This is a genomic window from Lonsdalea iberica, from assembly GCF_002111585.1.
GTDB classification, from domain to species: domain Bacteria; phylum Pseudomonadota; class Gammaproteobacteria; order Enterobacterales; family Enterobacteriaceae; genus Lonsdalea; species Lonsdalea iberica.
This window is the reverse complement of record NZ_LUTP01000008.1, coordinates 1-113994: the sequence shown is the minus strand read 5'-3', so window position 1 is coordinate 113994 and position 113994 is coordinate 1. Positions and strand designations below refer to the sequence as shown.

At 56.8% G+C, this 113994-nt stretch carries 104 protein-coding genes and 2 pseudogenes; 38 read left to right on the top strand and 68 right to left on the bottom strand.

Annotated elements, in window-relative coordinates; genetic code table 11:
• Positions 1 to 346: 346 nt before the first annotated feature.
• The 4 genes from AU511_RS05040 to AU511_RS05025 form a co-directional block, all read right to left on the bottom strand.
• Complete coding sequence (locus tag AU511_RS05040; RefSeq protein ID WP_094108974.1) at positions 347 to 847, bottom strand: DUF1543 domain-containing protein; 501 nt, start codon at positions 845 to 847, stop codon at positions 347 to 349.
• A 219-nt stretch (positions 848 to 1066) separates the two neighbouring features.
• Entirely contained in the window at positions 1067 to 2419 is a 1353-nt protein-coding gene (gorA, locus tag AU511_RS05035) for a glutathione-disulfide reductase (protein ID WP_094108973.1), read from the bottom strand.
• Between the two features lie 166 nt (positions 2420 to 2585).
• On the bottom strand, positions 2586 to 3362 hold the full coding sequence (locus AU511_RS05030) for a nucleotidyltransferase domain-containing protein (protein ID WP_420843437.1): 777 nt from the start codon (positions 3360 to 3362) through the stop codon (positions 2586 to 2588).
• A 41-nt stretch (positions 3363 to 3403) separates the two neighbouring features.
• Positions 3404 to 4540 carry a slipin family protein gene (locus AU511_RS05025; protein ID WP_094108972.1) on the bottom strand — a complete coding sequence of 379 codons (1137 nt, stop codon included), beginning with the start codon at positions 4538 to 4540 and terminating at the stop codon, positions 3404 to 3406.
• Positions 4541 to 5040: 500 nt separating this feature from the next.
• On the opposite strand from AU511_RS05025, the gene rtcR reads away from it, so the two are divergent.
• Together rtcR and rnz are read left to right on the top strand one after the other, a co-directional pair.
• The gene (rtcR, locus tag AU511_RS05020) at positions 5041 to 6624 is read left to right on the top strand and encodes an RNA repair transcriptional activator RtcR (RefSeq protein WP_094108971.1); all 1584 of its coding nucleotides are present in this window, start codon (positions 5041 to 5043) and stop codon (positions 6622 to 6624) included.
• Between the two features lie 19 nt (positions 6625 to 6643).
• On the top strand, positions 6644 to 7558 hold the full coding sequence (gene rnz, locus AU511_RS05015; protein ID WP_094099989.1) for a ribonuclease Z: 915 nt from the start codon (positions 6644 to 6646) through the stop codon (positions 7556 to 7558).
• A 45-nt stretch (positions 7559 to 7603) separates the two neighbouring features.
• Here rnz and AU511_RS05010 read toward each other — a convergent pair whose 3' ends face one another.
• A complete protein-coding gene (locus AU511_RS05010) occupies positions 7604 to 8446 on the bottom strand; it encodes a 23S rRNA (adenine(2030)-N(6))-methyltransferase RlmJ (protein WP_094108970.1) in 843 nt (280 codons plus the stop codon).
• Positions 8447 to 8690: 244 nt separating this feature from the next.
• Entirely contained in the window at positions 8691 to 10136 is a 1446-nt protein-coding gene (locus AU511_RS05005; RefSeq protein WP_094108969.1) for a glycoside hydrolase family 32 protein, read from the bottom strand.
• A gap of 582 nt (positions 10137 to 10718) precedes the next feature.
• Here AU511_RS05005 and prlC point away from each other — a divergent pair.
• On the top strand, positions 10719 to 12761 hold the full coding sequence (gene prlC / locus AU511_RS05000; RefSeq protein WP_094108968.1) for an oligopeptidase A: 2043 nt from the start codon (positions 10719 to 10721) through the stop codon (positions 12759 to 12761).
• Positions 12758 to 13507 (top strand): 16S rRNA (guanine(1516)-N(2))-methyltransferase RsmJ, encoded by a 750-nt coding sequence (gene rsmJ, locus AU511_RS04995; RefSeq protein WP_094108967.1) that lies wholly within the window; start codon positions 12758 to 12760, stop codon positions 13505 to 13507. The genes prlC and rsmJ overlap by 4 nt, the downstream gene beginning before the upstream one ends.
• Positions 13508 to 13605: 98 nt before the next feature.
• On the opposite strand, the gene AU511_RS04990 is transcribed toward rsmJ, so the two are convergent.
• The 5 genes from AU511_RS04990 to dnaA all read right to left on the bottom strand — a co-directional run bounded on the left by AU511_RS04990 (position 13606) and on the right by dnaA (position 21584).
• Positions 13606 to 14778 (bottom strand): alginate lyase family protein, encoded by a 1173-nt coding sequence (locus AU511_RS04990; RefSeq protein WP_094108966.1) that lies wholly within the window; start codon positions 14776 to 14778, stop codon positions 13606 to 13608.
• A gap of 648 nt (positions 14779 to 15426) precedes the next feature.
• Positions 15427 to 17841 carry a DNA topoisomerase (ATP-hydrolyzing) subunit B gene (gene gyrB / locus AU511_RS04985; RefSeq protein WP_094099983.1) on the bottom strand — a complete coding sequence of 805 codons (2415 nt, stop codon included), beginning with the start codon at positions 17839 to 17841 and terminating at the stop codon, positions 15427 to 15429.
• Between the two features lie 18 nt (positions 17842 to 17859).
• Complete coding sequence (gene recF / locus AU511_RS04980; RefSeq protein ID WP_094099982.1) at positions 17860 to 18945, bottom strand: DNA replication/repair protein RecF; 1086 nt, start codon at positions 18943 to 18945, stop codon at positions 17860 to 17862.
• 133 nt (positions 18946 to 19078) lie between these two features.
• Positions 19079 to 20179: a DNA polymerase III subunit beta gene (gene dnaN / locus AU511_RS04975; protein ID WP_094099981.1), complete on the bottom strand. Its 1101-nt coding sequence runs from the start codon at positions 20177 to 20179 to the stop codon at positions 19079 to 19081.
• A gap of 4 nt (positions 20180 to 20183) precedes the next feature.
• Positions 20184 to 21584 (bottom strand): chromosomal replication initiator protein DnaA, encoded by a 1401-nt coding sequence (gene dnaA, locus AU511_RS04970; protein ID WP_100059640.1) that lies wholly within the window; start codon positions 21582 to 21584, stop codon positions 20184 to 20186.
• 662 nt (positions 21585 to 22246) lie between these two features.
• Between dnaA and rpmH the strand changes: the two genes are divergently transcribed.
• The 19 genes and pseudogenes from rpmH (at position 22247) to kdpC (ending at position 42549) form a co-directional block, all read left to right on the top strand.
• Positions 22247 to 22387 carry a 50S ribosomal protein L34 gene (gene rpmH / locus AU511_RS04965; protein WP_015842368.1) on the top strand — a complete coding sequence of 47 codons (141 nt, stop codon included), beginning with the start codon at positions 22247 to 22249 and terminating at the stop codon, positions 22385 to 22387.
• Positions 22388 to 22405: 18 nt separating this feature from the next.
• The gene (rnpA, locus tag AU511_RS04960; protein ID WP_071999804.1) at positions 22406 to 22765 is read left to right on the top strand and encodes a ribonuclease P protein component; all 360 of its coding nucleotides are present in this window, start codon (positions 22406 to 22408) and stop codon (positions 22763 to 22765) included.
• Positions 22729 to 22986 (top strand): membrane protein insertion efficiency factor YidD, encoded by a 258-nt coding sequence (yidD, locus tag AU511_RS04955; protein WP_094099980.1) that lies wholly within the window; start codon positions 22729 to 22731, stop codon positions 22984 to 22986. Before rnpA ends, yidD begins: the two co-directional genes overlap by 37 nt.
• A 2-nt stretch (positions 22987 to 22988) precedes the next feature.
• A complete protein-coding gene (gene yidC, locus AU511_RS04950) occupies positions 22989 to 24623 on the top strand; it encodes a membrane protein insertase YidC (protein ID WP_094099979.1) in 1635 nt (544 codons plus the stop codon).
• Between the two features lie 81 nt (positions 24624 to 24704).
• Complete coding sequence (gene mnmE / locus AU511_RS04945) at positions 24705 to 26069, top strand: tRNA uridine-5-carboxymethylaminomethyl(34) synthesis GTPase MnmE (RefSeq protein ID WP_094099978.1); 1365 nt, start codon at positions 24705 to 24707, stop codon at positions 26067 to 26069.
• Positions 26070 to 26758: 689 nt separating this feature from the next.
• Complete coding sequence (locus AU511_RS04940; RefSeq protein WP_094108964.1) at positions 26759 to 28018, top strand: cytochrome P450 family protein; 1260 nt, start codon at positions 26759 to 26761, stop codon at positions 28016 to 28018.
• The gene (locus tag AU511_RS17530) at positions 28011 to 28148 is read left to right on the top strand and encodes a hypothetical protein (RefSeq protein ID WP_205756420.1); all 138 of its coding nucleotides are present in this window, start codon (positions 28011 to 28013) and stop codon (positions 28146 to 28148) included. Before AU511_RS04940 ends, AU511_RS17530 begins: the two co-directional genes overlap by 8 nt.
• Positions 28145 to 29212, top strand: a complete 1068-nt coding sequence (locus AU511_RS04935; RefSeq protein ID WP_205756419.1) for a cytochrome P450 — start codon at positions 28145 to 28147, stop codon at positions 29210 to 29212. Before AU511_RS17530 ends, AU511_RS04935 begins: the two co-directional genes overlap by 4 nt.
• A gap of 80 nt (positions 29213 to 29292) precedes the next feature.
• Positions 29293 to 30594 carry a cytochrome P450 gene (locus AU511_RS04930; RefSeq protein WP_094108963.1) on the top strand — a complete coding sequence of 434 codons (1302 nt, stop codon included), beginning with the start codon at positions 29293 to 29295 and terminating at the stop codon, positions 30592 to 30594.
• A gap of 117 nt (positions 30595 to 30711) precedes the next feature.
• Positions 30712 to 31689, top strand: coding sequence for an SDR family oxidoreductase (locus AU511_RS04925; RefSeq protein WP_240503767.1), 978 nt, complete (start codon positions 30712 to 30714; stop codon positions 31687 to 31689).
• Between the two features lie 13 nt (positions 31690 to 31702).
• Complete coding sequence (locus AU511_RS04920; protein WP_094108961.1) at positions 31703 to 33067, top strand: cytochrome P450; 1365 nt, start codon at positions 31703 to 31705, stop codon at positions 33065 to 33067.
• A 148-nt stretch (positions 33068 to 33215) separates the two neighbouring features.
• Positions 33216 to 34199, top strand: coding sequence for a polyprenyl synthetase family protein (locus AU511_RS04915; RefSeq protein ID WP_100059639.1), 984 nt, complete (start codon positions 33216 to 33218; stop codon positions 34197 to 34199).
• A 50-nt stretch (positions 34200 to 34249) separates the two neighbouring features.
• Entirely contained in the window at positions 34250 to 35821 is a 1572-nt protein-coding gene (locus AU511_RS04910) for a hypothetical protein (protein ID WP_094108960.1), read from the top strand.
• Complete coding sequence (locus AU511_RS04905; RefSeq protein ID WP_094108959.1) at positions 35821 to 36756, top strand: terpene synthase family protein; 936 nt, start codon at positions 35821 to 35823, stop codon at positions 36754 to 36756. The genes AU511_RS04910 and AU511_RS04905 overlap by 1 nt, the downstream gene beginning before the upstream one ends.
• 2 nt (positions 36757 to 36758) lie before the next feature.
• A complete protein-coding gene (fni, locus tag AU511_RS04900; RefSeq protein WP_094108958.1) occupies positions 36759 to 37832 on the top strand; it encodes a type 2 isopentenyl-diphosphate Delta-isomerase in 1074 nt (357 codons plus the stop codon).
• 274 nt (positions 37833 to 38106) lie between these two features.
• Positions 38107 to 38196: a K(+)-transporting ATPase subunit F gene (gene kdpF, locus AU511_RS04895; protein ID WP_071999802.1), complete on the top strand. Its 90-nt coding sequence runs from the start codon at positions 38107 to 38109 to the stop codon at positions 38194 to 38196.
• Positions 38196 to 39869, top strand: a complete 1674-nt coding sequence (gene kdpA, locus AU511_RS04890; protein WP_094108957.1) for a potassium-transporting ATPase subunit KdpA — start codon at positions 38196 to 38198, stop codon at positions 39867 to 39869. Before kdpF ends, kdpA begins: the two co-directional genes overlap by 1 nt.
• A gap of 30 nt (positions 39870 to 39899) precedes the next feature.
• Positions 39900 to 41948: a potassium-transporting ATPase subunit KdpB gene (gene kdpB / locus AU511_RS04885; RefSeq protein ID WP_094108956.1), complete on the top strand. Its 2049-nt coding sequence runs from the start codon at positions 39900 to 39902 to the stop codon at positions 41946 to 41948.
• Between the two features lie 11 nt (positions 41949 to 41959).
• Positions 41960 to 42549 (top strand): annotated as a pseudogene (gene kdpC / locus AU511_RS04880) (potassium-transporting ATPase subunit KdpC).
• Between the two features lie 123 nt (positions 42550 to 42672).
• Here kdpC and AU511_RS04875 read toward each other — a convergent pair.
• The 7 genes from AU511_RS04875 to nac form a co-directional block, all read right to left on the bottom strand.
• Positions 42673 to 43410, bottom strand: coding sequence for an amino acid ABC transporter ATP-binding protein (locus AU511_RS04875; protein WP_094099969.1), 738 nt, complete (start codon positions 43408 to 43410; stop codon positions 42673 to 42675).
• 10 nt (positions 43411 to 43420) lie between these two features.
• On the bottom strand, positions 43421 to 44176 hold the full coding sequence (locus AU511_RS04870) for an amino acid ABC transporter permease (RefSeq protein WP_094100015.1): 756 nt from the start codon (positions 44174 to 44176) through the stop codon (positions 43421 to 43423).
• Between the two features lie 4 nt (positions 44177 to 44180).
• Complete coding sequence (locus tag AU511_RS04865; protein ID WP_094108955.1) at positions 44181 to 44876, bottom strand: amino acid ABC transporter permease; 696 nt, start codon at positions 44874 to 44876, stop codon at positions 44181 to 44183.
• Positions 44877 to 44912: 36 nt separating this feature from the next.
• Complete coding sequence (locus AU511_RS04860) at positions 44913 to 45665, bottom strand: SDR family oxidoreductase (RefSeq protein WP_094099967.1); 753 nt, start codon at positions 45663 to 45665, stop codon at positions 44913 to 44915.
• Positions 45666 to 45784: 119 nt separating this feature from the next.
• The gene (locus AU511_RS04855) at positions 45785 to 46582 is read right to left on the bottom strand and encodes a LamB/YcsF family protein (RefSeq protein ID WP_094108979.1); all 798 of its coding nucleotides are present in this window, start codon (positions 46580 to 46582) and stop codon (positions 45785 to 45787) included.
• 2 nt (positions 46583 to 46584) lie between these two features.
• A complete protein-coding gene (locus AU511_RS04850; protein WP_094108954.1) occupies positions 46585 to 47013 on the bottom strand; it encodes an acetyl-CoA carboxylase biotin carboxyl carrier protein in 429 nt (142 codons plus the stop codon).
• 254 nt (positions 47014 to 47267) lie between these two features.
• Complete coding sequence (gene nac, locus AU511_RS04845) at positions 47268 to 48191, bottom strand: nitrogen assimilation transcriptional regulator NAC (protein ID WP_094108953.1); 924 nt, start codon at positions 48189 to 48191, stop codon at positions 47268 to 47270.
• A gap of 380 nt (positions 48192 to 48571) precedes the next feature.
• Between nac and AU511_RS04840 the strand changes: the two genes are divergently transcribed.
• Entirely contained in the window at positions 48572 to 49774 is a 1203-nt protein-coding gene (locus tag AU511_RS04840; protein WP_094099964.1) for a pyridoxal phosphate-dependent aminotransferase, read from the top strand.
• Positions 49775 to 50049: 275 nt separating this feature from the next.
• On the opposite strand, the gene AU511_RS04835 is transcribed toward AU511_RS04840, so the two are convergent.
• Genes AU511_RS04835 through AU511_RS04825 form a run of 3 tightly spaced genes read right to left on the bottom strand, consistent with a single transcriptional unit; the run spans position 50050 to position 52592 of the window.
• Complete coding sequence (locus AU511_RS04835; protein ID WP_205756418.1) at positions 50050 to 51039, bottom strand: 5-oxoprolinase subunit C family protein; 990 nt, start codon at positions 51037 to 51039, stop codon at positions 50050 to 50052.
• Positions 51036 to 51746, bottom strand: coding sequence for a 5-oxoprolinase subunit PxpB (gene pxpB / locus AU511_RS04830; RefSeq protein ID WP_094099963.1), 711 nt, complete (start codon positions 51744 to 51746; stop codon positions 51036 to 51038). The genes AU511_RS04835 and pxpB overlap by 4 nt, the downstream gene beginning before the upstream one ends.
• A 3-nt stretch (positions 51747 to 51749) precedes the next feature.
• A complete protein-coding gene (locus AU511_RS04825; RefSeq protein ID WP_094108952.1) occupies positions 51750 to 52592 on the bottom strand; it encodes a transporter substrate-binding domain-containing protein in 843 nt (280 codons plus the stop codon).
• Between the two features lie 340 nt (positions 52593 to 52932).
• Between AU511_RS04825 and AU511_RS04820 the strand changes: the two genes are divergently transcribed.
• From AU511_RS04820 to AU511_RS04800, 5 genes and pseudogenes are all read left to right on the top strand, one after another.
• A complete protein-coding gene (locus AU511_RS04820) occupies positions 52933 to 53856 on the top strand; it encodes a DMT family transporter (protein WP_094099961.1) in 924 nt (307 codons plus the stop codon).
• A 475-nt stretch (positions 53857 to 54331) separates the two neighbouring features.
• On the top strand, positions 54332 to 55432 hold the full coding sequence (locus AU511_RS04815) for an FUSC family protein (RefSeq protein ID WP_094099960.1): 1101 nt from the start codon (positions 54332 to 54334) through the stop codon (positions 55430 to 55432).
• Positions 55433 to 55875: 443 nt separating this feature from the next.
• Positions 55876 to 57881, top strand: a pseudogene (gene aegA, locus AU511_RS04810) (formate-dependent uric acid utilization protein AegA).
• Positions 57878 to 58396 (top strand): 4Fe-4S dicluster domain-containing protein, encoded by a 519-nt coding sequence (locus AU511_RS04805; RefSeq protein WP_094108951.1) that lies wholly within the window; start codon positions 57878 to 57880, stop codon positions 58394 to 58396. Before aegA ends, AU511_RS04805 begins: the two are co-directional and overlap by 4 nt.
• Before the next feature lie 297 nt (positions 58397 to 58693).
• Positions 58694 to 59413, top strand: coding sequence for a 4'-phosphopantetheinyl transferase family protein (locus AU511_RS04800; protein WP_094108950.1), 720 nt, complete (start codon positions 58694 to 58696; stop codon positions 59411 to 59413).
• Positions 59414 to 59528: 115 nt separating this feature from the next.
• Here the strand turns inward: AU511_RS04800 and AU511_RS04795 are convergent, their stop codons facing one another.
• Positions 59529 to 60866, bottom strand: a complete 1338-nt coding sequence (locus AU511_RS04795; RefSeq protein ID WP_094108949.1) for an NCS2 family permease — start codon at positions 60864 to 60866, stop codon at positions 59529 to 59531.
• Between the two features lie 261 nt (positions 60867 to 61127).
• Here AU511_RS04795 and yieH point away from each other — a divergent pair, with 261 nt between their 5' ends.
• Positions 61128 to 61802, top strand: coding sequence for a 6-phosphogluconate phosphatase (gene yieH, locus AU511_RS04790; protein ID WP_094108948.1), 675 nt, complete (start codon positions 61128 to 61130; stop codon positions 61800 to 61802).
• A 4-nt stretch (positions 61803 to 61806) separates the two neighbouring features.
• Here yieH and AU511_RS04785 read toward each other — a convergent pair whose 3' ends face one another.
• The 44 genes from AU511_RS04785 to ravA form a co-directional block, all read right to left on the bottom strand.
• The gene (locus tag AU511_RS04785) at positions 61807 to 62523 is read right to left on the bottom strand and encodes an amino acid ABC transporter permease (RefSeq protein ID WP_094099954.1); all 717 of its coding nucleotides are present in this window, start codon (positions 62521 to 62523) and stop codon (positions 61807 to 61809) included.
• Between the two features lies 1 nt (position 62524).
• Entirely contained in the window at positions 62525 to 63274 is a 750-nt protein-coding gene (locus tag AU511_RS04780; protein ID WP_420843436.1) for an amino acid ABC transporter permease, read from the bottom strand.
• Positions 63275 to 63338: 64 nt separating this feature from the next.
• Positions 63339 to 64175 (bottom strand): ABC transporter substrate-binding protein, encoded by an 837-nt coding sequence (locus AU511_RS04775; RefSeq protein WP_094099953.1) that lies wholly within the window; start codon positions 64173 to 64175, stop codon positions 63339 to 63341.
• Positions 64176 to 64356: 181 nt separating this feature from the next.
• The gene (phoU, locus tag AU511_RS04770) at positions 64357 to 65088 is read right to left on the bottom strand and encodes a phosphate signaling complex protein PhoU (RefSeq protein ID WP_094108946.1); all 732 of its coding nucleotides are present in this window, start codon (positions 65086 to 65088) and stop codon (positions 64357 to 64359) included.
• Between the two features lie 13 nt (positions 65089 to 65101).
• A complete protein-coding gene (pstB, locus tag AU511_RS04765) occupies positions 65102 to 65878 on the bottom strand; it encodes a phosphate ABC transporter ATP-binding protein PstB (RefSeq protein ID WP_085650635.1) in 777 nt (258 codons plus the stop codon).
• 52 nt (positions 65879 to 65930) lie between these two features.
• On the bottom strand, positions 65931 to 66818 hold the full coding sequence (pstA, locus tag AU511_RS04760) for a phosphate ABC transporter permease PstA (protein WP_094108945.1): 888 nt from the start codon (positions 66816 to 66818) through the stop codon (positions 65931 to 65933).
• Positions 66818 to 67777, bottom strand: a complete 960-nt coding sequence (pstC, locus tag AU511_RS04755; protein ID WP_094108944.1) for a phosphate ABC transporter permease PstC — start codon at positions 67775 to 67777, stop codon at positions 66818 to 66820. Before pstC ends, pstA begins: the two co-directional genes overlap by 1 nt.
• A 123-nt stretch (positions 67778 to 67900) precedes the next feature.
• Positions 67901 to 68941: a phosphate ABC transporter substrate-binding protein PstS gene (gene pstS / locus AU511_RS04750; protein WP_094108943.1), complete on the bottom strand. Its 1041-nt coding sequence runs from the start codon at positions 68939 to 68941 to the stop codon at positions 67901 to 67903.
• Positions 68942 to 69536: 595 nt separating this feature from the next.
• On the bottom strand, positions 69537 to 70763 hold the full coding sequence (locus tag AU511_RS04745; protein WP_094108942.1) for a beta-ketoacyl-ACP synthase: 1227 nt from the start codon (positions 70761 to 70763) through the stop codon (positions 69537 to 69539).
• Positions 70763 to 71494: a 3-ketoacyl-ACP reductase FabG2 gene (locus tag AU511_RS04740; RefSeq protein WP_094108941.1), complete on the bottom strand. Its 732-nt coding sequence runs from the start codon at positions 71492 to 71494 to the stop codon at positions 70763 to 70765. Before AU511_RS04740 ends, AU511_RS04745 begins: the two co-directional genes overlap by 1 nt.
• Positions 71491 to 71967, bottom strand: a complete 477-nt coding sequence (locus AU511_RS04735) for a hotdog family protein (protein ID WP_094108940.1) — start codon at positions 71965 to 71967, stop codon at positions 71491 to 71493. Before AU511_RS04735 ends, AU511_RS04740 begins: the two co-directional genes overlap by 4 nt.
• Positions 71960 to 73117, bottom strand: a complete 1158-nt coding sequence (locus AU511_RS04730) for a beta-ketoacyl-[acyl-carrier-protein] synthase family protein (RefSeq protein ID WP_094108939.1) — start codon at positions 73115 to 73117, stop codon at positions 71960 to 71962. The genes AU511_RS04735 and AU511_RS04730 overlap by 8 nt, the downstream gene beginning before the upstream one ends.
• Complete coding sequence (locus AU511_RS04725; protein WP_205756417.1) at positions 73114 to 73689, bottom strand: DUF3261 domain-containing protein; 576 nt, start codon at positions 73687 to 73689, stop codon at positions 73114 to 73116. The genes AU511_RS04730 and AU511_RS04725 overlap by 4 nt, the downstream gene beginning before the upstream one ends.
• Positions 73689 to 76010: an MMPL family transporter gene (locus tag AU511_RS04720; RefSeq protein ID WP_094108938.1), complete on the bottom strand. Its 2322-nt coding sequence runs from the start codon at positions 76008 to 76010 to the stop codon at positions 73689 to 73691. Before AU511_RS04720 ends, AU511_RS04725 begins: the two co-directional genes overlap by 1 nt.
• Entirely contained in the window at positions 75982 to 76566 is a 585-nt protein-coding gene (locus AU511_RS04715; protein WP_094108976.1) for a LolA family protein, read from the bottom strand. The genes AU511_RS04720 and AU511_RS04715 overlap by 29 nt, the downstream gene beginning before the upstream one ends.
• Positions 76567 to 76583: 17 nt before the next feature.
• A complete protein-coding gene (locus tag AU511_RS04710) occupies positions 76584 to 77012 on the bottom strand; it encodes an acyl-CoA thioesterase (RefSeq protein ID WP_094108937.1) in 429 nt (142 codons plus the stop codon).
• Entirely contained in the window at positions 77009 to 78718 is a 1710-nt protein-coding gene (locus AU511_RS04705; RefSeq protein ID WP_094108936.1) for a glycosyltransferase family 2 protein, read from the bottom strand. Before AU511_RS04705 ends, AU511_RS04710 begins: the two co-directional genes overlap by 4 nt.
• Positions 78709 to 79062, bottom strand: coding sequence for an ApeI family dehydratase (locus tag AU511_RS04700; protein ID WP_094108935.1), 354 nt, complete (start codon positions 79060 to 79062; stop codon positions 78709 to 78711). The genes AU511_RS04705 and AU511_RS04700 overlap by 10 nt, the downstream gene beginning before the upstream one ends.
• Positions 79049 to 80407, bottom strand: coding sequence for an AMP-binding protein (locus AU511_RS04695; protein ID WP_094108934.1), 1359 nt, complete (start codon positions 80405 to 80407; stop codon positions 79049 to 79051). The genes AU511_RS04700 and AU511_RS04695 overlap by 14 nt, the downstream gene beginning before the upstream one ends.
• Positions 80407 to 81000 carry a COG4648 family protein gene (locus AU511_RS04690; protein ID WP_094108933.1) on the bottom strand — a complete coding sequence of 198 codons (594 nt, stop codon included), beginning with the start codon at positions 80998 to 81000 and terminating at the stop codon, positions 80407 to 80409. The genes AU511_RS04695 and AU511_RS04690 overlap by 1 nt, the downstream gene beginning before the upstream one ends.
• Positions 80987 to 81238 carry an acyl carrier protein gene (locus tag AU511_RS04685; RefSeq protein ID WP_026743772.1) on the bottom strand — a complete coding sequence of 84 codons (252 nt, stop codon included), beginning with the start codon at positions 81236 to 81238 and terminating at the stop codon, positions 80987 to 80989. The genes AU511_RS04690 and AU511_RS04685 overlap by 14 nt, the downstream gene beginning before the upstream one ends.
• Before the next feature lie 2 nt (positions 81239 to 81240).
• Positions 81241 to 81525, bottom strand: coding sequence for a phosphopantetheine-binding protein (locus AU511_RS04680; RefSeq protein ID WP_094108932.1), 285 nt, complete (start codon positions 81523 to 81525; stop codon positions 81241 to 81243).
• A 34-nt stretch (positions 81526 to 81559) separates the two neighbouring features.
• The gene (locus AU511_RS04675; protein WP_094108931.1) at positions 81560 to 82348 is read right to left on the bottom strand and encodes a lysophospholipid acyltransferase family protein; all 789 of its coding nucleotides are present in this window, start codon (positions 82346 to 82348) and stop codon (positions 81560 to 81562) included.
• Positions 82341 to 83069 carry a beta-ketoacyl synthase chain length factor gene (locus AU511_RS04670; RefSeq protein WP_094108930.1) on the bottom strand — a complete coding sequence of 243 codons (729 nt, stop codon included), beginning with the start codon at positions 83067 to 83069 and terminating at the stop codon, positions 82341 to 82343. The genes AU511_RS04675 and AU511_RS04670 overlap by 8 nt, the downstream gene beginning before the upstream one ends.
• A gap of 28 nt (positions 83070 to 83097) precedes the next feature.
• Positions 83098 to 83310 (bottom strand): hypothetical protein, encoded by a 213-nt coding sequence (locus AU511_RS17975; RefSeq protein ID WP_420843435.1) that lies wholly within the window; start codon positions 83308 to 83310, stop codon positions 83098 to 83100.
• Between the two features lie 209 nt (positions 83311 to 83519).
• Positions 83520 to 83888 (bottom strand): hypothetical protein, encoded by a 369-nt coding sequence (locus AU511_RS17970; RefSeq protein ID WP_420843434.1) that lies wholly within the window; start codon positions 83886 to 83888, stop codon positions 83520 to 83522.
• Between the two features lie 187 nt (positions 83889 to 84075).
• Positions 84076 to 84468 (bottom strand): hypothetical protein, encoded by a 393-nt coding sequence (locus tag AU511_RS04660; RefSeq protein WP_094108929.1) that lies wholly within the window; start codon positions 84466 to 84468, stop codon positions 84076 to 84078.
• 314 nt (positions 84469 to 84782) lie between these two features.
• Positions 84783 to 86618: a glutamine--fructose-6-phosphate transaminase (isomerizing) gene (gene glmS, locus AU511_RS04655; RefSeq protein WP_094099949.1), complete on the bottom strand. Its 1836-nt coding sequence runs from the start codon at positions 86616 to 86618 to the stop codon at positions 84783 to 84785.
• Positions 86619 to 86867: 249 nt separating this feature from the next.
• Positions 86868 to 88238 carry a bifunctional UDP-N-acetylglucosamine diphosphorylase/glucosamine-1-phosphate N-acetyltransferase GlmU gene (glmU, locus tag AU511_RS04650; protein WP_094108928.1) on the bottom strand — a complete coding sequence of 457 codons (1371 nt, stop codon included), beginning with the start codon at positions 88236 to 88238 and terminating at the stop codon, positions 86868 to 86870.
• Positions 88239 to 88505: 267 nt separating this feature from the next.
• Entirely contained in the window at positions 88506 to 88919 is a 414-nt protein-coding gene (locus tag AU511_RS04645; RefSeq protein ID WP_026738603.1) for a F0F1 ATP synthase subunit epsilon, read from the bottom strand.
• Between the two features lie 29 nt (positions 88920 to 88948).
• Positions 88949 to 90331, bottom strand: coding sequence for a F0F1 ATP synthase subunit beta (gene atpD / locus AU511_RS04640; protein ID WP_094099947.1), 1383 nt, complete (start codon positions 90329 to 90331; stop codon positions 88949 to 88951).
• Positions 90332 to 90377: 46 nt separating this feature from the next.
• Positions 90378 to 91241: a F0F1 ATP synthase subunit gamma gene (atpG, locus tag AU511_RS04635; RefSeq protein ID WP_027063777.1), complete on the bottom strand. Its 864-nt coding sequence runs from the start codon at positions 91239 to 91241 to the stop codon at positions 90378 to 90380.
• 53 nt (positions 91242 to 91294) lie between these two features.
• A complete protein-coding gene (gene atpA / locus AU511_RS04630) occupies positions 91295 to 92836 on the bottom strand; it encodes a F0F1 ATP synthase subunit alpha (protein WP_026738606.1) in 1542 nt (513 codons plus the stop codon).
• A 12-nt stretch (positions 92837 to 92848) separates the two neighbouring features.
• Positions 92849 to 93382 carry a F0F1 ATP synthase subunit delta gene (gene atpH, locus AU511_RS04625; RefSeq protein WP_094099946.1) on the bottom strand — a complete coding sequence of 178 codons (534 nt, stop codon included), beginning with the start codon at positions 93380 to 93382 and terminating at the stop codon, positions 92849 to 92851.
• Positions 93383 to 93396: 14 nt separating this feature from the next.
• Entirely contained in the window at positions 93397 to 93867 is a 471-nt protein-coding gene (atpF, locus tag AU511_RS04620; protein ID WP_026738608.1) for a F0F1 ATP synthase subunit B, read from the bottom strand.
• A 63-nt stretch (positions 93868 to 93930) separates the two neighbouring features.
• Positions 93931 to 94170 carry a F0F1 ATP synthase subunit C gene (gene atpE, locus AU511_RS04615; protein ID WP_005976545.1) on the bottom strand — a complete coding sequence of 80 codons (240 nt, stop codon included), beginning with the start codon at positions 94168 to 94170 and terminating at the stop codon, positions 93931 to 93933.
• 49 nt (positions 94171 to 94219) lie between these two features.
• A complete protein-coding gene (gene atpB / locus AU511_RS04610; protein ID WP_085650609.1) occupies positions 94220 to 95023 on the bottom strand; it encodes a F0F1 ATP synthase subunit A in 804 nt (267 codons plus the stop codon).
• A 23-nt stretch (positions 95024 to 95046) separates the two neighbouring features.
• Entirely contained in the window at positions 95047 to 95430 is a 384-nt protein-coding gene (atpI, locus tag AU511_RS04605) for a F0F1 ATP synthase subunit I (protein WP_094108927.1), read from the bottom strand.
• A gap of 633 nt (positions 95431 to 96063) precedes the next feature.
• Positions 96064 to 96684 (bottom strand): 16S rRNA (guanine(527)-N(7))-methyltransferase RsmG, encoded by a 621-nt coding sequence (gene rsmG / locus AU511_RS04600; RefSeq protein WP_094099945.1) that lies wholly within the window; start codon positions 96682 to 96684, stop codon positions 96064 to 96066.
• Positions 96685 to 96765: 81 nt separating this feature from the next.
• Positions 96766 to 98655, bottom strand: coding sequence for a tRNA uridine-5-carboxymethylaminomethyl(34) synthesis enzyme MnmG (gene mnmG, locus AU511_RS04595; RefSeq protein ID WP_094108925.1), 1890 nt, complete (start codon positions 98653 to 98655; stop codon positions 96766 to 96768).
• A gap of 377 nt (positions 98656 to 99032) precedes the next feature.
• A complete protein-coding gene (gene mioC, locus AU511_RS04590; RefSeq protein ID WP_094108924.1) occupies positions 99033 to 99476 on the bottom strand; it encodes an FMN-binding protein MioC in 444 nt (147 codons plus the stop codon).
• Between the two features lie 91 nt (positions 99477 to 99567).
• Entirely contained in the window at positions 99568 to 100029 is a 462-nt protein-coding gene (gene asnC, locus AU511_RS04585) for a transcriptional regulator AsnC (protein WP_094099942.1), read from the bottom strand.
• Positions 100030 to 100127: 98 nt separating this feature from the next.
• Positions 100128 to 101600: an ATPase RavA stimulator ViaA gene (viaA, locus tag AU511_RS04580; RefSeq protein ID WP_094108923.1), complete on the bottom strand. Its 1473-nt coding sequence runs from the start codon at positions 101598 to 101600 to the stop codon at positions 100128 to 100130.
• 6 nt (positions 101601 to 101606) lie between these two features.
• Positions 101607 to 103103 carry an ATPase RavA gene (gene ravA, locus AU511_RS04575; RefSeq protein ID WP_094099940.1) on the bottom strand — a complete coding sequence of 499 codons (1497 nt, stop codon included), beginning with the start codon at positions 103101 to 103103 and terminating at the stop codon, positions 101607 to 101609.
• Positions 103104 to 103336: 233 nt separating this feature from the next.
• Between ravA and kup the strand changes: the two genes are divergently transcribed.
• Complete coding sequence (kup, locus tag AU511_RS04570) at positions 103337 to 105205, top strand: low affinity potassium transporter Kup (RefSeq protein ID WP_094108922.1); 1869 nt, start codon at positions 103337 to 103339, stop codon at positions 105203 to 105205.
• Here the strand turns inward: kup and qseC are convergent.
• Together qseC and qseB are read right to left on the bottom strand one after the other, a co-directional pair.
• Positions 105202 to 106572, bottom strand: a complete 1371-nt coding sequence (qseC, locus tag AU511_RS04565) for a quorum sensing histidine kinase QseC (protein ID WP_094108921.1) — start codon at positions 106570 to 106572, stop codon at positions 105202 to 105204. The two genes, kup and qseC, sit on opposite strands and share 4 nt — an antisense overlap.
• On the bottom strand, positions 106569 to 107231 hold the full coding sequence (gene qseB, locus AU511_RS04560) for a quorum sensing response regulator transcription factor QseB (RefSeq protein WP_094108920.1): 663 nt from the start codon (positions 107229 to 107231) through the stop codon (positions 106569 to 106571). Before qseB ends, qseC begins: the two co-directional genes overlap by 4 nt.
• A 217-nt stretch (positions 107232 to 107448) precedes the next feature.
• Here qseB and AU511_RS04555 point away from each other — a divergent pair, with 217 nt between their 5' ends.
• The 7 genes from AU511_RS04555 (at position 107449) to rbsR (ending at position 113897) form a co-directional block, all read left to right on the top strand.
• Positions 107449 to 107850 (top strand): YgiW/YdeI family stress tolerance OB fold protein, encoded by a 402-nt coding sequence (locus AU511_RS04555; protein ID WP_094099936.1) that lies wholly within the window; start codon positions 107449 to 107451, stop codon positions 107848 to 107850.
• A 213-nt stretch (positions 107851 to 108063) separates the two neighbouring features.
• Positions 108064 to 108483, top strand: coding sequence for a D-ribose pyranase (gene rbsD / locus AU511_RS04550; RefSeq protein WP_094108975.1), 420 nt, complete (start codon positions 108064 to 108066; stop codon positions 108481 to 108483).
• A gap of 7 nt (positions 108484 to 108490) precedes the next feature.
• Entirely contained in the window at positions 108491 to 109999 is a 1509-nt protein-coding gene (gene rbsA, locus AU511_RS04545; RefSeq protein WP_094108919.1) for a ribose ABC transporter ATP-binding protein RbsA, read from the top strand.
• A 7-nt stretch (positions 110000 to 110006) separates the two neighbouring features.
• Positions 110007 to 110975 (top strand): ribose ABC transporter permease, encoded by a 969-nt coding sequence (rbsC, locus tag AU511_RS04540; protein WP_094108918.1) that lies wholly within the window; start codon positions 110007 to 110009, stop codon positions 110973 to 110975.
• Between the two features lie 25 nt (positions 110976 to 111000).
• Positions 111001 to 111891: a ribose ABC transporter substrate-binding protein RbsB gene (gene rbsB / locus AU511_RS04535; RefSeq protein WP_094099933.1), complete on the top strand. Its 891-nt coding sequence runs from the start codon at positions 111001 to 111003 to the stop codon at positions 111889 to 111891.
• Positions 111892 to 111956: 65 nt separating this feature from the next.
• Positions 111957 to 112883: a ribokinase gene (gene rbsK / locus AU511_RS04530; RefSeq protein ID WP_094108917.1), complete on the top strand. Its 927-nt coding sequence runs from the start codon at positions 111957 to 111959 to the stop codon at positions 112881 to 112883.
• A gap of 3 nt (positions 112884 to 112886) precedes the next feature.
• Positions 112887 to 113897 carry a ribose operon transcriptional repressor RbsR gene (gene rbsR, locus AU511_RS04525; RefSeq protein WP_205756416.1) on the top strand — a complete coding sequence of 337 codons (1011 nt, stop codon included), beginning with the start codon at positions 112887 to 112889 and terminating at the stop codon, positions 113895 to 113897.
• Positions 113898 to 113994: the final 97 nt, after the last annotated feature.

The window sequence follows — 113994 nt, the reverse complement described above, 5'->3', positions numbered from 1 at the left end:
TGGCGGCCACCACCTTCGGCGACGCTGACTTCGGTATCGTGGGGATTCTTCTTGGCAACCTGGTTTCACTGTTCCACTAAGCATGCCGTACGCGGCGTGGACAGTTTTAGTCCGCGTCGCTCCCTACCCGCGAAGACACAATACGCATCATCGCCATGCATTTGCCCTGCTCTGCTCTGCCACAGAGATCAACAGCGGATTGCGTTGAAAAGCACTGAATTATCATGCCTTTTTTAAACGCATCACACTCTATTAACTTTGCCCCACCTTAAGGGTCACATTGCAATCTGATGTGCAAACCCTCAGCAGAAATAGCCGTCCATCTAACCTGCGCCAGCATCAGGTATTAAATCGGCAGATATCCCTGCCAAAGGGGCGCGGCAGGGGCGCCGTGTGTATTGGGCGTGAGATGGATGTGCCACCCGTTCAGCTGGTGCAGCAGCAGGCAATCATCGACATCCCGCAGGTCATCTTTGTGCTGTTTGAACGTGTCATGCAACAGAACTTTTTTGGCCTGTTTCTTCGCCTCATCCGCCGTCGGGGCGACAAACAAGCCGAACTGGTGCAATTCCGCGGGCTCGCCCGGCAGGTAGCCGCCCATATTGATGAACCACAGCCGCTGAGTCGATGCCGAAGGCGTCTCGCTCAGCGTGATGTCATAGCCGTCAGCCCACTGAATCGGCGTGTAGCTATCGACGTGGATCTGTTTCTTGTCGCCGAACCAGGCGGTCTTGAGGAGAGGGAAAGCGTCTTCCGGCTCGTCGACCGCGGCAAACTGGACGTCGTGTAATTCGATGTTGGCGCCTGGCGCGCTGCCGCCAACGTAGAAAAGAAAAAGGGTGGGCATGAGGTCTCGGTCTCCCTGATCGTGATGACATGATAATGACTCACGCGTTCGACAAAAGCGTCGCTCCCCACGGACATGAAACCCCCAAACGGGATGAAGCATTGCACAACGCGGCGAGAACGACATTTTCGCACTGTCTTGGTGGCAAAAAGCCGGGCGCTGAATGCCCGGCTCTCGTGATGACGAACACGTCGTCAGCGCCTGACTCGCGGCGTTTTGTTAGCGCATGGTGACGAACTCTTCCGCCCCGGTCGGGTGGATGGCGACGGTGTTGTCGAAGTCCTGCTTGGTGGCGCCCATTTTCACTGCAACGGCGAAGCCCTGCAGCATTTCATCTACGCCAAAGCCGATGCCGTGAACACCCACCACTTTTTCTTCCGGGCCGGCGCACACCAATTTCATGCGGCACGGCTGACGGTGCTGCGTGACGGCGGTATACATCGCGGTAAAGGAGGATTGGTAGACTTTGACCTGCTCGTCGCCGTACTTCTCGCACGCCTGCGGCTCGGTCATCCCCACGGTGCCAATAGGGGGATGGCTGAACACCACGGTAGGAATATTGCTGTAGTCCAAGTGCTCGTTCGGCTTGTTGTTGAACAGGCGCTCCGACAGACGACGTCCTGCCGCGACCGCCACCGGCGTTAGCTCGACCGCGCCCGTGTTGTCGCCCACGGCGTAGACGCCGGGAACGTTAGTGTTCTGGAATTTATCAACCTTCACATAACCGCGATCGTCCAGCGCGACGCCCGCCGCCTCAAGGTTGAGGTTATCGGTGGCGGGTTGACGGCCAATCGCCCAAATCAGGCAATCTACCGTCTGCGTTTTGCCGTCTTCCAATTGCAGCGTCAGGCTGCCGTCGCCGTTTTTCACCACCGCTTTAGGCGTGGACTCGGTGTGCAGCGACGGTCCTTCCGCCTTCATCACTTCCACCAGCGTATCCACAATCAGCGGGTCGAACTGGCGCAGCGGCGCATGTTTACGGACAAACAGGTGGGTTTCCGCCCCCAGCGCGTTCAGCACGCCGGCGATTTCCACGGCGATGTAGCCTGCGCCAACCACGGCGACGCGCTTCGGCAGCGCCTCCAGCTCAAAGAACCCGTCGGAGTTGATGCCGTATTCCGCACCGGGCACATCCGGCAGCGTGGGACGACCGCCGGTGGCGATCAGAATGTGGTCGGCGGTGATTTTCTCGCCGTTCACTTCCACCGTGTGGGCGTCCACGAACCGGGCGAAACCGCGGATCACCTCAACCTGGTTCTTACCCAACACGTTGTCATAGGAGTGATGGATACGATCGATGTAGGCACTGCGGTTTTTCACCAGCGTGTCCCAATTGAAGCCGTTGACCGTGACGTCAAAACCATAGTCGGGACCGTAGTTGTGGATAGCCTCGGCGATCTGCGCCGCATGCCACATCACCTTTTTCGGTACGCAGCCCACGTTCACACAGGTCCCGCCCAGATATTTGGCTTCAATCAACGCGCATTTCTTGCCGTACATGGCCGCACGGTTAATGGAGGCAATGCCGCCGCTGCCGCCGCCAATGGCGAGATAGTCATAATGTTTAGTCATTGGGAGATCCAGGTTGTGTGAATAAAAAGTTATATAGAGTGTAACGCCAGAGATCTTATTCCGGCAAAGATCGCAGCGTGATTGTAGTCAGAAACGCGAAGCGCCTTGGGAGGATTTTTGAAATCAGTGCAATAGGCGAGGCCGCCTTACGGGGCCTCGCGCAACGTTAGATGCCCTCATAAAACAGCCGATCCAACGCGGCATTGATGCGTTTGTCCTTCGCCGGTTGCGAGGTCACCGTCACGGTTTCCAGCGATCGTACGATAAACGCGTGGATATGCGGTTGCCGCTCTACCGTATCCGTTTCCACCGCGCTGCATTTCAGTTTCAACAACGCGCGAACCTCCTCCAGCAACGCAGGATCCGTTACCATCGCGTTCAGTAACACCTCGAACTGCATGGGCGGCGCCCCCTTCCCCTCGGCAATCCACTGCACTGCGAGCAGCGAGCGAAGGACGTAAAAATACTTTTTCAGCCGCACACGCTCACCCAGCAAATAGGTCCGGAAATTTTTACGCGCGATGGAGAGATAATGATGACTCGCCTTGAGCGCGGAAAAGCAGTCGGGGATCAACTGCCGCAGCCGGTCTGTCGCCATGTCGTCCTGCCGATAGGCCACCGGCGAATCCAGCCATTCGATCATCGTGGGATTGCCCCGGTTCAATAGCGCTAACGCCTTTCGCAGTTCCCAACCGCACACGTCCAACTCCGCCGTCAGCGGACGTTCGATGACATCACGCTGCGGTTCAACCCGCAGATACCACTCCGGCGGATGAACGTAGATAAATCGGACATCATAATCACTGTCTGGCGAGGCGAATCCCCAGCCGCGGCTACCGGACTCGCAGGCATACAGGATGCGGACATCGAACTCCCCTTCCACTTCGTCCAGCGCCGCGTTGATCTGATGTTTCATTTTTTCGCTAACGCCCTGAGATGCCAATGTCATATCCCTCTCCTCCTTTTTTGAAACGTCGCCGCGCGCTATGCGACTTTCAAGTTCACCAACCCGTTCAACACCTGGTCCAATCCGCCAAACACGGAAATCTTATCGATGCGCTCTGCTACGCGCTCCAGCGTTTCCAACTCTTTCAGGCGCAGGGCGACCGGGTTGTTCTCCATCACTTTGGCGGTATTCAACAGGGAACGCGTCGCCGACGTCTCTTCCCGGCGTCGTATCACGTTGGCCTGCGCCGCCTTTTCCGCTTCGACCACCTGAGACAGGATGGTTTTCATATCGCCCGGCAACACAATGTCTTTCACCCCCAGAGAAACGACGTCAATGCCATAACCGGCCATTTTTTCACAGACCTGCGCGTTGACCCGATCATCGATGGTGTGCTTGTTTTCCAACAGTTCATCCAGCGTGCGGGTTCCCACCGCTTCACGTAACGCGAACTGAAGCTCGCGGTACAGCGAATCCACCGGTTTCGTTAACTGGCCGAATGCCGTCAAAACGTCGCTGTAGCGCCAGTTCGCCACCAGATTCAGCCGAAGATTGACCTTGTCGCGCGTCAAAATTTCCTGCCCGCTCACTTCCAATGCCTGCTGGCGCGTGTTTACCAGCTCCACCTCTACGCTGTGATTAAAACGCCAGTACCCGCTGACGCCCGGCGGCAACAGCTCCTGCGCCGCGCCATCCACCTTCAGGAGGCCGAGATGCCAGGCCGGAACCTGCGCCAGCAAGACGCCGGCATGGCCGATGACGTGTCGCTGACGCAGCGTCGGCTGCAAGAGAGCAGACACCAGCGCGTCCGGCACCCGGATGTCGTCGGTTTTCACCTGTTCGACACGCTGATGCTCGTCTTTACGCCAGTAAAGTCGGCGCGTGGCGGGCGGCAGGATTTCCTGCAACACATCATGGTCGTAGCGAAGCCCAATCGCCTCTTCCGGCAGCACCACATCCAAACAAAACTGTTTTACCCACTCCGGATGGTACTGGCGCAGATAGTCGTCCAAAGGCGCCAACACTTCAGTCCCATCCAAAGAAACTACGTCGATCTTTTGCCGATTAAACCAACAGGGAATGCGGTGTCGGCCCGCTTCCAACACCCGCAGGTAATCGCCGTCCTGGCTCACCAAACCCAACTGACCTTTACGAATTGTGATGGTCTTAAACATGACTCTGTTTCTCCTTATGATCCCTCCGGCACATGTGAAGACGGACGTCGGGGCGAAGCCGCAGGGGGAACGCTCACGGGTTCCTGAAGGAACGCATCAGCTTTCTGCCTGCCGCCCGGCGCGTCGGTCGGTCTCCCGTGAGGCCACCGTCAACGTCCCGGTGGCGGGAGGGTTATTTTTTTCATTATCAATATCGAGGTGCGATATTCGGGAGTCGAACCCGAGTTAACCTTTTATCAAGTCTGATAGGGCTGACGGAACATCCGCGGAAAGCGGCGTGAAACCGCTCCTTGAATGCCGGCGTGGCGCTAAACCACTGCGAAATCAACCTGTCGACGACTGAGGTATTGCCAAAGGCGTGCCAACAGGAAGCTCCGCACCAAATAAAAATTCAACTTACTGATAAAACTGACTTTTATTTTTATCGGCTTACCTTGCACTATTCGAACATGCACGAATAAATTATTCTTAAGGATAAGGATTTATAAATAAGGATAAACATGAAACGCAGAGTGGTGATCGGCACGCTGGGCAGCGTCCTCGATAAGCGCGGCAAACGGGCCAACCGCTGGAATAAATGGCGGCCGACCGTCGCGCTATGCCAACAACCGGACATGCCGGTGGACCGGCTGGAGTTACTGTACCAGTCGCGCAATATCGGTCTGGCGGAACAGGTTCAGGCGGACATCACCACGCTGTCGCCCCGCACGGAAGTGCGTCTGCATGCCGTCGATTTGCGGGATGCCTGGGATTTTGAGGAGGTCTATACCGCGTATCTCGACTTCGCCGCCCGCTATTCGTTCGACACGGAGCACGAAGAGTATCTGGTCCATATCACCACCGGCACCCACGTCGCGCAGATCTGTTGGTTTCTGCTGACGGAGGCGCGCTACCTGCCTGCCAGCCTGTTGCAAACCAGTCCGACTTCCCGCCGTGAAGGCCCTCCTTCTCCTGCTGGCGTTTATTCAATAATCGATTTGGATCTCAGCCGTTATGCGACGCTGACGAGCCGTTTTCAACGGGAGCAGCAGGAATCGGCCTCGTTTTTGAAAGCGGGTATTGCGACGCGCAACGCGGCATACAATGCCTTGATCGACCAAATCGAGCGTGTTGCGCTGCGTTCTTCCGCGCCGTTGTTGCTCACCGGTCCGACCGGCGCGGGAAAATCTTTTCTGGCCCGGCGGATCTTCGAATTAAAAGCCGCGCGTCATCAGATTTCAGGGCGCTTTGTCGCCGTCAACTGCGCGACGCTGCGAGGAGATAATGCGATGTCGACGTTGTTCGGACACGCTCGGGGCGCGTTTACCGGCGCGCAGCAGGCGAGAACCGGACTGCTGAGGGAAGCGGACGGCGGCATCCTGTTTCTGGATGAAATTGGCGAGCTGGGGTTGGACGAACAGGCGATGCTGTTGAAAGCGGTTGAAGAGAAAACCTTTTTCCCCTTCGGTTCGGATAAGGAAGTCAGCAGCGATTTTCAACTGATCGCCGGTACGCATCGCGACATGCCGCGCTGGGTCGCCGCAGGCCATTTCCGTGACGACCTCTATGCCCGCATCAATATGTGGACTTTCCCCCTCCCCGGATTGGCGGAGCGACGTGAAGATATCGAGCCCAATATCGACTTTGAACTAGAGCGCTTTGCAGAGACGCAGCTGTTGCAAGTCCGTTTTGACCGCGAAGCGCGCCAGCAGTTTCTAGGGTTCGCCTGCTCGCCGCGCGCTCCGTGGCGCGGGAATTTCAGAGAATTGAGCGCCAGCGTCGTTAGAATGGCGACATTGGCGGATAATGGCCGCATCACCCCCGCCTTGGTCGACGAAGAAATCTCGCGTCTCGAGCGGCAGTGGGCGCCCAGCGACGCCGAGCGCGCGCCGTTGCCGGAGAGCGTCGGCGACTGCGATCTGTTTGACCGCCTCCAGTTGGAAAGCGTGCTGAACGTTTGCCGTCAGGCCAGCAGCTTGTCGGAAGCGGGCCGCCAGCTCTTCGCCGTCTCGCGCCAGCAGAAAAAACAACCGAATGACGCCGACCGGCTGCGCAAATATCTGGCGCGGTTCGCTTTATGCTGGGATGACGTCAAACACCGTTAATTGACCGGAGCGTTTCACCATGGAACTGATTTTTTTAGGCACCAGCGCGGGCATCCCAACGAAAGCCCGCAATGTGGCTAGCCTGGCGTTGGATCTGCAAGGTTCGCGCCCTGCCTTTTGGCTGTTCGACTGCGGTGAAGGCACGCAGCATCAGATACTGCATACGCGTTTAAGCGCTAGCAAGATCGAGAAAATTTTCATCACACATCTGCATGGCGACCACCTGTTTGGCCTGCCGGGTCTGCTGTGCTCCCGCTCCATGGCCGGGTGTCAGGCGCCGCTGACGCTCTACGGCCCCGCCGGCCTGAAAACGTTTATCGACAATGCGCTGAGCCTAAGCGGCTCTTATCTCACCTATCCCATGGACGTCATCGAGGTCACCTCCGGACCGGTCTGTGAAGACGAGCATCGCGTGGTGACGGCCTATCCGATGTCGCACACGCTGACCTGCGTCGGGTATCGCATCGAAGAGCGGCCTAAACCTGGCGCATTGAATGTGGAGCGGCTGAAGCAAGAGGGCATTCGCCCCGGTTCATGGTTTCAGCAACTGAAGCGCGGCGAGTCCGTCACGCTGGAGGATGGACGTACCTTAAACGGCGCCGATTACCTCGGGCCGTCCACGCCGGGCCGTTCGCTCGCGATATTCGGCGATACCCGCCCATCGGAGGCAGGACGCTTACTGGCCGCCGGGGTAGATGTAATGGTGCACGAAGCGACGGTGGAGGCCAGTATGGCCGATCGCGCCAGCGAGCGCGGTCATTCCACGACGGAACAGGCGGCGACGTTAGCTCGGGAAGTGGGGGCAGGACGTTTGATTATCACTCATATCAGCGCACGATACGGTCAGGAAGACAGCGAACGGCTGCTGGCGGAGTGCCGGGCGATTTTCCCAGCCACAGACATGGCCACCGATCTGGCGACGTTCCGGGTATAGCGCATTCCCCATGCCCTGCGCCGCAGGGCATGGGCGCTGCCGCATTTACTCCGGCACGACCCACTCAACGCGGGTATGTCCGGTCCCTTCGGGCACCAGCACCTGATGCAGCCACGGCAGCACGCTTTTCATCTGGGATTCCAGCTTCCACGGCGGGTTAATGACAATCATGCCTGAGGCGGTCATGCCGTGGCGATCGCTGTCCGGCAGCACGGCCAGCTCGATTTGCAGGATCCGGCGGATGCCGGTCGCTTCCAGATCTTTCAGCAGCCGTTTAATCTGCTGACGCAATACGACCGGATACCACAACGCATAAACGCCGGTCGCGAAGCGGCGGTAACCTTCGTGAATCCCCTTCACCACCGCCTGATAATCGCTCTTCATTTCGTAGGGCGGATCGACCAGTACCAGTCCGCGGCGAGACGGCGGCGGCAACTGGGCTTTCAACTGCTGGTAGCCGTCTTCACGCACCACGCGGGCGCGATTATCACGCTGGAACTCCTGACGCAGCAGCGGATAGTCGCTCGGGTGCAGTTCGCTCAGACTCAGGCGGTCGTGATCGCGCATCAGATGGCGGGCAATCAGCGGAGAGCCTGGGTAGTAACGCAGTTGTCCCTGCGGATTGTAGTTACGCACCACCTGCATGTAGGCATCCAACTCAGCAGGCACGTCGTCCCGCTGCCAGATGCGGGCAATCCCCGCCTGATATTCGGCAGTGCGCTCGGCGTGTTCGCTTTGCAGTTTATAGCGACCCGCCCCGGCGTGCGTATCGAGGTACAAGAAGGGTTTGTCTTTCTCCGCCAGAGCGCTGAGGATCAGGCTTTGAACGGTATGCTTGAGCACGTCGGCGTGGTTGCCGGCATGAAAACTGTGGCGGTAGCTGAGCATGGGTAATGATTATCCAGTGATTAAGTCGTGAGTGAGGCAGACGCGCCGTCTTTTACCCCACCCTCGCCGCAGGGCGGCAAAAACATCGGGGTGCAGCGGGGGAGTATAAAACAGATTGGCCCTCTTCTGGTCATTGGTTGAGATCTTAGGCACAGAAAACCCGCCGGGAACCTGAAAACAGGTTCCCTTGCCAGACGGAGAACGCGCCGCAGCCCTGTCCTGATGCCGTCTTGCCTTTATGCTGCTAGGCCATGAGCAGAGACCAGCAGTCTCCCCCAATGAGATGCGCCCGGCCATGATCGGCGAACAATCTCAGCGCCCGCCGGCCCGCCTGCGGGTAGATGCGCGAACTCAGGCAGCTTTCCCCCTCTCCGACAAAGACTTCTATCGAGGAGCGATCGATGAAAATCCGCAGCGATAGCACTGAATGTGCCGTTAATGGCGCGCTGCGATAGCCGCTCAGGCCGTACTCAGGGTAATTGCGCTCCAGCACCAGACGCCCGGACTGCGTGTCGGCAAACAGGCGCAGACCGTCTCCGAGCGTCAGACCGAAACGTTCGGCGGTGCAGTCGCTCAGATCCCAGCGCAACGCCAGCTCCCGCGCATCGCCATGTTCCGCCAGCGACTGCGACTGCGAGTCGAGCCAATGCGGTGCGATCACCTGCCCGTCGCGCCGCAGCGACTCGACTTCCCGCACCGGCCGCACCCGCAACTGCCCATCCTCAAGGCTCAGCTCGCGGGGCAGCGTCATGCAGCCCGCCCAATGATCCTGCTGCGAAGGCATCGGCGACTCCCACATATCCATCCATCCCAGAACAATTCGACGACCATCCGCTGCCAGGAACGACTGCGGCGCATAGAAGTCGTGACCGAGATCCGCCTCTGCGAACGGCTGCGTGATCTCGAAGTCGGCCCCCGGCCGCCAGTGCCCGCGCAGATAACCGCTCTGGAATAAATTGCGGTAGAGATAGCCGTTTGCCGATACGCCCTGCGGCGAGAACATCAGCAGCCACTCATCCCCCAGCGGAAAGAAATCCGGACACTCCCACATGTAACCCAGCTCGCCATCGCTCTCCGCCAGCACGCGGTCGAGCGTCCACTCCCGCAGGCTCTCGCCGCGATAGAGCAGTACCTGTCCCTGATCTCGTTCATTACGGGCGCCCACCACCATCCACCAGACGCCGTCCTCGCGCCACACTTTGGGATCGCGAAAATGCATGATGCCGGGAGGCGGCAGGAGGATAGCGCCCTGCTTTTCGAAATGCAGGCCATCGTGGCTGGTGGCAAGGCACTGCACCTGCCGTAATTTCTCGCCCTCTTCGGGCGAGGAAGGCAAGACGACATGGCCGGTATAAATCAGGCTCAGGACACCGTCGTCATCTACCGCGCAGCCGGAAAAGCAGCCGTCGCGGTCCGGCTCGTTCTCACTGCCGGGAAATAGCGCGACGGGTTGGTGCTCCCAGCGGATCATGTCCTCGCTGGTGGCGTGTCCCCAGTGCATCGGTCCCCATTTAGGCTCATAAGGGTAATGCTGGTAGAACGCATGGTAACGCCCCTGATGGTAGATCAGCCCGTTGGGATCGTTCATCCAGCCCGCCGGTGGCGCCAGATGGAATGTCGGATAAAAGGTGTCGTTGACGTCCGCGTATTCCGGCTGCGTCTGACCGGAAAAATCGATGGGATTATTCATTATGGTTCTCACTCTGTCTCACTGACATGACGGCCTATAAGGACGGCGATATCGCGTTGAGCACGGGATCTCGGTAGACCTGACTCATCGCGTTCCGCTCCGCGCGTCAGGCCGGTTTCGGCACGGCACGCGAGGCGGACCCGGAACCGGTAAAAATGGGCAGCGCCTTCCATCAAGCGTGGCAGATAAACCCGATTTGCAACAGGGAAGAATAAAATTAGACATAAAAATCAACTTGATAAACAGGAAAGCCCGACTCATCAAAGGCGCGACCTGACGCTACATTTCCCTCTCTTTTCGTTATATCATTGAGCAAAAAACGCGATATTCAGCAGGCTGGCACGGGCGCCAGTTTTGAGCGCTTCCGGCGGTTGTCAGCGCCCTCGCCGACCGACCTTTGACCATTCTGCACGAATCTTCCCCACCGTTTCCTTACGCCATGTGCGGGTACTACGCCATTCTGACCCAAACATTGATTTTCATGGCCTGAGCCCCCATCTTAGACAGTAATCTGCAAGTTATGTCAGCCTTGTCGGCCTCCGGGACAAGGGATCGATCATCATTACTATTCAGGACCGTGCCATGACAAATCCATTACTTACCTCATTTACCCTGCCCCCGTTTTCCCAGATCAAAACCGACGATATTGTTCCCGCGATCCAAAGCGCGCTGGACGACTGTCGTAAAACGGTGGAGCACGTCGTGGCGCAGCCAGGTCCGTTCACCTGGGAAAATCTTTGTCAGCCGCTGGCGGAAAGCGACGATCGGCTGGAACGTATCTTCTCCCCTATCGGCCATCTGAATGCGGTACAGAACAGCCCCGAACTGCGCGGCGCCTACGAGCAGTGCCTGCCGCTGCTGTCCGAGTACGGCACCTGGGTGGGACAGCATGCCGGCCTGTATCGCGCTCACCGCAACCTGCGCGACGGCGAACATTTCGCGTCATTGAACACCGCACAGAAAAAAGCCGTGGAAAATGCGTTGATCGGCTTCGAACTGTCCGGTATCGCCCTGCCCGCCGAGAAGCAGAAACGTTACGGTGAAATCTCCGCGCGGCTTTCCGAACTGAGCTCAATCTTTAGCAACAACGTGTTGGACGCCACGATGGGCTGGTCCAAGCTGATCACCGACGTCAATGACCTGGCCGGTCTGCCGGAAAGCGCGCTGGCGGCCGCCAAGGCGCAGGCCGAAGCCAAAGAACAAGACGGCTGGCTGCTGACGCTCGACATGCCGAGCTACCTGCCGGTCATGACCTACTGCTCCAACGCCGCGCTGCGCGAAGAGATGTATCGCGCATACGCCACCCGCGCCTCCGATCAGGGGCCGAACGCAGGTCAGTGGGACAACACCGAAGTGATGGCCGAGAAAATGGCGCTGCGCCATGAGCAGGCGCAGCTGCTCGGCTATTCAAGCTATGCCGATAAATCTCTGGTCACGAAAATGGCGGAAAACCCGCAGCAGGTGCTGGACTTCCTGACCGATCTGGCGAAACGCGCACGTCCGCAGGCCGAGCAGGAACTGGCTGAACTGCGCGCCTTCGCCAAACAGCATTACGGCGTGGATGAGCTGAATCCATGGGATGTCAGCTACTACAGCGAACAGCAGAAACAGCATCTCTACGCCATCAGCGACGAGCAGCTGCGCCCGTATTTCCCGGAAGAACGCGTGCTGAACGGCCTGTTTGAAGTCGTTAACCGCATCTACGGCATCACGGCGAAAGAGCGCAAAGACGTCGATGTCTGGCATCCGGAAGTGCGTTTCTTCGATCTGTTCGATGAAAGCGGCGAACTGCGCGGCAGCTTCTACCTCGATCTGTACGCGCGCGAAAACAAACGCGGCGGCGCCTGGATGAACGACTGCGTCGGCCGTATGCGCCTCGCCAACGGCGAGCTGCAGAAACCGGTCGCCTACCTGACCTGTAACTTCAACCGTCCGGTCAACGGCAAACCGGCGCTGTTTACGCATGATGAAGTGACAACGCTGTTCCACGAATTCGGTCATGGCCTGCACCACATGCTGACGCTGGTTGAAGCCGCGGGCGTCACCGGCATCAGCGGGGTGCCGTGGGATGCCGTCGAGCTGCCGAGTCAGTTTATGGAAAACTGGTGTTGGGAGCCGGACGCGCTGGCGTTTATCTCCGGCCACTACGAAACGGGCGAGCCGCTGCCGAAAGAAATGCTCGATAAAATGCTGGCGGCCAAGAACTACCAGGCGGCACTGTTCATTCTGCGTCAGCTGGAGTTCGGCCTGTTCGACTTCCGCCTGCATACCGAATTTGACCCGGCGAAAGGCGCGCAGATTCTGCCGACGCTGGCCGACGTCAAGGCCCAGGTCGCCGTTATGCCCAGCCCGAGCTGGAACCGCTTCCCGCACGCCTTCAGCCACATCTTCGCGGGCGGCTATGCTGCGGGCTACTACAGCTACCTGTGGGCCGACGTGTTGGCGGCTGACGCCTTCTCTCGCTTTGAAGAGGAAGGGATTTTCAACCGCACCACCGGCCAATCGTTCCTCGACAACATCCTGTCTCGCGGCGGTTCCGAAGAGCCGATGGAGCTGTTCAAACGCTTCCGCGGCCGTGAACCGAAACTGGACGCCATGCTGAAACATTACGGCATCAAGGGATGAAGATCGGCCTGATGACCGAAGAGGGCGCCGATAAAGGCGCCCTCGACGCTCTGGCCGCGCGCTGGGGACTGACAGAAGATGACGACCAGCCCTTCGCGCTGGTCTTAACGCCCGAGCGGCTCGAGCTGCGCAAGCAGGACGAGCCGAAACTGGGCGCTATCTGCGTGGATTTCGTCGGCGGCACGCTGGCGCACCGACGCCGCTTTGGCGGCGGGCGCGGCGAAGCGGTGGCCCGCGCCGTCGGCATCAAGAAAGGCTATCTGCCCGATGTCGTGGACGCCACCGCGGGGCTGGGGCGCGACGCTTTCGTGCTGGCGTCGCTCGGCTGTCGGGTTCGTATGGTGGAGCGGCACCCGGTCGTCGCGGCGCTATTGGACGATGGTCTGCAGCGAGGTTATCAGGATGCGGAGATCGGCGGCTGGTTGCGCGAGCGTCTGACGCTATTACATGCTTCCAGCGCCGAAGAGCTGAAAGACATCGAGCCGCCGCCCGACGTTGTCTATCTCGATCCGATGTTTCCTCACCGGCAGAAAAGCGCGCTGGTGAAAAAGGAGATGCGGGTATTCCAGACGCTGGTCGGCGCCGACGAGGATGCCGACGCGCTGCTGGCCCCGGCACGCTCGCTGGCGAAGAAGCGCGTGGTGGTCAAACGACCGGACTATGCGCCGCCGCTCGCGGGCGTTCCCGCGCAGTCCATGCTGGAAACAAAGAGCCATCGCTTCGACTTCTATCTACCGCTAGCCTGACAGTTTCCTATTGGTTTCCATAAATAACGCCGTCACGATTTTCTCGTTCGCCAGGGCGCAGTTATCGCACCCTGACGAATGTGACGACGGGTAAGCCGTTACTCTTCTCCCAGCGTAAACAGCAGCGTGCCGTAGCCCAGCTGGTCAAAGCCTCCCGGATATGCGCCATAGGACCAGGGGCCGCCTTCAGGCCGAATCTTGGTCGCTATTTCGGTAATATTGGGGCTGTTGAGGCCCTTCAGCACGACGTAATGGTTATAGATCAGTGCCCAAACCGCTCTGACTTCGCCTCTTGCGCTCTCAGAAATTTGCGTTTGGGTTACATCGCTATTGGTGTAGGTCGTGTAGGGAACCGATTTGCCGAGATTATAGGCCGCGACATATTCCGCCCCTTTCATCAGCCGGTTATCGTCATAACCAAACAAATCATCGCCCTGATTCCAGGCCATTTGGCATATCGCGCCCGCCAGCGCGATATCTAATAATGAGTGTGCCTGATCCCTGCCGCTTTCCTGTATTTGCCCCATGCCCTGTTCGGGATACAGTTTCCAAACCAGTTTGCCAATCGCGCCATTTCCCTCGCCGTTTTTGTAATAGTCGACGGCTCGGTCGTAGAGGTCTTTTCTATCTAATAAAATACCGATAGCCATAATCGAACTTAACTGTGCTAAATCCCAGTTAGCCCAATAGTGGTCGATTTTCGTATTGTTATGACGCGCGATGAAATCCAGATTAATAGGGAGAAAGACCGTTTCCATCATCTTTTTGAAGGTGTCGAAATCGCTCGCGCTCCATCCCGGATAGTCCCGCATTATTTCTGCGGTATTCGCCAGTTCGTAGCCATAAATTCCCGCCGCGAGCGCGGCATCGGTGGAGCCTCGGATCTCTTTCAGCGTGCCGCCCCAGGCGTTCAGAATGGCGACGGCGCTTTGGGCGTAAGCTTCATTACCTGTGGCCTTCCAATACAGCGCATGGGAGTAGGCGATGGCTATGTCTCTGTATAGCTGCGGATAATTTTCGCTGTGCTCGCTATTTCGTCCCCGATACACAATGTCGACGGCGCGAGGCTGCCAGCCAAGAGAAAGTTTCAGCTGTTGGAATCCCTTGAACCACGGCTCAGACTGCTGATTCACCTGCGCCGTTATTCTGGCGAGATCGTCGCTGGTACTAAGCATACCGGGATGTTTGAACGTGTCCGCAGACCAACCGGAAAGGGGAAATAACAGTATGGCGCACGACAGTATGAGACCTGCCGATTTTTTGATGAGCATGTTCAATAACGTCCTTGTGATATTATTTTCTCCAAAAGAGTATCACACGTGTATTAAATGCTAATTTCATGGCCCGTAATTCGTGGAATTATGCTTTTGTTATTCCCTAATTTAGAAGAGTGGAAAGTGATAAAACAAAAAACCGCTATATGCTTCTTGTGCGAGCACGTGAAATAACCCTCTCCCTTTGCCATACTTTTTGTATTCCAATAAAAAACTCCGTAGCTAATATCCATAAACCGCGCATAACAGCCTCGAATAACGCCATTTTCGCATCGCGTTAGCGGGATGCCGCGATCCTCAGGATCTGCCGGGTGGCTGAGCGATCACAAATACTGCAATCGCGTTTCCATTGGTTTCCTAATTTTTTATCATCATTTCGTTGATTAAGTCCTTCCTGCCAGCGCTGCCCCCCTCTGTCGGAACGAACGAGGAATGAATCTTCTTCTGCCGATCGGCGAGGGTTGCAAGAGACGTCATGAAATAGTGAAGGGGTGTTGCGGATCACCGCGAGATCAGGCCAATCGCCCTCTTTCCGGCGAAAGGCTATTTTTGAAAGGCACATCATAGAGGTTGAGCAGGCCAATAAAAAAGCTTCGCACAAGGCGAAGCTTTTTTCGTTTATCGATTGATGGCCTCTGAGCGCTATCAGATATCGATGTTTGCCGCCTTGAGGGCGTTTTCTTCGATAAAGGCGCGACGGGGTTCAACGGCATCACCCATCAGCGTGGTAAACAACTCGTCAGCCGTAATCGCATCCTTCACGGTAACGCGCAACATGCGACGACCTTCCGGATCCATCGTCGTTTCCCACAGCTGTTCCGGGTTCATCTCGCCCAGACCTTTATAACGCTGAACCGCCAGACCACGACGTGACTCTTTTACCAGCCACTCCAGCGCCTGCTCGAAGCTGACGATAGGCAACTTGCGCTCACCGCGTTCAACAAAGGCGTCTTCCTCAATCAGACCGCGCAGCTTTTCGCCCAGCTGATTAATTTTGCGGTATTCGTTACCCGTCACAAACGTGGTATCCAGTGGGTAGTCGGTATCGACACCGTGGGTGCGCACACGCAGACGCGGCTCGTGGCGGCCTTCTTCGGTATCGTGGATCACAAAGCTGTAAGTGCTGCCGTGTTTTTCCTGCTCGGTCAGCAGTGTCACCAGCGTTTCCATCCAGCGCTGTACCTGCTCGCGATCGCATAGCGTCGCTTCGGTCAGGGACGGCTGGTAAATCAGCGCGTTCAGCAGCGGGCGCGGGTAGCGACGCTCCATACGACCAATCATTTTCTGCACGGCGTAATGCTCGGCGACCAATCGTTCCAGCGGCTCGCCCGCCATGGCCGGCGCATGAGCGTTGGTATGCAGAGTCGCGCCATCCAATGCCAACGCGATCTGATACTGATCCATCGCTTCGTCATCCTTGATGTACTGCTCCTGCTTCCCTTTCTTCACCTTATACAGCGGCGGCTGAGCGATGTAGACATGCCCGCGTTCGATGATTTCCGGCATCTGACGATAGAAGAAGGTCAACAGCAGCGTACGGATGTGCGAACCATCGACGTCGGCATCGGTCATGATGATGATGCTGTGGTAACGCAGCTTGTCCGGGTTGTATTCATCACGGCCGATGCCGCAACCCAACGCCGTAATCAGCGTGGCGACTTCCTGTGACGACAGCATTTTGTCGAAACGCGCCTTCTCCACGTTCAGGATTTTACCCTTCAGCGGGAGAATCGCCTGGTTCCTGCGGTTACGCCCCTGCTTCGCAGAGCCGCCCGCGGAGTCCCCTTCCACCAGGTACAGTTCGGACAGCGCCGGATCGCGTTCCTGACAATCCGCCAGCTTGCCCGGCAGACCGGCCAGGTCGAGCGCGCCCTTGCGTCGCGTCATATCGCGGGCGCGACGAGCGGCCTCGCGCGCCCGCGCGGCGTCGATGATTTTGCCGACCACGATTTTGGCGTCTGACGGATTCTCCATCAGATAATCCACCAGTTTTTCGTTCATAAGCGACTCAACGGCCGTCTTCACTTCAGACGACACCAACTTGTCTTTGGTCTGAGAAGAGAACTTCGGATCAGGCACTTTCACCGATACCACAGCAATCAGGCCTTCACGGGCGTCATCGCCGGTCGCGCTGATTTTGGCTTTTTTGCTGTAGCCTTCTTTGTCCATGTAGGTGTTCAGCGTACGGGTCATGGCGGCGCGGAAGCCAGCCAGATGCGTACCGCCATCACGCTGCGGAATGTTGTTGGTGAAGCAATAAATGTTTTCCTGGAAACCGTCGTTCCACTGCAGCGCAACTTCCACCCCGATATCGTCTTTCACCGTGGAGAAATAGAACACATTCGGGTGGATCGGCGTTTTATTGCGGTTCAGGTAATCGACAAACGCTTTGATGCCGCCATCGTAATGGAAGTGGTCGGACTTATCTTTTTCACGCTCGTCACGCAAACGGATGGAAACGCCGGAGTTAAGGAACGACAGCTCGCGCAGACGCTTGGCCAGAATGTCGTATTCGAATTCCAGTACGTTGGTGAAGGTTTCGGTGCTCGGCCAGAAACGGACCGTGGTCCCGGTCTGTTCAGCTTCACCCACCACGTTCAGCGGCGCAAACGGCACACCGTGGTTGTAAGTCTGTTTGTGAATTTTGCCTTCGCGGCGAATGGTCAGCTCCAGTTTTTCCGACAGGGCGTTGACCACGGAAACCCCGACGCCATGCAAACCGCCGGAGACTTTGTAGGAGTTATCATCAAATTTACCGCCGGCATGCAGCACCGTCATGATGACTTCCGCGGCTGATACGCCTTCTTCTTCGTGAAGACCGGTTGGGATCCCACGGCCATCATCCTGAACCGACACGGAGTTGTCGCTATGGATGGTGACGATAATGTCTTTACAGTAGCCAGCGAGCGCTTCGTCGATAGCGTTGTCCACCACCTCGAATACCATATGATGCAGACCGGTTCCGTCATCCGTATCGCCGATATACATACCCGGGCGCTTACGAACTGCATCCAGCCCTTTTAATACCTTGATACTTGAGGAGTCATAAGAATTCGACATCAACGTTTCTCGCTCATTTTAGTCCTGTGATTGAACGGTTATTTTACCCTGTTCTACGCTGAACATCTTGCCATTTTCGCCGACCATATCGCCTATCTGTTCAGCGCTGATCGCGCTGACGAAGACCTGTGCCTGCGTGGCCTTCAGGCGTTCCGCCAACAGGCGTCGTCGGGCGCTGTCCAGCTCCGAGGCGAAGTCGTCGATGAGGTAGACGCACTTGAGTCCGCTGTTGCGGGTGAGAAACTCACCCTGCGCCAATCGTAGAGCGCACATCAACAGCTTCAACTGACCGCGCGACAACATATCCTCTACCGCGACGCCGCCGGCACGAATGCGGAAATCCGCCTTGTGCGGGCCTAAGGCGGTATAGCCGAGCATTCGGTCACGCTCGAAATGGCGCTCCAGCAGCTCTGCGTAATCGCTCTCCCGATCCCAGCCTCGCTGGAAGGAAAAGCTCAGGGAAAACTCCGGTAAAAACTGGCCGCAGGTGGCTCCGATATCGTCCACAATGGCGGCGCTGTAGGCCGCTCGCCATTGGCTTATCTGCTCCGCCAGCGGTACTAATTCCTGATCCCACGCCCGCATCTGCCCATAGTGACTGGTTTGGCGCAGCGCTGCATTGCGCTGACGCAACAGACGTTTCAGATTGTTCCAGGCGTGGAAAAAACCGGGCTCGTGATGAAAGCAGCCCCAGTCTAGAAAGGCCCGACGAAACTTCGGGCCGCCGTTGAGAAGGGTAAATCCTTCCGGGGTAATCAGCTGAATGGGCAACAGTTGCGCCAGTTCAGCGACGCGATGGCCATCGCTGCCATCGATACGAACCTTGCTATCGCCCTGACGGTTCTTGCTCAGTCCGACGGAGCGTTCCCGCTCACGGCCATCAATTCTGCCGTGCAGCACAAATTCAGGCTGTTCGTGACGAATCACTCGCCCCGCCTGAATGCTGCGGAACGCGCGGCCGTGGCCCAGCGTATAGATCGCTTCGAGCACGCTGGTTTTGCCGCTGCCGTTGGCGCCGACCAGAAAATTGAAACCGGGGATCAACGCCAGATCGGCAGATTCAATATTGCGAAAATCGCGGATGAGAAGACGGGTCAGTGCCATTTTACAACCATTCAACGTCGCTGCCTTTCAGCCGGATGCCGGACACCTCCGTTTGCGTTTCGCAAACCATGGACGCCCAACATGCTGGCATATCTAAAAACGGCGCCAGGCCGTTTTCCCACCTGTCGCGCAACTACAAACGCATCGGCATGACGACATACGCTGCGGCCGGGCTGGCGCTATCTTCAATCTGTACGCTGGAAACGGAGTCGGTCAGCAGCATACGCACGTCTTCACATTTCAGTGCGTTCAGCACATCCAGTACGTAGCTGACGTTGAAGCCAATCTCCATTTCCGTACCGCCGTATTCGACGTCCAGAATCTCTTCAGCTTCTTCCTGTTCCGGGTTGTTCGCGGTAATTTTCAGCTGATCTTTGTTCAGATATAGCCGAACGCCGCGAAACTTCTCGTTGGAGAGGATTGCCGCGCGGGAGAATGCCTGTTTGAGCAGATCGCAGCTGGCTTCGAGCGTTTTGTCGGGATTTTTCGGCAGTACGCGTCGATAATCAGGAAAACGGCCGTCAACCAGCTTAGATGTAAAGATGAAATCACCGACGTGCGCGCGAATGTTGTTGCTGCCGATCTGCAGCTGCAGCGGCGTATCGCCGCCGTCCAGCAACCTCACCAGCTCCATCACGCCTTTACGCGGGACGATCACCGAATGGGACGGCAGTTGCTGACCGACTGGCATCGAACAGACCGCCAGACGGTGGCCGTCGGTCGATACGGTGCGCAGCTCTTCCCCTTCGGTCTCGAACAGCATGCCGTTGAGGTAATAGCGTACGTCCTGGTGCGCCATGGAGAACTGGGTCGCCTCGATCAGGCGCTTCAATGTAGCCTGCGGCAGAGCAAACTCCACCTCGCTCTGCCAGTCATCCAGATTGGGGAAATCTTCCGCTGGCAGCGTAGACAGCGAAAAGCGGCTGCGCCCTGAGCGCACCAGCATGCGGTCGCCGTCCAGCATGATGGTGATTTCCGCGCCGTCCGGCAAACCGCGACAGATGTCGAACAGCTTGCGCGCAGGCACCGTGGTCGCGCCCGCTTCGTGGGGCTGAGTCAGCGCCACGTGCGCCACCATTTCCATTTCCAGATCGGTGCCCGTCAGCGACAGCCGACCTTCACTGACCTGCAATAACAGATTCCCCAGGATCGGCAACGTCGGCCGGCCTCCTAAGGGACTGCTAACCTGCTGTAGGGGTTTTAACAGATGCTCGCGTTCAATAATAAATTTCATGATATTAGGAAGATAATGTTCTGATTAAATTGGAAAAATCTTCTTTAATGTCGTGACTTTCCTCGCGCAGCTGCTCAATCTTGCGACAGGCGTGCAGCACGGTGGTGTGGTCTCGACCGCCAAAAGCATCACCGATTTCCGGCAGGCTGTGATTCGTCAATTCTTTCGCCAGCGCCATCGCCATCTGACGTGGGCGAGCCACCGACCGCGAACGACGTTTGGACAACAGATCGGCGACTTTGATTTTATAATATTCCGCTACGGTCTTCTGAATGTTGTCGATGGTGACCAGCTTTTCCTGCAACGCCAGCAGGTCGCGCAGCGCTTCACGCACAAAATCAATGGTGATGGAGCGTCCGGTAAAGTTGGCGTTGGCAATGACGCGGTTCAGCGCCCCTTCCAGCTCACGCACGTTGGAACGCAGGCGCTTGGCAATAAAGAAGGCCACTTCTCCAGGCAGGCGGATATCGTTCTCGTCCGCCTTTTTCATCAGAATCGCCACGCGGGTTTCCAGCTCAGGCGGTTCGATTGCAACCGTCAGCCCCCAGCCAAAGCGGGACTTCAGGCGATCTTCCACGCCGTTGATCTCTTTTGGATAGCGGTCTGAGGTTAAAATGATCTGCTGATTGCCTTCCAGCAACGCGTTGAACGTATGGAAAAACTCTTCCTGAGAACGCTCTTTGTTGGCAAAAAACTGAATATCATCGATCAGCAGCGCATCGACGGAGCGGTAGTACCGTTTGAACTCTTCTATCGCGTTGTTTTGCAGGGCTTTCACCATGTCCTGCACGAAACGCTCCGAGTGCATGTACACCACTTTGGCATTGGCCTTGCGGGCCATAATGCCGTTTCCCACCGCATGTAATAAGTGCGTTTTACCCAGACCGGTGCCGCCATACAGAAACAACGGGTTGTAGGCCCCCCCCGGATTATCCGCCACTTGTCGTGCAGCAGCGCGCGCCAGCTGGTTGGATTTACCTTCGACGAAATTATCGAAAGTATGTTTTGGATTCACGTTGGACCGATAGGTGTGCTCGGCATGCAGAGACGGCGCATCCCAGCTCGGACGAACCGGAGAAGAGACCGGACGAGCCTGCGGCGCAGCCGCGGGGATCACGGTAGCAGCAGCGTTGCCCGCCGGAGTGACTGTCGCCATCGCCGGTTTGCTGCCCACTTCGAACCGCAGCAGCGGGGCATCCAGACCACAGAAATCATTCAGTAGTCCATTGATATTATTAAGGTATTTGTCACGCACCCAATCCAATACAAAGCGATTAGGGGCATAAAGCGCCAGAGTGTTGTCACTCAGTTCCGCCTGCAATGGGCGTATCCACATACTGAATTCTGTGGCAGGTAATTCATCCTGCAAACGGGCAAGACACTGCTGCCAAAGCGAAAGTGACACGGCGGACTCCACTCGAACAAGATAAAACAAAGAAAAGAAACAGAATCGTTAGTTATGTAACTCATGATTTTTGGCACCCGCTCTCCGGATCAGAAGAGCCAGCGTGCGCCGCGCATTGATGCGGCTTACCGTGACGATCCCGACGGAGGATCGCTAGCGGGACGGCGGATCATAACCTAAACGCCAACAGAGATCTTCCCCTTCTGCACAGTTTTGATCCTTTTTATCCACAGGCTATTCTTATTCCCCTACCGGCCCGGACGCAGAGGAACGGAGGTCATGATTGAGGTTACCCACACCCGGCGGGCTGCCCCAAGGCGTCTATAAGGATAGACGGAATTTTCGCCATTGGCGGTGAGGGAGATCATGATCTTCTTACCAGGATCTGGGCTCGATCCTTGCGCTTTAGTATGGAGTACGTATAATTCCCGCCCTGCGCGTGGCGCCTGCACGCTGTGCTGGGTTAGGCAGATGTGTTTCTCAAGCGGGAAACACCGGGTGGGTGAAACGCGGATGTTAATTGACTCGGGACTGTACAATTATTACAATCCCGCCTCATTTTATATATATGTATATGCGATTGAGGCGTCGGTCATTTTCTTCACGCCGAGTAGCCAAACGCGTTAACTATGAAGTTTTAATCAAGTTAGGTAGAAACCGCCATGAAACGCACTTTCCAACCGTCCGTACTGAAGCGTAACCGTAGCCACGGTTTCCGTGCTCGTATGGCCACCAAAAATGGTCGTCAGGTTCTGGCCCGCCGTCGTGCGAAAGGCCGTGCTCGTCTGTCCGTTTCTAAGTAATAAAAGCTAACCCAACGAGTGGTTAAGCTCGCTTTTCCCAGGGAGTTACGTTTGTTAACTCCCAGCCATTTCTCTTTCGTCTTCCAGCAACCTCAACGGGCTGGCACGCCGCAAATCACCATTCTCGGCCGCCTGAATACGCTGGGGCATCCCCGCATCGGTCTTACCGTCGCCAAAAAGCATGTTAAACGGGCTCATGAACGCAACCGCATCAAACGTCTGACGCGCGAAAGTTTCCGCCTGCATCAGCACCAGTTGCCTGCCATGGACTTTATCATCATCGCGAAAAAAGGCGTGGCCGATCTGGATAACCGTGCGCTGACGGAAGCGTTGGAAAAATTATGGCGTCGACACTGTCGATTGGCTCCCGCCTGCTGATCGGGTTGATACGCGGATATCAGCGCTTTATCAGTCCACTGCTGGGACCCCACTGTCGTTTCCACCCGACGTGTTCCCAATATGGCATTGAGGCAATACGCAGATTCGGCATGATAAAAGGCTGTTGGTTGGCGCTGAAACGCGTATTAAAATGCCACCCTTTGAACCCTGGTGGTGATGACCCCGTACCGCCAAAAACCGACAATAACAGAGAACATTAACGATGGATTCGCAACGCAATCTTCTTCTCATCGCTCTGCTATTCGTAACGTTCATGATCTGGCAGGCCTGGGAAACGGACAAAAATCCGCCAGCCACAACACAGACCACGCAACAGTCTACGAACAATGCAGTCGGCGATGCCGCCAACCAGGGCGTCCCCGCCAGTGGTCAGGGTAAACTGATTACGGTGAAGACCGACGTACTGTCCCTGACGATTAACACTCGCGGCGGCGACATCGAGCAGGCCAACCTGCTGTCTTACCCGGCAACGCTGGGCTCCACCGAGCCTTTCCTGCTGCTGGAAACGACGCCGGCCTTCGTCTATCAGGCGCAGAGCGGTCTGACCGGGAAAAATGGTCCGGACAACCCGGCGAACGGTGCGCGTCCTCTGTATCAAGCCACGCAAGAACACTTCGAACTGACCGACGGTCAGAGTGAACTCCGCATCCCGCTGACCTATACCGACGCCAACGGTGCGACTTTCACCAAGACATTCGTGCTTAAGCGCAGCGACTATGCGCTGGGCGTTGAATACGGCGTCAACAACGCCAGCGCTCAACCGCTGGAGCTGTCGCTGTTCGGCCAGTTGAAACAGTCCATCGACCTGCCTTCACACCGCGATACCGGAAGCAGCAACTTTGCGCTCCACACTTATCGCGGCGCTGCGTTCTCTTCCAGCGACGAGAAATACAAAAAATACAGCTTCAGCGATATGAAAGAGCCGCTGAACATTGCGACGCAGGGCGGCTGGGTCGCCATGCTGCAGCAGTATTTCGCCACCGCGTGGGTACCGCAGGCCAACAGCAACAACACGTTCTACAGCGCCAATCTGGGCAACGGTCAGGCGGCCATCGGCTTTAAAGCCGCGCCGGTTGTCGTTCAGCCAGGCAGCCAGCAACAGCTGCAGGCTACGCTGTGGGTCGGACCGGAAATTCAGGACAAAATGGCTGCCGTCGCTCCTCACCTGGACCTGACCGTTGACTACGGCTGGCTGTGGTTTATCTCTCAGCCGTTGTTCAAACTGCTGAAATTCCTGCACGGCTTCATCGGTAACTGGGGCTTCTCCATTATCGCCATCACCTTTATCGTGCGTGGCATCATGTACCCGCTGACCAAAGCGCAGTACACCTCGATGGCCAAAATGCGCATGCTGCAGCCGAAACTGCAGGCGATGCGTGAACGCATCGGTGATGACAAACAGCGCATGAGTCAGGAAATGATGGCGCTGTACAAGGCTGAGAAGGTTAACCCGCTGGGCGGCTGCTTCCCGCTGCTGATTCAGATGCCGATCTTCCTGGCGTTGTACTACATGCTGATGGGCTCGGTAGAACTGCGTCATGCGCCGTTCGCTTTGTGGATTCATGACCTGTCTGCTCAGGACCCCTACTACGTACTGCCGATCCTGATGGGTCTGACCATGTTCTTCATCCAGAAGATGTCGCCGACGACGGTCACTGACCCGATGCAGCAGAAGATCATGACCTACATGCCGGTCATCTTCACCGTGTTCTTCCTGTGGTTCCCGTCAGGTCTGGTGCTGTACTATATCGTCAGCAACCTGGTGACCATCGCTCAGCAACAGCTGATCTACCGCGGGCTGGAGAAGCGTGGCTTACACAGCCGTGAGAAGAAATAACGCTGGCTGATAGCCAACCTCATTTCTAACGTAAGGCGGTCACTGACCGCCTTATTTTTTATGTAATCGAGAGAGATGACCATGAGCCATACCGACACCATCGTCGCCCAAGCCACGCCGCCGGGACGCGGCGGCGTAGGTATCCTGCGTATTTCCGGTTCCGCCGCGTCGGCCGTCGCGCAAGCCGTATTGGGAAAGCTGCCGCGTCCGCGCTATGCAGACTACCTGCCTTTTAGGGATGCCGACGGCAGCGTGCTCGATCAAGGCATTGCGCTATGGTTTCCCAATCCCAACTCCTTCACCGGCGAAGACGTGCTGGAATTACAGGGGCATGGCGGCCCGGTGATTCTGGACCTGTTGCTGAAGCGCATCCTGACGCTGCCGGGCGTACGCATTGCCCGTCCTGGCGAGTTCTCCGAGCGCGCCTTCCTGAACGATAAGCTGGATTTAGCGCAGGCCGAAGCCATCGCCGACTTGATCGACGCCAGCTCCGAACAGGCCGCGCGCTCCGCCGTGAACTCCCTGCAAGGCGTTTTCTCCAGTCGCATTCATCAGTTAGTTGAAGCGTTGACGCACCTTCGTATCTATGTTGAAGCGGCGATTGATTTCCCGGATGAAGAAATTGATTTCCTTTCTGACGGCAAAATTGAGGCTCAGCTGAACGCGGTGATCGCCGATTTGAATGGCGTGCGGGCCGAAGCGCGACAGGGGAGCCTGCTGCGCGAGGGCATGAAAGTGGTCATCGCCGGCCGTCCCAACGCCGGTAAGTCCAGCCTGTTGAATGCGCTGGCAGGCCGGGAAGCGGCTATCGTGACCGATATCGCAGGCACCACGCGCGACGTGCTGCGTGAACACATTCATATCGACGGCATGCCGTTGCATATCATCGATACCGCCGGTCTGCGCGATGCCAACGACGAGGTGGAGCGTATCGGCATCGAACGCGCCTGGTTGGAAATCGAGCAGGCCGATCGGGTGCTGTTTATGGTCGATGGCACCACCACCGATGCCAGCGAACCTGCTGCCCTCTGGCCAGAGTTTATGGCGCGTCTGCCGAAGACGTTGCCGATCACCGTGGTGCGCAACAAAGCGGATATCACCGGAGAAACGCTAGGTATCGAAGATGTGAGCACCCACTCGCTCATCAGACTTTCGGCGCGTACCGGGGAAGGCGTAGATCTGCTGCGCAACCATCTGAAAGAGAGCATGGGCTTTACCAGCAATACCGAAAGCGGCTTTCTGGCCCGTCGCCGTCATCTGCAGGCGCTGGAACGCGCGGCCGAACATCTGGAACAAGGACGCGACCAGTTGGTGAGCGCTTACGCGGGCGAGCTGCTGGCGGAAGAACTGCGGCTATCGCAGCAGGCGCTCAGCGAAATCACGGGAGAATTCACCTCCGACGACTTATTGGGCCGCATATTCTCCAGCTTCTGCATCGGCAAGTAACGCTGAGTCTGTAAGCGTCCACTCACTTCCACTCATCCCGCATAGCGCCTTGTTATGCGGGATTTTTTGTTCTTTAACCATGCCGCTTCTCGCTCTACAATTCCGCACCCACCTCGGCCTCCCGGACGCCTTTCTCAAAACCGCTCCTTTTGCGCATTCGGTTTGCAAAAAAAAGCATTTTTTTAACAAAAAAAACTTTTTCGAGATTTTACATACCGTAAAAAATCCTTATTTTCATTAATCAATTTTATTGATGTTATTTCGTGTCATTTTCGTGTTGATGCCTTGGAACAACGAGAAAAAGTACAGATAAAACCTTTATTCATCATAAAGTTTCATAATGAAATACTCTGATGCTTTTCATTATTGTCGGCTGTTATATTGTTTTGACAAAACGGTGTCAAACAATGGAAACGCAGTGGAATAAACCAATAAATTACCAATTTTTCAAAATAAAAATCTACCCATATCCTTAACCCCCCCACCCTTAAAAATGCTTTACAGTGCTTTTTTCTTGATCTAAGTTAAAAAAACGCGGTTTAAAGTTTAAAAATCAACCATATATTAAGTTGATTATTTTTATTTTTTTCGCCAGCAAGACGCGACGAAGTACATGACCATAACCCTAAATTTTATTAAACGATTTGTTCAATATTACTTGGGTATTTCTTCGACACGGAGGTCGATGCATGCGAAATGGAAGCGCATTCTGCGAGAGAGACATCACCACTATTTCATCCAATCCGGCAGATCTGGACTCGACATCTGCTCGGCTTTTGCAGAAGGGTCCCATTGCCGGCGTCTCGCTCCCCGGTAACATCAACACTTGGGCGATCAGCCACCATCACACTCTCCGGCAAATTGTCGCCGACCCGAGATTCACCCGTGACTGGCGTCATTGGCGCGCCTTGCAAGAGGGAGAAATTCCGGAGAATCATCCCCTCATCGGGATGTGCCGCCTCGATAACATGGTCACCGCCCACGGTGCCGATCACAAACGGCTGCGGGGCGTCCTGTCGAAATCTTTTACGCCGCAGCGCATTGCACAGATGCGACCAAGCATTGAACAGCGGGTCGCCGAGCTCATTGCCGCCATGAAGCAACAGGGCTCTCCGGTCGATTTGATGGCCAATTTCGCCATCCCGCTTCCCACCATGGTTATCACCGAACTGTTTGGCCTGCCGGACCAGCTCCGAGCCGAAATCGTCGGCTTGACCAACAGCCTAGCCAGCACCGAGGCGACGCCGGAAGAGGCTCGTGCAACGAGGGAGCGCATACCCCGTTTTTTCGACCAACTGGTTAAAACTAAACAACTTAATTTAAGCGACGATCTGGCGTCCGCGCTGATTCTTGCACGCGACAACGGTGAGCTAACGTCTGATACTGAGCTGCTCGACATGCTGTTCATGGTGCTTTCGGCGGGGTTCATCACCACTTCCGGCGTCATCGGCAACGGCGTGCAGGCATTACTCACTCATCCCGATCAGCTCCAGATGCTGCGTAACGGCGCTATCTCCTGGGAACAGGCTATCGAGGAAATCTTGCGCTGGGGCAGCAGCGTCGCCTATCTGCCGTTCCGCTACGCGATGGAAGATATGGATATCGGCGGCCGCCACATCCGCCGGGGAGACGCCGTCCTGATGGCATTCCACGCGGCGAACCGCGACCCGAACGAGTTCGGCCCGAATGCCAGCCAGTTCGATATCACCCGCAAGAACAACCGTCATTTATCCTTCGGGCAAGGCCCTCATTTTTGTCTCGGCGCCGCGCTGGCGCGGCTGGAGCTCATGAGCGCACTTCCCGCCTTATTCACGCATTTCACCGATCTCGCGCTGGCGACGGCCGACGAGGACATCAGCTATATGCCGTCCTACGTCATTCGTTGCCCGTTGACCTTACCGGTCTCTTTCAGGAACACACCACAGAAAATGGAGGGAACCCATGCTTGAAAATCACCCAGTACAATTGCCGATGTGGCGCGTCAACCATATCGAGCCGTCGCCGGAGATGCTGGCGCTGCGCTCACGCGGACCCATCCACCGCGTTCGTTTCCCCTCCGGCCATGAGGCTGGTGGGTGACCGGGTACAATGAAGCCAAGACCATCCTGAACGATGAGCGTTTTCGTCCTGCAGGCATGCCGCCCGCCGAATTTACGCCGGACTCCGTGATTCTGGGCTCTCCTGGCTGGCTGGTCTCTCACGAAGGCGCTGAGCACAGCCGTCTGCGCGCCATTGTCGGGCCAGCTTTCAGCCCTCGGCGCGTACAAACGCTGACCCAGCAGATTGAAGTCATCGCCTTTCGCCTGTTTGACGAGATGGCATCCAGCCCGCAGCCGTTAGACCTGCGTAAACACCTGTCATTCTCCCTGCCTGCGATGGTGATTTGCGCCTTGATGGGCGTGCCATTCGAAGACCACACCTACTTCGCCGGACTTTCCGACGAAGCGATGACTCACCAGCACGAAACGGGCGCGCGTGACGACTCCCGCGTGGCATGGGAAGCCCTTCGCGAATACATTCGCCGGAACATGCATGCCAAACGGGAAACGCCCAAAGACGATCTGCTGACGGATCTCATGACGGCGGTCGATCAGGGAAAAGCGACGGAAGAAGAAGCGCTGGGATTGGCGGCAGGTATGCTGGTGGCAGGGCATGAAAGCGCCGTAGCGCAGATCGAGTTCGGTCTGCTGGCCCTGTTTGAACACCCCGATCAACGTCAGCGGCTGATTGACGATCCGTCGATCGTGGATCAGGCCGTGGAGGAGATCCTGCGAATGTACCCTCCTGGCGCGGGCTGGGACGGCATCATGCGCTATCCGCGCACGGACGTGACGATTGCGGGCGTCCACATCGCCGCGGAGAGCAAAGTTCTGGTCGGGCTGCCGGCGACCTCCTTCGACCCTCGGCAATTCAAAGACCCGGAAGTGTTTGATATCGGGCGCGACAAAAAACCTCACCTCGCCTTTTCCCACGGACCGCACTACTGCGTCGGCGTCGCGCTGGCGCGGCTGGAGCTACGTATTGTGTTCGGCTCGATTTTCCAGCGGTTCCCTCAGCTACGTCTGGCCGTTCCTTCGAGTCAGCTCACGCTGCGCAAAGAGATCATTACGGGCGGATTCGAGACGTTCCCCGTATATCTGTAACGTCCAAACCAGCCCCCTTAGGGCCGTTGTTATTTGTCCTGTTCTCCGCTAACGCTTGCAGAACAGGCGTGAGGTCACTTATGAGCACTCAAGAACATTCAACCCCATCGGCAGCCGCCTACCGGGATGCATTCGCTGCGCTGGCTGCGCCGGACAATAACGCGAATCCGTATGACTATATGCGCTGGCTGCGTGAGCACGATCCCGTACATCGCTCAGTCTCCGGTATTTTTCTGCTGAGTCGCCACGCCGATATTTACTGGGCGCTGAAAGCAACTGGAGACGCCTTCCGGGGCCCGTCCGCCGAGGATTTAGCCCGCCTTTTCCCTCGGGCGGCGACCAGCCGGTCGCTGAACCTGCTCGCCTCCACGCTGGCCATGAAAGAGCCGCCCACGCACACGCGCCTGCGTCGACTTGTCTCCCGCGACTTCACGGTGCGGCAGATCGACAGCCTGCGACCCGGCATCGTGCGGGTGACTCATTCGCGACTGGACGATATCGCGTCCTCGCTGGAAAAAGGCGATGTCGTCAACCTGCACGAAGCCTTCTCCGTCGTGCTGCCCATGCTGACTTTCGCCGAACTGTTTGGTATGACGCAGGCGGATATTTTCGCGCTCGCCGCCAGCATTCGCACCATTCTGGAGGGACTTAACCCGCACGCCAGCGACGAACAGCTTGCGGCATCGGACGCGGCCAGCCTGGAGGTGCAGCGCTATTTTGAAGGACTGATAGAGCAAAAGCGGCGCGCCCCCCAGTCAGACCTGGTATCGGCGCTGGTGTCCACCCACGATGATGACGCCGACACACTGTCGGATGCGGAGCTCATCAGCATGCTGTGGGGCATGTTGCTGGGCGGATTCGCCACCACCGCCGCAACGATCGATCACGCCATTCTCGACATGCTGGCGTTTCCTGAACAGCGGCGCTGGCTGGATGGCGACGCGGCATCGGTCAAAGCCTTTATCGAGGAAGTGCTGCGCTACGATGCCCCCGCCATGTTCAGCTCCATTCCGCGCATCGCTCAGTACGACATCCCCCTCGGCGACGTCACCATCCCCGAAGGGGCTGACGTGCGCGTGCTCCTCGCGTCCGGCAACCGAGATCCAGCGGCATTCCCCGACCCGGACCGCTTCGACCCGTCACGCTTCCACGGCACTGCGCCGGGCATGTCCACCGACGGCCACGTCCTGTTGAGCTTCGGTCACGGCATCCATTTCTGCCTCGGCGCCCAGTTGGCGAGAGTGCAGTTGGCCGAATGCCTGCCCGTCATCCACGCACGATTCCCACACCTTGTGCTGGCCGGCGATCCGGAGCGGGAACCTTCCGCCTTTCTCAGGACCTTCCGCTCTCTGCCGGTCCGTTTGGATACGCCAGGAGAATGACATGAAAGTGAAGGTCAACCCGGACTTATGCGGCACGACGGGACAGTGCGTACTGACCCTGCCCGGCATGTTCTGGCAACGCGATGAAGATGGCATTGCGGAAGCCATTCGGGCGACGTGTCGGAAGCGCTACGCGAGAAGGTGTTGCTGGCGGCCAGTCAATGCCCGGTCGCCGCGATTGAGATCCTCGACGACGAGAGGGGACGTCCTCCCCTCATCCACGAGCAGGTCATCGACGTACAAAACAAGGAGCGCCCGATGGGTAAGTTCAACGGTAAAACCGCTGTAGTCACCGGCGCGGGAGCGGGTATCGGTAAGGCCTGCGCGGCCGCTATCGCTCAGGAAGGGGCGCGCGTGGTGGTAGCGGATATCGACGGCGATAGCGCCGAGATCTGTGCCGAGAGTATCCGCGCAGCGGGCGGCGAGGCTATCGCGTTGTCCGTGGACATCTCGGACGAACGTAGCGTCGCCGCGCTGTTCGCCCAGACAGCGCGTCATTTTAGCGGCGTCGATTTGTTGGTCAACAATGCCAGCGCCATGAACCTCACGCCGCGCGATCTCAATATTCTAGAGGTGGACCTCGCCATCTGGGATCAGATTATCGCCACTAACCTGCGCGGCACGCTGCTGTGCTGCCGTCAGGCTATCCCCGGCATGGTCGCCCGCGGGGGCGGCGCCATTATCAACATGACCTCATGTCAGGGATTGAGCGGCGATACGGCACTCACCTCCTATTCCGCCTCAAAGGCCGGGATGAACATGTTGACCGCGTCCCTGGCGACGCAGTACGGCCAGAGCGGCATACGCTGCAACGCGGTGGCGCCGGGACTGATTATCACCGAGCGTCTGGCGGCCAAGCTGAACGATACCCTGCGGCAACACCTGATGCGGCACCAACTGCTACCGCGTACCGGGCTGCCGGAAGACGTCGCGGCACTGGTGGTTTTTCTCCTCTCCGAGGACGCCGCGTTCATCACGGGTCAGGTGATACGCATCGACGGAGGGATGCTGTCGCACGTGCCCACCTACGCCGACGGCGGCAATATTCGCCGTCCTGCGCCCATCAGCCCAGACCTCGACCTTCCCCGTTCGTGATGGAGATGACGATATGCTGCTAAATCCGTTTAAACGCAGACCTCGTCCAGAGCAGGGCATTCCCATGATGGCGGGCGCTTTTCCCGTTCTGGGGCACCTTCCCGCCATCGTGTGCAATCTGCCCAGCCTGCTGCGCCACGGAGAAAAGACCTATGGCGACCATTTTTGGCTCGATTTCGGTCCTGCGGGGCACTTCGTGACCAGCACCCACCCGGACGTGTTCGCACTACTGAGAAACAAAGAGGCTTCGTCGGCGCTGATTGAAGAAATGGCGACCGATATGCTGGGCGGATCGGTCGTGGCGCAGGACGGCATGACGCACCGACATGCCCGAGATGCCATCAAGCCGACCTTTCTACCGAAAGGGCTGACGCAAGCGGCCATTGGAGAAACCTTCGCCCCCCTGATTCACCAGCGTATTCAGCAGTGGTGCGCGCTGGACGAGATTTCGATTCTGCGGGAGTCCAACGACCTGATGCTCACGCTGATTTTCCGCCTGTTGGGTATTCCTGCACGCGACCTCCCCCAGTGGCATCGTCAATATCGCGACCTGATCCGTCTGCTTATCGCGCCGCCCATTGACCTGCCCGGCACCCCGCTGCGGCGCGGGCGGGCGGCGCGCGACTGGATTGACGGACAGCTGCGGGACTATATCCGGCATGCGCGCGCCCATCCTGATCAGCCAGGCCTATTCTGCGCATTGGTGACGTCGTTTGACCAGAACGAACAGCAGTTGCCCGACGATACGCTGATTGCCAACCTGCGCCTGCTGGTGCTCGCGGGCCACGACACCACGGCATCGACAATGGCATGGATAACCGTTGAACTGGCGCGTCGCCCCGACGTCTGGGAGTCGCTATGCGAAGAGGCGGAGCGACACGGGCGAATCCCCACCCAGCACAGCGATCTGGCGCGATATCCGATCGCGGAAGCGGTCTTCCGGGAGACGGCGCGCCTGCATCCGCCCACGACGCTTTTGCCCCGACGCGCCGTGCAAGATCTCGACATCGCCGGTCACCGCATCCAGGCAGGCACCAATCTGTGCATTCCGCTTCTGCACCTGTCGCACTCCTCCCGGCTGCACGAGCAGCCTGATGAGTTTCGGCTGGAGCGCTGGCTGAACAGGACGGAGTCGATCAAATCCATCGACGCGCTGCAATTCGGGACGGGGCCGCATGTCTGCATCGGCTATCACCTGGCGTGGTTGGAACTGATGCAGTTCAGCGTGGCGCTGGCGCTGACCTTGCGCCGTGCCGGGCGGCGGCCGCAGCTCCTGAACGACCCCGATAAAGGCACTCACTACTACCCCACCGCGCATCCTTCGATGGGGATTCGCATCGCCTTTTCGAAAGAGTCGGGCAGACGCCTATCGGAGTGAAGGCAGAGGGCGACCGAGTTACGAAAAACGCCGGACGAACGGCGAGGGAAGCCCACTATCGCGGGGGGCGTCTTGTGCGTTGAGGCACAGCGTCCAGACGGACTGACCCACGCTCTTGATTGATGACACGGAAACTATGGGATCGAAGATGATGAATATCCTCACCAACAGGCGCAAGAACCCGAAGTCCGCCCTCGGCGCCCGTGAAACGGGCTCCTACGGGGGGCAGCCCCTTCATACGCAGGACGTGAACGTATGGATGAAAACCAACGCCAAGCACATCGAGCATGCGCTGGCAGCGCTTTTACCTTCGGACTACGACCAGAGCACCCGTCTGTCCGAGGCAATGCGATATGCCACGCTACAGGGCGGTAAGCGTACCCGAGCGCTGCTGACCCAAGCCGCGGGAGCGCTGAATGACACTCCCGCGCCCCTTCTGCACGGCATCGGCGCCGCGATCGAAATGATGCATGCCTGCACGCTGGTTCATGATGATCTCCCCGCGATGGATGACGATGTACTGCGCCGGGGCCTGCCCACGGTGCATGTGAAGTTCGACGAAGCGACGGCGATCCTGGTCGGGGACGCATTACAGGCCCACGCCTTTCTTACGCTGACACAGTTGGCGATTCCCGCAGAAAACCGCATCGCGCTGGTACAGGAACTGGCTCGCGCCGTGTCCACCGAGGGGGCCGCAGGCGGTCAGGCAATCGATTTGGCCCTCGTCGGCAAAAGCGTACCGCTGGATCACATCATCAAAATGCACGCCATGAAAAGCGGCGCGCTGGTTCGCGCGTCGGTACGCATGGGGGTGCTCTGCACGGTTATCGACGACGACGAACACCGCGAACTCTACGAGGCGCTGGACCGCTACAGCGCCTCGTTCGGCCTGGCGTTACAGGTCATCGACGACATTCTCGACGCCACCGAGGACACCGCTACGCTCGGGAAAACCGCAGGCAAAGATGCGGCGGCGCAGAAACCCACCTGCGCATCCCTGATGGGGATAGCGGCCGCTCGCTCGCTGGCTTCGGATTTGTTCCATGAAGCCGAGACGGCGATTACGCCGCTGGGGCCGCGCGCCGAAAAACTGGCGCAACTGATTGCACTGGCGGCTAAACGGCTGCCCTGATTTCCGGGTGCGCTCGTCATCGACGGGGTGCCTAATAGGGAGAACTCACCATGCACGTTTTAACTGAAAATATCCTGACCGAACTGAATACGCTGCTGTCCGACATGCACGACGGCGGCTACGTCGGCCCTTCGGTGTACGACACCGCGCAGCTATTGCGCGCGCATCCCAGTCCCCCCGACCGCGCCGGCGCCTATCGCTGGCTGATTGAACAACAACACGAAGACGGCGGTTGGGGCAGCCCGGACTTCCCGCTGCATCGTCAGGTACCGACCGTAGCGGCAGTACTGGCGCTACATGAGGCGCAGCCTCAGCCCGAGGGGGCCGCCGCCGCCCTCGCTGCTGCCGACGCGTATTTGACGCAGGAGAACGATCCCTATGCCGATGGCATCCCGGACGACGCGCCCATCGGCGTCGAGCTGATCCTGCCGCTGCTATGCCGTCAGGCGACCAGGCTTCTGCCCGCTCTCGCCTACCCGCGCTATGGCGCGCTCTATCAGGCGGAAGCCGCGCGGCTGGAAAAACTGGAATCGCTTACCGCGGTGCCGTCAGGGCACCCTCTGTTCCACTCCTGGGAGTCCTGGGGGCGGACATCGACCGAGGCCACGCCAGACGCATTCGGCAGCGTTGGCATTAGCCCATCGGCGACCGCGGTCTGGCTCGGTCGCGCCTGTGCCGAAAACTCGGCCGCGCCTCAAGAACGTACAGCACATTATCTGCACAATGCCTCGCGCGCGACCGGCGTCGGCATTGACGGCGTGGTGCCGAACGTCTGGCCCATCGACGTTTTCGAACCCTGCTGGTCGCTGTACTCGCTTCACCTCGCGGGCCTGTTTTCTGCTCCCTCGCTCACCACCGTGGTGCAAACCCTCGCGGCAAGCATCCAGATGATCCTTACCCCACACGGAGTGGGGCCAGCACAGACTTTTGCGTCGGATGCTGACGATACCGCCATCGCAGCAGCGGTCCTGCAGCTTTCAGGCCACTCACTCACTTTCAATCCGCTGCGTCAGTTTGAAAAAGGCGACCTGTTCGTGACCTTCCCCGGCGAGCGCAATCCATCGCTTTCGACGACGATCCATGCCGTGCACGCGCTAAGTCTGCTCGGCACCGACGCGCCCGCCGCACGCGCCTACATTGAGCACGGCAAAAGCGCCGATGGCGTATGGAAAAACGAAAAATGGCACGCCTCCTGGCTGTACCCGACGTCACATGCCGTCGCCGCGCTGGCGCACGGCATGCCGTCGTGGCGAGATGATGATGTGCTGTACAAGATTCTGGGGGCGCAACACCCGTCGGGAGGCTGGGGCGCCGGGTCTGCGCCGACGCAGGAAGAGACCGCCTATGCGCTGTTCGCGCTGCACGTCATGAACGGCAGAGTTGACGCCGACCTGCGCGAGAAGCTGGCGTCAGCCGTCGATCGGGCGCGGGAGTGGTTGCTGGCGCGCTATCAGCCGAACCAGCTTCCCGTTACGCCGCTGTGGATCGGGAAAGAGCTGTATTGCCCTCAGCGCGTGGTGCGGGTCACCGAACTAGCCGGGCTTTGGCTGGCGCTGAACTGGAACTCCCCCCACGCCGATGTTTGCGACGCACAAACAGAAACGCAAGGAGAACGGATGTGATGACCCTGCACGACGACGCCTGCCAGCAGGTGAAGGCCTGGGGCGAAACGCTGTCCGGCTTTCTCGACGAGCATGCGGTGGAGGCCGTCCGGGGAGGACAATTTATCCTCCACAGTATTCGACCCGAGCTGATCGCGATGAGCGCCCGTACCGGGCGCGATCCGGACGACGAAGCGCGAGTGCTTGCTTTCTATCAGGAGATGGCGCTGCTGTTCTGGATCGATGATTGTCACGATCGCGCGGCGATAACACCCGACGACTACGCCGTCGTCGAGGGCATCCTCGTCGGCCGGACGCCGGACGCGCCAACGGCGTCCGAGGGCTGCTCCGCGCTGCGCCATCGTCTGGCCCAACTGGCCTGCCACAAACACGATTATTCACAGCTGCTGGCCGACACACAGGCATACAGCACGGCCTTACGAAACGGCAAGCGCCTCGCGAGCGACCCTGGTGGCTGGTCTTATGCCGAACATCTCCGAAACGGCATCGACTCCATCGGCTACCGAAATGTGTTCGGATGCCTGTCGCTGCTGTGGGAACTGGATATGCCGCGCTGGCTGACCGAACCGACCTTTCAGAACGCCCTGCGCTTCCTCTGCGCCATCGGCCGATTGCAAAACGATCTGCATGGCCTCGACAACGATCGCGCCTCGGGCGAAGCCGATAATCTGGCGGTACAGCTCGAACGCCGCTATCCCACGTTGAACGCCGTCGCGTTTCTTCAGACTGAAATCTCCGGCTACGAAAGGATGCTGAGGCCGCTATTGGAGACGGCGCAATTCGCTCCCGTCTGGGTACGACTGATGAAAACCATGCTGACGGTTCGCGCTCAATACTACGCCACATCGGCCCTACGCTACCGGGTTGACGGCTCGGCAACGTCCGCCCGCTCAGGCAATCCGCGCCACACATCAGCGGGAAATGACAGGGAGTAAAAATGAAACCAAGCGACGCGCTAAGCCAACGCAAAAACGACCACCTGGATATCGTCCTCAGGCAGAAGGCCGCTTCGCATACCTCCGCAGGCTGGGATCTCGTCCAGTTCGAACACTGCGCGTTGCCGGAGCTAAGCCTTGAGGGCATCGACCTGAGCAGCACGTTGCTGGGCATCGGGGTGCGAGCGCCTCTGCTGATTAGTTCCATGACCGGCGGAGCGAGACGCGCCGAGGCCATCAACCGACATCTGGCGGAAGCGGCGCAGTCGTTACGCATCGCTATGGGCGTGGGTTCGCAGCGCGTGAGTCTGCGAACCGACCACCGTCAGGGGCTGACGCGCGCATTACGCCGCGCCGCGCCGAATGTCCCGTTGCTCGCCAATATCGGCGCCGCCCAACTGCTGGAATCTGATGGGCTAACGCTCGCCAGCCGCGCGGTGGAAACACTGGAAGCCAACGGCCTCATCATCCACCTCAATCCGTTGCAGGAGGCGGTTCAACCCGAGGGGGATCGGGACTGGCGCGGGGTACTGGCCTGCATTGCACGAACGACCGCTCATCTCGGCGTCCCGGTGATGGTAAAGGAGGTCGGGACAGGTCTTTCGGCGCGGGTAGCGCGAATGCTGGTCGACGCGGGTGTACAGGCCATCGATATTGCGGGCATGGGCGGCACCCATTGGGCGGCAGTGGAAGCCGAGCGCGCAGACCATCCCGCCGACCGGGAGGTGGCCATGGCGTTTGCCGACTGGGGCATCCCCAGCGTCACTGCGGTACAACAGGTTCGGCAAGCATTGCCGGAGACGACGCTGGTCGCTTCCGGTGGTATTCGCAACGGCGTGGATGCGGCGAAAGCGCTCCGACTGGGCGCGGACATCGTGGGTCAGGCAGCAGGCGTTCTTGAGGCCGCCACCCGCTCCACCGAGGCAGTGATCGCCCATTTTGACATCCTCATTCGCCAACTGAAAATTGCCTGCTTCTGCACAGGATCGGGCAACCTCGCGGCGCTACGACAGGCTCGGTTATTGCCGCCTCCCGGCATGATCCCCGAGGAACACCCTGCGAAAGCCCCCGATTGAGCGCATGGCCAACGCTATCCATGTCCCTTTGCGCGGACGGCATTCACCGCATGGCTTGCGCGCGTTTTGACACTGCGCGACGCAAGCTCATGGCCCCGGCGCGTAACCGGCGGACATCGACAGTGTCGATCGCGCCTCCCCTAACAGACCCGACATTGCCAAGTTTTCGTTCCATTTATACAAAATTTTTATACTGCCCCTCCGCAATTTGACGACATTTTTATTTCCCTTTCTCTACGCTCCTCCGTATTCCCTTCACACCTGGAGAATCACCGTGAGCGCAGGAATCATCGCCGGCATCGTGCTGGTCTTTTTATTGCTGGGCTACCTGTTTTACGCCCTGTTTCATGCGGAGGCGCTGTGATGGCCGCCGACGCAGTTTTACTCCTCGCCGTCTACCTGGCGGCGCTGTTGTTATTAGCCCATCCGCTGGGACGCCTGCTGACGGGACTCATTCACGATAAAGCATTGCCGGGAACGGCATGGCTTGAGCGTGGGGTGTGGCGACTGTGCGGCATCTCGGACGGCGACATGAACTGGCGTCAATATCTGGCGGCGGTGCTGGCGTTCAACCTGCTCGGCATCATCGTCCTGTTCGCCATCCTAATGTTACAAGGGGTTCTACCGCTCAATCCGCAGGGATTACCGGGACTGTCATGGCATCTGGCGCTGAACACCGCCGTCAGCTTTGTCAGCAACACCAACTGGCAGTCTTACGCTGGGGAAAACACCATCAGCCACTTCAGCACGACGATGGGGCTGACCGTGCAGAACTTCCTCTCGGCAGCAACCGGTTTCGCGGCGCTGTTCGCATTGATTCGCGGGTTCTCCCGCCATGCGACCGACAAGCTAGGCAACGCGTGGCGCGACCTGACGCGAACTACGCTGTTCGTGCTGCTGCCGCTGTCTCTGCTGACGGCGCTGTTGATGGTCAGTCAGGGCGTGCCGCAAAACCTCAGCCCTGACCTGACCGTCACGACGCTGGAAGGCGTGCAGCAAACGCTGCCGATGGGACCCGTCGCGTCGCAAGAGGCCATCAAAATGCTCGGCGTCAACGGCGGGGGAGCGTTTAACGCCAACTCGGCGCATCCATTCGAGAACCCGACGGCGCTGACCAACTTCGTGCAGATGCTGGCGATGTTGCTGATCCCCGCCGCGCTGTGTCTGGCATTCGGCCGGGCGATCCGTGATACCCGACAAGGGCACACCGTGCTGTGGGCGATGCTGATCATGTTCGTGGTCGCCGCGGCCGTGGTCATGAAGGCCGAAGTCGACGGTAATCCGCATCTGGCCGCCTACGGCGCGGACAGCGTGCTGAACTGGGAAGGCAAAGAGAGCCGCTTCGGCATCCTGCAATCGGCCTTGTTCGCAGTCATTACGACGGCGGCCTCATGCGGCGCGGTCAATGCGATGCACGACTCCTTCACCGCGCTGGGCGGAATGGTGCCGCTAGGGCTGATGCAGATTGGCGAAGTGGTCTTCGGCGGCGTGGGCTCCGGCCTGTACGGCATGCTGATGAATGTGCTGCTGGCGGTGTTCGTCGCCGGACTGATGATCGGCCGCACGCCGGAGTATCTGGGAAAAAAAATCGGCGTACCGGAAATGAAAATGACGGCGCTCGCCATCCTGATCGCCCCAACGCTGGTTCTGCTTGGCACCGCGTTGGCGATGATGACCGACGCCGGTCAAGCCGGCATATTGAACCCCGGTCCCCACGGCTTTACCGAGGTGCTGTATGCGCTCTCGTCCGCCGCCAACAATAACGGCAGCGCGTTCGCCGGGCTGGCTGCGAACACGCCGTTCTACAACCTGCTGCTGGGCGCCGCCATGCTGATGGGTCGATTCGCCCCGATGATCCCCGTGCTAGCCATCGCCGGATCGCTGGCAAACCGCCCTACGCAACCCGCCAGCGTCGGAACGCTGCCGACCCACGGCGCGCTGTTTGTCGGGCTGATTATCGGCACCGTGCTGCTGGTCGGGGCGCTGACCTTTATTCCCTCGCTGGCCTTAGGGCCGATTATCGAGCATCTGCAGTGATGGCATCACTCATTGCCGGAGACACCTTTTATGGGACATAACTCGCTTTCCCAGCCGCGCAACACGCTGTGGCGCGCCGCGCTGGTCGAGTCATTCAGGAAGCTCGACCCTCGGATGCAATACCGCAATCCGGTGATGTTCGTCGTGTTCCTGGGCAGCATTCTGGCGACGCTGCTGGCCGTCGGCATAAGCCTGGGTTGGCAGGCGGGTGAACTGACGTTCACCGCGGCGATCAGCCTGTGGTTGTGGTTTACCGTGCTGTTCGCCAACTACGCCGAGGCGCTGGCCGAGGGGCGCAGCAAGGCGCAGGCCGAAAGCCTGAAAGGCATCAAACGCACCCGCTGGGCGAAAAAACTGGCGGAGCCGAAACACGACGCGCCGAACCAACAGGTAGCAGCCGACAGCCTGCGAAAAGGCGATTGGGTGCTGGCGGAAGCTGGCGACATTATCCCCTGCGACGGCGAAGTGCTGGCGGGCGGCGCCTCCGTGGATGAAAGCGCGATCACCGGCGAATCCGCGCCCGTTATTCGCGAGGCCGGGGGCGATTTCGCCTCAGTGACGGGCGGAACGCACATCCTCTCCGACTGGCTGGTGATCCAGTGCAGCGTCAACCCCGGCGAGACTTTTCTGGACCGCATGATCGCGATGGTCGAAGGCGCCACGCGCCGCAAAACGCCCAATGAGATCGCGCTCTCTATCCTGCTGATCGCACTGACCATCGTCTTCCTACTGGCGACCGCGACGCTGTACCCCTTCTCAGCCTGGAGCGGCTCGCCGGTCAGCGTCATCGTGCTGGTGGCTCTACTGGTCTGTCTGATCCCGACCACCATCGGCGCATTGCTGTCGGCGATTGGGATTGCGGGGATGAGCCGGATGCTGGCCGCCAATGTCATCGCCACCAGCGGACGCGCAGTAGAAGCCGCGGGGGATGTCGATGTGCTGCTGCTGGATAAAACCGGCACCATCACGCTGGGCAACCGGCAGGCCAGCCAGTTTCTGCCTGCGCCCGGCATCACGGAAGCGGCGCTGGCGAACGCCGCTCAGCTGGCGTCGCTGGCGGATGAAACCCCGGAAGGCCGCAGCATTGTGGTGCTGGCCAAACAGCGATTCAAGCTGCGCGAGCGCGACCTGCAGAGCCTGAACGCCACGTTCATTCCCTTTACCGCGCAGACCCGCATGAGCGGCGTGAATATTGGTTCGACGCGGTTGCGTAAAGGCGCGGCCGACGCTATTCGCCGTCACGTCGAAAGCCAGGGCGGACAGTTCCCCTCTGCGGTCAATGCGCTGGTGGAGTCGGTGGCGCGCTCTGGCGGAACGCCGCTGATCGTGGCGGAGGATAACGCCGTGATGGGGGTGGTGGCGCTGAAAGACATCGTCAAAGGCGGCATCAGGGAACGCTTTGCCGAACTGCGCCGGATGGGGATCAAAACGGTAATGGTCACCGGCGATAACCCGCTCACGGCAGCCGCCATCGCCGCCGAGGCCGGGGTCGATGACTTTTTGTCGGAAGCGACGCCGGAAGCCAAGCTGGCCCTGATCCGTCAGTATCAAGCCGAAGGCCGCATGGTGGCGATGACCGGCGACGGCACCAACGATGCGCCCGCGCTGGCGCAAGCAGACGTAGCGGTGGCGATGAACTCGGGGACGCAGGCGGCCAAAGAAGCGGGCAATATGGTGGATTTGGACTCCAATCCCACCAAGCTGCTGGAGGTGGTGCGCATCGGTAAACAGATGCTGATGACGCGGGGATCGCTGACCACCTTCAGCATCGCCAACGATGTGGCCAAGTATTTCGCCATTATCCCCGCGGCGTTTGCCGCAACCTATCCTCAGCTCGACAACCTGAACGTGATGCATCTGCACTCGCCGAACTCGGCCATCCTTTCCGCGGTGATTTTCAACGCGCTGATTATCGTGCTGCTGATCCCGCTGGCGCTCAAAGGCGTTCGCTACCGGCCGATGTCGGCGGCGTCGCTGCTGAGCCGTAATCTGTGGATTTACGGCGCGGGCGGCCTCGCGGCGCCGTTTATCGGCATCAAACTGATCGATATGCTGTTGATCGTTCTGGGTCTGGGCTGAGGAGCCAAAGTATGAACCTGATACGTCCTACGATTTCTCTGTTTGTCCTGCTGGCCGTCATCACTGGCGCAGCCTATCCGCTGTTGACGACGTCGTTATCTCTGTTGGCCTTTCCAGACACCGCCGGCGGTCGCTGATCGAACGCGACGGACAGCTTCGCGGTTCAGCCTTAATCGGCCAGCATTTTACTCGGACGGATTATTTCCACGGCCGCCCGTCGGCGACCGCCGACACGCCTTACAACCCGCAGGCCTCTTCCGGCAGCAATCTGGCGGCGAGCAATCCGGCGCTGGACCAGGATTTCAAACAGCGCGTGACGGACCTGCGCGCCGCCAATCCGCAGGCGAGCAGCATGGTTCCCGTCGAGCTGGTCACCGCCTCCGCCAGCGGTCTGGACCCGCACATTTCACCCCAAGCCGCGCTATGGCAGGTGCCTCGGGTGGCGTCCGCTCGTCATCTGCCGGAAGACGCTGTGCGGCGTCTGGTGCATGCGCACACGCAGCCGTCGCGTCCCGACTTTATCGGCGAAGCGACGGTTAACGTGCTGGCGTTAAATATGGCGCTGGACGATATGCAGAAAGATTCGCCGCAAAAACAGTAGTGAAACGGACGAAACCCGCGCGACGGGGGCACCACCGGGACAGCGAAGGACAGGAAGAAGCAACAGGCTCGCGCCGTCGTATTCACCAGAGACGGCGCGATAGAGTGCCACGGTGGATAAGCCTTAGTGCTGGCGCAGATCGCTCAGAAAGCGCTGCGCGCGCGGGTGCTGCGGCGATCGAAAGAAGTTTTCAGGCGCGGCCTTTTCCAGAATCTGGCCCTGATCCATGAACCAGACGGTGTCCGCCACGTCGCGGGCGAAATTCATCTCATGGGTCACGCACATCATCGTCATGCCTTCCTGCGCCAGCCCGCGCATGACGTTCAGCACCTCCCCCACCATCTCCGGGTCCAGCGCCGAGGTCGGTTCGTCGAACAGCATCACCGGCGGCTTCATCGCCAGCGCGCGGGCTATCGCCACGCGCTGCTGCTGACCGCCGGAAAGCTGCGCCGGATAGGCGCTCGCCTTGTGCGCCAACCCGACGCGCTCCAGCAGTTCGCCCGCATGCTTGCGCGCTTCCGAACGTTTGACGCCCAGCACTTTCACCGGCGACATCATGATGTTGTCCATCACCGAGACGTGCGGGAACAGGTTGAAGTTCTGGAACACAAAGCCAATGCGCGTACGCAGTTGGTTGAGCCGGGTGCTGGTGCCGTGGATATCGATACCGTCGAACAGGATCTGTCCTTTTTCTATCGGCTCCAAACGGTTGACCGTCCGAATCAGCGTTGACTTGCCGGACCCCGACGGTCCGCAAACCACCACGACCTCGCCGCTTTTGATCTCGGCATTCAAATCGGTCAACGCCTGATAATCGCCATACCATTTGCTGACCTGGTTAAACATAATCATCGGTCTCATCATGCATTCCTTATAGCGACGGAGTTTCGGTCAATAATTCGGTTTTTTCGGCCGGCGCGGCGGCGGGGTTTTCATTACGCCGTTTGCGCGCCACGTGCGCCTCCAGCCGGTTAGCCAGCCAGGTCAGACTGAAGCAGATCACGTAGTAGCTCAGCGCGACAATCGCGAACACCTGAAACGGCTTGGTCAGCAGTTGATTGTTGACCTGATTGGCGGCAAAAGTCAGCTCCGGCACGTTGATCACATAGCCCAGCGTGCTGTCCTTGATGATGGACACCAGTTGGCTCACCAGACTGGGCAAGGTGTTGTAGAGCGCCTGCGGCAGGATCACCATGCGGAAGGTTTTGACATAGCTCATGCCTAAAGCCCGCGACGCTTCGTACTGCCCGGACGGCAGCGCCTGAATGCCGCCGCGAATGATCTCGGCAATGTAGGCGCTTTCGTAAATCACCAGCGTGCACAGCATCGTCGCGAAGCCGCTAATGTTATGGCCGATCAACAAAGGGATGCAGAAGTAGGTCCAGAACACCACCATGAGCAGCGGAATGCCGCGCAGCGCGTAGACCCAGCAAGCCGCCGGCCAGCGTAACCAGCGAAAAGGGGAAATGCGCGCCATGCCCAACAGCATGCCTACGGGGAAGGCGAACAACATCGCCAGCACGGAGATCAATAACGTACACAGCACGCCGCCAAGGGGGCCATTTGGATACTGCCCCATCAGAAACAGCATCCCGTTGTCGTGTAAAATCGTGAAGATATCGGCCACGGGATTACCTCGCATAGACGCGCTGGAAATGGCGAGCCAGCAACGCGCCAGCGCCCATCAGCAGCAAAGAGAAGATCAAATAGCCGACGGAGGCCACCAGATAAGACTCGAAGGTACGGAACGTTTGGTTTTCGATATCGCGAGTGACGTAGGTCAGCTCCGCGACGCCGATGACCATCGCCAGGCTGGTGTTCTTGAACAGCAGTACGGTGTGATTGATTAACGACGGCAGTGAGTTACGCAGCCCCTGCGGCAGGATAACCAGCCGCATCGCGCGACCGTAACTCATGCCCAGCGCGCGCGCCGCCTCGTTTTGCCCATCCGGGATCGCCCGCAGCCCGCTGCGGATATCCTCGGAGAAATAGGCAGCCTGACACAGACCCAGCGCAAACATCGAGAACAGGAACTCCGCGTTAAAGTCGTTGATCCACATCTGCACCGACTCCGGCAGCAGCGTGGGGATCGCGAAGTACCACATCATCAGCTGAATCAGCGTCGGCACGTTACGGTGGTAAGACACGTAGGCCGACACCAGGAAAACCGCCGTACGTTTATGCGTCAGGCGGACCACGACCAACAGCAGCGCCAGCGTCATAGCCAGCAACCAGGACCCCAGCGCTAGCTTCAGGGTAACGATGACCCCCTCGCCGAGCATCGATCCAAATTGATCGGTGAAAACAGCGGAAAAATCGAGCGTCATCGTTTGGTCTCCCTCAGCGCCTGATGGTTCTGATATTTACTCTATGGAATCGCCCGGCCGCATGGTCGACAAACCGCCCATGACCTGTGTGGTCGGCGTAATTTCAATATGACCGAAGTTAACGTTGACCGGCGCAGCAAGGACGAATGCCACGGTATCCGCGATATCCTTCGGCGTCGGTAAATCGAAACCATCAATGTAGCGACGACGGGCATCTTCAATATCGCCCATCGCAATACCGATAATGTCAGTCGCGACGCGGCCGGGGCAGAGTTCAGTTACCCGAACCATTTTGCCGTAACAATCCAATCGCAGTTGACGCGACAGGGCATGCACGCCCGCTTTGGTGGCGTGATAGATGGAGTTGCCGTTGAAGTTATAGACCGCAGCGATAGAAGTGACGTTAATGACGTGCCCGCAGTTTCGCGCCTTCATGCCTGGCACCACTAAGCGGCTGAGGTGCAACACCGCTCGCAGATTGACATCCACTAACGTATCGATCACCTCTTCATCGGCATCCAGAATGGAGCCAGACCGGGAAACGCCGGCGTTGTTGACCAGCACATCGACCTGAATTTCACTGCACAAGCGCGTCAGCGCATCCGTATCGCTGACGTCGATAGCATGGGGGATACAGCCGGTGCGGGCCGCCAGCGCGTCCAGTTGCTCTTTGCGGCGCGCCACCGCATGGACCGTCAGCCCTTCCTGACACAGGCGTTCGACAATGGCTTCGCCAATACCGGCTGATGCGCCAGTCACCAATGCAGTTTTATAATCTGAAAATGGCATTTTCAATCTCCTTGTAAGATGAAAGGACATCCGTGTTCGGTGCCCCCTCTTTTTTCCTACTCTAACTAGCCATGGCAAGCAAGCATAAGACATAAACGGTGTGAGGCGATAAGGACGACTTATAACGAGGTTTGCTCCCAGCTCTGCTGACGAATTTGCTCTGAAACCGGCGCAATACGCAGGCCGGTTTCTTCAATCGTCGCGCGCAGCGTTTTAACCATCTCGATCGCCTCAGGCGTATCGCCGTGCACCAGAATCGAGGAGACATCGAGCGTCAGCGTGTCGCCATCGATGCTCTCAATGGTGCCTTCCGTCAGCAAACGGCGAACCCTCGCCTTGACCTGTTCCGTATCGTGTATGACCGCGCCCGGCTTGGCGCGGCTGACCAGCAGTCCGTTACTTTCATAGGCGCGATCGGCCAGAAAAACGCACACCATGCGTAAGTCGAGGCGCCGCGCCACGCGATCCACCGCATTTCCCGCCATCGTGCTGATAATTATGTTCGGATCGAAGGTTTTGACCGCACGGAGCAGGACGTCCGCCAGCGCTTCATCCTCCGATACCATGTTGCCGAGAGCGCCGTGAAAGCTCATATGGGTCAATGGGTAACGCGCCGCGTGGGCGAACGCCGACAGGGCGCCGAGCTGATAGGTGACATAGTGCGCCAGCGTGTCCGGGTCGATCTGCATACGACGGCGGCCGAATCCCATCAGGTCGGGAAACCCGACGTGAGCGCCGAGATCGACGTGATGTTGTTTGGCCAGTGCGACGGTTTTCGCCATGATCGCCGCGTCGCCGGCGTGAAACCCACAGGCGACATTGGCCGAGGTGATCAGCGGCATCAGCGCCGCGTCATCCGCGATCTGATAGTCACCAAAGCCTTCGCCGATATCGGCATTCAAATCTATCGATTTCATCATTAGCCCTCTGTTTTTCTCAGGGTGAGGATGACGCTGTCATACTCGACCGCATCGCCTTGCCTGACCGGCATCGACGTGACCGTGCCATCGGCCGGACTCAGCACCGGCAGGTAGGCCAGCCCAACTTTCAATAGCGCCAGCAGCGCGCCTTCCCGAACTGTGGCGCCGAGCGAAACAAACGTCTCCTCGCGTCCCGGATAGTGCAAACAGACCGTGCCGGGCATGCAGGCTCGCAGAATCTCAGTCTGCGGCCCCTCTTCGTCTGCCCGCGCGCCAGCGGACATCGCAGCCGTGACACCGCAAGCCGGTTCAAACCTCAGGCGAACATGGTAATCGCTGCCCCCGATCTCTATCTGGGTTAACCCCGAGCGACGCATCGTGTGAGCCACCGCACGTAGCTCCCGGAGTGCTAATGAGCTGTTTTGCATAAATATCCTGTCAACTCGTCCGACATCATTTCGCCACGCGACGGGCGCTTCCCGTGGGTCGCTGGACAGACTGGCGGTCAACACAGGAAAGGAGGACGTTGGCAGGCAAAAATGCAAATACGACCGGAATCGTCGCCTGTCGCCGACGTCCGAAACCGCCCGTCGCCCCGGCGTACTGGGGATGTCCGCACTCTACCGTGGCGACAGGTTGATTCGGTAAGAGGGTTTCGCTTTGCGACGATAAGGGAGACTTATTACCCCACCAGCGCCAGCGGACGGTTGTCCGTGGTGCGTTTCACCATCAGCGATAACAGGATGTCTTTGACGACTTTCGCGGGCTGCGAGAGCGGCAGATGGTCCGACATGCAAAACGTCAGGGAGACCTGAATGTTTGGATCGACAATTTTCGCCATCCAGGCGTTGCTGGCCTGTAGCATGGCGCGCGCGGCGGACTCCGGCATGATGGTGCAGCCCAATCCTTCGCCCACGGCGGCATTCAGCGTGGTTTGCGACTCGATTTCACAGTTGACCTTGTAGGATATCCCCGCCTGAACAAACGCATCATCCACCCCCTTGCGCATCGTATTGTAAATGCGCGGCAGGAACAGGTCGTAGCGCGCGACGTCAGCCAGCGAGATAGTGCTTTTCGGCGCGTCCAGTACGTGAGGGCAAACGAAATAGAGGTCTTCCTTCATCAGCGGCATAAAGCGTAGGCCGTGGATTTCGCGGCTACCGTAAATCACCGCCATATCCATACGCCCGTTCATAATGAGCTCACTCAGCGTAGTGCCGAAATTTTCGTTGAAATACAGCACGATGCCGGGATGCTGCCGATGCACTTCCTTCATCAGCGGCAGCGCCAGCTGCTGGGCGGCCGTCCCCGGGGCCAGACCGACGGACACGCTGCCCGAAAGGGTCAGCCCGGCGCCGTCGATGGCGATTTGCGCCTGATCGCACTGGCGCAGGATCGCCTGTGCGTGCGTGTAGAGAATTTTGCCCGCTTCGGTCGGCGTGACACCGCGCTTGGTGCGGATTAACAGCTGCTGATTGACCTCGCCTTCCAGCGTCGCCAACTGCTGGCTGAGAGCGGGTTGCGCGATATGAAGAACATCGGCGGCCTGCGTCAGGCTGCCCACGTCAACGATTTTGATGAAGTATTTGAGTCGACGGAGATTCATCGTGGCTTCCTCACTGCGGGATCTTGACCTTGATCAAAGCAAGATTGGGGCCAACGCGCACGACCATGAAAAAGGCGGGATACAGACAAGAATTTCAGCCGGTTAGGTCCTATTCGCTTGCCCTGTCTTGCGCGCTTCTTCCCGCCATGTGCACCACCGTGAAGCAGGGCAGCCCCCTCACGCTGCGCCGACACGCACAACCATTGCATTAGGTTATGTCACCACAACAAAGCGCTATTGGCCTCTGCGCCGAGTTCACTTTTATGCTCTTCCTAACCTGGGTCATCCATCGACCTGCTTTTCGCACCGTGCCGCTCGCCTGATCCTGCCGTTGCAGGCCTCACCGGCATGACGCCCCTGACTGACTGGAATCCCCGCACATGCCTGAAATTGCCGATCGCCTAAAAAATGTCACCGTATCCGCTTCTGTGGCTATGACGCAGAAAGCGCGAGATCTCGCCGCACAAGGTATCCACGTTATTGGGTTATCTACCGGCGAACCGGATTTCCCCACGCCGCGGCATGCCACGGAGGCCGCCTATGCCGCCGCGCTGGCGGGCGATACCCGCTATCCGCCCACCGACGGGACACCGGCGCTGCGCGCGGCCATTCAACGCAAGTTCAAGCGCGACAACCATCTGGACTACGACACCCGTCAGATCATCACCGCTGGCGGCGCCAAGCAGATTATCTTTAACGCCTTTATGGCGACGATCAATCCAGGCGACGAAGTGCTGCTGCCGTCGCCGTCGTGGATCAGCTATGCCGATATTGTGAAATTCGCCGGCGGCGTTCCGGTCCCCGTCGCCTGTCCGCAGGAAAATAACTTCAAGCCTTACCCGGAAGACATCGAAGCTGCCATTACCCCGAAAACCAAATGGCTGCTGCTCAACTACCCCAGCAACCCCACCGGTTCGGTCGCCAGCCGGGCCGATTTGCAGGGCATCGCGGACGTCATGCTGCGACATCCCGACATCTGGATCCTGAGCGATGATATTTATGAGCACTTGATTTACGACGACGTGACCTTTTACACCATGGCGGAAGTCGAACCCCGCCTGCAAGATCGCGTTCTGACGGTCAACGGCGTCTCCAAAGCCTGGTCGATGACCGGCTGGCGGCTGGGTTTCTGCGGGGGACCGAGCGATCTGATCAAAGCGATGAGCAACGTCAATACGCAGAACGCCGGCGGCGTGACCACGCTCACTCAGGCCGCCGCCGTCGCGGTGCTGGACGGCCCGCAGGATCTGCTGAAAGAACGCGCGGAGATTTACCGCCAGCGGCGCGACTATGTGCTGGAACGCCTGACCTCCATTCACGGTCTGCTGTGCCACAAACCTCAGGGCGCCTTTTACCTCTACGTGAATATCGCCGCGTTTATCGGCAAAACCACCCAGGGCGGCCGCTACATCGCCAACGACGCCGACTTCGTCATGGCGCTGATGGAAGAACACCACGTGGTGACGGTACAGGGCGCGGCCTACGGCATGAGTCCATTCTTCCGCCTCTCCTACGCGACCAGTAGGGAGATACTGCAAAAAGGCTGCGACCGGTTGGCAACCTTTTGCGAAGGGATGCGCTAAACGCCGCCCCACCGAAGCCGATGGATCGACGGGGCCGATTTGCGCCCCGTTTTTTTTATGCCCGCAGGACACGCCATAGCCGAATACGACGCCCATAGAATCCCTTTCAGCAGCACGTCATACCGCCAGACTCGGCGTTGCCAAAAAGGAGTCATTAGGGGGAACACGACGCGGAAGCCGGGAGCGCCGGTCATCGAAAAGAAGGAGCGACAGCCAGCCATGATGCCGCAGCCTGATGGACGTCTTCGCGGCATGGAAAACCGAACGGCGGCGATCTATCCGTTCAGCGCCGCGGCAGCGACCTGATGACAGCAGCGGGAGACGCCTAGCAAGTACGCATTCACCGCGCGGTTGACGGCAATCGCCTCGGCGGCATCGCTTTCAACCAATTGCAGGCGTTCGCCCGCCTGCGCCTGACCCAATCGCCACAGGTCGTCTTCGATGACGCCCGCAATTTTAGGATAGCCGCCCGCCGTATTGGCGTCGCTCAACTGAATAATGGGTTCTCCCGCCGGAGGCACCTGCACAATGCCGGGGATCAACCCGTAGGAGCGCATTTCCACCGTTCGGGACGGGACGAGCGGCTCGCCGCTCAGGCGATAGCCGGTGCGATTGCTGTGCCGGGATATGGTCCATGACTGGGACCAGAACCGCGCGGCGTCGTGGGCAAATAGGTCGAATTCGCCGGAGGGGATCGCCCGTAGTTGCATGACGCCTTCCGGGCTGACCGGAAAGAGATCGGCCAAAGCCACCGACGGCGGCACGGCGCCAATGCCGCCCGGCGGCAGCGAACATGGGCTGGCGTCCCCCGTCGGCAGGCGATCGCCCTGCATCAACGGTCGGCCGTCCAACCCGCCGAAGTTGCCGCGCAGCGCGGTGCTCCGCGACCCCATGACCACGGGAACATCAATCCCCCCCGCCACGCACAGATAACCGCGGGCGCCCTGGCGGGGATACGACATCTCCAGCACCTGTCCGGCCAGTACCTCGCAGGCCCACCAGGGCGGGAGCGCTTTGCCGTCCAGAGCGGCGCGGCAATCGGCGCCGGTCAGGGCGATGGCGCCATGATCGGTGAAACGCACGCGGAAAGGAAAAAGCTGCACTTCGATCCCGGCCGCATTTTCGTCATTGCCGAGCATGAGATTGCCGACACGCAGCGCCAGCGCATCCATCGCCCCGCTGACCGAGACGCCGATGTGGCGAAAGCCGGTGCGGCCAAGATCCTGAACGGTATTTAACGGACCGGTTTTCATCACCTCAATCACAGTTCAATCCTCTCAGGCAGAAAACGGATGCTGTCTCCGGGCGCCATGACCGCAGGCGTTTCTGCCCAAGGGTCGAACAGCGGCATATCGGCGAAGCCGATCGCGTTCCAACCGTTCGGTCCGGTTAACGCCGATACCCCCGTCTGCGCGCCGCCGATGGTCACGGTGCCTTTCAGCATATTCAGCGACGGCACTTTTTTGCGTGGCGTCGCCAGCGCTGGGTCAAGACCGTGCAAATAGCCGAACCCCGGTGCGCTGCCGAGCGCGAAAACGGTGTACTCACCCTGATAGTGACGGCGGATGACCTCTTTTGCCGTCAGCCCGGTGAACTCGCACACGGCATCCAGATCCGTCGCGTGCTCGCCGCCATAACTGACGGGAATGTCGATGCGTTTACCCTGCGAGGTGGCGGCCCGCGCACGCTCCCAACCATCCTGCAACAGATGGACGACGGCGGACGGCTCCGGCGGGATGTGCTTGAACAGCACCAGCAGGTTGGTCACGCCGGGGATCAACGATTCGATATCGCCACGTTGCCGCAGTAACCCAGCCAGCGCCCAGATGCGCCTTTGCGCCGGAAGATCAAACTCGCCCGGCGCATCGACCAGATAGGCCCGACCGCCAATCGTGGACACTTTTACCGGCTCGCCCTGACTGACGATCGTCAAGGCGACGCGCTTCGGCTCGTCGCGTGACAGCAGGGTCATGGGTTATTCCAGCGGTTCGAATTTCAGACTTGAAAGCGGCTGCACTTTTTCTTCGCGCACCATCTTGTACTCAGTGTTCGGTCCAATCCAGGTATTCCAGATAGTATCAATAGCGCCGGCGTCATCCATCGCCTTCAGGCTGCGGTTCACTTCCGCCAGCAGCGCCGGCTCGTCTTTTTTCATACCGACGCCAATCGGCTCCAGCGCCATTGGCTCTTTGATCATACCCAGCTCAATACCGTCTTTTTTCGCCTGAGAGATCATTTTGACGGCAGTCATGGTGTTGGTGACGAAGCCCACGACCTTATTCTGCTCCAGCGCCAGGAAGGCGGAGGCCGCATCCTGGAACGTGACGGCTTTCGCGCCCGCCAGATGGATAGATTGTTCGGAGGTGGTGCCTTTGGTCGCGCTGATGCGTTTATCTTTAAAGTCCGCCCGCGTTTTGTTTTCGTTCGGCTTCTTCACCACCAGCATCTCTTTCGCGACATAGTACGGGTCACTGAACTGGATTTGGTTGCCGCGCGTTTTGGTATACGCCAGGTTGGCGACCAGCACATCAGCCCGACCGGTGGCGATGACGGCGATACGAGCCTCAATCGAGGTCGGCATCAGGTTGGCCTTGACCCCCATCTCCTTCGCCAGCGCATGACAGAGATCGACATCCATCCCCGCCAACTGGCGCGTTTTGGGGTCAGGGGACGAAAATGGCGGCACGTCGGAATAGACCGCACAGTTTAATTGGCCGCGAGCGTGGATATCCGCGAGTAAATCCGCATGGGCGGCGGGTGACAACGCCACCAGCAGAGGCATGGCCAAGACTGCACCCGAAAGCAATTTCAATTTCATCACGAATTCCCCGCTATTTTAATTAAGATTCAGTGTTCTTCTGACGCAGCACGAAAGAAGCGGTATGAAATAAATGACTAAAAATAAAGAGATAACCGCTAAAACTTGGCGCGACTCTTCTAGCAGTCTGACTATAGAAGCGATGAAAGACGATGTATAAGACGGAAAGCGTGTGTGGTGATATGTAATTTGTATGACGGGGAGAAAATATAAGGAAAAACTATCCAGACAGAACGAAATTATCTTAACGGACGCGAAGACAGTCACTTTATGGTGAAGGACGATTTCCGGCATCAGGAAAGCGAATGTCGTTATTGCAGCCAGAGAGTGAAAATAGACAATGAATTCCAGAATGGGCGTACTCCTGAAAATAATGTCGGCGCTGTGCGCGACATTAATGCTGGCCTGCGTCAAAGGATTAAACGGCGCTATCCCCACCGGCGAAGTCATTTTTTTCCGTTCGTTCGTTGCGCTATTTCCCCTACTTATCTGGCTCAAGTTTCAAGGCAATATTCTCGATTTAATCAAAACCCGCAATGTGTTTGGCCATCTCATCCGTGGTTTTTCCGGTACGGGGGGTATGTATTTTAACTATCTTGCGCTGGTCTATATTTCGTTGGCGGACGTGACCGCTATTAGCTATGCCGCGCCGTTATTTACCGTCATCATGGCGGCGATATTATTGAAAGAGATCGTCCGCTTTTATCGTTGGTTGGCCGTCGTAGTGGGTTTCTCGGGCATTCTGGTGATGCTGTCGGCATATCTGGGCGCCAGCGGATCTGTCTTTTCCTCGACCGCGGGCGTTGCAAACGGATCGATCATCGGCGTCGCTTTCGCGCTGCTGGCCGCGCTCTGCACCGCCGCGTCGTCGATACAAATTCGCTTCCTCAACGGCGTGGAAAAGCCCGGCGCCATTGTCTTTTACTTCTCGCTGATGACCATGTTCATCGGTCTGGGAACGCTGTATTTCGGCTGGCTGATGCCGACGTTTCCGCAGCTCCTCCTGCTGATTGGCTGCGGTTTTTTCGGCGGTATGGCGCAGATACTGATTACCTTGAGCCTGCGCTACGCCGACGCCTCGCTGCTGGCTCCCTTCGATTACACCACGCTGGTGTGGTCAATGCTGATCGGTTATCTCTTCCTTGATAGCGTGCCGGGAGGCTCGACCATCGCCGGCGCGGCGATCATTGCATGCGCCGGCATTTTTACCGTCTTGTGCGAACGGCGTCAGAAGAAAACGGTTATTCGGCGCTCAGCTGTTTAGCCGTGCAATGATTAAATAACCTTTCTCTTTTTACCCGCCACGCTGAATGCACCGGGGGTGAGAAATTATCTCAACCTAATGTATTGATAATATTTTCACCCCAAGATCATTTTTCTTAATAGTAATCACTATTTTTTTATTTACAGCGCCATCCATTAAAGTTATTCACCCTTCCTTCAATATAAAATAATTCCATTCTCTATAAATATGAGAGATTCCGTATTGCCTTGCTTTTAAAACATCAACTTACAATTTATTACTTTTACTGGAGGAAATGAGCTTCTTATAAGAGGAAGATTGAGTTTCTGGAGGCAACCCTATTGTTAACTTTAGTTAAAAAAGATGCTATCCTCTCTATCCGTTGTTGGATGACATCATTTCATTACCGGTGGAAATAGGGTTTTCGCGATCGACAATTAACTTTGCAACACAGAGGTTAATAGTGATTTAGCGGGTGCTTTTAAAAGAAAAGACCATGAAAGTAGAGAATTTACAATATAAATATTATCGCACCTTCCATGCGCTGCGCTTAACGATTTCTTTTATTTTCGCTTTACTCCTATTGGCAAAACTCGATTTGGTCAAAGACGTCTCGTGGATCCTGATCACCATGATCGTCATCATGGGACCGATGTCCTATAAAGGCAGTGTCTATCCCCGCGCCATCCAGCGCTCGACCGGCACGTTGATTGGCATCATCTTTGGTATTCTTTCGTTTTATGCTGGGAAATACACCTTTTCGGGCATGATCGTGATCATCGCCCTCGGTATATTTACCTGCGGCTATCTGACGCTGAGTAAAATCCCTTATGCCGGGATACTCATTGGTATTACGCTTTCAGTAACCGTCAGCGCGTCGGGCGGGAATCTGGATATCGCGCTATGGCGAATTTCCGACGTATTTATCGGCTGCGTCATCGCCGTCATTTTTTCCAGTATTTTACCGCACAAAGCGAGTATTCATTGGAATATAGAGCTTTATAAACTCATATCCAATCTGCATCAGCTTTACTGCGCCAATTTATCTCGTAATTTATTCAACCGGCCCGAATTAAAAAATCTTAACAGTATTAATAAAAAAGCCATCTCCGATATATTGAAACTCTCCATACCCGCCCAGAAAGAAACCAGAATAGATAAAAAAATTTATATTTCACTACAGGAAACCATTCTTGATATTGTCTCTTATCTGAATTTGATTGAAAAAGCTTTCTGGGACTGTTCTGTGAGTCACCATATTATTTGCGCCTCTTCGCTGTCGAAAAAAATAAATTACGCGATCGACTACCGCTTTAAACTTTTACAAGCGCTTATTCGCGACGATATTAACGATCCGGATGCCATAAAAAAATTCCACCATAAGGAATTTGAACAGGATGTCATGGAGGAACTGCGCTCAACGCTGTTGGACCGGCACGCCGGAAACGACATCGCGATAGAAAACAAAATCTACGGCTATTTTTATCTGGGCACCCAGATTATCGACAAGCTGGATGCGCTGGCCATGCTGCTGAGCACGATGAAGTCACAGCAGCGCAGGCACGTCCACCTGCGCATCAGGAATCGCGCGGAATAACGCTTTTCGCCGACTTTACCCGCGGCTCATCCGGACCTTCAGCGACCGCCAGAGACGCTGAATACCTTTGAGAGACTTTACGTAACCGTTCTTTTAATCCCGCACCGGGATTTGTGTACAAGATAATGACTCTCAATACGCTAACATACTGAATAAATTTAATTATTCTTCCTTTTGATTCTCTGTTTTATATCAAAATAGCCGGAGCGGGTAGCCGCTAGGATAAAAATTCCACGCCAGACCACGAAGCCGCTATCCTTGATATGACTTCGACACCAGCCCCAAGCTTTTCGCTCTGGCCGGACAATTAAAAAGTGTGACGGTCGTCACCCAAAAAGTAAGCAAGCGCTTACTTTTTGTTATTTTACAGATAAAGTAAGACGCGGTATCGGCCTTTATGCAATGCCGTATCCTGCATCAACACGATCTTATCGGGAGAAGATATGAATCGGTTTATCGTCGCAAACGCCAAGGATTGCATCGGCTGTCAAGCCTGCGAGATTGCCTGTGTGATTACCCATAACAATGGCGCTTATCCTGAAAGCGCGGAAAACTTTACCCCTCGTATCCACGTCTTTCATCAAGCCAAACGGCATTCCGCGGTCACCTGCCATCACTGCGAAGATGCTCCCTGCGCCGCCACGTGCCCGACACAGGCGCTGGTAAAAAAGAGAACAGCATTCAAGTTATCGCTGAGAAATGCATTGGGTGTAAGACCTGCGTCATTGTCTGTCCTTTTGGCGCGATATCGGTGGAAACGTCAGAAAAAACGCCGGATACCGCATCCGCTCACAAATGCGACCTCTGTATCGGCAGGGCCGAAGGTCAAGCTTGCGTTGAAGCCTGCCCCACCCAGGCATTGAGCTTGGTTAGTGAGCACACACTAGAGCAGCAGCGTCAGGAAAAACAACGCGAGGCGGCTCAACGTTCCGCGCCCGGCAACTGGCGCGCCGCGCCGCCCTATAACCCATCGCGTCCCCCTCTGCTGAATAAACGCAAAGGCTGGCCGCGGATGGACGCCATCAAGAAACCGCTCAATGAGCGCGTTTCCACGTTCAATGAAATCTACCTGGGCTTTACGCCGGAGCAGGTCCAGGATCAGGGCGGACGCTGCATGACCTGCGGTCAGCACGCCGTCTGCGAATGGACTTGCCCGCTGCATAACAACATTCCTGAACTTCTGCGTCTGGCCAAAGAAGGCCGCATTATGGAAGCCGTGGAGCTATCGCATCGCACCAGCAGTCTGCCCGAGATCTGCGGACGGGTCTGCCCGCAGGATCGTCTGTGTGAAGGCGCCTGTACGCTCGGAAAAGAAGCCTATGGCGCAGTGACCATCGGCAACATTGAACGCTACATCACCGACACCGCGCTGAAGATGGGCTGGAAACCCGATTTGAATCAGGTTAAGCCGACCGGTAAACGGGCGGCGATTATCGGCGCGGGCCCCGCCGGGCTGGCCTGTGCGGATGTCCTTACGCGAAACGGCGTCAAAGCGGTGGTCTTCGATCGGCATCCCGAGATAGGCGGCCTGCTGACATTCGGTATTCCCTCCTTCAAGCTGGATAAAGACGTACTTATCCAGCGCCGTGTCCTGTTTGAGGGCATGGGCATTGAATTTCATCTCAACACCGAGATCGGGCGCGATATACCGCTGACGCAACTGTTGGATGAATTCGATACCGTTTTTGTCGGCGTCGGCACCTACCGATCCATGAAAGCCGGTCTGGATAATGAAGACGCGCCGGGCGTTTATGATGCGCTGCCGTTCTTGATTGCCAATACCAAGCGGGTTATGGGCCTGCCGGACCTGGAAGATGAACCTTACGTCTCGATGCAGGGCAAACGCGTGCTGGTGCTCGGCGGCGGCGATACCGCCATGGATTGCGTACGCACTTCAATACGTCAGGGGGCGGAGTCAGTCACCTGCGCCTATCGTCGCGACGAGGCGAATATGCCGGGGTCGAAAAAAGAGGTGAAAAACGCTCGCGAGGAAGGGGTAGAGTTCATGTTCAACGTACAGCCGCAGAAAATCTGCCTCAACGAACAAGGCGAAGTCTGCGGCGTCAGCCTCATCCGTACCGAGCTGGGAGAGCCGGATGCCAGCGGCCGCCGCCGGCCGCAGCCGGTTGAAGGTTCCGAGTTCATCCATCCGGTGGATGCCGTGATTACGGCGTTCGGCTTTCAGTCTCACGCGATGCCGTGGCTGGATGACGCAGAAGTACAGCGCAACAAGTGGGGGCAAATCGAGGCTCAACCGATCGGCCGCCACGCCTGCCAGACCAGTCATCCACGCATTTTTGCCGGCGGTGACGCCGTACGCGGCGCCGATCTGGTGGTCACGGCGATCGCTGACGGCCGTAAGGCGGCGCGCAGCATGATCAACGCGATGAGCGAACCGCAAACTGCCGCGGCGACATCCCGCGTCGACTCGCAGGAGCTGGTGCGATGAATTCGTTCGTCATTGCCGACGCCAGCCAATGCATTGGCTGCCGCACCTGTGAAGTCGCCTGCGCCGTCGCCCACACGAGCGGCGGGCTAAGCAGCCTAAACACCGCGTCATTCGCCCCCAGGCTTACGGTGATCAAAAGCGCCGAGGTCAGCGTGCCGGTACTGTGCCACCAGTGCGAGAACGCGCCCTGCGCCAGCGCCTGCCCGCAGGGTGCCTTGGTTGCCCAGAACGACAGCATTCAGGTGGTTTCGTCGCGCTGTATCGGCTGTAAAAGCTGCGTCATCGCCTGTCCCTTCGGTGCGATTCGGGTGGTGACCTCGCCACAAGACAAGGGGGAACCGCACGCCCACAGCGAAGTGCACAAGTGCGATCTGTGCCAAGGCGTGGCAGACGGCCCCTCCTGCGTCAGGGTGTGTCCGACCTCGGCCCTGCGGCTGGTGACGCCCGACGTTCTGCGCCAGCAAAGGGAAGAACGACAACGGCAGTCGGCTGGAGAGAGTACCCATTCGCACTAGTCGTCGTGTTTCAGGCTGTTTTGGCGCCACGACGGCAGACTGGACATAAAAAACATCGGTCATCCCATCACGCCGTGCCCTTGTCTCACGGGCGATCCTGCTGACGGCGACTCTCCTTGTTTCAACGAGGCAGGGAGAGAGTTTTGACGAAAACAACACATGCATTCACCGTTGAATATTAATCCGTTAATTTTTGCTTAGTTAATATTTTTGTCTGTGATATATAGCATCACAGCGTTTATATCGCCTCTGCTAACCTTGGACGCCCCGATTTGCGTCATTATCATGGAGTGAATTATGACCTGCCATTTCGTCAGGTGGACCAGCACGGAAGTTTTGCCGAGTCTGCAACGCCTGTCTGACGACCTGATCGCCTCAACGCAGAGTTTTTCGATGAAGCGGCGCGAACGCTATCTGAAAAGCCGGGCGTTATTGGCAGAACTCATGTTTTATCTGTTTGGCTATCCGATGCTGCCTCCCTTGGTGACCGCGCCTAACGGCCGCCCCTGCTTTAGCGATATCAACCTGCCCAGTTTTAGCCTGGGCTACGCGGGGAATACTATCGGGCTGCTATTGAGCGAGACGGGCAGTGTGGGGATGAGTATGGAGATCGTCCACGTGCGGGCGTCACAACAGCCGCAGCCGGTGTGGCAGACGCAGGCGGAGAGGGCATGGGTTGACGCACAAATCGATCCGCTGGAAGCCGCCTCTCAGCTCGCCGTCATCCGTCAGTCCGTGCTTAAAATACCCGGATTCAATCTAGACGGCAGTAAATCGTTGAAGCTTCATCCGGCGTCAGGACGACTGCGCGTGGCGCATTTGTCGGAAGTGGAGGCGATGAGCGACATTGACGATTATCTGGCGTGGGCCTGCGCCCGGACGCCGCAGTTAAACCGGCTGGTACTGTGGAACTACACAGTGGCAGGAGGGCTGAACAAAACGTCAGAGATTATTCAACAACAGCGCCAGTCGACACGGTTTATGAAACTGACCAGCCGCTCGGCGGAGAAAAAATAACGCGGCTGTCGCCGCGTTATTTCCGCCATCTTAAGAAAAGCGACAGCGTGATGTCACCGCCCCGAACTGACAGCTTCAGGTGATTAACGCCACGCCGTGTTAGCCGGGCGAAACATTAGTGCGCGTCGACGAAGACAATTTTCAGCAGGAACAGCACCGCGACCACCACCACGCAGGGGCTGATTTCACGCCAGCGTCCGGTCGCCGCTTTCATCACGCAGTAGGAGATAAACCCAAGGGCGATCCCTTCGGTGATAGAGAAGCTGAACGGCATCATGACGGCGGTGATAAACGCCGGCACGGCTTCCGTCAGGTCTTCCCATTTCACGCGTGCAAGGCTGGACGTCATCAGTACGCCGACGTAGATCAGCGCGCCCGCAGCCGCGTAAGCCGGCACCATCCCCGCCAGCGGCGACAGGAACATCACCAGCAGGAACAACACGCCCACCACAACGGCCGTCAGGCCGGTACGACCGCCGACCGAGACGCCGGAGGAGCTTTCGATATAGGCGGTAACGGAGGACGTACCGATAAAGGCACCCGCGACTGAGCTGATGCTATCCACATAGAGCGCGCGCTTCATTCCTGGGAACTTGCCCTTCTCATCCGCCAGTCCGGCTTTTTCGGTCACGCCGATCAACGTACCGGAGGAGTCGAACAGGTTAACCAGCATGAAGGAGAAAATGACGCCGGAGAGGCCGAGATTCAACGCCCCAGCCAGATCAACCTGACCCACAACGTTAGTAACGCTCGGCGGCAGTGAGAAGACGCCGGTATATTTCACGTCACCCAGCAGCAGGCCGATGGCCGTCGTGATAACAATGGAGATCAGCACCGCGGCGTGAATGTTGCGCGACGCGAGCACCACGATGATGAAAAAACCGAGTACGCCCAACAGCACGCTGTGCGAGGTCAATTTACCCACCGCAACCAGCGTATCCGCGTTCGGCACGATGATCCCGGCGTTTTTCAGCCCCATCATCGCGATAAACAGGCCGATGCCGCTGGCGATACCCAAACGCAGACACTGCGGGATATTAGCGATCATCCAATAGCGGATCTGGAACACAGACAACAGCAAGAAACCGATTGCGCCCCAGAAAATAGCGCCCATCGCCACCTGCCAGGGCAGGCCCATCGCGCCGACCACGGCAAAAGCGAAAAAGGCGTTAAGCCCCATCGCAGGCGCCAACGCCACCGGCAGGTTCGCCAGCAGGCCCATCAGGATACTGCCGAAGGCGGCGATCAGACAGGTGGTGACAAAGACGGCCTGCGTATCCATTCCGGCCACGCCGAGGATTTGCGGGTTAACAAAAACGATGTAGACCATCGTCAGGAACGTCGTAAAGCCCGCGATCGTTTCAGTTCGCGCCGTGGTGCCGTGCTGACGTAATTTGAACACGCGTTGCAGCAGCCCACGCTCGGACGCGGAGCCAGTTTGAGATTTATCCATGAGTCATAATAGCCTGAAGAAAGGGAAAGATTATCCGTCAGGTATCCTATACCAAAATTCTCAGCGGTTGACGCTGTTACGCCGTTTTTTTATCTACCATAAGGACATCCTATGTATAGGCAAGAACAGGCCGCAGGGTGATGCGAGGCACGTGACGCATTCGCGGGCGAACCCCACTTTTGCCCGCAGACACAAGCCATTACAACCGCACCAATGTGCAGTAAAGTAAGGTTATCTTTTCTCTCCCCGGTAAGGACGGTCATGTCCCAGATTGAGTGCGTTTTCTTTGACTGCGACGGAACGTTGGTCGATACCGAAGTGTTGTGCTGTCAGGCCTATGTCAATGTGTTTGCCACCTACAACGTATCGCTGGCATTGGAACAATTCATCGCCGAGTTTAAAGGCGTCAGGCTCCACGACATTATTCTCCGCACCTGCGAACGCTATCATTTGACGCAAGAAACCGCCGTATTGGAGCAGGAGTATCGGGACGAAATCGCCCGTTTGTTTGACGCGGCACTGCAACCCATTCCGGGCGTACGCGAACTGCTGGAAGAATTGCAGGTCCCAACGGCGGTCGTCTCGAATGGGCCGGTGAGTAAAATGCAGCGCACGCTGGGGAAGACGGCGCTTCTGCCCTTTTTCGGCGATCGCCTTTACAGCGGCTACGATATTCAAACCTGGAAGCCGGACCCGGCGATCCTCTACTACGCCGCCGATCAGATGAAGGTAGCGATTGAACGCTGCATTTTGGTGGAAGACTCAGAGGCCGGCGTACAGGCAGGCATTTCCGCCGGGATTCCGGTGTTTTACTACTGCGCCGATGCGCTTAACCGGCCCATTCACCACCCGCTGGTCACCCAGTTCGATGATATGCGCGCTCTGCCCGCGCTCTGGCGCGAACGCGGCTGGGCTCAGTTAACGCGCCACCGCTAAGGGGTCAAGCCGTCACCTTTCCTCGCGCGACTTTCTGGACACGGTGCCCCCCATAACGACGGCTGATGCCACTCGCCAGCACATCCAGCGCCAGGCACAGGACAAAATAAACCAACGCCACGAACAGGAAGACCTCCAGCGGATAAACCATGCTGCGGTTGTTGACCTGCGTCGCCAAAAACGTCAGCTCGCCGACGCCCACGATATACGCCAGCGACGTATCTTTGATCAGGGAAATCCACTGGTTGATGAACGAAGGCACCATCATGCGGAGCGCCTGCGGCAAGACAATGTAGCCCAACGTCTGCCAGCGATTAAAGCCAAGCGACAGCCCCGCCTGCCACTGGCCATGCCCAATAGCCACAATCCCAGCCTTGACCCCGTGCGCCAGATAGGCGGAGGCGATCAGCGCCAGCGCGCAGACCACGGTGGTGATCTCCGGGATATCCACGCCAAATAGCACCGGCAGCAGGAAGTAAGTCCAGAAAATCAGCATGATGACCGGAATCGCGCGGAAAAACCCCAGCACCATCGCCAACAGCGCGGCCAGCCAGCCCCGGGACATCGCCAGCGCGATACCGAACAGCGTGCCCAGCAGGGCCGAGGCGACGCCCGCCATCAGGCTGATCGCCAACGTCAGCGCCGCCCCGCCTAGCGGCCCTTCGGGAAACGTGCCCCACATCAGATAGGTAAAGTTATCGCGGATGATCGTAAAATCCATTTCAGCGCGCCTCCGTGGACTTCCGCTGTTGACGCCACATGCCCCACCCTTCGAGCACGGCAATGGCGCCGATATAAAACACCGTGGCAACGCCGAAAGCCTGAAAGGTGCGGAGCGTTTCGGTTTCCACCTGACGTGATGCGTATGACAACTCCGCCACGCCGATCGCCATTGCCAGCGACGAGTTCTTGATGACGTTCATGTACTGTCCCAGCAGCGGCGGAAAGGCGATGCGCAGCGCCTGCGGCAACAACACATAGCGCATCGCCTGCCAGCCGGTCAGACCAAGCGCCTGCGCGGCATACTTTTGCCCTGTCGCGACGCCGGCCATTCCCGCGCGCAGTTCTTCGGCGATAAAGGCGCTGGAATAGAGCGTCAGTCCCAGCAGTCCGGCGAGAAATTCAAAGGAAGGCCACGGCAGTGCGAATCCCAGCGCAGAAAGTTCATGCGGGGCGTTCAGCCACTGCATCACCGACGACGGAAACAGCTGCCCGGCCCCGAAATACCAAAAGAACAGCTGGACCAGCAGCGGCGTGTTGCGAAACAGCGCGCTATAGGCGACAGCCAGCCAACGGACAACGCGCACGTGGCTGTCGCGGGCAGCGGCCAGCACCATGCCGAACAGCGTAGCCATGACCACGGTGGCGGCGGAGAGGCCGAGGGTCATCAGGAAACCTTGCCACAGCCATGCCAGATAGTTCGGCGCAAGCAGCCACTGCGTCAGCCAGTGTTGTATCGGTTCAGGAAACATCATAAATAACGATGCCCTCCGAGGTACGGAGGGCGAATGAGAGGGTCAGTCATCTGTGGGGATATCAGCTTTTAGGTTGTTGGTCTAACGGCGCGAATTTAAAGTCGCCGCGCGGCTGGGCAGAAAGCGTATCCGGCCCGAACCAACGGTTGTAGATTTTCGCTGCCTCACCGCGATTTTCCAGATCCGACAGCGCCTCATTGACCTTTTGCGTCAGCGCCTCTTCCCCTTTGGGAATACCCACCCCCTGATATTCGCGCGTGATGCTGAACGGAGAGATTTCAAACTCCGCCTTCTGCGCCGCCGGTACGTTCGCCAGCAGACCAACCAGTTTGGCGTCATCCTGCGTTATCGCCTGCACGTTGCCGTTACGCAGCGCCGAGAAGGCCAACGGGGTGTCATCATAGGAAATCACTTTCGCCGTCGGGTAGTGCTCGCGCAGCGTAATTTCCTGCACGGTGCCTTTATCCGCCCCAATACGCAGATTTTTGATGTCTTCCGGGCTTTTCAACACGCCTTTGCGGGCAATGAATTTTTGTCCGGTGGAGAAGTAAGGAATACTGAAATTCACCTGTTTGGCGCGTTCGTCGGTGATGGTGAAATTGGCGGCGATAAGATCGACTTTTTTCGACGCCAGCAGAGGGATACGGTTAGCGGGGTTGGTCGCGCGCAGCTCGACTTTAACGCCCAACGCTTTGCCGACGGCTTCAGCAATATCGACATCGTAACCCACCAGCTTTTTGCTCTCTGGATCCACATAGCCAAACGGCGGATTACTGTCGAAAACGGCGACTTTCACCACGCCGGACTTCTGAATATCCGCCAATTTATCCGCTTGTGCGGTCCCTGAAATCGCGGCCAGTCCGGCCACCAGCGTTAACGCCAAAAAGCGATGTTTCATGTGTTATCCCTTCCCCATTTTTAATAGGTTATAGGCTAACACCCGACTAAATATAGGGAAATAACATATACGACTATAATATAATCTTATGTTACATATCTCGCCGCGCGCCCGATTTCGCCGGAAAGGAAAAGAAAAAGCCCCGCGGTGCGGGGCTAATTGATCATGCAGGATCAAGACGTTAATGGTCTTTTTTCGCATTGTTTTCGATGAGCAGTTTTTCCAGCGCATCGCCACCGACATGCCGGAAATCCTGGCCTTTGACGAAATAGAAAATAATTTCGCAAATGTTCTGGCAGCGGTCGCCGATTCGCTCGATGGAACGCGCGCAAAACAGGGCGGTCAGCACGCTCGGGATAGTGCGCGAATCTTCCATCATGTAAGTCATCAACTGACGTACGATGCCCTCGTACTCCTTGTCCACCTTGCGATCTTCCCGGTAGATACGAATCGCTTCTTCCAGATCCATTCGGGCAAAGGCGTCCAGCACGTCATGCAACATCTGCACCGTGTGCAGCCCCATCGACTCCAGGCTAACCAACAGCGGCTGATGCTGGTGTGAGAATTTCTCCAGGGCTGTGCTGCAGATTTTGTCCGCCACGTCGCCGATGCGCTCCAATTCGGAAATCGTCTTGATGATCGCCATGACCAGACGCAGATCGCTCGCCGTGGGCTGACGTTTGGCAATGATGCGCACGCAGGCCTCATCAATGCTCACTTCCATCATATTGACCTTGGCGTCGCCTTCGATGACGCGCTTGGCCAGATCTTCGTCCTGGTTATGCATCGCCGTAATGGCGTCCGTCAGTTGCTGTTCGACCAGCCCGCCCATCGTCATTACCTGAGTGCGGATATGCTCAAGTTCGGCATTGAACTGACCGGAGATATGTTTATTCAGATTGAGGTTTTCCATCAAACTCCCCTGATCAACCGTAGCGACCGGTGATGTAGTCTTCGGTCTGTTTCTGCTGTGGCGCAGTAAACAGCGTATCGGTGTCGCTGAATTCAATCAGCTCTCCCAGGTACATGAACGCCGTATGATCGGAACAGCGCGCTGCCTGCTGCATGTTATGGGTGACAATCACCACGGTGTACTCTTTCTTCAATTCAGAGATCAGCTCTTCGATGCGACCCGTCGAGATCGGGTCCAGCGCCGAGCAGGGTTCATCCAGCAAAAGGACGTCAGGCCGGATAGCGATCCCGCGCGCGATACATAAACGCTGCTGCTGACCGCCGGACAGGCTATAACCGCTCTGGTGCAGCTTGTCTTTCGTTTCCTGCCACAGCGCCGCCTGGGTCAGCGCCCATTGCACACGTTCGTCCATCTCAACGCGAGACAACTTCTCGAACAGACGAACGCCGAAGGCGATGTTGTCGTAAATCGACATTGGGAACGGCGTAGGTTTCTGGAAAACCATGCCCACTTTGGCGCGTAGCAAGGAGATATCCTGGCTATCAGTAAGGATGTTGTTACCGTCCAGCAGGATTTCGCCTTCAGCGCGCTGCTCCGGATAAAGCTGATACATTTTGTTCAAGGTGCGCAACAGCGTCGATTTACCGCACCCTGACGGACCGATGAACGCAGTGACCTGATTCTGTGCGATATCCAGCGTAATGTTTTTCAGCGCGTGAAATTTTCCGTAATAAAAATTCAGATCACGCACCTGGATTTTGCTGGTGGATGTCTCAGTAACGATACTCATCAAGACTTCTCTCTTCTAGCGGTGGTGCTGCTTCGCAACACTCGACAGGGTTTTAGGCGCTTTTCTTAGCGAACAGCATGCGCGCGACAATATTCAGCAACAGAACGCAGAGCGTAATCAGCAACACCCCCGCCCAGGCCAGATCCTGCCACTCCTTGAACGGACTCATGGCGAACTTGAAGATTGTGACCGGCAAATTGGCTATCGGGTTCATCAGATCGGTGCTCCAGAACTGATTCGACAGCGAGGTGAACAGCAGCGGCGCGGTTTCCCCGGCGATACGCGCCACCGCCAGTAAAATCCCGGTGATGATGCCGGATACCGAGGCTTTGAGGGTAATGGCGGAAATCATTTTCCACTTCGGCGTTCCCAGCGCATATGCGGCTTCGCGCAGGCTGTCCGGCACCAGCTTCAGCATGTTTTCAGTCGTTCGGATCACAATCGGCACCTGCAATAGGGCCAGCGCAATCACGCCCGCCCAGCCGGAAAAATGCTCCATCTTCGCCACGACCAGCGTGTAGACGAAGAGGCCGACCACGATCGAAGGCGCCGACAGCAAAATGTCGTTAATGAAGCGAATCACCTCGGCGATCAGCGATTTACGGCCGTACTCCGCCAGATAGATACCGGCCAGAATACCCAGCGGCGTGCCGAACAACGTGGCCCATAAGATGAGCAACCCGCTGCCGACGATCGCATTCGCCAGACCGCCTCCGGGGGTATTGGGCGGCGGCGTCATTTCAGTGAACAGCGCCATCGACATGCCGTCGAATCCCCGGGTGAAGGTGGAGAACAAAATCCAGATCAGCCAGAACAGCCCGAACGCCATGGTCAACATGGACAAGCACAGCGCGATACGGTTTTTCTGGCGACGCCAGGACTGCATTTTTCGTCGATGACGCGCGACCTCTTCGCTGCGTTCGATTCCCATCGTCGCCATCAGCTCGCCCCCTCATTTTTCGCCAGACGCATGATCATGAATTTTGAGCAGGCCAGCACAATGAACGTAATCATAAATAGAATCAGTCCCAGCTCCATCAGCGCAGCGGTATGCAGGCCGGTATCCGCCTCGGCGAATTCGTTGGCCAGCGCGGAGGTAATGCTGTTGCCGGGCATAAACAGCGAAACGCTGTCCAGCTGATAGGTATTACCGATAATGAAGGTCACCGCCATGGTCTCGCCCAGCGCGCGCCCCAGACCCAGCATGACGCCGCCGATGACCCCGTTTTTAGTGAATGGCAGCACGATGTGCCAGATCACTTCCCAGGTGGTGCACCCAATGCCGTAAGCCGACTCTTTCATCATCACCGGCGTCTGCTCGAAAACGTCACGCATCACGGCAGCGATATAAGGGATGATCATGATGGCCAAAATCACGCCTGCGGCCAGAATACCAATGCCGAAGGCAGGACCGGTGAACAAAGCCCCCACAAACGGGAGCGCGGACAACACGTTTCCTACCGGCTGTTGAAAATATTGTGCGAACAGCGGCGCAAAAATAAACAGCCCCCACATGCCGTACACAATGCTGGGGATCGCCGCCAGCAGCTCGATGGCGACGCCCAGCGGACGCCTCAGCCAGCCGGGAGCCAGCTCCGTCAGAAACAGCGCGATGCCGAAACTAATGGGAATAGCGATGATGAGCGCGATCAGGGAGGTGACAATAGTGCCGTAAATCGGCACCAGAGCGCCGAATTTTCCGGCAGGCGCATCCCACTCTTTTGTCCACAGGAATGAAAAACCGAAGGTTTGAATACTAGGCCACGACGCAATAATCAGCGAAACGATGATACCGCCCAGCAGCAGCAACGTTAACAGCGCCGCCAACCGGACCACCGCGCCGAAGATCACGTCGCCATGTTTTCCTGGGGGAGTAATGGTTGGCTTATATTCAGCCATACAACTCTTTTCCTAATAAACTGGGATAACCCAATGAAATGTTCAAAGGTGGATATGCCGTTTCCGGTTTATCCACCTCTCAGTAACTGCCTAATGGGAAACGTTCTATCGTACAACGTACGATTAGTACAGGGCTTTACCCTCACTGTCTTTAATCTGGGTTTTCCAAGCGGCGCGGACCTGTTCAACCACTTCTTTCGGCAGCGTCGCGTAATCCAGCGCTTCCGCCTGAGCGGCGCCTTTATCGTATGTCCAGTCGAAGAACTTCAGCACTTCTTTGCCGATCTCAGGTTTGCTCTGGGTTTTTTGCAGCAAGATGAAGGTAGTAGAGGTAATTGGCCACACATCGTCGCCTTTCTGGTCCGTCAGATCCTGCGCGAAGGACTTGCTCCAGTCCACGCCTTTCGCCGCGTTGCTGAACGAGGCGCCTGACGGGCTGACCGCTTTGCCATCTGCGGAGATCAGCTTGGTGTAAACCAGGTTATTCTGTTTGGCGTAAGCGTATTCAACGTAACCGATCGACCCCGGCAAGCGCTGGACGAAAGCGGCGATCCCGTCGTTGCCTTTACCGCCCAGACCCGTCGGCCAGTTCACCGTATTGCCGGAACCCACTTTCTCTTTCCACTGCGCATTCACTTTCGCCAGGTAGCTGGTGAAGACGTACGACGTGCCTGAGCCATCGGCGCGACGAACCACGGCGATATCCTGATTCGGCAGCGTCACATTTGGGTTTAGCTTGGCGATAGCCGGATCGTTCCATTTTTTGATCGTGCCCAGGTAGATATCACCCAGCGTTTTGCCGTCCAGCGTCAGTTCGCCCTGCTTCACGCCTTGAACGTTGACCGCCAGCACGATACCGCCAATGACGGTCGGGAACTGAAACAGATGATCCTGAGCCAGCTTCTCATCCTTCAGGGGAGCGTCGGATGCGCCGAAGTCTACGGTTTTAGCCGTCACCTGCTTCACCCCGCCGGAAGAACCAATGCCTTGATAATTAATTTTATTGCCGGTTTCTTTCTGGTAGGAGTCCGCCCATTTGGCATAGACCGGGGCAGGGAAGGTCGCGCCTGCGCCGGTGATGTTAACGGCAGCGAAGGCAGAAACGGCGGTCAGAGAAACACCTGCTGCAACAAGACTGGCAACAGCGGTACGAATCAGTTTCATAATCCCTCCTGTGGGATATTATCGACGTGTAGACCCAGAGCGAGCGTGTATTATCAGAGTGTAGTTTGCTGGAGCAAAAAATAGGTCAATTCAATGACAGTAAAATGTACGGAATATGACATTTTTATGACACTCCGGGTATTTGCAAGAATGTATTGCTGAACGCGCTATTTCACCGTCAATTTCCGCCTTTTTACACGCATTACTCCTCACTATCTTCAGGCAATCAACGCCGAATTAAACCTAGCGTCGGTTTATTTCCGCTCCCCATCATCATGCGGTAAATACCCCCCTTTCACGGTAGCGATGACGAATTAACGTCACTCATCAAGGAAAATAAGATCGCTATATTTATTCGCCAATAAAAAATCAACAATCATTTATAAAATTAATGAGTAACATAAAATAATTCAAAAGATGCTTGGCTGAAATATCGAAAAAAACGGCTTCAACGCCTTTTTAATCGATTAATGGGCGTAGAAATAGAAAGGCGCGGAATAAGTGATCATAAGAAGGGAGGGGGTAGGATTAGGCTAAGTTGCAATATCGGATAACCCGCGGGTGAAACAGGTTATCCGATAAATAAGAGCTCGTATTACTTCCAGCGGTGGAAAATCAGCGAGGTATTGATGCCGCCGAACGCAAAATTATTCGACTGCACATAATCCACCTCAATACGCCGAGGTTCACTCATGATGTAGTCCAACTCGCCACACGCCTCGGCAGGCTGCCGTAAATTCAGCGTCGGTGCAAACCACCCCTCTCGCATCATTTCAATCGACATCCAGGCCTCCAACGAACCGCAGGCTCCCAGCGTATGCCCGAAGTAGCTTTTCAACGAGGAGATCGGCGTAGTTCGACCAAATACCGCCGCCGTCGCCAGGCTTTCCGCGATATCGCCGCGATCCGTCGCCGTGCCATGCGCATTGATATAACCGATATCTTCCGGCGACAAACCGGCGACGCGCAGGGCACCCTCAATGCACAACTGCATGGTTTCGCGCTGAGGCTGGGTAATATGCGCCGCATCGCAGTTGGTGTAGAAGCCCACCAGTTCTGCATAGATGGTCGCACCGCGCGCCACGGCATGGTCCAGTTCTTCCAGAATTAACGTCCCGGCCCCTTCGCCGATCACCAGACCATCGCGTCCGGCATCGAACGGCGCCGGGGTCGTTTCCGGGGCATCGTTGCGCTGGCTGGTGGCAAACAGCGTATCGAAGACAGCGGCTTCCGACGGACACAGTTCTTCCGCCCCGCCCGCCACCATGACGGTCTGGTAGCCATGCCGGATGGCTTCCCACGCATAACCGATGGCCTGACTGCCGGACGTACAGGCGCTGGATGTCGGGATCACCCGGCCCCGCAGGCCGAAGAACAGACCGGCGTTTACGGCCGTAGTGTGAGGCATCATCTGTACATACGTCGTTCCAGTGATGTTGTTGGTGTGTTTCTCCGTCAGCATAGTGGCGAACTCGCTGACCGGCCCGGTGCTGCCGGTGGAAGAGCCATAGGCTATCCCGGTCTCGCCGTTGGTCAGGACAGGATTCCCCAGCAGCCCGGCCTGTTCCAACGCCAGCTCCGTCGCCCGCGTCGCCAATAGCGACACCCGGCCCATTGAGCGGATGCGCTTACGCGTATAGTGGTCAGGCAGCTGGAACGACTTTATGGGCGCGCCCAGCAGCGTATTCAGGCCGTCATAGACCTGCCATTCCGGCATTTTGCTTACCGCGTTGCGGCCGGACAGCAAACCGCGGGCGACGCTCTCCCAGGATTCGCCAAATGCGGTTACCCCGCCCATTCCCGTCACCACCACACGACGCATTACAGCATGCCTCCATTAATCGAAATTACCTGTCGAGTCACATAAGCTGCGATATCCGACATCAGATAACTCGCCAGTCCGGCGACCTCTTCGGCTTGCCCCATACGCTTCATGGGGATCATTTTCATCGCCTCATCCACCGCAACGGGCTCCATCTGAATCATGCCGGTATCAATCAACCCCGGCGCGATGCAGTTCACCGTGATCTTGCGTTTAGCCAGTTCGATGGCCAGCGCTTTCGTCGCGCCGATAATTCCAGCCTTGGCGGCGCTGTAGTTGACCTGTCCGCGGTTTCCCATCAGACCGGAGACGGACGATAGCGTGATGATGCGGCCCCCTTGGCGCAGGCCGACCATCGGCATGACGCAGGGGTGGATAACGTTGTAGAAGCTGTCGAGGTTTGTGTGAATGACACGGTCCCACGCGTCTTCATCGAGCGCGGGAAAAGCACCGTCACGGGTGATCCCCGCGTTATTGACGACGCCATAATAGGCCCCGTGACGCTCGATATCCTGCTCAATCTCCGTGCGGCATTGCTCACGATCGGCGATATCGAACCCGATAATGCGACCCTGACCGCCCGATTCAACTATCTGGCGCAGCGTCTGCTCGGCACCTTCCCGATCGCGATGATAATGCACCGCCACCGTAAATCCGTCCGCCGCTAGACTCAAAGCGATGGCCTGGCCAATCCCTTTGCTGGCGCCTGTTACCAAGACTGAACGACTCATTGGTTTTCTTCCTGCTCTAATAATTGTTGCAACTCGGCTTTGTCCGGCTGGTAAGTATTTAGCCTGCCGGAAGCGAACGACGCTCCCGCGATCGAGATATCCCCTTCAAAGCTGCCTATCTTCTCATCGCGCATCAGCAGCCTGACGCGAATATCCAGCTGCGATCCAGCAGGGAAGCATTCCTGCTGACAACGATAACCGCGTCCGCCTAAAAGCATGCCGGGCTGTGGCTTAACATCCTTTATCTGTCGCTGATGCCAGCCGGACCACACGCCGATGGTCTGGGCGATGATCTCAATGCCGAACCAGGCTGGCAGATTACCCTCAGCATCCAGAAAAGGCGCCAGCACGCCGGTAGCCGAGACGCTCACCCGGCAATGGGCGCTATCGTCGTGTATGGCGACCACCTCTTCCACCATCACCATCGGCGTTTGGTGAGGCAGGTAACGCTCTGCGCAAGCATATTCAGCCATCATACCTCCCCAAAATCAGGCAGGCATTGTTGCCGCCAAAGGCGAAAGAGTTGGACAAAATGACGGGACGCGCCAATTCCGCCGGTTCAGTCAGCACTCCGCACGGTGGGAGTTCATCGTCCCACGCGCTCTGCGAAAAATCTTGCGGCGGCAGCGACAGGCCGCGCGTCAGCAGCAGCCAGCACAAGGCGGCCTCGCCAATCCCCGCCGCCCCTAACATGTGGCCGGTCAGATGCTTGGTGGAGCTGCTGGGGACCGTGCTACCAAACACGCGGTGAACCACATGCGACTCAATCTGATCGTTAAGCTTCGTCGCCGTACCATGCAGATTGATGTAGCCCAAATCTTGCGGATTCAGATCAGCGTCGTCCAACGCCATGCGGATCGCCCGTTCGGCGCCCTCGCCCTCCGGGTGCGGAGCGGACATATGATAAGCATCCGACGACTCGCCAATGCCGAGCACGGCTATCTCGGCCGGTTCCCGACCTATCAACATCAGCGCGCCGCCTTCTCCAATGGTAATGCCGTCACGCTGTTTGCCGAACGGCGTACAGCGTTTTTCGGAGAGCGATTCCAAACTGTCGAACCCATTTAACGGCATCCGGCTCAGCGTGTCTGCCCCGCCGACGATGGCAACATCGGCCAGCCCCGCGTCGATCAGCCGTTTTCCGCTGATGAGCGCACGCGAGCTAGAGGAGCAAGCGGTGGATATGGTGTAAGCCGGTCCGTGCAGACCGAGGTAAGAAGCCAGAAAACGCGACGGATCGCCCAGCTCCTGCTGTGCATAGTGATAATCCCTCGTCTGGTCTCTGACGTAGCAATCCGCCTCATCCAATCCTGAGGTACTGGTTCCCATCACAACGGCCACGCGTTCCGCCCCAAATCGGGCTATCGCCGCGTTAACCTGCGGAAGTATCTGCCGCAACGCAGCCAGCAGCAGCTGGTTATTGCGGGTTTTATGCTTCGCCAGCGCATCGGGGATCGCCGGTAATTCAGCCATCACCTTTCCCGTCCAGCAGGTTTTGTCGTGCAGTAACCAGCGGTGATCGGGACTCATACCGGGCGCGACGGAGCGCGACAGATTCAGGGCAATACCGTCATTATCGTCGCCCAAGGCATTCAACATGCCTGCGGCATGGATATATATCATGACTCGCCATCCAACGGTTGAATGGCAATCTTATAACCGAAGACGAACTGCTGAACGCTGACCGGCTCGCGCAGGTTGTTTCTGGTCATATAACGAATTTCCGTCATCAAGTTGCCGCGATTATCACGCAGCTGCCTGACGTCGCCGCGATCCTGTAACGACCACCCCGCAGGAAGCTGGGGCAGCCAGGCGGCGATAGGCCAGTGGCTGAGCATGATGTCCGCCAGCACCTGATTGGCGGGCGGCATTTCGGGCAGAACGAGGGCCTGTTCGGTGTGGATGCCCGCCGCGTCATATGTGATGAGAAAAAGACGAATCCCCAAAGAGGACAATCCGGCCAGCGAAAGGCGCTGCTCATCCGCGCTCAGCATCACCATCAAAGACTGCTGTTTTCCCTTATAAGTACTGGTCAGCAGTTGCTGCTGATTGACTGCGGGCGTTATCGCCGGCGCGGGCAGCGTGACCCTCACGCCCGGTTTGAGCCAAGCCTGAGGGCGGTTATCCTGAGATTTACCGGCGCAGGCGGCCAATAACAGGCTGAAAAACACCAGCACCATATTGCGTAATAACATTATTTTTTCTTTCCTTTCGAATCCGGTAAAGCCAGCGGCGCCAGTAAAAAGGCGATAAAAATACCACCGCACAGAACGATGCCAAAGCTACTAATGGCCTGCGTGCCGCTGAAGACCAGCATGCCGAGCGTCAGCAACGTAGTGCACATCGCCAGCGCCACGGCCAACAACGAGGTCATCGGCGTGCCGCGTGGGTTGCTGAAGAACAGCGTGTAGTTGATGCCAATGCCGAGCACCAGCACCAACGCGAGCAGAGAAAACAGGTTAAGCGCATGGCCGCTCAGCGCCAGCAGCGCGAGCGCGCCGCCCAAAGACAGGACCGACGGCACCACGCTCAGCAAGCCCTTGCGTACGCCGAGACGCATCACATAGCTCAACGTAATCACCGCGACCGCCGCGATCAGCAGCCAGCTCAGCATGACGCGATAGAAGCCGAACAGGTGATCAAAACTGCTTTTGCGGTCGATCCAGATAACGCCCGTCGTCGCCTGAGCCAAACGCTCCAACGCCGCGCCGTCGCGAACGCCATTGACCGGTACCAGAACACCGCTGCGGCCGTCAGGCAATGTCAGCCAGAGCAGCCGCCAGCCCTCGCTCAGCGGGCTGTTCAACCAGACCTCAGGCGTCACCGGCATCGGTTTTACATCCGGCCCAGACACGCTCACCCCCGCTTCTTGCAGTCGCGTCACCACGGTCGGCGCGGCGGCGGCGATAAGTCGTTCATCCTGCTGTTGCTGTGAGCGCGAGACCAGCGGCAGCAACCGGTAGGACATCAACTCGCGCTGATGTTGAGCCTCTCGAAGCCGGGGTGCCAACTGTTCCAGACGCTGTAGCGTTTGCTCAGCATTATCGCCGTACACGACGAACCAGGTTTGATCCCCGCCCTGACCGGTTAACGCGGTGACCTGTCGCTCCTGCTTCATCAGCGCGGCGGGCATCGACTGCAACTGCGTGATATCGTCGTCGATCTTGAGCTGCCACATGCCGATAACGGCGAACATCAGCAGAGCGAAGGGGACCCCCCAACGCACTCCCCGATGTCGACGCCATGCCGCCAGCCAGCGACCCAGCAGCACCATCGCGGGAATCGGACGCACTGGCAGCCCCCGCACCAAACGCGGATACCAGCAAATAACCGTCAGGCAGGAGGCGGCCAGCCCCGTCGCGGCGAAAACCGCCAGTTGCTGCAATCCGGGGAACGGCGCCAGCACCATAATCAGATAGGCCACGACGGCCGTCCCCAGCGCCAGCAGCAAGCTGGGCAGCACCTTACGTAAACTCTCCAGCGGCGATACCGCGCCGCCATGCACCATGCGCTCGGTCAGGTAGTACAGCGTGTAGTCGGCCGAAATGCCGACAATACTGACGCTCATCACCAGCGTCATCAGGTGCAATTCGCCGAACAGCAGCAGCGTAAAGACCGTTCCGGCCAGCGCGCCAATCGCCACGGAGAGCGCGCACAACAACAGCGGCCGAGGCGAGCGGAAGACGGAAAAGACCAACAGCAGCACGCCCACAATGGTCGCCGTGCCTAGCGTAGAGACATCCTGCTTCGCCTGCTGGCTGGCATAGTGGCTGAAGAGCACGGTGCCCCGCATCAGCACCTGCGCATCGGGATAGCGGGTTTTGAGTTCATCCTGTAAACGCGTCAGCTTCTCGACCAACCGCTGCCCTTGCGCCATATCGAACGAGTCGCCGTTCAGCTCGCCATGTAAAAAGTACCAGCGCTGACCGTTTTTATCCTGCGCGCTCAGCCATCCCTGCGATAGCCCGAGCTGGCTGGCCTGCTGCTGCAACGCCAATTGCGAGCCCCGAACCAGCATCAGCGGATCGTGAGCCAACTCCTGACCACTGACCCCGGAGAAGGCGGAATAAAGCTGAGCCAACACCCAGTCCGCCTGCGCGCCGCCGCCCGCTTGCAGCCGCTGACGCGTGGCGCTATCGATCAATCCGTTGCGATGTTCATAGGCAAACCTGCCCCACGCCTTCTGCTGTTCAGCGTCGATAGGGCCTTTGACCTGTTTCAACTCCGGCCATGTTCGCAGTTGCTGCAACCACCACGCGGCCGCAGACGGATCGTCCTGTTGCCCCGATGCGATCAGCCAGACCATCTGCCGGTCGAGCCGCTGCATGAATCCCGCCTGCAGTTCCGGCGGAATATCGCCCATCGCCTTATCGGGCAGTAACGCCAGCACGCTACTGTTGATGCGGGCCTGCGGCCACAGGAGCGTCAACGCCAGTAACAGCGCCACGCAACAGCCACCCCAGACGAACGCCGCCCGGCGATGCCACTTAGAAAATGAATCGTTTTTGTTCGTCATCACTCAATGTCCGGGGCGTCAGGCGCTGATTACTGAGGGTAATGCGGGTGAGATCGCCCTGACGGTCATTAAGTTCTATCTGATCCAGATATTCACGACCGTTGAGGGTGATGGCATGAAATAACTTATCCAGCGGCGACGTTTTCGGCGTTAACACCAACCGCCACCGCTGATCGCCTAGATCGGTGAAATCCAAGGTAAAGTTTTGCTCCAGCACCTGACGGTCGGCCTGAAACAGCGCGCGCAGCAGGTGGTTGAACTGAAACATCTGCGGATTGCTCTCCGCGGTCACAATCTGCGGCGCCTGCCCATTCATGACCTGCACCATTCGTTGTTCGTCCAGCACCAGCGTCAGCGGGAAAGGCTTGGCCTGATGCCACCACAGCCCTTTTTGCTGTGCGATCAGCATTTCTCCGCTGGATTTGAGGGGTTGCGCCATCCCTTTGATTTCACGCGTCTGGGTAAACTCCGCCCGCACGACCGGCTGACTGCTGAAACGCTGCTGTAGCGCTTCCAGCGTCATGGCCTGCGCCGTCAGGCTAACTATCATCATCATGGCAAAACCGATAATTTTCACAGTGTGACTCCCAGTCGTTCCAGCAGGATATCGGGTGAGACAAAGCTCAGCGTCCGGCTTCCTTCCTCCACCGCCACCTGAATGGTGTAGCCGGTGGTGGTGCGTTGTCCGCTCTCAATGTCAAAAATTTGGTAGGCGATCCGCAGCCGGTTTTCGACTTCTTCCACCGTCGCGCGAACGCGAATACGCTGTTCATAAGACAGAGGCGAACGGTATTTGACGCGGGTATCCACGACCGGCCAGACATAGCCGGAGGCCTTCATCTCACGGTAGCCGTAGTTGAATTTGTTCAACAACGCTTCACGCGCCACCTCAAAAAAACGGAAGTAGTGGCCATGCCACACCACGCCCATCGGGTCGCAATCGTGGAATGAAACCGTTATCTCCACATCGTGACTTAGGCGGGGATCGTTCAGTGCACTCATTGTTTTTCCCTATCTGCCGACGTCTCGTCCGGCAAACTCCAAAAATCAAAAAAATTAAACCAGTCGAGAGGGGCTTTCAGCGCATAGTGCGCCAGCCTCTCGGCATAGCGATCGATAACCTGTTGCAACGCCTCCTGACGCGCCCCTCTGGGCAGCACAATCGGATCGGCGAAGGGCTCGCAATAAACCCGAAGCTGGTTCTGTTCACGAAGGACAAACATCAATAACACTGAGCAGCGCAGCGCGGCCGCGAGAATAAACGGCCCCTGCGGGAAGGGGGCGGGACGTCCCAGAAAATCACTCCAGACGACGCGCTGCTGAACGCCGCGATGACGATGGACGGCAAGGCGATCGCCGACTATCGCTACCCACTCGCCCGCATCCAGCTTTTGCTGCAACAGCATAGCGGTTTCCGGTCCGATGTCGCGAATGGGGATCAGATTCACGCCCGCCTGCGGCGTCATGCTCTCCTGAATCTGCCGGAAACGTTGGGCATTATCGGTAAACACCAGGGCGTTAATCACCAATCCACTGACCTGTTGAGCCATACCACGACACACTTCGATATCGCCGAGATGGGAGGCCAGGATCAATTGTCCCCGCTCCCGTCCTTGATGGATGACGTCCAGCGCGCCCGGCGCAAAGTCGATCTCCTTGCCCCAGTGCAACTCCCCGCGCCAGCTGGCGATTTTATCCAGCATCGCGTAGCCAAAACGCAGAAAATGGCGATAGCTGTTTAAAGGGCGAGGCAGCGCAATTCTCTGATCATCCGCATAGTCATGAACCTGAGCCAGCCACTGGTTAGACGCCTGCCGCTGCGCCTTTCCAGTCAACCAGTAAAAAGCGATGACGGGCCACAGCAACAGGGAAAAACCTCGCCGTCCCAGCCATTGATAGACGGCCAACATCAAGCGCATACCCAGCAGACCTTTGCGTTCGGCGATCCGCGCCCAGTGTATGCGGCGACGGCGGAACAAGAGTGAGGGTATGCGCGGCAACATGCCGAAAAACAGGCGGGTGTGCATCCAGGAAATACGGAGGTTGTCCCTCAGCGCGTCAAAATGCGAGATGCCATTGTCTGGATAGGTGACGCGCGTATCGATGAAACGGCTGGCGGTGCCTTGCCAGTAAAGCCGGACCATGATTTCCGTGTCGAAATCCATCCGTTGGCCTATCTTCCGTTGAGACGTCAGCGCCAGAGTGGCTGCCAACGGGTAAACCCGAAATCCGCACATGCTGTCTTTGATCGAGAGGGAAAGCGTCTCGACCCAGACCCAGAAATGGGTGATGTATCGGCCATAGAGGCGGGATTTAGGCACGGAGGCGTCATAACGCGGACGTCCGGAAATCAGGCTCTCAGGGTGCGCGCGGGCGTCGTCCAGCAGACGTGGAATATCCTCTATCTGATGCTGTCCGTCCGCATCCACCTGCAACGCGTGCGTGTAACCTGCGACAGCAGCAGTTTCAAACCCTTTGACGACCGCAGCGCCTTTACCCTGATTCCTCGCCAGTCGCACCAGCGTCACGCGCTCGTTTTCGCGGGCCAGCCGTTCCAACTGCTGTTGTGTGGCCGTCTCGCTGCCGTCATCCACGATAAAAACAGGCAGATCGAAAGACGCCAGTCGCGCCAGAACACCGGGCATCATGCCGCCGTGGTTATAGCAGGGGATCACGACGCAGGGTAAGAAATCGCGGTTCATAGACATAAGGTGATTTTCCCGTTGCTCGCCGGCAGTTCGTCGCCTTGCTTCCGCACGATGTGGTAGCTGAACGCCAGCTGTCGTTTGTCTTCCTTCCAGTTCAGGGTAAGACGTAGCGTGTTGCCCGGGAGTACGGGACGTTGAAATTTGATGCTTTCCACCGCGCTGAAACGCCACTGCGGCGCCAGGATCTCCACGCCATAGCGCATCGCCCAGTCGAGCTGAGCGATGCCGGGAAGCAGCGGTTGTTCGGGAAAATGGCCGCGGAACCAAAGCAGACGCTCATCGGTGCGCAGCATCAGCTCCGCCTGGCCCTCATGGGTTGTCCGGGAAATCTCAACGGGCAGCATGGAAAAGCTCCTGTATTTGTGGCCAGGCGCGCTTGCTCTGCGTGTTGACGGGAACGGCCTCGACGATGCGCCATAACCGAGGCATCGCGACCGGCTCCAGCCACTGATGCAGCTCATGACGCCATTTACGTTTCAGATTCGGCAGGTCGGCGGCCAGATGGGGGGCTTTGAGGACAAGCACCACGCCAATACATGCACGATCGCCTCGCTTGATCTGTACCGCTACCGCATCTTCGATTTCCGGCAGTGACAGCAGTCGACGTTCGATTTCACTGAGAGAAATACGCTTATCTTCGACTTTCAAAATACGATCGTGACGACCGCACAGTTCAAACCGCCCGTCGCTTGAGAACGCCAGCTTGTCGTCCAGTCGAATCCCTTCCGGCTGTGGAATCAGCGCTGAACGCACCCACCAGTCGCCCGCGTCATCCGCCTGATGCGTCACGCCGTCGAACGGTGTCCAGACGGTCTTTTCTCCGTCACGCGAACACCATGCCATGACGCCGGTTTCGGTACTACCGTAGATCTCGTCAATCGGATGGCCCAACCCCTGAGCCGCTTTCTGCGCGGCCCCCCAGGGCAGCGCGCCTCCCGCGGAGACAATCAACTGACAGCGAGGCACCGCCAATGCGTAGTCCAGACGCCGTAAGAAAGCCGGGCTGCTGATGAAAGCGTAGCGCTGTTCGCGGGGGAATGCCGCCAGCTGTTCGGTGTACATGATTTGTCGACTTTCGAAACTCAGGCCTAATGCCATGGGCAACCAGATGCAGAATGTCAGACCGTACATGTGCTGATGCGTAACGGAGGCGACGATGTGGCAATCTTGCAAACGCTCGCCCCACAGCGCCCCCAGCCAACGCGACTCCTCATCGAGGCAGCTGATCGGCTTAACCACCTGCCGGGGTTTGCCGGTTGATCCTGAGGTGAACAGAACCACGCAGGCATTATCCGGCATCGTCGGCAGATCGCGGGTGGGCGATGCCGGATGCGCTTCGGCGTTGAGGGTCACAACAGGACAATCCAAAGGCAGCGCGATATCCGTGAGTACACCATCGAACTCGCTCATCTGCTCTTGCAGCACCGACAAACGGCAGTGGCCGGGAATAATGGGTGTCTTACCCGCATGCAACGACGCCAGCAACCCCACGGTAAACAGGTAGCTGTCTTCGAAACAAAGCGCCCAGCGCTGAGCGTCGCGGGCCATCAGCTGCTCGCACAGTAAAGTCACCTGCTGACGCAGCATGGCAAGCGTAAACACCTGTGAGCCTTGGCTGGCCACACGGCGTTGCGCGCCATTCTCCAGCGATAACCAGTCGCTGACCGGAGAGACTTTTATCTTCTTCATTATCTCTTTCTTAGGCGTTGACGAATCAACCATTCTCCACCCATCACTATCCCTATCAACACGTAACTCAATAGCCCATTCCATAAGGTCCACCAGCGGATGTTGCCCGCCAGACAGGTCCATGCCGCGACGCTGCCGTTAAACACAAAAAACAAACACCACATCTGCGTCACTTTGCGCGTATAGCGTATGGCCTGAGGGGGGAGGTCAGGCTCTTTCAAGCGGGCCAACCGTTCAACGAGCGGCATGCTGCTGTATAGCGAGCCGCCAAATAACCCCAGCATCACCAAATTCACCACTACCGGATACCCCATCAGCCACTGGGTATCCTGCAACCACAGGCTCGTCAGGCAAAGGATCGCACCGATGGCCGCCAGCAGGCCCCCGGTTTCTCTGAACAATCGCTTATCTCGGGATAACGCGTAAAAACGCAGTAGAAAAACCAAGGCCAGCAGCGGCAGGATCCAGCGTTGGTGGGGATGCGTAACACTAAACCACACCAGAAAAGGCCAGCTCAGCGTCAGCAGTGCGCTCAACCCGGCCGTCAATCTGGAGAAGGTTTTCCCTGGCGGTGAACCGCTATTGCCCTTCATTAAGGAGATGTTCTACCGCAGTAACGACGTCCTGCACGGTGCGTACAGATTTGAAGGTTTCCGGAGAGATTTTCCGTCCAATCCGTTTTTGCAGGTGAACGACCATATCCACAGCATCGATGCTGTCCAGCTCCAGATCCTCATACAAGCGGGATTCAGGGGTGATATCGTCCGCATCAAGCTCGAAAAGCTTCACCAGCAACCCAGTGACTTCCTGATAAATATCGCTCTTATCCATAATTAACCCATTGTTTTATTATCAGAATTCACGGAACTCTGTGCGTTGATGAACGCAGCCAGAGTGGCGACAGAGAAGAAATGCTGACGCATCTCTTCACTTTCTGCGGAAAGCGCGACGCCATAACGGTTTTTAACCGCCAGCCCAAGTTCAAGTGCATCAATAGAATCCAAACCGAGCCCATCGCCAAATAACGGCGCATCGTTCTCAATCTCATCGACGCCCACCTCTTCGAGGTTCAGTGCATCAATAATCATTTGTTTGATTTCAATGAAAATACTATCCATAACTCATACCTGTTTTTTTTGAATAATAATGAAATTAACGCGTTAACGAATCCCGCAAAAAACGAGTCAGGCGTCGCGCGGCCAAAGAGGGTTCGTCGCCCTGTCCGACAAAATCTTGGCTGCGAATACGCTCCTGAACCGTGACGGTCAAAAACGGTTTTACGCGGGGAATGTGGTACCAGCGGTCGTGTTTACCCAACGTCTGCTGGGTACTACGAATATGGACGATGCGGAGATCGCAACCACAGCGAACGGCGATGTTCGCCGCACCGCGTTGCAATACCAGCGGCCGTCCTGGGTCGGTTCGGGTTCCTTCGGGGAAAATCATGATGGCTTCGCCGCGCTTCAAGCGCCGTTCGCACTCCGGCAGCAATGTGTATGACTGACTGTTGATCAGGTAGTCTGCCGAACGTATCACCCCACGAAAGAACACATTTTTCTGCAACTCCGCCTTCACGAGACAATCCACCTCAGGCATGACCGATGCCAGCATGACGTAGTCGATCAGCGTGGGGTGATTGGCGACAATGAGACAACCACGGTCTTTCCTGAGCGTTTCCACCCCTTCTATTTTGTAGTCCAGCACGCCCAACGTACGAACGCACCAGAGGAAAAACCGAAAGCTCGCGGAGATGCTGCGGCGCGCCAGCTGCCGGCGGCGTAATGCGCCGCAGGGCATCAGCAGCAGTAAGTTGAACCACACCAACGAAAGCAGTAGTCCGCCCAGGCTGAACATGCCGAAACAGAAGCCGGTCGTCGCCAGCCGCCAGCCACGGTTTAGCCAGGAATAGAGGGTCATTGGCGCGATAGCATCATCACTCATAGCGCGCCTTCCACTGCCAGCTAACATTGGCGCCCTCAATGTTGAATACCTTTTTTTGCGCTAATACTGCCTGCAAAAATTGCAGACTTTGGGGCGTTCCAGGCTCTTCCGCCTCATTCAAAGGAGAGGATGAACACGTCAAGTCATCGCCGGGAGCCAATAGCAATGCAACTGCATAAGGGTAACGCGGCACCAGTTCCGGCAGTTTATCGTCGAAAAAGGCAGGCACCGCGCCATCGAAATCCACCAGCACGACATGGCGATATCCCGCCTGATGCAGCGCGGCGACTTCCAGTAGCCCTTGTTGAAAGGAGTCCAGCCCTGCCGCAATCGACGTTGACACTAAGGATGATCGGGCGGCGATTGTCAGACTGCCCACCGCGGAGTTATGCACAGACATCGTGAAGTCGGTAGGAGACAGGCTTTCGTGCTGTGACAGCGCCAACAGGATGCGCAGGTTACGCTCCAATTCGCCGTGACGGCTGGTAAATACGACGGCGTCGCCGCCATGCTGTTGTAACAGAGACAATCCGCAGTCGACAGAGAGTCGGCTACCGCTATTGAGACGTCTCGCCGTCATCATCGGCAGATGGCGGCACTTGCCCACGGGTTGCTCAGAATCGATGGCACAGGACGTTTTCGCCCAGCGCTGCCAGTCGGTAAGATCATTTAAGCCCGGCGCTCTCGCCTGCCAGTCAAGGAGTGTAAAAGCAAAATTCATACTTAATTTTCTTCTATTCGTGTCACGATTACCGGCTTTCACTGACATTAATTAATTGATAAATCAGATTGTTACAGAACAATAGCGTATGTCCCACGCCGATGTTATCGACCTGCTGCTCCACGTCCAGCGCCGCCTGAGCCACCAACCGTATCAAGCGCTTCGCGGCATATAAACGGCTATTACCGCTGGCAAGACAGGTAAAACAAAGCGACGACATATTGGGGCTGAATGTGGCCACTTTTCATTTCTGCCGATCTCAGAATATTTCCAGAATGCACATCCCGGCTTCCGGCTACATACTCCGCACGATCTTGCTTAAGATCCACACAATCTGCTCCGGAAAATCTACCAACGACACGTGGACGCCTGGGGCGTCGTCATGGCACAACATCGTCCATTCACCGGTATCGCCACCCACGTTATACAACCGCCGGAGCCCCTACTGAATCACGTAGGGCAATGCAGCCTGAAATGCCGCATCTGAATAAAATGATCGAAATCCGACCAACCTTTCCGCGCCTTAATCGGTAACACGCCCAAAGCCGGATAGATCGTCGGCCAATCGCCAAAAACGCGTAATCCCGCCGATTTCTTTTCTGATAAGGCTTTATCGAAATAGAACATGCCTAGGAAACAAACGTCTTGGGTGAAAGCCATGTTCACTCGCGTCATACGATTGTGAAGGAGGAAATAACCGGTTTCACTCAGAATATAATGTCCATTTTTCAGGTAAATAAGACGACCGCTTAATCCCGCATCCAACAAAATTCCCACAGCATAACGAGTTAAATCGACGGCGGAAATAATGTCATTCAATGGGGCTCCGGTCTGTCCGCATTCGTCCAGAAACGACAAAATGCCATAATCTCGCAAATTGACCGCCGGCTGCGGTAATCGCCACTAAGGCATTGATATTATCCTTGCCGCTTCCGTGAGACACCGCATTCCCATGAAAAATAAAAAGAAAGCAAAAGGCTGAATGATAAATATTCAGCCCTCATTGTTATTTAATATGCTGCGCTGACAGGCACAATTGAATTTCACGATCCAAATTGTTTATCCAGCGGTTGTAATTACGATGAATTTTACCATTGGCAGCCCTGAGATTCTGGCTGTTGACGTAGTTGATGGAATAACTGCTGGTCGAGTAGTTAATGCGGATATCCGCGACATGGCCGCGCTGGTTGATATGACCATTGATCACGCCAGGAGAGACCGGCGTCATGACCCACTCACGTTGCTGCCCTGCCTGAATAATGGCTGTTTTCACCTGTTCAATGCTGTATTGGGCTGTGATGGATTGATTCACATTCATGATATAGGCGCTTCGGGAAGAACACCCTACTAACGTAAAAAGACACACCAGACATGCAGCTAAAATACGAAACTTTTTCATAGAATCCCTGTAAGAATGTCACCACTAGATCTGCCTAGGTTAAGACGGCAGTCATGGACGCGAAGCCGAAAATAGCACGCATCATTGCGCGCACTTTACCCAAAATTGTAATTCTTTTACAAAAATTATCATATAAACGCAGAATAAACGCTAAAAAAAACAGCCTCTAAATGAAAGCCAGAAGACAATCGGGTCAGTTGGGAATAAATCGGCGGCAGAACGGAAAAATTTATATCGGAATTAAAGTAATGGGGAAAAATAACGTCAGCCAGAGAAGATAAACAGGGTTTCACTAGCTGACGAGGCAGGCTTAATTACTCAACGGTAACGGATTTAGCCAGATTGCGCGGCTGATCCACATCCGTCCCTTTAATCAAGGCGACGTGATAAGCCAGCAGCTGAAGCGGCACGGTATAAAAGATAGGGGCGATGACTTCTTCCACATGCGGCAGAGGAATGATTTTCATCATATCGCTGTCCGAGGTGAATCCTGCTTCTTCATCCGCAAAGACATACAGCTCGCCGCCTCGGGCGCGTACTTCCTCAATGTTGGATTTGAGTTTTTCCAGCAAATCATTGTTAGGCGCGACCACGACGACCGGCATATCCGCATCGATTAAAGCCAGCGGGCCGTGTTTCAATTCACCGGCAGCGTACGCTTCCGCGTGGATGTAGGAAATCTCTTTCAGCTTGAGCGCCCCCTCCATCGCGATGGGATATTGGTCGCCACGACCCAGGAACAACGCGTGGTGCTTGTCGGAGAAGCCTTCCGCCAGCGATTCAATCAGCTTGTCCTGAGACAGAATCTGCTCCAGACGCGCGGGCAAGGCCTGCAGGGCGTGCACGATATCGTGCTCGACCTGAGGTTCCATGCCGCGCAAGCGCCCAATTCTCGCCACCAGCATCAGCAATACCGTCAGCTGAGTGGTGAAAGCCTTGGTCGACGCCACGCCGATTTCGGTGCCCGCTTTGGTCATTAGCGCCAAATCGGACTCGCGCACCAGCGATGAACTGGCTACGTTGCAGATCGCCAGCGAGCCAAGATAGCCCAGCGACTTGGATAGACGCAGCGCCGCAAGCGTATCGGCGGTTTCCCCAGACTGGGACAGCGTAATCATCATGCTATTACGCCGCACCGCAGGCTTTCGGTAACGGAATTCGGAAGCGATTTCGACATCGCACGGAATACCGGCCAGCGACTCGAACCAGTAGCGGGACACCATCCCGGAGTTGTAGGAGGTCCCACAGGCGATGATTTGCAGGTGCTCGACTTTCGATAGCAGTTCGTCGGCGTGCGCGCCCAGCTCGGACAAATCGATCTCGCCGTGGCTGAAACGGCCTTCCAGCGTGTTTTTGATCGCCAGAGGCTGTTCATAAATCTCTTTCTGCATGTAGTGACGGTAGGCGCCTTTGTCTCCGGCATCATACTGCACGCTGGATTCGATCTCTTCGCGCGTCACTTCCGCACCCTGACGATCGAAAATACGCACCGTACGGCGAGTAACTTCGGCGATATCGCCCTCTTCCAGGAAGATAAAGCGACGCGTGACCGGCAGCAGCGCCAGCTGATCGGAAGCGATGAAGTTTTCCCCTACGCCACGGCCAATGACCAGCGGGCTGCCGGAACGCGCGGCCACCAGAACGTTGGGATCGCGGCTGTCCATCAGCACCATACCGTAAGCGCCGCGCAGCTGAGGAATGACGCGTTTGACGATATCAATCAGCGAGCCGCCGTTCTCTTTCTGTTCCCAACGCACCAGATGCGCGACGACTTCCGTATCCGTTTCAGAAACGAATCGAAAACCCCTTGAGGTCAGCATTTCTCGCAACGGCTCATAGTTTTCGATGATGCCGTTATGCACGACGACGATGTTTTCAGACACATGCGGGTGTGCATTCGTTTCCGACGGTTCGCCATGCGTCGCCCAACGCGTATGGGCGATCCCGGTGCCGCCGTGCAGCGGATGCTCGTCCGCCGCCTGGGCCAGCATCTGGACTTTGCCCAGACGACGCAGACGGGTCATGTGCCCTTCGTTATCGACTACCGCCAGACCGGCCGAATCATAGCCCCGGTATTCCAGACGGCGTAACCCTTCCAGCAGGATTTCAGCAATATCTCGTTGCGCGACTGCGCCTACAATTCCACACATACAATGATTCCTATAGAGGTGACATATTGTGTCACCGATGCAGTCTTTGACCTGATTAATCCGGTTTATTCCGGGCTCCCCGAGCCTTGTAGAGTGGGGAATTATTATGTTTTGGCCTGCCTGTTCACTCGTCAGTCTGAAAATGCAGGACAAAACCGTCTTTCATCAAGACAACGCTCATCCCGCCCTACAGGGGCGGGATGCTTTGTTCGACGAGGGCGCATACATCAACCGCCGCCGTCACAACGTTTACTTCTTTTTCACCGGCCTCCGCCAGCCAGCGATGCTTGTCTGCTTGACACGGCTAAGCACCAGCTCATTTTCGCCTACATCGCGAGTCACCGTGGTGCCAGCGCCAAGCGTCGCTCCGTTAGCGATGCGAACCGGCGCCACCAGCTGGGTATCCGAACCGACAAAAACATCATCGCCGATGAGGGTTTGATGCTTGTTGGCCCCGTCATAATTACAGGTGATAGTCCCCGCGCCAATATTCACGTTCGCGCCGATCTCCGCATCGCCCAAATAGGTCAGGTGGCCGGCTTTAGAGCCTTTCCCCAAACGGGCTTTTTTCATTTCAACGAAATTGCCGACGTGAGCGCCTTCCGCCAGCTCAGCGCCAGGACGCAGACGCGCAAAAGGCCCGATGGTGCACTTCGCTTCCAGCACGGCGTCTTCTAGCACCGAGTATGGACTGACTTCACAATCATCACCAATGACGCTGTTTTTGATCACGCAGCCCGCACCAATCGTGACGCGATTTCCCAACGTGACGTCGCCTTCCAGTATGACATTGCTGTCAATGGTGACGTCACGGCCAAATGTCACGTCGCCGCGCAGATCGAAGCGTGCCGGATCCTGCAACATGACACCTGCCAGCAACATCTTTTCCGCCTGTTCCTGCTGATAAATGCGTTCCAGACGCGCAAGTTGAAGACGATTGTTGACGCCTTCCACCTCGCTGGGCCGTTCTGGGTGTACTGCGGCGACGTGACGACCTTCCCGAGCTGCCATCGCGATGATATCGGTGATATAAAATTCGCCCTGCGCATTGTCGTTGGTCAGTTGGCTCAGCCAGCGCTTTAGATCGCGGCCGCCCGCCACCAGAATGCCGGTATTGATTTCGCAGATTTCACGCTGCGCCTCGCTGGCGTCTTTATGTTCCACAATGCCAACCACCGCATGGTCCCGCCGTACGATGCGTCCATACCCCGTAGGATCGCCCACATTCACGGTCAATAGGCCAATGCCGCCCTCGGGTTTCGCTTGCACCAGACGCTTCAGCGTCGCTTCGGAGATCAGCGGAACATCGCCGTACAACATCAAGATATCTTCGTCATCGGTAAACGCTGGCGCCGCCTGCTGCATCGCATGCCCCGTCCCCAGCTGTTCGGCCTGCAACACCCAGTTCAGCGCTTCGCCGGACAGCGTTTTTTTCAGGCGATCGCCGCCGTGACCATAAACCAGATGAACACGCTCGGCGCCCACCTTCATGGCGGTATCAATCACGTGTTGCACCATCGGCTTACCGGCCAGCGTGTGGAGAACTTTGGGAAGATCGGAATACATGCGCGTTCCCTTGCCGGCGGCAAGAATAACGACGCTGATAGCACTGTTCGACATAGGCATCCTGACTGAAACTGATTGGTGCCCACCAAGTGGGACGAATGAAAGTTAACCCTATTATTACACCGGATTACTACATATTTTTCAGCGAAAAATCCCGCTTGGCCGCATTTTGCGTGATAACGCCGGCGAATTAGCGGATTCAACCTCAAAGGCGTCTATTTAGCGACGGTTTTGAGTCTTGCCCCCTAAACTTCGCCCGGACCACGGGTATAAAAAAAGCCAGCAGGTAAACACCGGCCGGCTTTTTGGAGACTGAATCTGTTACATCGATTTTCTGGTCAGCTCGATAACGCGTAGTTTAGCAATAGCTTTGCTCAGTTCAGCAGAGGCCTGAGCATAATCCACGTCACCGTGTGAACTGCGGATATGTTCTTCAGCCTTGCGCTTCGCTTCCAAAGCCCGCGCTTCATCAAGATCCTGCCCACGGATGGCGGTATCAGCCAACACGGTGACCGCATTCGGCTGTACCTCAAGGGTACCGCCGGACAGGTAGATGAACTCTTCATCGCCGTGTTGCTTAACAATACGCACCATACCAGGCTTAATGGCCGTCAGCAGAGGGGCGTGACCAGGGTAGATCCCCAGCTCGCCTTCGCTACCGGTCACCTGAATTTTCTGTACCAGGCCAGCAAACATTGCCTGTTCCGCACTCACGACATCCAGATGGTAAGTCATAGCAGCCATGTCACCCTCCTATCAAGGCGTTACAGTTTCTTGGCTTTTTCCACGGCTTCGTCAATGGAACCAACCATGTAGAACGCCTGCTCCGGCAGGTGGTCGTATTCACCGTCCATGATGCCTTTAAAGCCACGGATGGTATCTTTCAGAGAGACGAACTTACCCGGAGACCCTGTGAACACTTCTGCCACGAAGAACGGCTGAGACAGGAAGCGCTGGATCTTACGAGCACGGGATACCACCAGCTTGTCTTCTTCAGACAGTTCGTCCATACCCAGAATCGCGATGATGTCCTTCAGTTCCTGGTAACGCTGCAGAATGGACTGCACGCCACGAGCGACATCATAGTGTTCCTGACCGACCACCATAGGATCCAGCTGACGGCTGGTAGAATCCAGCGGGTCAACGGCCGGGTAAATACCCAGAGAGGCGATCTGACGGCTCAGAACCACGGTTGCATCCAAGTGAGCAAAGGTGGTGGCTGGCGACGGGTCGGTCAAGTCATCCGCAGGGACGTAAACGGCCTGTACGGACGTGATGGAACCGGTTTTCGTGGAAGTGATACGTTCCTGCAGCACACCCATCTCTTCCGCCAGCGTCGGCTGGTAGCCTACCGCGGAAGGCATACGGCCCAGCAGTGCGGATACTTCGGTTCCTGCCAACGTATAACGGTAGATGTTATCGACGAACAGCAGAACATCGCGACCTTCATCACGGAATTTTTCCGCCATGGTCAGGCCGGTCAGTGCCACGCGCAGACGGTTACCCGGCGGCTCGTTCATCTGGCCATATACCAGGGACACTTTATCCAGTACGTTGGATTCGCTCATTTCGTGATAGAAGTCGTTACCCTCACGAGTACGTTCCCCTACACCCGCAAACACGGAATAACCCGAGTGCTCGATAGCGATGTTACGGATCAGTTCCATCATGTTGACGGTCTTACCCACACCCGCGCCGCCAAGCAGGCCGACTTTACCGCCTTTGGCGAACGGACACATCAGGTCGATAACCTTGATACCCGTTTCCAGCAGTTCCTGAGAGTTGGACAGGTCTTCATAGTCCGGCGCTTCGCGGTGGATAGCCCAACGCTCTTCTTCGCCGATGTCGCCCTTCATGTCGACCGGCTCGCCCAGTACGTTCATGATACGACCCAGCGTCGCTTTACCGACCGGCACTTCGATAGGGTGACCGAGGTTAGCAACGTCCAGACCGCGACGCAGACCGTCGGAAGAACCCATTGCAATACAACGAACAACGCCGCCGCCTAACTGCTGCTGTACTTCCAGCACCAGTTTTTCAGCACCGTTTTCAACCTCAAGCGCATCGTACACCTTCGGTACGGCATCCTGAGGGAACTCGACGTCCACCACGGCGCCGATTACCTGGATAATCTTTCCAGTAGCCATCTTGAATCCTCTACGTAATTCGACAATACGTAATTCGTAAACCTGCTTAAACCGCGGAGGCTCCCCCGACGATCTCGGTGAGTTCCTGAGTGATGCTGGCCTGACGAGCCTTGTTGTATACCAACTGCAGCTCTTTAATCAGATTGCCGCCGTTATCGGTGGCGGCCTTCATCGCAACCATTCGCGCGGCCTGCTCGCTGGCCAGGTTCTCTACGACGCCCTGATAAACCTGAGACTCCACATAGCGGCGCAGCAGGGTATCCAGCAGTGCTTTAGGGTCCGGCTCATACAGGTAATCCCAGGATTTCTTCTTCAGCGTGCTGTCTTCCGCCGGGGGCAGAGGCAGAAGCTGAACCACCTGAGGCTCCTGAGACATGGTATTGATGAACTTGTTGCTCACCACATACAGCCTGTCCAGACGACCTTCGTCATAGGCCTGCAGCATGACTTTTACCGATCCGATCAATTCAGACAGGCTGGGGGTATCGCCCATCCCCGTTACCTGAGCGACAATGTTTCCGCCAACGGAATTGAAGAAAGAGACGCCTTTCGACCCGACCAGCGCCAGATCGCTTTCAACGCCCTTGTCGCCCCACTCTTTCATCTCGGCCAGAAGCTTTTTGAACAGGTTAATATTCAAGCCACCACACAGGCCACGGTCTGTAGACACGACAAAATACCCGACGCGCTTCACTTCGCGCTCTTCCAGGTACGGATGTCTATATTCCAAATTACCTAACGCAAGGTGACCAATCACTTTGCGAATAGTTTCAGCATAAGGACGGCTGGCCACCATACGATCCTGCGATTTACGCATTTTGGAAGCGGCGACCATCTCCATCGCTTTAGTGATCTTCTGCGTATTCTGGACGCTTCCGATCTTACTACGTATCTCTTTTGCGCCGGCCATCTTAGCTTCTCCTCAATAGCCTAGCGGTCTGCCGTGAGGCAGACCGCGGGCAATTACCAGGACTGGGTTGCTTTAAAGGTATCGAGGATAGTTTTGAATTGACCCTCGATTTCATCGTTATAAGCACCCGTCTGGTCGATCTGCTGCAGAAGTTCGCCGTGCTCACGGCTGGCATAGGCCAACAGCGCCGCTTCGAAACTTCCCACTTTAGACAGCTCAACGTCTTCCAGGTAACCGCGTTCTGCCGAGAACAGCACCAGAGACTGCTGCGCGATAGACATCGGCGCATACTGTTTCTGTTTCAGCAGTTCAGTCACTTTCTGACCATGGTTCAGCTGTTTACGCGTTGCATCATCCAGATCGGAAGCAAACTGAGAAAACGCCGCCAGTTCGCGATACTGTGCCAGCGCGGTACGAATACCACCGGACAGTTTCTTCATGATCTTGCTCTGAGCCGCACCACCCACACGGGATACGGAAATCCCCGGGTTAACCGCAGGACGAATACCGGCGTTGAACAGGGTGGATTCCAGGAAGATCTGACCATCGGTAATGGAAATGACGTTGGTCGGTACGAACGCGGAAACGTCCCCAGCCTGAGTTTCAATGATCGGCAGCGCCGTCAGAGAACCCGTTTTGTCCTTCACTTCACCGTTGGTGAATTTTTCTACGTACTCGGCGTTGACGCGCGCGGCGCGTTCCAGCAGGCGGGAGTGCAGATAGAACACATCGCCCGGGAATGCTTCACGACCCGGCGGACGGCGCAGCAGCAGAGAAATCTGACGATAAGCGACAGCCTGTTTGGACAGGTCATCGTAAATGATCAGCGCATCTTCACCGCGGTCACGGAAATATTCGCCCATGGCGCAACCAGCATAAGGCGCCAGGTACTGCAGAGCGGCAGATTCGGAAGCCGTAGCCACAACCACGATGGTGTTAGCCAGCGCGCCATGTTCTTCCAGTTTGCGAACCACGTTGGAAATGGTGGAGGCTTTCTGACCGATAGCGACATAGATACATTTGATACCGGAATCACGCTGGTTGATGATGGCATCAACGGCCAGCGCGGTTTTACCGGTCTGACGGTCGCCGATGATCAGCTCACGCTGACCGCGGCCGATCGGAATCATCGCATCGACGGATTTGTAACCGGTCTGAACCGGCTGGTCGACAGACTGACGCTCGATAACGCCCGGCGCAATCGCCTCAACAGCGGCGAAACCGTCGTGCTCTACCGGACCTTTACCGTCGATAGGCGCACCCAGTGTGTTGACCACTCGGCCCAGCAGGCCGCGGCCTACCGGCACTTCCAAAATACGACCGGTACATTTTACTTTCATGCCTTCGGCCAGGTCCGCATACGGACCCATCACCACAGCACCTACGGAGTCGCGCTCCAGGTTCAGTGCGATGGCATAACGGTTTCCGGGCAGGGAAATCATTTCCCCCTGCATGACATCGGCCAGACCGTGTACGCGGATGATCCCGTCACTGACGGAAACGATAGTACCTTCGTTATGAGCTTCGCTCACAACATTGAACTGAGCAATCCGCTGCTTGATCAGTTCACTGATTTCGGTGGAATTCAGTTGCATGCTCCAGTCCCCTTAAGACTGCAAGACGTCTGCCAGACGATCCAGACGACCACGAATACTGCCGTCTATCACCATATCGCCTGCGCGAATGATCACGCCGGCCATAACAGACTTATCAATTTTGCAATTCAGCTTCACTTTACGTGACAGACGTTGTTCCATCGCAACCGCTATCTTAGATAGCTGCTGCTCGTTCAGCGTCGTGGCGGAAATCACCTCGACATCAACTGTCGATTCCTGTGCCGCACGAAGTTGAACAAACTGTTCCAGTACTTCAGGAAGCACCGGTAAACGCCCGTTTTCGGCCATAACCCTAATCAGGTTTTGGCCCGCATCATCCAGTTGATCACCGCATACCTCGATGAAAGTATTCGCCAGCGTTTGCGGCGCGACAGCGCCGGAAAGCAGTTCAGCGATCAGTTCATCTCGGCTTACTTCTGCAGCAAATGCCAGCATGTACTGCCAGTGTTCAACCGCCTGGTGTTCTGCGGCAAAGTCAAAAGCTGCTTTGGCGTAGGGGCGAGCTACCGTGACAAATTCAGACATCAGCCCCTTCCTCCTTACAGTTCAGCGACCAGTTTATCGACGATGTCGCTGTTAGCAGCTTCATCCACGGAACGTTCAATGATTCTCTCGGCACCCGCAATGGCCAGCGAGGCGACCTGCTTACGCAGCTCTTCGCGAGCGCGCTTGCGTTCAGCGTCAATCTCAGCCTGGGCCTGCGCCACAATTTTGTTGCGTTCCGTTTCTGCTTCCACTTTCGCTTCTTCCAGAATCTGAGCGCGCTGCTTATTCGCCTGCTCAATAATGACCTGAGCATCCGCTTTAGCTTTCTTCAGTTGATCGGTCGCATTGGCCTGCGCTAGGTTCAGATCGTTCTTGGCGCGTTCTGCAGAAGACAAACCGTCGGCAATTTCTTTTTGACGCTTCTCAATGGCAGCCATAATCGGCGGCCATATGTACTTCATGCAGAACAGGACAAACAGGACAAACGCAATGGCCTGGCCGAGGATTGTAGCGTTAATATTCACAGCACAATGCCTCTTCGTAAGTTAAATGGTTGATGTTCCATCACCTGACAAGCACAAGCTTGTTTAGGCGACCGCAAACATCACATACAGACCCAAACCCACAGCGATCATCGGGATTGCATCCACCAGACCCATTACGATAAAGAACTGTGTACGCAGCAGAGGAATCAGATCGGGCTGACGTGCAGCGCCTTCCAAAAATTTACCACCCAGAATGCCGATACCGATCGCAGCACCGATAGCCGCCAAACCCATCATCAACGCGGCAGCCATGTACAGCAGATCCACACTCAGGTTTTCCATGACAGTCTCCAGTTTGTTTCAGTTAAAACGTTATTGTGTTGAAAGAAAATCAATGCTCTTCAGATGCCATCGAGAGATAAACAACCGTCAGAACCATGAAAATAAAAGCCTGAAGCGTAATGATCAGGATATGGAAAATGGCCCAGGGGACATTCAACAACCATTGAGACCACCACGGCAACAAGCCGGCAATCAGGATGAAGATCAACTCACCCGCATACATGTTGCCAAACAGTCGCAAACCCAGTGAAACCGGTTTGGACAGCAGGCTGACACCTTCAAGAATCAGGTTGACAGGAATAAAGACAGGATGATTAAACGGCTGCAGTGTCAGCTCTTTGACAAAGCCGCCCACGCCTTTCATTTTGATACTGTAGAACAGAATCAGAATGAAAACGCCTAACGCCATTGAAAGCGTAATGTTCACGTCGGCAGAAGGTACTACGCGCAAATAAGCATGGGCAGGATCGTGCCCGGCGGCGCTATAAATCTTCGCCCAAATTTGCGGCAGCAAATCGATCGGCAGCAGGTCCATAAAGTTCATCAGGAAAACCCAGACGAAAATGGTCAGCGCCAAAGGAGCAATCAATTTGCTCTTGCCGTGATACATATCACGCACGCTGCTATCAACGAAACCTACGACCAGCTCAACTGCGGTCTGCAGCTTGCCAGGCACGCCACTGGTTGCGTTTTTAGCGACTGAACGAAAGATAACCAGAAAGAGTATGCCAAGAGCGACTGAGAAAAACATCGAATCGATGTTGATCGCCCAGAAGCCCGAACCCACCTGTAAATGCGTCAGATGATGGCCGATATACTCTTGCGGAGTAGAGATTTCTCCTGAAGCAGACATGATGTCTCTTACCCTTTTTGTTGTTAACTACGGTAACGGTTAATGACAGCGGGTGCCACGATCTGGATAACCAACACCGACAAGTATGTCAGGCCAAGCGGAAGGAACGCCGCATGGAACCCGCCTAACGCCACCACCAACAATGCAATGGTGAAGAGCATTTTCAGCGCCTCGCCCACAGCAAATGACCAGGCAATGCGTCCTGCTGACGGTGTCTGCATGTTCTGCCGTAAGGCAAACAGCATAAACACCATATTCGGCAACCAGGCTGCCAATCCCCCGCCTAATGCGGAAACCGCCGCTTTCTGGCTGACCGTGGCAAAAATAGCGCTTAACGCCAACATCACCACGCATTGTATCAGCAACGAATGCAGCGCGACTTTCCCATTGTAAAGGGGTACAGACATGACGCTTGCTCTCCCCGTACCTTTTCTCAGAGGTATGCTGAATAAAGTCGTATAAAACTGCCTTTAGAGCATCGAGTCAAGCAGCAAAAAACGAGCAAATTATACGTTTCAGCCAAGCGAATTCAATCAATAAGTAGCCAAAAGGTGAACGATTATTTAAATTTATTTCAGAAGCCTTATTTTTACTAACTATGCCGTTAACACGACTTTAATAAAACCAGCACTAAATCAGCTACATTGTGTGATATTACTCACAAAAAACGCGTTGCAGAGTTTTATATACGATCGGCTTTTTTTTTGTCTTTAGCAAAAATAGCTATTTTTATTTATTTAATTTCAAATAGTTAAAAACCAACACTCAGCAAACATAACAAAACCACAGCGAAAACCGGTTATTGACATTCCGGATAATTTTATCTCACATCATTAACACATATCCGTCACTAAAAACGGCACCAAGATTGCCGGACTGTTCAAAAAAAACACATCCCGTCTTCTCGTCAAAATGCATTAAAGACACCGCTGTGTAACATCGCATTAAAAATTACTGAGGCCGCTAATTTATCACGCGCACGCCCCAGACTATCGGATGAAAAGTGCAATTACTTCGTGCTTATTTGATAAAAAACAACATTAAAGCTGACGCAAAATCACCAAATGTCGTTCCCCTTCCTGCTCGGGCACGCTCAATTTCACGATCGACTCGGCGGAAATGCCGTCCGGCAGCGCATGCAGTTCGTCATCGGGGAGTACGCCTTTAAGGGCGTAAAAACGCCCTTGGGGACGGGCGGGAAGATGGTGACACCATTCAACCATATCCTGCAACGAAGCGAAGGCGCGGCTGATGACGCCGTCAAACGCAGGCTCTGCGGGGAAGTCCTCAACGCGGCTCTGTACCGGTTCAACGTTTTCCAACCGCAGCTCATGCTGCACCTGGCGCAGAAAGCGTACGCGCTTGCCCAGGCTGTCTAGCAGAACGAATTGAGAATCAGGGCGGATGATGGCCAACGGAATACCAGGCAGGCCGGGACCGGTGCCGACATCAATGAAACGTTGCCCTTCCAGATGAGGTTCTACCACCAGGCTATCCATGATGTGTCGCACCAGCATTTGGTCGGGGTCGCGCACCGAAGTCAGATTGTAGGCCTTGTTCCACTTGTTCAGCAGTTCGACATACTGGATCAACTGCGTTTTCTGGCGATCGGTCAACGTTATGCCAGCGCTGTCCAGCAGGTGGTTTAATTTCGTAAGCACGCAAAAATCCTGGTTTTTCGTTCTGTTAGCTTGATAGACATGATGAAGCGCGGCCGACTTCATGCGGTCGGACGCGCTCTTTTAGGCACTGCGGCGCAGCATCCCTTGTTTTTTCAGCCACACCAGCAAAATGGAAATGGCGGCAGGCGTGACGCCGGATATACGGGACGCTTGGCCGATCGACCCCGGCTTGTGATCGTTAAGCTTAGCGACCACTTCGTTCGAGAGTCCGCTGACCTGACGATAGTCCAGCTCAGCCGGCAGCAAGGTATTTTCATTACGCTGCTGTTTCTCGATTTCTTCCAGCTGACGGGCGATGTAACCTTCGTATTTGACCTGAATCTCGACTTGTTCCGCCGCTTTGGCGTCGGCCAGCGCCGGAGCGAACATCGGCAGTTGGGTCAGCAGCGCGTAGTCGATTTCAGGGCGACGCAACAAATCTTCGCCGTTAGCTTCACGCGACAGCGGCGCTTTCAGCAGCGTGTTGATCTGGGCGACCTGCTCAGAATGCGGGTGGACGAAAACATCGCGCAGGCGCTGACGCTCTTTTTCGATGCTCTCCAGCTTCTCGTTGAAGTGCGCCCAGCGTACATCGTCGACCATGCCAAGTTCCCGACCTTGTTCGGTCAGACGCAGGTCAGCGTTGTCTTCACGCAGCATCAAACGATATTCCGCTCGCGAAGTGAACATGCGGTACGGCTCTTTCGTACCCAGCGTGCAGAGATCGTCCACCAGCACGCCGATATAGGCCTGATCGCGACGTGGCATCCACCCTTCCTGCTCGAAGGCCAGTCGCGCGGCGTTGAGCCCTGCCAGCATGCCCTGAGCGGCGGCCTCTTCGTAACCGGTCGTGCCGTTGATCTGGCCGGCGAAGAACAGGCCGTGGATAAATTTGTTTTCGAGCGTCGGTTTGAGATCGCGCGGATCGAAAAAGTCATATTCGATCGCGTAGCCCGGACGAACAATGCGTGCGTTTTCCATCCCGGCCATTGAGCGAACAATCTGCCACTGCACATCGAAGGGCAGGCTGGTGGAAATGCCATTCGGATAAATCTCGTTACTGGTTAGCCCTTCCGGCTCCAGGAAAATCTGGTGAGCATTGCGGTCGGCGAAGCGCATGACTTTGTCTTCGATCGATGGACAGTAACGGGGACCGATGCCTTCGATGACGCCCGCGTACATCGGGCTGCGATCCAGATTATTGCGGATCACCTCATGCGTATGTTCGTTGGTATGCGTGATGTAGCAAGGCATCTGCGCCGGATGCTGACTGGCGCTTCCCATGAAGGAGAAGACTGGCATCGGGTTGTCGCCATGCTGTTGCCCCAGCACGCTGAAGTCGATGGTGCGCGCGTCGATACGGGGCGGCGTTCCTGTTTTCAGGCGACCGACGCGAAGCGGCAACTCCCGCAGACGTTTGGCGAGCGGAATGGACGGCGGATCGCCAGCACGGCCACCGCTGTAGTTATCCATTCCGATATGAATTTTGCCGTCAAGGAAAGTTCCGACGGTCAGGACGACGGATTTGGCGCGGAATTTCAGGCCCATCTGGGTCACGACGCCCACCACGCGATCGTTTTCCACGATCAGATCGTCAACGGCCTGCTGGAAGATCGTCAGGTTTTCCTGATTTTCCAGCGCCGTTCTTACCGCTTGCCGATACAGAACGCGGTCTGCCTGAGCACGAGTCGCACGTACGGCAGGCCCTTTGCTGATGTTTAGTATCCTAAACTGAATACCCGCCTGGTCGATGGCGCTTGCCATCAGGCCGCCCATGGCGTCGATCTCTTTGACCAGATGTCCTTTTCCGATCCCGCCTATGGCTGGATTGCATGACATTTGTCCTAGCGTATCAATGTTATGCGTCAGTAAAAGGGTTTGACGTCCCATTCGAGCGGAAGCCATTGCGGCCTCTGTGCCGGCATGACCTCCGCCGATCACGATGACGTCAAAAGGATCTGGATAAAACATGGTACTGCACCTCGCGTGGTTGCGAACGATCGTTACGGCCCTGGGGTGGGGGATTCTACTCAAGTTTGTTCGAACGACCAAGCGCGGTTGATCGTCAGGTAATTAAAGAAAGATCTTTTTATTTAAAGATCTCTTTATTAGATCTCTTATTAGGATCGACCCTATCTGTGGATAAGCCAAAATAAGCGAGAATGATCAACCGATTAAGCGGGATCATTAGCTGTGAAAGATCGGTGATCCCACACCGTATAAGCTGGGATCTGAATGGGACTTTATGCACAGGCTAGAAAACAACCAGTAGTTGTTATTGGGATAACTACCGGTTTTACCCGTGATATAACGTGTTTTATCCACAGATAAAGGTGTAAAAAAAGGCGTTATCTGAGTAAATTAATCCACGATCCCACCCATTCTTCCGCTGGATCCTCGGGTATTTCGTGTTCAGTAATGTCGATCTTGAGGATTTCACCGATCCTTTTCGCCCCACGATCCTGCAAAATGCGATCGACTGTCAGGATCGCGCCACAGTATGTGTCGTACTCTTTACTGCCGATCCCGATAGCGCCAAACCTGATCTGCGAGAGATCGGGTTTACTCGCCTCTATTTCTTCGAACAACGTTTTCAGATTGTCGGGCAGGTCGCCCGCGCCGTGCGTAGAGGTGATCACCAGCCATAACCCTTGCGTAGGCACTTCGCTGAGTTCAGGGCCATGCAGCAGCGTGGTGGAGAAGTCAGCCTGTTGCAGCAGGGTTTCCAAATGCTCTGCGACGTACTCCGCGCTGCCAAGCGTGCTACCGCTAATAAGAGTGATATGGGTCATACACGATCCCGTCGGATTAAAAGACGGGACATTGTACGCTGTGATTTTCGTGGGATCTACCTGTGGATAATAGGGGGATAGGAAAAAAAGGTTAGGGCGCTATAGTCCGCATTATGGGGTTTTGCAGGGAGATCAGGGTCTCCGTGGACTGAATTTCATCAATAGTCTGGATCTTGTTGATAAGTACGTCCTGCAACGCGTCGATAGAGCGGCACATCACCTTGATGAACACGCTGTAGTGCCCGGTGGTGTAATAGGCCTCCACCACTTCTTCCAGGTTATTCAGCTTTTCGAGCGCGGAGGGGTAATCTTTGGCGCTCTTCAGGATAATGCCGATAAAACAGCACACGTCGTAGCCCAGCTGTTTAGGATTCACGTCCAGACGCGTGCCGACGATGATGCCTGCCTGCTTCATTTTTTCTACCCGGACATGGATGGTGCCGGGGCTGACCGTGAACTGCTTGGCGAGCTCCGCATAGGGCGTACGCGCATTTTCCATTAGCGCGCCGAGGATACTGCGGTCGAGTTCGTCCATTGAATAGGTGTCGGCCATATCACGTCTCTAAAGTTGTCTGTTTCTGCGTTTTACTGCGAATGGTGGGTTGAAGCAACGTCTATCACGGCCGCGTCGGAAAAAAGCCGAGCGGACGTTCAGTTTTTCGTGTGATGCAGACGACGTTGCAAACGACTTTTCAGACCGGTATTGAAACGCCAGATATGGTCGAAAATCGTTAAGATCCCCGGTTTCCCGTGATCGGACATCGCCACCGCATGAAAACGATGGTGATATTGACGCTGGCGCCGCCGCACTTCCTCAACCAACGGCTCGGGAAGACGCTGGGCGATGAAGTCCGAGATCATGACGGCATCCGCATCCTGCCATTGCTGACTGGCCATGATATCCAGCAGGGCGGCGATGCAGTCCGACATATCTGTACCGCCGCGGAACGACTGATTGAGAAAACGAATTGCTTCATCCAGACCGTTGGCGGACGTCAGCTCGTAGCTCACGACGCCCGTCGAGAACAGCATAATGTAGCAGCGACGGTTATCTTCCAGCGCGACGCGCATCAACGCCAGACAGAAGGCTTTGGCGCAGCGTTCGTTAAAACCGCCCATTGAGCCGGAGGTATCCACGCAGACGATGAAGGGGCCGCGCGGCTGCTGTTCCTGATTCTGATGAACGACTGGACGCTCCTGGATCTTCTCGCGCCAGCCTTCCCCCTGCAACCGGTAAGTGAGCAGTCGGTGTTCCGCCAGGCGGCGATAGAACTCGTACTCCAGCTCGTCGACGCCAAGCGTCGACAGTTCCGTGGGGACCAGTCGCAGGATGTCGTCGCTTTGGTGGATGCCGCTGACCTGTTCCGGCGTCAGGGACGGCTCGCGGATCATCACCTTGAACGCTTCGAGCGGCGTCGTCTGACTCAGCACTGTTTTAGTTTCATTGCTGCGGCCCAGGCGTTCCGCCAGTTGCCGGAGTTCGGGCTGTTGTTGCAAGAAGGCGCTGGTGGCGAGCAGCGGTTGCAGAGCCGGGGTCAGGCGTTTTCCGGCGCTGAGGTCCCATAGCCTGCCGGCGGCGGTATCGTTTTCCGCCAGCACCGGAATCAGTGATTCGGTGACGGTGAGACGCTGCTGCAACTCCTCCAAAAGGGTATCCCGCTCCTGATCGACGATTCGATGATGCAGTTCCAGCGTCTGCTGTGTCAGGCTGGCGCGCCAGCGCTGGATAAACAGCGCGTGTAATCCCGCCGTCATCTCATGGTCGGAGGTATCCGGCGAGTGGCGTAGTTTGTCCGCTTGAGCCAGAAACGGCGAATTGACTTCTTTCAGCAGAGTCATCAGCTCCGGCATGCGGGATGGCAAAGTATGCCGGCTAGTGGCCAGCGCCTGTTGGTATCCCGCGACTTCCTTTTCGAGCTCTTCCGGGGCCGCAGTGGTGTGGAGCCGCTGTTGCAAAAGCGTTTTCCACTTGGGGAGATCGTTCATGACGGCGGATTTGAGCCGTGGATGCTTTTCGAAGAACATCGCCAGTTGCGGCGTCGACAGCAGCGTGACGAGCATATCGTCCAGGAGATGGTTTTCATCAATAGAAAGCAGGAGCTCCAGCGATTCCAGCGTCAGCATTGGGGGTTACTCCTGTCGAGACTGTTCTATCTGTTCATCGACCAGCCGCAGGCTTTCTTCAATCCGCGCGAACCACTCTTTAGGGATGAATAGACAAGGCTGATGCTGCGCGAAGCGGCGCTGTTGTTCCTTAAGCTGTAGTTTGAGCGTGTCGTACTGCTGCACCAAAGACTCAGGCAGCTTGATGTTGTTTTTGTCCGGCAATGAAAGTGTGGTGCTCTGGAGGCTGATGTCATGAACCACCAGATGCTGGGCGTCGTCGACTTTCATATCGATGCGTTGCCCGAATCCAAGGCCGTTGAGTTTAGCGCGGATTTCGCCTCCGGCATTCAGCCAGTGCGACAACGCCTTGGTCTCGAAGACCAGATGGGTGACCGTGCGTTCATTCAGTACCAGCGGGGTTTGCAGCACCAGCGTCAGAGTCTCGTCAGTAACGGTTTCAGGCAGCGTATAGTGTGGTTTACGGGCGAAGAAATTACTCTGTTTTTCCACCCGAAAGGCCTGCAGTTCACTCTGCTGCTGTTCGTACTGTTGCCGTTCGAGATTAAGTTGCTGAAGCCGATAAAGCAGCGTCTGTTGCTGGTAGGCGTGCTCGGTCATCAGCTGATTCATCAGCTGTTTGACCAAATCGAACGAGGTGTTGTCGTGCCACAGGCAATCTTTGAGCAGAATGATGTCTACCGGCGTGATGTTATCCCGCCCGCTGAAGAAGGCGCAGGCCTGAAGCAGGCGAATGGCTTTTTTCCACCGGCGATCGGAGACATAGGGCGCATTTTCCTGCGAGTCCAGCAGCTGACGCAGTTGGAAAATCAAATCGAAACACGCATCCGGCAACGTTATTTGATTGATGAGCGATTGCCACTGCACATACTCTTCGCCGCTGATGCTAAGGGCGTCGCTGACCGGATTATCGCGTTCCCCACCGCTGGTGGTCAGCATGGCCCGAAAGTTCTGTTTATCTTGCACGCGGCCGAGCCACAAGCGGATCAACATACGGTCGTATAGCGCTTCCAGACTACTGTCGGCTTCCGGCAGTTCGTTAGAGGCGGTGACCAACAGGCGCATGGGGATGGGTTCCTCGCTGTCGCCATTGCGAAAGCGGCGTTCGTTGATGGCGGTCAGGAGGGTGTTCAGTATCGCCGGACCCGCCTTCCAGATTTCATCCAGAAAAACGATTTCCGCTTCAGGCAGGTAGCCGGAGGTCAGACGCTGGTAGCGTCCTTCATCTTTCAGCGCCTGAATCGACAACGGTCCGAAGACTTCTTCCGGCGTGGAAAAGCGCGTCATCAGATATTCGAATGCCCGGGAGTCTCTGAACGCATATTTCAGCCGGCGGGCGATCAGGCTTTTCGCAATCCCTGGCGGTCCAAGTAAAAAGACGCTCTCTCCGCTAAGCGCGGCCAGCAGGCATAAGCGTATGGCATGTTGTCTTTCGTACAGGCCGTGTTCGAGGGCTTGGCTCAGGCGGGCGATTCGGTCAGCCAGCGCGGTGGGTTGTATCATTATTTATCCATCATTGCCGTCAATCACTGTTCGAGATTAGCAGTCTGGCTGAAGAATTATTAGCTGATTATGGGCATTGTTAGCCGCGTTAATCAATAATTGTCCTGTAAACGAAACGAGAAGGCAGGTTTTAAAAATGGGCTTTTAGCGTGATTTGTGCATACTGAGCGTTTTTGGGGCCGCTCAACATCCGGGTGGTTCTATGTGCTAATGGACTATAGAAGATAGGGTTTATGAATTCAGAACATAAACGTCCATTGCCAGCGATTACGTTGGCAGCAATAGGAGTGGTATACGGTGATATCGGTACTAGTCCTCTCTATACGCTTAGGGAATGTTTGTCCGGGCAGTTCGGTTTCGGTGTGGGAGCAGATTCCGTCTATGGATTTCTGTCACTGATTTTCTGGCTGTTGGTCTTAGTCGTTTCGATGAAATATCTGAGTTACGTCATGCGGGCGGACAACGCCGGAGAAGGGGGCATACTGACGTTGATGTCTCTGGCCGGGCGCAACACCTCGGACCGGGTCACGGCGATAGTCGTTATTATGGGGTTGATCGGCGGCAGCTTTTTCTACGGCGAAGTCGTCATAACACCGGCTATCTCAGTGATGTCGGCGATAGAGGGGTTGGATATCGTCGCGCCCTCGTTGGAATCTTATATCGTCCCCGTCTCCATCGCGGTGCTAACGCTTTTATTCATGATCCAAAAACACGGCACTGGGCGCGTGGGGAGTTTGTTCGCGCCGGTGATGCTGGTGTGGTTCCTGACGCTCGGCATTCTCGGCGCACGCAGCGTGATCGACCATCCGCAGGTCTTGCAGGCGCTGAACCCGATGTGGGCCGTGAATTTCTTCATCAAATATAAGATGGTGTCCTTCTTTGCGCTGGGCGCAGTGGTGCTGGCTATCACCGGGGTCGAAGCCTTGTATGCCGACATGGGACACTTCGGCAAATTGCCTATCCGCATTGCCTGGTTCCTGGTGGTGCTGCCGTCGTTGATACTCAACTACTTCGGTCAGGGCGCGCTGCTGCTGAAAGATCCCGAAGCCATCAAAAACCCCTTCTTCCTGCTGGCACCTGACTGGGCGCTGATCCCGTTGCTGGTGCTGGCCGCCTTAGCGACGATCATCGCTTCGCAGGCGGTAATCTCCGGCGTCTTCTCCCTCACCCGTCAGGCGGTTCGTCTTGGCTATTTGCCGCCGATGAAGATTGTGCACACCTCCGATATGGAGTCCGGGCAAATCTATATTCCGGTGATCAACTGGCTACTGTACGTGGCGGTTGTACTGGTGATCGTCAGCTTCGAACACTCAAGCCGACTGGCTGCGGCGTATGGGATTGCGGTGACCGGGACGATGGTGCTGACCAGCATTCTGGTGTGTATTGTCGCCGTTAAGAACTGGCACTGGTATCGCTACGTGGTCTACCTGATGTTGGCGGTACTGCTGATGATCGACATACCGATGTTCCTGGCCAACGCCGTGAAAATTTTCTCCGGTGGCTGGCTGCCGCTGGCGCTGGGGCTGGTGATGTTTGTCATCATGACCACCTGGAAGAGCGAGCGTTTCCGTCTGATGAGACGGCTGAATGAGCACGGCAACTCGCTGGAGGCGATGATCGCTTCGCTGGAGAAAAACCCGCCGGTGCGGGTGCCGGGCACGGCGGTGTACTTCTCCCGCGCAACGCACGTCATTCCCTTTGCGCTGTTGCATAACCTGAAACATAACAAGGTGTTGCACGAACGCGTGGTTCTGCTGACGATGCGGACTGAAGACGCGCCGTATGTGCATAACGCTCGCCGCGTGACGGTCGAACAGCTTTCCCCATCCTTCTGGCGGGTTATCGCCAGCTACGGGTGGCGGGAAACGCCCAACGTGGAAGAGGTATTTCACCGCTGCTGGCAGGACGGCCTGACCTGTCAGATGCTGGAAACGACCTTCTTCATGTCTAACGAATCGCTGATTATGGGCAAACGGCCGTGGTATCTGCGCGGTCGCGGCAAGCTGTTCATGATGCTGAGCCGCAACGCGCTGAGAGCCGCCGATCAGTTCGAAATTCCGCCTAACCGGCTGATAGAACTAGGGATTCAGGTGGAAATCTAGTGACTTCGGGTTAGCGGCCAGGTCAGCTGGGCGGAGAATCCGCCGCCCGGCAGATTAGCGAACCGTGTCGTCATACCATGCAGGTGGGCGATCCGGTTGACTATCGACAGGCCCAGTCCGCTGCCCGAGGCTTCCTGACCGGGCGGACGAAAGAAGCGTTCGCCCAATCGCAACAAAATCTCCTCGTGTACCCCCGGCCCTTCGTCGGCCACTTCCAACCCTTCCATCGTTAACATGACGCGTACGACGCCGCTTGCGCCGTTGCTGCCATAACGAATGGCATTATCCAGCAAGTTGCGCACCGACAGCGTTAACAACAACGCATTGCCCGGCGTTGCCACGGGCGTTTCCGGCGTGTTGAGGTTCAGCATCACGCCCTGACGCCGGGCCTCCTCTGTCTGATCCGCGACGGCCTGCTCAAGCAGCGGCTGCCAATGTACCGTTTCCGATGAGGCGGGATCATTGTCGACGTCGAGACGAGAAAGGGTCAGCAACTGATCGACCAGCCGGGTCGCACGATCTATGCCTGCGTCCAACTGGCCGAGCGCGCGTCGACGCATCTCTTCATCGTCATGGGCCAATTGGACGACCTCGGCCTGAACCTTCAGCGCGGCTAACGGGCTGCGTAGTTCATGGGCGGCATCGGAGGTGAAACGACGCTCTCGCGTCAGCATGGCATTGATGCGGGCGAACAGGCCGTTCAGCGCATCCACCAGCGGGCGTACCTCTGGCGGCACTCGCGGCGTGGCGATGGGCGACTCGTCATCCGGGCGACGTTGTCCGAGCTGACGCGCGATATGTGTCAGCGGCCGCAGCTCATAGGTGACCAGCAGGAACAGCAAGATCAGCATCACGGGCAAAGCGGCCAGCCAGGGCGTGAGATTGGTTTTTACGATATCGAGCGCCATATCGTGACGATATTCCACCTCCTGCCCGACGGCCACCACATAGCGTTTATCCGGCGTGGTCAGCCATACCAGCCGCCAGAGATCATCGTCGTCGTGTAATTGGCCGGTGGTAAAGCCATCGTGGCGATAGTCGGAGAATAGAAACCGTTTGCCGTTATCGTCATCGCTCAGTACCCGCAGTCCATCAGTGCGGAAAATGGCGAAGGCCAGCGCATCCTCGTCCTGGTCTCCTCGCGCCTTTTTCGTGATTTGCCGGGCGGCCGGTAGCGCCTGAGGTTGGAGATCCTGAGGCGTGAGGGTGGCTAGCCGTTTGGCGAACAGGAGTTGCTGGGTATCGAACAGCTCGTTGATATTATGCCGCGTCTGTTGCCAGGCCAGTATGGCCGCCGCGCCCCAGCACAGCAGCGTCAGTAGCATGAATCCCAGTAGCAGACGCAGGCGCAGATTCAAACGCTTCATGGGGCATCTCCCAGTCGGTAACCCACGCCGTGGACAGTTCGGATGACATGGCTGCCCAGCTTTTTGCGTAGATGATGAATGTGGACTTCCACGGCATTGCTGGAGACGTCATCGTCCCAGCCGTACAGCTTCTCCTCCAACTGAGCGCGCGTCAGAATCCGACCGGCGTTCATCATGAACAGCTCCAGCAGCGCCAGTTCGCGCGACTTCAATTCGATGGGACGATCGTTGACCGTGACGATGCGCGTGCCCGGTTCTAACGCCACATTATCGTAGACGAGCTTTGGCCGCAGCTCGCCGTGACGGCGGCGGATCAGCGCCTGTAGCCGTGCGGCCACTTCGGTGAGGGCGAAGGGTTTGCATAGGTAGTCGTCTGCGCCGTCCTGCAATCCCTGAACCCTGTTTTCCAGCGCGTCGCGCGCGGTCAGAATCAGCACCGGAATTGACTCTCCGGCCTGCCGCCAGCGTCGCAGAATGACCAGTCCATCCATTTCCGGCAGGCTCAGGTCCAGCACCACCGCGTCGTAAGGGGCGGCGTGCAAGGCCCGCATCCCCTGTTCGCCTTGCTGGAACCAGTCGATGCTGAAGCCCAGCTTGGTCAATCCAGCTTTGATGCCGTCGCCTATCAGGCGGTCGTCTTCTATCAGCAGTATTCTCATTTTCTCCCACCTTGCGTTGAAGGGATGTTATCGGGGATCGGTACAGAGAGAACAGTTCAAAGGGCCGGAAATGTGGCGCCGGCCACCGTATGAATAAAGATAACGAATGATTGGCTATCCTTAAGATCCTGTTAAGAACATTTTGTTTTAGTGGCGCTGTAAGGCAAATGAAACGCAGTTTTACCCTACGGCAATCAATGGCAATAAGGAGTTTTCTATGAAAAAAACAGCAGCATTCTTCGCGATCACCGCCCTGTGTGCCGCCCCGGCTTTTGCCGCTCAGACCGGCGGATTTGTGGAACCTAATGCCTCTTCATCCCCGGCACATTCCGCCGGCGGGTTTTCCGGCCCCGACGGTAGCGTGACGACGGTAGCGAAAGCCAAAGAGCTGAAAGACGACAGTTGGGTGACGGTACGTGGTCATATTGAACGCCGCGTCGGCAGCGAGGATTATGAGTTCCGCGACGAAACCGGCACGATAACGGCCGAGATTGACGACAAGTACTGGAACGGCCAGAGCGTGACGCCAACCGACAAGGTGGAGCTGCAAGGCGAGCTGGATAAAGGCTTTAATTCGGCAGAGCTGGATGTCAAACAGGTGAAGAAAATCCAGAACTGACACGTCTCGAACGCCTCGCTTTTCTGGGCGGGTTTCCCCGCCCCTCTTCACATCCTCTCACTTTCTCTCGCCCCTCTTACGGTCTCTCTCCCTGCTTTTATCGTGTAAGCGAAACGTTTCGATAGCGATCACATTTCGGCTACATCTTGATTGTCTTCCCACCCCCGTTTGCTCATTATCCGGGCACGCGAAACGTTTCGCTGAGGGGGAATGATGAAAAAAGGCGTGTTGCTGAATACCGCGATTTCCGAGGTGATTGCCCGTTTGGGGCATACCGACAGCATCGCGATCGCGGATGCCGGACTGCCGGTGCCGGAGAAGACTCTCCGCATCGACCTGGCGCTCACCCACAACGTACCCAAGTTTTTGCAGGTCGTGGCGGCCGTGACGGAAGAAATGCAGGTGGAAGCGGCCATTCTGGCCAAAGAGATCATCGAGAACAATCCTCGTATTCACGAAGCGCTATTGCAGCATTTACTGCAGCTTGAACAACGTCAGGGCAATACGATTTCGCTTCATTACGTCACCCATGACGCATTCAAACAGCAAAGCGCTCAAAGCCGGGCTGTGATCCGCAGCGGGGAGTGCTCCCCTTATGCGAACGTCATCCTGTGCGCGGGCGTCACTTTCTGAGGCCGCTATGCAACCTTTACTGCAACTTCACGGCATCACCAAATCCTTTCCGGGCGTTAAAGCGCTGTCTGGCGCGGGATTGAACGTTTATCCGGGCAAAGTCATGGCGCTGGTGGGAGAGAACGGCGCGGGCAAATCCACGCTGATGAAGGTGCTGACCGGAATTTACCGCAAAGACGCCGGGAGCGTGCGTTTCCTCGGTGAAGAAGTGGCCTTCAATGGGCCTAAAGCATCGCAGGAAGCGGGGATCGGCATTATCCATCAGGAGCTGAATTTGATCCCGCAGCTCACCATCGCGGAAAACATCTTCCTGGGGCGTGAATTCACGACGCCGCTGGGCCGCATCGACTGGAAGCGAATGTATGCCGAGGCGGATCGCCTGTTGCAGCGGTTAAACCTGCGTTATGACAGCCGTCGCCCGGTGGGAGAGTTGTCGATTGGCGATCAGCAAATGGTGGAGATCGCCAAGGTGCTCAGCTTCAAATCGCAGGTCATCGTGATGGATGAACCTACGGATGCGTTAACCGATACCGAAACCGCCTCCTTATTCAGCGTCATCGGCGAGTTGAAAGCGCAGGGCTGCGGGCTGGTTTACATCTCTCATCGCCTGAAGGAGATCTTCGAGGTCTGCGATGACGTGACGGTGATGCGCGACGGCCAATTCGTCAGCGAACTCCCCGTGGGCGATCTGCAAGAAGAGCGGCTGATCGAGATGATGGTGGGTCGCAAGCTGGAGGATCAATATCCCCGCCTTGCTCAGACGCCGGGCGCGGTCCGGATGAACGTCGATCGGGTCTCCGGGCCGGGTGTTCAGCCGGTCAGTTTTACCTTGCGCAAAGGCGAAATTCTCGGTGTTTCCGGTCTGATGGGCGCGGGACGCACGGAGTTGATGAAAATCCTCTACGGCGCCCTTCGCCGCACCGGCGGCACGCTGACGCTGGAGGGGCGGGACGTGGTGACCCACTCTCCGCAGGACGGTTTAGCGAACGGCATCGTCTATATCTCCGAAGATCGCAAGCGCGACGGTCTGGTGCTCGGTATGTCGGTAAAGGAAAACATGTCTCTGACGGCACTGCGTTATTTCAGCTATATCGGCGGAACGCTGAAACACGGTGAAGAAGCGCAGGCCGTGAGCGACTTTATCCGCCTGTTCCATATCCGAACCCCGTCGATGGAGCAGCCTATCGGACTGCTCTCCGGCGGCAATCAGCAAAAAGTGGCCATAGCGCGCGGACTGATGACGCGGCCGAAGGTTTTGATTCTCGATGAGCCGACGCGTGGCGTGGACGTCGGCGCCAAGAAGGAAATCTACCAGTTGATTAACCAGTTCAAGCAGGAAGGGCTGAGCATCATTCTGGTGTCGTCGGAAATGCCCGAAGTTCTGGGGATGAGCGACCGAATCATCGTGATGCACGAAGGGCGGCTGAGCGGCGAATTCTCCCGCGATGAAGCGACGCAGGAAGCGCTGATGGCGGCCGCAGTCGGTAAACAACACTACAGCATAGAGCAGGAGTAAGGCCGATATGAGCACTCACACTATCATCGCAACGCGCCGGTTCGGCAAAGCGTGGCTGCTGGAACAGAAGTCGCTGATCGCGTTGCTGATCCTCATCGCTGTGGTGTCGGCGCTAAGCCCCAACTTTTTCACCCTGAACAATGTGTTCAACATTCTCCAACAGACGTCGGTCAACGCCATTATGGCGGTGGGGATGACGCTGGTGATCCTCTCCTCTGGCATTGATTTGTCCGTCGGATCGCTGCTGGCGCTAACCGGCGCAGTGGCGGCGTCTTTGGTCGGTATGGAGATGAATGCTCTGGTGGCGGTGTTCGCCGCGTTGGGGTTGGGGGCAGCTATCGGCGCCGGCACAGGTTTTATTGTCGCCAAAGGTCGCGTCCAGGCTTTTATTGCGACCTTGGTCATGATGTTGCTGTTGCGTGGCGTCACGATGGTTTACACCAACGGCAGCCCGATCAACGCCGGATTCTCGGCGTCGGCGGACGTGTTGGGCTGGTTCGGTATTGGGCGTCCTCTGGGCGTGCCGACGCCTATCTGGCTGATGGCGGGCGTGTTTCTGGCGGCATGGTATGTCCTTCATCACACCCGCTTCGGACGCTACATCTATGCGCTCGGCGGTAATGAAGCGGCGACGCGCCTCTCCGGCATCAGCGTGGATAAGGTCAAAATCGCGGTCTACGCGCTGTGCGGTTTGCTGTCGGCGCTGGCGGGCATTATCGAGGTCGCGCGTCTGTCGTCCGCGCAGCCTACGGCGGGATCGGGCTATGAACTGGATGCGATTGCCGCCGTTGTTCTGGGCGGAACCAGCCTGGCGGGCGGCAAAGGGCGTGTCATGGGGACGCTGATCGGCGCATTGATTCTTGGGTTTTTGAACAATGGGCTGAATCTGCTCGGCGTATCGTCTTACTACCAAATGATCGTCAAAGCGGCCGTGATTCTGCTGGCGGTCCTGGTAGATAACAAAAGCCATAAATAACCGTCATCTATATAGGAATCTCAAGATGAAAATTAAAACGTTTGTGACGTTGATTTCCGCCGTTGCGCTGAGCGCAACGCTTGCCACTCAGGCGGCGGCCAAAGAGACCATCGCGCTGGTGGTGTCGACCTTGAACAATCCTTTCTTTGTTTCACTGAAAGATGGCGTCCAGAAAGAGGCGGATAAGCTGGGCTACAACCTGGTGGTGTTAGATTCACAGAATAATCCGGCGAAAGAACTATCGAATGTGCAGGACCTGACTGTTCGTGGGGCCCGGTTGTTGCTGATTAACCCAACGGACTCAGATGCCGTGGGGAATGCCATTAAAATGGCCAATCAGGCCAACATTCCGGTGATTACGCTGGATCGCGTCTCCAGCAGCGGTAAGGTCGTCAGCCACGTGGCGTCGGACAATGCCGCTGGCGGAGCCGCCGCGGCAGACTTTATCTTCGATAAGCTGGGTGAACGTGCGAAGGTCATCCAGTTGGAAGGGCTGGCGGGAACCTCGGCCGCTCGCGAACGTGGTCGCGGTTTCATGACGTCGGCGAAGCAACACCAGTTCGACATTCTGGCCAGCCAGCCGGCAGACTTTGACCGGACTAAGGGACTAAACGTGATGCAAAATCTGCTGACGGCGCATCCGACGGTGAAAGCGGTGTTCGCACAGAATGATGAAATGGCGCTGGGCGCGCTGCGCGCCTTGCAGACGGCGGGCAGGAATGATGTGCTGGTTGTGGGATTCGATGGCACTGAGGATGGGATAAAAGCGGTTAACGGCGGCAAGCTGGCCGCTACGGTGGCTCAGCGACCGGATCAGATTGGTATCATCGGCGTTCAAACGGCGGATAAGGTCCTGAAAGGTGAACAGGTGCCTGCGGTGATCCCCGTCGATTTGAAATTAACGACCAAACCCTAACGTCAAAGGGATGTCTTGACGATGCGCCGCGGCTTAACGCGGCGCATACATTCGGAGAGCGTGTTATGAAAGCCGGAAGACTGGTGGTGCTGGGCAGCATCAATGCGGATCATATTCTCAATCTGACGCAGTTTCCTTCGCCCGGTGAAACGGTGATCGGTAAGCAATATAACGTGGCCTTCGGCGGCAAAGGGGCCAATCAGGCCGTCGCGGCCGGGCGCTGTGGGGCGGATATCGCTTTTATCGCCTGCGTGGGGGCCGACGATATCGGTCAGCGTATTCGTCAGCAGTTGGCGGAAGACCGCGTCGACATTTCCGCCGTGGAAGCGGTTCCGGGCCAGACGACTGGCGTGGCGCTGATTTGGGTCAACGAAGATGCTGAAAATATGATTGCCATTCACTCGGGGGCGAACGCGGCCTTGGACTCTGGCGTGATGGCGCGGTGTCAGCAGAAAATTGCGGGGGCATCCGCGCTGTTGATGCAGCTGGAATCACCGCTGGAAACGGTGATTGCCGCAGCCCGGCTGGCCCAGAGTCACCGTACTCGGGTCATTCTCAACCCGGCGCCTGCCCAGCCATTACCAGACGAGCTCCTGGCGCTGGTGGATATGATCACTCCTAATGAAACCGAGGCGCAGCATCTCACCGGTATTCGCGTTGAAACGGAAGATGATGCCCGACGCGCCGCTCAAGTGTTGCATGATAAAGGCGTGAGCAGCGTCATTATCACGTTGGGGGGGCGCGGCGCATGGGTGAGTGAACAGGGGCGCGGACTGCTGATTCCGGGCTTTCAGGTAGAGGCTGTCGATACCATTGCCGCGGGCGACACCTTCAATGGCGCATTGCTGACGACGCTACTGGAGGAAAAGCCGATGCTGGAGGCCGTTCGTTTCGCTCATGCTGCCGCTGCGATCGCAGTAACGCGACGAGGGGGGCAGCCGTCAGTACCATGGCGTAATGAAGTTGAGGCCTTTTTGCGGGAACAGGAGTAATTCTTGGCAACGATGAAAGATGTCGCCAGAGTGGCGGGCGTATCCACGTCAACGGTGTCTCATGTTATCAATGGCGACCGTTTTGTCAGCGAAACCGTGCGCGGGAAAGTCTTGCTGGCGGTTAAGCAGTTGAACTATGCGCCGTCCGCGTTAGCCCGCAGTCTGAAAATCAATCAAACCCACACCATCGGTATGTTGTTGACGGCGAGCAGCAACCCCTTTTACGCAGAGGTTGTGCGCGGCGTGGAACGCAGCTGCTATGAGCGCGGCTACAGCCTGATCCTATGTAATACCGAAGGCGACTCCGAACGCATGAGCCGCAGCCTCGAGACGCTGCTGCAAAAACGGGTGGATGGTCTGCTATTGATGTGCTCGGAGAGCAGCGCGCTCTCTCCAGATATCATGAGCCGATACCCTTCATTGCCGACGGTCATGATGGACTGGGCGCCTTTTGAAGGGTGCGGCGGGGTGATTAAAGACAATTCGCTGCAGGGCGGTGAGATCGCAACACGGTATCTGATAGCGCAAGGCTATCGTCGTATTGCCTGCATCACGGGGCCGCTGGATAAAACCACGGCGCACAATCGTCTGGAGGGTTACCGGAAAGCGATGGACGATGCGGGATTACCTCGTTCTCCTTTCTATGAGGTCTCAGGTGATTTCGAATTTGACTCCGGTTATCGCGCAATGCAGCAGTTGCTAACGTTAGATCAACCGCCGGAAGCCGTTTTTGCCTGTAACGATGCGATGGCGGTGGGCGTTTACCGAGCGTTGCATCAGGCCGGTTTGTCTATTCCCAAGGATATGGCTGTGATGGGGTACGACGATATAGAACTGGCGCGCTATCTCTCTCCTCCGTTAACCACTATTCATCAGCCTAAGGATGCATTGGGTGAACTCGCTATCGATACACTGCTGTATCGAATGACGGATCCGGACTCTCCGCCGAATGTTTTGACGTTGACGCCGGAGCTGGCAGTCCGGGAATCAGTTGAGATATATCGCCACCGTTGATGATGATGCGTGATTTATAGACGATATAGCGAGAAATCGCGGGTTTTACATCCGCTTTGGGTAAAAAAAATCCACTCGATAATATTTTTCATATTAA

Coding starts and splice junctions, on each gene's coding strand:
- AU511_RS05040 (WP_094108974.1), bottom strand. CDS start 847: ATGCCCACCCTTTTTCTTTTCTACGTTGGCGGCAGCGCGCCAGGCGCC.
- gorA (WP_094108973.1), bottom strand. CDS start 2,419: ATGACTAAACATTATGACTATCTCGCCATTGGCGGCGGCAGCGGCGGC.
- AU511_RS05025 (WP_094108972.1), bottom strand. CDS start 4,540: ATGTTTAAGACCATCACAATTCGTAAAGGTCAGTTGGGTTTGGTGAGC.
- rtcR (WP_094108971.1), top strand. CDS start 5,041: ATGAAACGCAGAGTGGTGATCGGCACGCTGGGCAGCGTCCTCGATAAG.
- rnz (WP_094099989.1), top strand. CDS start 6,644: ATGGAACTGATTTTTTTAGGCACCAGCGCGGGCATCCCAACGAAAGCC.
- AU511_RS05010 (WP_094108970.1), bottom strand. CDS start 8,446: ATGCTCAGCTACCGCCACAGTTTTCATGCCGGCAACCACGCCGACGTG.
- AU511_RS05005 (WP_094108969.1), bottom strand. CDS start 10,136: ATGAATAATCCCATCGATTTTTCCGGTCAGACGCAGCCGGAATACGCG.
- prlC (WP_094108968.1), top strand. CDS start 10,719: ATGACAAATCCATTACTTACCTCATTTACCCTGCCCCCGTTTTCCCAG.
- rsmJ (WP_094108967.1), top strand. CDS start 12,758: ATGAAGATCGGCCTGATGACCGAAGAGGGCGCCGATAAAGGCGCCCTC.
- AU511_RS04990 (WP_094108966.1), bottom strand. CDS start 14,778: ATGCTCATCAAAAAATCGGCAGGTCTCATACTGTCGTGCGCCATACTG.
- gyrB (WP_094099983.1), bottom strand. CDS start 17,841: ATGTCGAATTCTTATGACTCCTCAAGTATCAAGGTATTAAAAGGGCTG.
- recF (WP_094099982.1), bottom strand. CDS start 18,945: ATGGCACTGACCCGTCTTCTCATCCGCGATTTTCGCAATATTGAATCT.
- dnaN (WP_094099981.1), bottom strand. CDS start 20,179: ATGAAATTTATTATTGAACGCGAGCATCTGTTAAAACCCCTACAGCAG.
- rpmH (WP_015842368.1), top strand. CDS start 22,247: ATGAAACGCACTTTCCAACCGTCCGTACTGAAGCGTAACCGTAGCCAC.
- yidD (WP_094099980.1), top strand. CDS start 22,729: ATGGCGTCGACACTGTCGATTGGCTCCCGCCTGCTGATCGGGTTGATA.
- yidC (WP_094099979.1), top strand. CDS start 22,989: ATGGATTCGCAACGCAATCTTCTTCTCATCGCTCTGCTATTCGTAACG.
- mnmE (WP_094099978.1), top strand. CDS start 24,705: ATGAGCCATACCGACACCATCGTCGCCCAAGCCACGCCGCCGGGACGC.
- AU511_RS04940 (WP_094108964.1), top strand. CDS start 26,759: ATGCGAAATGGAAGCGCATTCTGCGAGAGAGACATCACCACTATTTCA.
- AU511_RS17530 (WP_205756420.1), top strand. CDS start 28,011: ATGCTTGAAAATCACCCAGTACAATTGCCGATGTGGCGCGTCAACCAT.
- AU511_RS04930 (WP_094108963.1), top strand. CDS start 29,293: ATGAGCACTCAAGAACATTCAACCCCATCGGCAGCCGCCTACCGGGAT.
- AU511_RS04920 (WP_094108961.1), top strand. CDS start 31,703: ATGCTGCTAAATCCGTTTAAACGCAGACCTCGTCCAGAGCAGGGCATT.
- AU511_RS04915 (WP_100059639.1), top strand. CDS start 33,216: ATGATGAATATCCTCACCAACAGGCGCAAGAACCCGAAGTCCGCCCTC.
- AU511_RS04910 (WP_094108960.1), top strand. CDS start 34,250: ATGCACGTTTTAACTGAAAATATCCTGACCGAACTGAATACGCTGCTG.
- AU511_RS04905 (WP_094108959.1), top strand. CDS start 35,821: ATGACCCTGCACGACGACGCCTGCCAGCAGGTGAAGGCCTGGGGCGAA.
- fni (WP_094108958.1), top strand. CDS start 36,759: ATGAAACCAAGCGACGCGCTAAGCCAACGCAAAAACGACCACCTGGAT.
- kdpA (WP_094108957.1), top strand. CDS start 38,196: ATGGCCGCCGACGCAGTTTTACTCCTCGCCGTCTACCTGGCGGCGCTG.
- kdpB (WP_094108956.1), top strand. CDS start 39,900: ATGGGACATAACTCGCTTTCCCAGCCGCGCAACACGCTGTGGCGCGCC.
- AU511_RS04875 (WP_094099969.1), bottom strand. CDS start 43,410: ATGAGACCGATGATTATGTTTAACCAGGTCAGCAAATGGTATGGCGAT.
- AU511_RS04865 (WP_094108955.1), bottom strand. CDS start 44,876: ATGACGCTCGATTTTTCCGCTGTTTTCACCGATCAATTTGGATCGATG.
- AU511_RS04860 (WP_094099967.1), bottom strand. CDS start 45,665: ATGCCATTTTCAGATTATAAAACTGCATTGGTGACTGGCGCATCAGCC.
- AU511_RS04855 (WP_094108979.1), bottom strand. CDS start 46,582: ATGAAATCGATAGATTTGAATGCCGATATCGGCGAAGGCTTTGGTGAC.
- AU511_RS04850 (WP_094108954.1), bottom strand. CDS start 47,013: ATGCAAAACAGCTCATTAGCACTCCGGGAGCTACGTGCGGTGGCTCAC.
- nac (WP_094108953.1), bottom strand. CDS start 48,191: ATGAATCTCCGTCGACTCAAATACTTCATCAAAATCGTTGACGTGGGC.
- AU511_RS04840 (WP_094099964.1), top strand. CDS start 48,572: ATGCCTGAAATTGCCGATCGCCTAAAAAATGTCACCGTATCCGCTTCT.
- pxpB (WP_094099963.1), bottom strand. CDS start 51,746: ATGACCCTGCTGTCACGCGACGAGCCGAAGCGCGTCGCCTTGACGATC.
- AU511_RS04825 (WP_094108952.1), bottom strand. CDS start 52,592: ATGAAATTGAAATTGCTTTCGGGTGCAGTCTTGGCCATGCCTCTGCTG.
- AU511_RS04820 (WP_094099961.1), top strand. CDS start 52,933: ATGAATTCCAGAATGGGCGTACTCCTGAAAATAATGTCGGCGCTGTGC.
- AU511_RS04815 (WP_094099960.1), top strand. CDS start 54,332: ATGAAAGTAGAGAATTTACAATATAAATATTATCGCACCTTCCATGCG.
- AU511_RS04805 (WP_094108951.1), top strand. CDS start 57,878: ATGAATTCGTTCGTCATTGCCGACGCCAGCCAATGCATTGGCTGCCGC.
- AU511_RS04800 (WP_094108950.1), top strand. CDS start 58,694: ATGACCTGCCATTTCGTCAGGTGGACCAGCACGGAAGTTTTGCCGAGT.
- AU511_RS04795 (WP_094108949.1), bottom strand. CDS start 60,866: ATGGATAAATCTCAAACTGGCTCCGCGTCCGAGCGTGGGCTGCTGCAA.
- yieH (WP_094108948.1), top strand. CDS start 61,128: ATGTCCCAGATTGAGTGCGTTTTCTTTGACTGCGACGGAACGTTGGTC.
- AU511_RS04785 (WP_094099954.1), bottom strand. CDS start 62,523: ATGGATTTTACGATCATCCGCGATAACTTTACCTATCTGATGTGGGGC.
- AU511_RS04780 (WP_420843436.1), bottom strand. CDS start 63,274: ATGTTTCCTGAACCGATACAACACTGGCTGACGCAGTGGCTGCTTGCG.
- AU511_RS04775 (WP_094099953.1), bottom strand. CDS start 64,175: ATGAAACATCGCTTTTTGGCGTTAACGCTGGTGGCCGGACTGGCCGCG.
- phoU (WP_094108946.1), bottom strand. CDS start 65,088: ATGGAAAACCTCAATCTGAATAAACATATCTCCGGTCAGTTCAATGCC.
- pstB (WP_085650635.1), bottom strand. CDS start 65,878: ATGAGTATCGTTACTGAGACATCCACCAGCAAAATCCAGGTGCGTGAT.
- pstA (WP_094108945.1), bottom strand. CDS start 66,818: ATGGCGACGATGGGAATCGAACGCAGCGAAGAGGTCGCGCGTCATCGA.
- pstC (WP_094108944.1), bottom strand. CDS start 67,777: ATGGCTGAATATAAGCCAACCATTACTCCCCCAGGAAAACATGGCGAC.
- pstS (WP_094108943.1), bottom strand. CDS start 68,941: ATGAAACTGATTCGTACCGCTGTTGCCAGTCTTGTTGCAGCAGGTGTT.
- AU511_RS04745 (WP_094108942.1), bottom strand. CDS start 70,763: ATGCGTCGTGTGGTGGTGACGGGAATGGGCGGGGTAACCGCATTTGGC.
- AU511_RS04740 (WP_094108941.1), bottom strand. CDS start 71,494: ATGAGTCGTTCAGTCTTGGTAACAGGCGCCAGCAAAGGGATTGGCCAG.
- AU511_RS04735 (WP_094108940.1), bottom strand. CDS start 71,967: ATGGCTGAATATGCTTGCGCAGAGCGTTACCTGCCTCACCAAACGCCG.
- AU511_RS04730 (WP_094108939.1), bottom strand. CDS start 73,117: ATGATATATATCCATGCCGCAGGCATGTTGAATGCCTTGGGCGACGAT.
- AU511_RS04725 (WP_205756417.1), bottom strand. CDS start 73,689: ATGTTATTACGCAATATGGTGCTGGTGTTTTTCAGCCTGTTATTGGCC.
- AU511_RS04720 (WP_094108938.1), bottom strand. CDS start 76,010: ATGACGAACAAAAACGATTCATTTTCTAAGTGGCATCGCCGGGCGGCG.
- AU511_RS04715 (WP_094108976.1), bottom strand. CDS start 76,566: ATGATGATGATAGTTAGCCTGACGGCGCAGGCCATGACGCTGGAAGCG.
- AU511_RS04710 (WP_094108937.1), bottom strand. CDS start 77,012: ATGAGTGCACTGAACGATCCCCGCCTAAGTCACGATGTGGAGATAACG.
- AU511_RS04705 (WP_094108936.1), bottom strand. CDS start 78,718: ATGTCTATGAACCGCGATTTCTTACCCTGCGTCGTGATCCCCTGCTAT.
- AU511_RS04700 (WP_094108935.1), bottom strand. CDS start 79,062: ATGCTGCCCGTTGAGATTTCCCGGACAACCCATGAGGGCCAGGCGGAG.
- AU511_RS04695 (WP_094108934.1), bottom strand. CDS start 80,407: ATGAAGAAGATAAAAGTCTCTCCGGTCAGCGACTGGTTATCGCTGGAG.
- AU511_RS04690 (WP_094108933.1), bottom strand. CDS start 81,000: ATGAAGGGCAATAGCGGTTCACCGCCAGGGAAAACCTTCTCCAGATTG.
- AU511_RS04685 (WP_026743772.1), bottom strand. CDS start 81,238: ATGGATAAGAGCGATATTTATCAGGAAGTCACTGGGTTGCTGGTGAAG.
- AU511_RS04680 (WP_094108932.1), bottom strand. CDS start 81,525: ATGGATAGTATTTTCATTGAAATCAAACAAATGATTATTGATGCACTG.
- AU511_RS04675 (WP_094108931.1), bottom strand. CDS start 82,348: ATGAGTGATGATGCTATCGCGCCAATGACCCTCTATTCCTGGCTAAAC.
- AU511_RS04670 (WP_094108930.1), bottom strand. CDS start 83,069: ATGAATTTTGCTTTTACACTCCTTGACTGGCAGGCGAGAGCGCCGGGC.
- AU511_RS04660 (WP_094108929.1), bottom strand. CDS start 84,468: ATGAAAAAGTTTCGTATTTTAGCTGCATGTCTGGTGTGTCTTTTTACG.
- glmS (WP_094099949.1), bottom strand. CDS start 86,618: ATGTGTGGAATTGTAGGCGCAGTCGCGCAACGAGATATTGCTGAAATC.
- glmU (WP_094108928.1), bottom strand. CDS start 88,238: ATGTCGAACAGTGCTATCAGCGTCGTTATTCTTGCCGCCGGCAAGGGA.
- AU511_RS04645 (WP_026738603.1), bottom strand. CDS start 88,919: ATGACTTACCATCTGGATGTCGTGAGTGCGGAACAGGCAATGTTTGCT.
- atpD (WP_094099947.1), bottom strand. CDS start 90,331: ATGGCTACTGGAAAGATTATCCAGGTAATCGGCGCCGTGGTGGACGTC.
- atpG (WP_027063777.1), bottom strand. CDS start 91,241: ATGGCCGGCGCAAAAGAGATACGTAGTAAGATCGGAAGCGTCCAGAAT.
- atpA (WP_026738606.1), bottom strand. CDS start 92,836: ATGCAACTGAATTCCACCGAAATCAGTGAACTGATCAAGCAGCGGATT.
- atpH (WP_094099946.1), bottom strand. CDS start 93,382: ATGTCTGAATTTGTCACGGTAGCTCGCCCCTACGCCAAAGCAGCTTTT.
- atpE (WP_005976545.1), bottom strand. CDS start 94,170: ATGGAAAACCTGAGTGTGGATCTGCTGTACATGGCTGCCGCGTTGATG.
- atpB (WP_085650609.1), bottom strand. CDS start 95,023: ATGTCTGCTTCAGGAGAAATCTCTACTCCGCAAGAGTATATCGGCCAT.
- atpI (WP_094108927.1), bottom strand. CDS start 95,430: ATGTCTGTACCCCTTTACAATGGGAAAGTCGCGCTGCATTCGTTGCTG.
- mnmG (WP_094108925.1), bottom strand. CDS start 98,655: ATGTTTTATCCAGATCCTTTTGACGTCATCGTGATCGGCGGAGGTCAT.
- mioC (WP_094108924.1), bottom strand. CDS start 99,476: ATGACCCATATCACTCTTATTAGCGGTAGCACGCTTGGCAGCGCGGAG.
- asnC (WP_094099942.1), bottom strand. CDS start 100,029: ATGGCCGACACCTATTCAATGGACGAACTCGACCGCAGTATCCTCGGC.
- viaA (WP_094108923.1), bottom strand. CDS start 101,600: ATGCTGACGCTGGAATCGCTGGAGCTCCTGCTTTCTATTGATGAAAAC.
- ravA (WP_094099940.1), bottom strand. CDS start 103,103: ATGATACAACCCACCGCGCTGGCTGACCGAATCGCCCGCCTGAGCCAA.
- kup (WP_094108922.1), top strand. CDS start 103,337: ATGAATTCAGAACATAAACGTCCATTGCCAGCGATTACGTTGGCAGCA.
- qseC (WP_094108921.1), bottom strand. CDS start 106,572: ATGAAGCGTTTGAATCTGCGCCTGCGTCTGCTACTGGGATTCATGCTA.
- qseB (WP_094108920.1), bottom strand. CDS start 107,231: ATGAGAATACTGCTGATAGAAGACGACCGCCTGATAGGCGACGGCATC.
- AU511_RS04555 (WP_094099936.1), top strand. CDS start 107,449: ATGAAAAAAACAGCAGCATTCTTCGCGATCACCGCCCTGTGTGCCGCC.
- rbsD (WP_094108975.1), top strand. CDS start 108,064: ATGAAAAAAGGCGTGTTGCTGAATACCGCGATTTCCGAGGTGATTGCC.
- rbsA (WP_094108919.1), top strand. CDS start 108,491: ATGCAACCTTTACTGCAACTTCACGGCATCACCAAATCCTTTCCGGGC.
- rbsC (WP_094108918.1), top strand. CDS start 110,007: ATGAGCACTCACACTATCATCGCAACGCGCCGGTTCGGCAAAGCGTGG.
- rbsB (WP_094099933.1), top strand. CDS start 111,001: ATGAAAATTAAAACGTTTGTGACGTTGATTTCCGCCGTTGCGCTGAGC.
- rbsK (WP_094108917.1), top strand. CDS start 111,957: ATGAAAGCCGGAAGACTGGTGGTGCTGGGCAGCATCAATGCGGATCAT.